Origin of the sequence: Zavarzinia marina (genome assembly GCF_021568905.1) — a bacterium.
Lineage (GTDB): Bacteria > Pseudomonadota > Alphaproteobacteria > Zavarziniales > Zavarziniaceae > Zavarzinia > Zavarzinia marina.
In genome coordinates, this window is sequence record NZ_JAKGSB010000002.1 from 453295 (window position 1) to 566641 (window position 113347).

General features: G+C 68.2%; 100 protein-coding genes, 1 tRNA gene and 1 pseudogene (2 of these 102 running past the window's edge). 49 read left to right on the forward strand and 53 right to left on the reverse strand.

From position 1 onward, the window contains the following. From hisD to L2U69_RS07995, 15 genes are all read left to right on the forward strand, one after another. On the forward strand, positions 1-22 hold the final stretch of the coding sequence (hisD, locus tag L2U69_RS07930; protein WP_236106249.1) for a histidinol dehydrogenase. The gene continues 1280 nt to the left of window position 1, outside the view; the window shows 22 of its 1302 coding nt (coding positions 1281-1302); the start codon falls outside the window, past its left edge; the stop codon is at positions 20-22. A 15-nt stretch (positions 23-37) separates the two neighbouring features. Next, positions 38-514, forward strand: a complete 477-nt coding sequence (locus tag L2U69_RS07935; RefSeq protein WP_236106250.1) for a UPF0262 family protein — start codon at positions 38-40, stop codon at positions 512-514. 8 nt (positions 515-522) lie between these two features. Continuing rightward, positions 523-978, forward strand: coding sequence for an arsenate reductase ArsC (locus L2U69_RS07940; RefSeq protein WP_329605377.1), 456 nt, complete (start codon positions 523-525; stop codon positions 976-978). Between the two features lie 129 nt (positions 979-1107). Then, entirely contained in the window at positions 1108-1326 is a 219-nt protein-coding gene (gene infA / locus L2U69_RS07945) for a translation initiation factor IF-1 (RefSeq protein ID WP_236106251.1), read from the forward strand. Positions 1327-1347: 21 nt separating this feature from the next. Further along, positions 1348-1959: a Maf family protein gene (locus L2U69_RS07950; RefSeq protein ID WP_236106252.1), complete on the forward strand. Its 612-nt coding sequence runs from the start codon at positions 1348-1350 to the stop codon at positions 1957-1959. 10 nt (positions 1960-1969) lie between these two features. Next, positions 1970-3100, forward strand: coding sequence for a ribonuclease E/G (locus L2U69_RS07955; protein WP_236106253.1), 1131 nt, complete (start codon positions 1970-1972; stop codon positions 3098-3100). Between the two features lie 56 nt (positions 3101-3156). Continuing rightward, positions 3157-3369 (forward strand): DNA gyrase inhibitor YacG, encoded by a 213-nt coding sequence (yacG, locus tag L2U69_RS07960; protein ID WP_236106254.1) that lies wholly within the window; start codon positions 3157-3159, stop codon positions 3367-3369. Positions 3370-3478: 109 nt separating this feature from the next. Then, positions 3479-3554, forward strand: a tRNA-Phe gene (locus L2U69_RS07965). Between the two features lie 69 nt (positions 3555-3623). Continuing rightward, positions 3624-3740 (forward strand): hypothetical protein, encoded by a 117-nt coding sequence (locus tag L2U69_RS19300; RefSeq protein ID WP_408065805.1) that lies wholly within the window; start codon positions 3624-3626, stop codon positions 3738-3740. Then, a complete protein-coding gene (locus L2U69_RS07970; protein WP_236106255.1) occupies positions 3715-3975 on the forward strand; it encodes a DUF2442 domain-containing protein in 261 nt (86 codons plus the stop codon). The genes L2U69_RS19300 and L2U69_RS07970 overlap by 26 nt, the downstream gene beginning before the upstream one ends. Positions 3976-3998: 23 nt before the next feature. Further along, a complete protein-coding gene (locus L2U69_RS07975) occupies positions 3999-4685 on the forward strand; it encodes an SOS response-associated peptidase (protein ID WP_236106256.1) in 687 nt (228 codons plus the stop codon). Positions 4686-4796: 111 nt separating this feature from the next. After that, entirely contained in the window at positions 4797-6599 is a 1803-nt protein-coding gene (locus L2U69_RS07980) for an SLC13 family permease (RefSeq protein ID WP_236106257.1), read from the forward strand. Positions 6600-6688: 89 nt separating this feature from the next. Then, entirely contained in the window at positions 6689-8344 is a 1656-nt protein-coding gene (locus L2U69_RS07985; RefSeq protein WP_236106258.1) for a GMC family oxidoreductase, read from the forward strand. Positions 8345-8413: 69 nt separating this feature from the next. After that, positions 8414-8707, forward strand: coding sequence for a DUF1330 domain-containing protein (locus L2U69_RS07990; protein ID WP_236106259.1), 294 nt, complete (start codon positions 8414-8416; stop codon positions 8705-8707). Between the two features lie 37 nt (positions 8708-8744). Then, positions 8745-9236 carry a GNAT family N-acetyltransferase gene (locus L2U69_RS07995; RefSeq protein WP_329605378.1) on the forward strand — a complete coding sequence of 164 codons (492 nt, stop codon included), beginning with the start codon at positions 8745-8747 and terminating at the stop codon, positions 9234-9236. 7 nt (positions 9237-9243) lie between these two features. On the opposite strand, the gene L2U69_RS08000 is transcribed toward L2U69_RS07995, so the two are convergent. After that, positions 9244-10428, reverse strand: coding sequence for a YbfB/YjiJ family MFS transporter (locus tag L2U69_RS08000; RefSeq protein ID WP_236106260.1), 1185 nt, complete (start codon positions 10426-10428; stop codon positions 9244-9246). Positions 10429-10636: 208 nt separating this feature from the next. Between L2U69_RS08000 and L2U69_RS08005 the strand changes: the two genes are divergently transcribed. Then, positions 10637-11311 carry a TetR/AcrR family transcriptional regulator gene (locus L2U69_RS08005; RefSeq protein ID WP_236106261.1) on the forward strand — a complete coding sequence of 225 codons (675 nt, stop codon included), beginning with the start codon at positions 10637-10639 and terminating at the stop codon, positions 11309-11311. A 9-nt stretch (positions 11312-11320) separates the two neighbouring features. On the opposite strand, the gene ilvA is transcribed toward L2U69_RS08005, so the two are convergent. Further along, the gene (ilvA, locus tag L2U69_RS08010) at positions 11321-12841 is read right to left on the reverse strand and encodes a threonine ammonia-lyase, biosynthetic (protein WP_268967295.1); all 1521 of its coding nucleotides are present in this window, start codon (positions 12839-12841) and stop codon (positions 11321-11323) included. A gap of 135 nt (positions 12842-12976) precedes the next feature. Here ilvA and L2U69_RS08015 point away from each other — a divergent pair, with 135 nt between their 5' ends. From L2U69_RS08015 to L2U69_RS08035, 5 genes are read left to right on the forward strand one after another with little or no spacing between them, the layout of a single operon-like run. Further along, positions 12977-13756: a DUF4198 domain-containing protein gene (locus L2U69_RS08015; RefSeq protein WP_236106262.1), complete on the forward strand. Its 780-nt coding sequence runs from the start codon at positions 12977-12979 to the stop codon at positions 13754-13756. 15 nt (positions 13757-13771) lie between these two features. Continuing rightward, entirely contained in the window at positions 13772-14383 is a 612-nt protein-coding gene (cbiM, locus tag L2U69_RS08020; protein ID WP_236106263.1) for a cobalt transporter CbiM, read from the forward strand. After that, positions 14380-14973 (forward strand): carboxypeptidase-like regulatory domain-containing protein, encoded by a 594-nt coding sequence (locus L2U69_RS08025; protein ID WP_236106264.1) that lies wholly within the window; start codon positions 14380-14382, stop codon positions 14971-14973. Before cbiM ends, L2U69_RS08025 begins: the two co-directional genes overlap by 4 nt. After that, complete coding sequence (gene cbiQ, locus L2U69_RS08030) at positions 14970-15689, forward strand: cobalt ECF transporter T component CbiQ (protein WP_236106265.1); 720 nt, start codon at positions 14970-14972, stop codon at positions 15687-15689. Before L2U69_RS08025 ends, cbiQ begins: the two co-directional genes overlap by 4 nt. Beyond that, the gene (locus L2U69_RS08035; protein ID WP_236106266.1) at positions 15686-16429 is read left to right on the forward strand and encodes an energy-coupling factor ABC transporter ATP-binding protein; all 744 of its coding nucleotides are present in this window, start codon (positions 15686-15688) and stop codon (positions 16427-16429) included. Before cbiQ ends, L2U69_RS08035 begins: the two co-directional genes overlap by 4 nt. Before the next feature lie 7 nt (positions 16430-16436). Here L2U69_RS08035 and L2U69_RS08040 read toward each other — a convergent pair whose 3' ends face one another. The 12 genes and pseudogenes from L2U69_RS08040 to zapE all read right to left on the reverse strand — a co-directional run bounded on the left by L2U69_RS08040 (position 16437) and on the right by zapE (position 29621). Next, positions 16437-16847, reverse strand: a complete 411-nt coding sequence (locus L2U69_RS08040; RefSeq protein WP_236106267.1) for a hypothetical protein — start codon at positions 16845-16847, stop codon at positions 16437-16439. Next, positions 16844-17269, reverse strand: coding sequence for a hypothetical protein (locus L2U69_RS08045; protein WP_236106268.1), 426 nt, complete (start codon positions 17267-17269; stop codon positions 16844-16846). The genes L2U69_RS08040 and L2U69_RS08045 overlap by 4 nt, the downstream gene beginning before the upstream one ends. 45 nt (positions 17270-17314) lie before the next feature. Continuing rightward, complete coding sequence (locus tag L2U69_RS08050) at positions 17315-17737, reverse strand: hypothetical protein (protein ID WP_236106269.1); 423 nt, start codon at positions 17735-17737, stop codon at positions 17315-17317. 161 nt (positions 17738-17898) lie between these two features. Next, a complete protein-coding gene (gene lpdA / locus L2U69_RS08055) occupies positions 17899-19281 on the reverse strand; it encodes a dihydrolipoyl dehydrogenase (protein ID WP_456243235.1) in 1383 nt (460 codons plus the stop codon). Positions 19282-19464: 183 nt separating this feature from the next. Continuing rightward, positions 19465-19680 (reverse strand): annotated as a pseudogene (locus L2U69_RS19315) (biotin/lipoyl-containing protein); the annotation flags it as partial. Between the two features lie 106 nt (positions 19681-19786). Next, on the reverse strand, positions 19787-21004 hold the full coding sequence (gene odhB, locus L2U69_RS08060) for a 2-oxoglutarate dehydrogenase complex dihydrolipoyllysine-residue succinyltransferase (RefSeq protein WP_236106271.1): 1218 nt from the start codon (positions 21002-21004) through the stop codon (positions 19787-19789). Positions 21005-21052: 48 nt separating this feature from the next. Beyond that, positions 21053-23962 carry a 2-oxoglutarate dehydrogenase E1 component gene (locus L2U69_RS08065; protein ID WP_236106447.1) on the reverse strand — a complete coding sequence of 970 codons (2910 nt, stop codon included), beginning with the start codon at positions 23960-23962 and terminating at the stop codon, positions 21053-21055. Between the two features lie 376 nt (positions 23963-24338). Then, on the reverse strand, positions 24339-25214 hold the full coding sequence (sucD, locus tag L2U69_RS08070) for a succinate--CoA ligase subunit alpha (protein WP_236106272.1): 876 nt from the start codon (positions 25212-25214) through the stop codon (positions 24339-24341). Continuing rightward, on the reverse strand, positions 25214-26383 hold the full coding sequence (sucC, locus tag L2U69_RS08075) for an ADP-forming succinate--CoA ligase subunit beta (RefSeq protein WP_236106273.1): 1170 nt from the start codon (positions 26381-26383) through the stop codon (positions 25214-25216). The genes sucD and sucC overlap by 1 nt, the downstream gene beginning before the upstream one ends. A gap of 132 nt (positions 26384-26515) precedes the next feature. After that, positions 26516-27535, reverse strand: a complete 1020-nt coding sequence (gene mdh / locus L2U69_RS08080) for a malate dehydrogenase (protein WP_236106274.1) — start codon at positions 27533-27535, stop codon at positions 26516-26518. A 155-nt stretch (positions 27536-27690) separates the two neighbouring features. Further along, positions 27691-28467, reverse strand: a complete 777-nt coding sequence (locus L2U69_RS08085; RefSeq protein WP_236106275.1) for a hypothetical protein — start codon at positions 28465-28467, stop codon at positions 27691-27693. Further along, positions 28464-29621: a cell division protein ZapE gene (gene zapE / locus L2U69_RS08090; protein ID WP_236106276.1), complete on the reverse strand. Its 1158-nt coding sequence runs from the start codon at positions 29619-29621 to the stop codon at positions 28464-28466. The genes L2U69_RS08085 and zapE overlap by 4 nt, the downstream gene beginning before the upstream one ends. Before the next feature lie 174 nt (positions 29622-29795). Here zapE and L2U69_RS08095 point away from each other — a divergent pair, with 174 nt between their 5' ends. The 4 genes from L2U69_RS08095 to L2U69_RS08110 all read left to right on the forward strand — a co-directional run bounded on the left by L2U69_RS08095 (position 29796) and on the right by L2U69_RS08110 (position 33412). Continuing rightward, a complete protein-coding gene (locus L2U69_RS08095) occupies positions 29796-30938 on the forward strand; it encodes an acyl-CoA dehydrogenase family protein (protein WP_236106277.1) in 1143 nt (380 codons plus the stop codon). Between the two features lie 74 nt (positions 30939-31012). Continuing rightward, positions 31013-31765 (forward strand): hypothetical protein, encoded by a 753-nt coding sequence (locus tag L2U69_RS08100; RefSeq protein WP_236106278.1) that lies wholly within the window; start codon positions 31013-31015, stop codon positions 31763-31765. Continuing rightward, a complete protein-coding gene (locus L2U69_RS08105) occupies positions 31758-32411 on the forward strand; it encodes a trimeric intracellular cation channel family protein (RefSeq protein WP_236106279.1) in 654 nt (217 codons plus the stop codon). Before L2U69_RS08100 ends, L2U69_RS08105 begins: the two co-directional genes overlap by 8 nt. A 116-nt stretch (positions 32412-32527) precedes the next feature. Continuing rightward, on the forward strand, positions 32528-33412 hold the full coding sequence (locus L2U69_RS08110; protein ID WP_236106280.1) for an SDR family oxidoreductase: 885 nt from the start codon (positions 32528-32530) through the stop codon (positions 33410-33412). A gap of 50 nt (positions 33413-33462) precedes the next feature. Here the strand turns inward: L2U69_RS08110 and L2U69_RS08115 are convergent, their stop codons facing one another. Together L2U69_RS08115 and L2U69_RS08120 are read right to left on the reverse strand one after the other, a co-directional pair. Beyond that, complete coding sequence (locus L2U69_RS08115) at positions 33463-34980, reverse strand: malonate--CoA ligase (protein ID WP_236106281.1); 1518 nt, start codon at positions 34978-34980, stop codon at positions 33463-33465. Further along, entirely contained in the window at positions 34977-36419 is a 1443-nt protein-coding gene (locus L2U69_RS08120; RefSeq protein ID WP_236106282.1) for a malonyl-CoA decarboxylase, read from the reverse strand. The genes L2U69_RS08115 and L2U69_RS08120 overlap by 4 nt, the downstream gene beginning before the upstream one ends. A gap of 185 nt (positions 36420-36604) precedes the next feature. On the opposite strand from L2U69_RS08120, the gene L2U69_RS08125 reads away from it, so the two are divergent. From L2U69_RS08125 to pyrF, 4 genes are all read left to right on the forward strand, one after another. Further along, a complete protein-coding gene (locus L2U69_RS08125; RefSeq protein WP_236106283.1) occupies positions 36605-37288 on the forward strand; it encodes a LolA family protein in 684 nt (227 codons plus the stop codon). An 85-nt stretch (positions 37289-37373) separates the two neighbouring features. Further along, positions 37374-38159 carry a gamma-glutamyl-gamma-aminobutyrate hydrolase family protein gene (locus L2U69_RS08130; protein ID WP_236106284.1) on the forward strand — a complete coding sequence of 262 codons (786 nt, stop codon included), beginning with the start codon at positions 37374-37376 and terminating at the stop codon, positions 38157-38159. Next, a complete protein-coding gene (locus L2U69_RS08135) occupies positions 38146-39486 on the forward strand; it encodes a glutamine synthetase family protein (RefSeq protein ID WP_236106285.1) in 1341 nt (446 codons plus the stop codon). The genes L2U69_RS08130 and L2U69_RS08135 overlap by 14 nt, the downstream gene beginning before the upstream one ends. A 20-nt stretch (positions 39487-39506) precedes the next feature. Then, positions 39507-40229 carry an orotidine-5'-phosphate decarboxylase gene (gene pyrF, locus L2U69_RS08140; RefSeq protein ID WP_236106286.1) on the forward strand — a complete coding sequence of 241 codons (723 nt, stop codon included), beginning with the start codon at positions 39507-39509 and terminating at the stop codon, positions 40227-40229. 127 nt (positions 40230-40356) lie between these two features. Here the strand turns inward: pyrF and L2U69_RS08145 are convergent, their stop codons facing one another. The 8 genes from L2U69_RS08145 to L2U69_RS08180 form a co-directional block, all read right to left on the reverse strand. Further along, on the reverse strand, positions 40357-41541 hold the full coding sequence (locus L2U69_RS08145; RefSeq protein WP_236106287.1) for an acetyl-CoA C-acyltransferase family protein: 1185 nt from the start codon (positions 41539-41541) through the stop codon (positions 40357-40359). Positions 41542-41678: 137 nt separating this feature from the next. Beyond that, on the reverse strand, positions 41679-41894 hold the full coding sequence (locus tag L2U69_RS08150) for a hypothetical protein (RefSeq protein WP_236106288.1): 216 nt from the start codon (positions 41892-41894) through the stop codon (positions 41679-41681). Positions 41895-41991: 97 nt separating this feature from the next. After that, positions 41992-42822 (reverse strand): hypothetical protein, encoded by an 831-nt coding sequence (locus tag L2U69_RS08155; protein WP_236106289.1) that lies wholly within the window; start codon positions 42820-42822, stop codon positions 41992-41994. Continuing rightward, a complete protein-coding gene (locus tag L2U69_RS08160) occupies positions 42819-44858 on the reverse strand; it encodes a vWA domain-containing protein (protein WP_236106290.1) in 2040 nt (679 codons plus the stop codon). Before L2U69_RS08160 ends, L2U69_RS08155 begins: the two co-directional genes overlap by 4 nt. Before the next feature lie 307 nt (positions 44859-45165). Further along, on the reverse strand, positions 45166-47805 hold the full coding sequence (alaS, locus tag L2U69_RS08165; RefSeq protein WP_236106291.1) for an alanine--tRNA ligase: 2640 nt from the start codon (positions 47803-47805) through the stop codon (positions 45166-45168). A gap of 86 nt (positions 47806-47891) precedes the next feature. Continuing rightward, positions 47892-49082 (reverse strand): acetyl-CoA C-acyltransferase, encoded by a 1191-nt coding sequence (locus L2U69_RS08170; RefSeq protein WP_236106292.1) that lies wholly within the window; start codon positions 49080-49082, stop codon positions 47892-47894. Between the two features lie 99 nt (positions 49083-49181). Then, a complete protein-coding gene (locus L2U69_RS08175; RefSeq protein ID WP_236106293.1) occupies positions 49182-51701 on the reverse strand; it encodes a DNA translocase FtsK in 2520 nt (839 codons plus the stop codon). A gap of 162 nt (positions 51702-51863) precedes the next feature. Continuing rightward, on the reverse strand, positions 51864-52202 hold the full coding sequence (locus L2U69_RS08180; RefSeq protein WP_236106294.1) for a P-II family nitrogen regulator: 339 nt from the start codon (positions 52200-52202) through the stop codon (positions 51864-51866). A 138-nt stretch (positions 52203-52340) separates the two neighbouring features. Between L2U69_RS08180 and L2U69_RS08185 the strand changes: the two genes are divergently transcribed. Beyond that, the gene (locus tag L2U69_RS08185) at positions 52341-53954 is read left to right on the forward strand and encodes an FMN-binding glutamate synthase family protein (protein ID WP_236106295.1); all 1614 of its coding nucleotides are present in this window, start codon (positions 52341-52343) and stop codon (positions 53952-53954) included. Positions 53955-54055: 101 nt separating this feature from the next. On the opposite strand, the gene L2U69_RS08190 is transcribed toward L2U69_RS08185, so the two are convergent. From L2U69_RS08190 to L2U69_RS08205, 4 genes are all read right to left on the reverse strand, one after another. Beyond that, positions 54056-54802 carry an SDR family oxidoreductase gene (locus L2U69_RS08190; protein WP_236106296.1) on the reverse strand — a complete coding sequence of 249 codons (747 nt, stop codon included), beginning with the start codon at positions 54800-54802 and terminating at the stop codon, positions 54056-54058. Further along, positions 54799-55110 (reverse strand): type II toxin-antitoxin system RelE/ParE family toxin, encoded by a 312-nt coding sequence (locus L2U69_RS08195; RefSeq protein WP_236106297.1) that lies wholly within the window; start codon positions 55108-55110, stop codon positions 54799-54801. Before L2U69_RS08195 ends, L2U69_RS08190 begins: the two co-directional genes overlap by 4 nt. A 3-nt stretch (positions 55111-55113) precedes the next feature. After that, positions 55114-55377: a type II toxin-antitoxin system ParD family antitoxin gene (locus L2U69_RS08200; protein WP_236106298.1), complete on the reverse strand. Its 264-nt coding sequence runs from the start codon at positions 55375-55377 to the stop codon at positions 55114-55116. Between the two features lie 126 nt (positions 55378-55503). Continuing rightward, entirely contained in the window at positions 55504-56487 is a 984-nt protein-coding gene (locus tag L2U69_RS08205; RefSeq protein ID WP_236106299.1) for a malate dehydrogenase, read from the reverse strand. Positions 56488-56707: 220 nt separating this feature from the next. Here L2U69_RS08205 and L2U69_RS08210 point away from each other — a divergent pair, with 220 nt between their 5' ends. From L2U69_RS08210 to L2U69_RS08225, 4 genes are all read left to right on the forward strand, one after another. Then, positions 56708-57412 carry a CoA transferase subunit A gene (locus L2U69_RS08210; RefSeq protein ID WP_236106300.1) on the forward strand — a complete coding sequence of 235 codons (705 nt, stop codon included), beginning with the start codon at positions 56708-56710 and terminating at the stop codon, positions 57410-57412. Between the two features lie 12 nt (positions 57413-57424). After that, entirely contained in the window at positions 57425-58066 is a 642-nt protein-coding gene (locus tag L2U69_RS08215) for a 3-oxoacid CoA-transferase subunit B (protein WP_236106301.1), read from the forward strand. 226 nt (positions 58067-58292) lie between these two features. After that, a complete protein-coding gene (locus L2U69_RS08220; RefSeq protein ID WP_236106302.1) occupies positions 58293-59039 on the forward strand; it encodes a metallophosphoesterase family protein in 747 nt (248 codons plus the stop codon). 23 nt (positions 59040-59062) lie between these two features. Then, positions 59063-60457, forward strand: coding sequence for a serine/threonine protein kinase (locus L2U69_RS08225; RefSeq protein ID WP_236106303.1), 1395 nt, complete (start codon positions 59063-59065; stop codon positions 60455-60457). Positions 60458-60560: 103 nt separating this feature from the next. On the opposite strand, the gene L2U69_RS08230 is transcribed toward L2U69_RS08225, so the two are convergent. Beyond that, entirely contained in the window at positions 60561-60851 is a 291-nt protein-coding gene (locus tag L2U69_RS08230) for a putative quinol monooxygenase (RefSeq protein WP_236106304.1), read from the reverse strand. A 148-nt stretch (positions 60852-60999) separates the two neighbouring features. Between L2U69_RS08230 and L2U69_RS08235 the strand changes: the two genes are divergently transcribed. After that, positions 61000-61695, forward strand: a complete 696-nt coding sequence (locus L2U69_RS08235) for a pirin family protein (RefSeq protein WP_236106305.1) — start codon at positions 61000-61002, stop codon at positions 61693-61695. A gap of 76 nt (positions 61696-61771) precedes the next feature. Beyond that, positions 61772-62323 carry an NADPH-dependent FMN reductase gene (locus tag L2U69_RS08240; RefSeq protein WP_236106306.1) on the forward strand — a complete coding sequence of 184 codons (552 nt, stop codon included), beginning with the start codon at positions 61772-61774 and terminating at the stop codon, positions 62321-62323. Positions 62324-62345: 22 nt separating this feature from the next. Here the strand turns inward: L2U69_RS08240 and L2U69_RS08245 are convergent, their stop codons facing one another. The 6 genes from L2U69_RS08245 to L2U69_RS19250 all read right to left on the reverse strand — a co-directional run bounded on the left by L2U69_RS08245 (position 62346) and on the right by L2U69_RS19250 (position 73858). Continuing rightward, positions 62346-63848: a flavin-containing monooxygenase gene (locus tag L2U69_RS08245; RefSeq protein ID WP_236106307.1), complete on the reverse strand. Its 1503-nt coding sequence runs from the start codon at positions 63846-63848 to the stop codon at positions 62346-62348. Positions 63849-63997: 149 nt separating this feature from the next. Continuing rightward, positions 63998-66640 (reverse strand): LuxR C-terminal-related transcriptional regulator, encoded by a 2643-nt coding sequence (locus L2U69_RS08250; RefSeq protein WP_236106308.1) that lies wholly within the window; start codon positions 66638-66640, stop codon positions 63998-64000. Positions 66641-66954: 314 nt separating this feature from the next. Beyond that, on the reverse strand, positions 66955-68865 hold the full coding sequence (locus tag L2U69_RS08255) for a DUF1302 family protein (RefSeq protein ID WP_236106309.1): 1911 nt from the start codon (positions 68863-68865) through the stop codon (positions 66955-66957). 61 nt (positions 68866-68926) lie between these two features. Further along, entirely contained in the window at positions 68927-69886 is a 960-nt protein-coding gene (locus L2U69_RS08260) for a WD40/YVTN/BNR-like repeat-containing protein (RefSeq protein WP_236106310.1), read from the reverse strand. A 102-nt stretch (positions 69887-69988) separates the two neighbouring features. After that, positions 69989-71368, reverse strand: a complete 1380-nt coding sequence (locus L2U69_RS08265; protein WP_236106311.1) for a DUF1329 domain-containing protein — start codon at positions 71366-71368, stop codon at positions 69989-69991. 39 nt (positions 71369-71407) lie between these two features. Beyond that, complete coding sequence (locus L2U69_RS19250) at positions 71408-73858, reverse strand: efflux RND transporter permease subunit (protein WP_236106312.1); 2451 nt, start codon at positions 73856-73858, stop codon at positions 71408-71410. A 471-nt stretch (positions 73859-74329) separates the two neighbouring features. On the opposite strand from L2U69_RS19250, the gene L2U69_RS08275 reads away from it, so the two are divergent. Beyond that, the gene (locus tag L2U69_RS08275; RefSeq protein WP_236106313.1) at positions 74330-75592 is read left to right on the forward strand and encodes a cytochrome P450; all 1263 of its coding nucleotides are present in this window, start codon (positions 74330-74332) and stop codon (positions 75590-75592) included. 19 nt (positions 75593-75611) lie between these two features. Beyond that, positions 75612-75932, forward strand: coding sequence for a 2Fe-2S iron-sulfur cluster-binding protein (locus L2U69_RS08280; protein WP_236106314.1), 321 nt, complete (start codon positions 75612-75614; stop codon positions 75930-75932). A 129-nt stretch (positions 75933-76061) separates the two neighbouring features. Here L2U69_RS08280 and L2U69_RS08285 read toward each other — a convergent pair whose 3' ends face one another. Further along, positions 76062-77690 (reverse strand): GMC family oxidoreductase, encoded by a 1629-nt coding sequence (locus L2U69_RS08285; protein ID WP_236106315.1) that lies wholly within the window; start codon positions 77688-77690, stop codon positions 76062-76064. Between the two features lie 159 nt (positions 77691-77849). Between L2U69_RS08285 and L2U69_RS08290 the strand changes: the two genes are divergently transcribed. Continuing rightward, complete coding sequence (locus L2U69_RS08290; RefSeq protein ID WP_236106316.1) at positions 77850-79694, forward strand: fatty acid desaturase; 1845 nt, start codon at positions 77850-77852, stop codon at positions 79692-79694. Positions 79695-79711: 17 nt separating this feature from the next. On the opposite strand, the gene L2U69_RS08295 is transcribed toward L2U69_RS08290, so the two are convergent. The 3 genes from L2U69_RS08295 to L2U69_RS08305 all read right to left on the reverse strand — a co-directional run bounded on the left by L2U69_RS08295 (position 79712) and on the right by L2U69_RS08305 (position 82875). Continuing rightward, positions 79712-80188: an ArsR/SmtB family transcription factor gene (locus L2U69_RS08295; RefSeq protein WP_236106317.1), complete on the reverse strand. Its 477-nt coding sequence runs from the start codon at positions 80186-80188 to the stop codon at positions 79712-79714. Between the two features lie 66 nt (positions 80189-80254). Then, on the reverse strand, positions 80255-80866 hold the full coding sequence (locus tag L2U69_RS08300; RefSeq protein WP_236106318.1) for a response regulator transcription factor: 612 nt from the start codon (positions 80864-80866) through the stop codon (positions 80255-80257). Beyond that, on the reverse strand, positions 80863-82875 hold the full coding sequence (locus L2U69_RS08305) for an ATP-binding protein (RefSeq protein WP_236106319.1): 2013 nt from the start codon (positions 82873-82875) through the stop codon (positions 80863-80865). The genes L2U69_RS08300 and L2U69_RS08305 overlap by 4 nt, the downstream gene beginning before the upstream one ends. Before the next feature lie 106 nt (positions 82876-82981). Here L2U69_RS08305 and L2U69_RS08310 point away from each other — a divergent pair, with 106 nt between their 5' ends. The 3 genes from L2U69_RS08310 (at position 82982) to L2U69_RS08320 (ending at position 86081) form a co-directional block, all read left to right on the forward strand. Further along, positions 82982-84001 (forward strand): TRAP transporter substrate-binding protein, encoded by a 1020-nt coding sequence (locus L2U69_RS08310; protein WP_236106320.1) that lies wholly within the window; start codon positions 82982-82984, stop codon positions 83999-84001. An 87-nt stretch (positions 84002-84088) separates the two neighbouring features. Further along, a complete protein-coding gene (locus L2U69_RS08315; RefSeq protein ID WP_236106321.1) occupies positions 84089-84736 on the forward strand; it encodes a TRAP transporter small permease in 648 nt (215 codons plus the stop codon). 16 nt (positions 84737-84752) lie between these two features. Further along, positions 84753-86081 (forward strand): TRAP transporter large permease, encoded by a 1329-nt coding sequence (locus L2U69_RS08320; protein ID WP_236106322.1) that lies wholly within the window; start codon positions 84753-84755, stop codon positions 86079-86081. 108 nt (positions 86082-86189) lie between these two features. Here L2U69_RS08320 and L2U69_RS08325 read toward each other — a convergent pair whose 3' ends face one another. Together L2U69_RS08325 and L2U69_RS08330 are read right to left on the reverse strand one after the other, a co-directional pair. Then, positions 86190-87566: a DUF1329 domain-containing protein gene (locus L2U69_RS08325; RefSeq protein ID WP_236106323.1), complete on the reverse strand. Its 1377-nt coding sequence runs from the start codon at positions 87564-87566 to the stop codon at positions 86190-86192. 33 nt (positions 87567-87599) lie between these two features. Then, the gene (locus L2U69_RS08330; RefSeq protein WP_236106324.1) at positions 87600-88949 is read right to left on the reverse strand and encodes a hypothetical protein; all 1350 of its coding nucleotides are present in this window, start codon (positions 88947-88949) and stop codon (positions 87600-87602) included. Positions 88950-89391: 442 nt separating this feature from the next. On the opposite strand from L2U69_RS08330, the gene amaB reads away from it, so the two are divergent. From amaB to L2U69_RS08345, 3 genes are all read left to right on the forward strand, one after another. Beyond that, a complete protein-coding gene (gene amaB, locus L2U69_RS08335) occupies positions 89392-90858 on the forward strand; it encodes an L-piperidine-6-carboxylate dehydrogenase (RefSeq protein ID WP_236106448.1) in 1467 nt (488 codons plus the stop codon). Positions 90859-90918: 60 nt separating this feature from the next. Next, positions 90919-94740, forward strand: a complete 3822-nt coding sequence (gene putA, locus L2U69_RS08340; protein ID WP_236106325.1) for a trifunctional transcriptional regulator/proline dehydrogenase/L-glutamate gamma-semialdehyde dehydrogenase — start codon at positions 90919-90921, stop codon at positions 94738-94740. Positions 94741-94826: 86 nt separating this feature from the next. After that, complete coding sequence (locus L2U69_RS08345) at positions 94827-95249, forward strand: SRPBCC family protein (protein WP_236106326.1); 423 nt, start codon at positions 94827-94829, stop codon at positions 95247-95249. Positions 95250-95252: 3 nt separating this feature from the next. Here the strand turns inward: L2U69_RS08345 and L2U69_RS08350 are convergent, their stop codons facing one another. The 3 genes from L2U69_RS08350 to L2U69_RS08360 are packed head-to-tail and all read right to left on the reverse strand — an operon-like array spanning position 95253 to position 98369. Next, positions 95253-96122, reverse strand: a complete 870-nt coding sequence (locus L2U69_RS08350; protein ID WP_236106327.1) for an efflux RND transporter periplasmic adaptor subunit — start codon at positions 96120-96122, stop codon at positions 95253-95255. 13 nt (positions 96123-96135) lie between these two features. Continuing rightward, positions 96136-96342, reverse strand: a complete 207-nt coding sequence (locus L2U69_RS08355; protein ID WP_236106328.1) for a DUF1656 domain-containing protein — start codon at positions 96340-96342, stop codon at positions 96136-96138. Further along, a complete protein-coding gene (locus tag L2U69_RS08360) occupies positions 96336-98369 on the reverse strand; it encodes an FUSC family protein (protein ID WP_236106329.1) in 2034 nt (677 codons plus the stop codon). Before L2U69_RS08360 ends, L2U69_RS08355 begins: the two co-directional genes overlap by 7 nt. A gap of 132 nt (positions 98370-98501) precedes the next feature. On the opposite strand from L2U69_RS08360, the gene L2U69_RS08365 reads away from it, so the two are divergent. The 3 genes from L2U69_RS08365 to L2U69_RS08375 all read left to right on the forward strand — a co-directional run bounded on the left by L2U69_RS08365 (position 98502) and on the right by L2U69_RS08375 (position 102047). Next, positions 98502-98798 (forward strand): 2Fe-2S iron-sulfur cluster-binding protein, encoded by a 297-nt coding sequence (locus L2U69_RS08365; protein WP_236106330.1) that lies wholly within the window; start codon positions 98502-98504, stop codon positions 98796-98798. 10 nt (positions 98799-98808) lie between these two features. After that, complete coding sequence (gene xth, locus L2U69_RS08370) at positions 98809-99612, forward strand: exodeoxyribonuclease III (protein WP_329605379.1); 804 nt, start codon at positions 98809-98811, stop codon at positions 99610-99612. Positions 99613-99692: 80 nt separating this feature from the next. Continuing rightward, positions 99693-102047 carry a S8 family peptidase gene (locus tag L2U69_RS08375; protein WP_236106331.1) on the forward strand — a complete coding sequence of 785 codons (2355 nt, stop codon included), beginning with the start codon at positions 99693-99695 and terminating at the stop codon, positions 102045-102047. A 9-nt stretch (positions 102048-102056) separates the two neighbouring features. On the opposite strand, the gene L2U69_RS08380 is transcribed toward L2U69_RS08375, so the two are convergent. From L2U69_RS08380 to hemC, 6 genes are read right to left on the reverse strand one after another with little or no spacing between them, the layout of a single operon-like run. Next, positions 102057-102500, reverse strand: a complete 444-nt coding sequence (locus tag L2U69_RS08380; protein ID WP_236106332.1) for a cyclic nucleotide-binding domain-containing protein — start codon at positions 102498-102500, stop codon at positions 102057-102059. Next, a complete protein-coding gene (locus tag L2U69_RS08385; protein WP_236106333.1) occupies positions 102497-105100 on the reverse strand; it encodes an ABC transporter ATP-binding protein/permease in 2604 nt (867 codons plus the stop codon). The genes L2U69_RS08380 and L2U69_RS08385 overlap by 4 nt, the downstream gene beginning before the upstream one ends. 27 nt (positions 105101-105127) lie before the next feature. Then, a complete protein-coding gene (locus L2U69_RS08390) occupies positions 105128-106507 on the reverse strand; it encodes a heme biosynthesis protein HemY (RefSeq protein WP_236106334.1) in 1380 nt (459 codons plus the stop codon). A gap of 2 nt (positions 106508-106509) precedes the next feature. Further along, positions 106510-107982 carry a mitofilin family membrane protein gene (locus L2U69_RS08395; protein WP_236106335.1) on the reverse strand — a complete coding sequence of 491 codons (1473 nt, stop codon included), beginning with the start codon at positions 107980-107982 and terminating at the stop codon, positions 106510-106512. Positions 107983-107997: 15 nt separating this feature from the next. Next, positions 107998-108723 (reverse strand): uroporphyrinogen-III synthase, encoded by a 726-nt coding sequence (locus L2U69_RS08400; protein WP_236106336.1) that lies wholly within the window; start codon positions 108721-108723, stop codon positions 107998-108000. A 10-nt stretch (positions 108724-108733) separates the two neighbouring features. Then, positions 108734-109711 carry a hydroxymethylbilane synthase gene (hemC, locus tag L2U69_RS08405; protein WP_329605381.1) on the reverse strand — a complete coding sequence of 326 codons (978 nt, stop codon included), beginning with the start codon at positions 109709-109711 and terminating at the stop codon, positions 108734-108736. A gap of 8 nt (positions 109712-109719) precedes the next feature. Here hemC and tsaD point away from each other — a divergent pair, with 8 nt between their 5' ends. After that, complete coding sequence (gene tsaD / locus L2U69_RS08410; protein WP_236106338.1) at positions 109720-110793, forward strand: tRNA (adenosine(37)-N6)-threonylcarbamoyltransferase complex transferase subunit TsaD; 1074 nt, start codon at positions 109720-109722, stop codon at positions 110791-110793. A gap of 182 nt (positions 110794-110975) precedes the next feature. On the opposite strand, the gene L2U69_RS08415 is transcribed toward tsaD, so the two are convergent. The 3 genes in view from L2U69_RS08415 to L2U69_RS08425 are tightly spaced (at most 23 nt apart) and all read right to left on the reverse strand, a layout consistent with a single transcriptional unit that may run on beyond the window. Continuing rightward, the gene (locus tag L2U69_RS08415; protein WP_236106339.1) at positions 110976-111374 is read right to left on the reverse strand and encodes a F0F1 ATP synthase subunit epsilon; all 399 of its coding nucleotides are present in this window, start codon (positions 111372-111374) and stop codon (positions 110976-110978) included. A gap of 9 nt (positions 111375-111383) precedes the next feature. After that, complete coding sequence (gene atpD / locus L2U69_RS08420; protein WP_236106340.1) at positions 111384-112802, reverse strand: F0F1 ATP synthase subunit beta; 1419 nt, start codon at positions 112800-112802, stop codon at positions 111384-111386. A 23-nt stretch (positions 112803-112825) separates the two neighbouring features. Further along, on the reverse strand, positions 112826-113347 hold the 3' portion of the coding sequence (locus tag L2U69_RS08425; RefSeq protein WP_236106341.1) for a F0F1 ATP synthase subunit gamma. The gene runs 366 nt beyond the window's last position; only the last 522 of its 888 coding nucleotides appear in the window; its start codon lies off the right edge, out of view — the gene reads right to left on this strand; its stop codon occupies positions 112826-112828.

Below are 113347 nucleotides of genomic sequence, written 5' to 3' on the forward strand. Positions count from 1 at the left end.
CCGCCTGGGAGCCGCCAACTAGGAAAGAGGAGGGCCGATGTCCGCGGATACGAGGAAGCTGGTCGGCATCACCCTGGACGAGGGCACGGTCGCGCGCCGCAGCCCCGATGTGGAGCACGAGCGCAAGGTCGCCATCTACGACCTGCTGGACGAGAACAGTTTCTCGCCCATCGGCGATCACGACGGGCCCTATCACCTCCATCTCTCGATCGCCGAGACGCGCCTCGTCTTCGACATCCATGACGCGGAGAAACGCCCGCTCGGCAAGATCATCCTGGCGATGTCGCCCTTCCGCAGCCTGATCCGCGACTATCTGGCGGTCTGCACCTCCTATTACGCCGCGATCAAGACCGCGACGCCCCAGAAGATCGAGGCGATCGACATGGGCCGGCGCGGACTGCACAACCAGGGTTCCGAACTGCTGATGGAACGGCTCCAGGGCAAGATCGAGGTCGATTTCGATACGGCGCGGCGCCTCTTCACCCTCATCTGCGTCCTCTTCATGAAGGGCTGAGCGAGGCCGTGGTCGGGTTCGGAACCGATCTGCCGGGGGCGGTGCTGTTCTGCTGCACGCAGAACGCCATCCGCTCGCCCATGGCCATGGGCCTGATGCGCCATTTCTACGGCCGGGTGATCTTTTCCGACTGCGTCGGCGTTCGGGCCGGCGAACTCGATCATTTCGCCGTCGCCGTGATGGACGAGATGGGCATCGACATTTCGCGCTACCGCCCCAAGGCCTTCGACGATCTGGAGGACACCAGTTTCGACCTGATCGTCTCCCTCAGCCCCGAGGCCCAGCACAAGGCGGTGGACCTGACCCGGACCATGGCCTGCGACGTCGAATATTGGCCGACCTTCGATCCCAGTCTCGCCCAGGGCAGCCGGGAACAGGTTCTCGATGCCTATCGCGAGGTGCGCGATCAATTGCTGAAGCGTATCCGGGGCCGTTTCGGCGTGGTGAAGGCCCCCACCGTCTGACATATTTTCTTCAAATGCGCGGCAGACAACGCGGCAATGCGAGCGGAACACTTGCAAAAACCGGGATGCGGTCGCATGTTCCTCGCCTGAATTTCCCAAGCTGCGCCTTCGAGGCAACCAGGAGACCTTATGCCCAAGGAAGAGTCGATCGAGTTTTCGGGGACCGTGACCGAACTTCTCCCCAACGCCCACTTCCGTGTCCGTCTCGACAATGATCACGAAGTGCTGGCCCATACCGCCGGCAAGATGCGCAAGCATCGCATCCGCGTCCTCGCGGGCGACAAGGTGCTGGTCGAAATGACCCCCTACGACCTGACCAAGGGTCGCATCACCTTCCGCTTCAAGTAAGCACCCCAGGGGCTTTCGCCCATGGGAGACAGGCTCATCTTCACCCTCGCCTCGGCCTCGCCGCGCCGGCGCGAGCTGCTGGGCCGACTCGGCCTGACGCCGGACCGAATCATCGCCGCCGATCTCGACGAGGCGCCCCGTCCGGGCGAATCGCCGGAGAAACTCGCCGTCCGCCTCGCCGAGGACAAGGCACGCGCCGTCGCGGCGCGGCTGGCCGCCGAAGGTGCCGCCCCCGGCTTCATCCTCGCCGCCGATACGGTGGTCGCCTGCGGCAGCCGCGTGTTGCCCAAGGCCGAGACCGAGGCGGAGGCGCGCCGCTGCCTCGCCCTGCTGTCGGGACGGCGCCACCGGGTCCTGACCGGGCTCGCCCTGATCCGGCCCGACGGCGCGCTGCGCAGCCGCCTCGGCCGGAGCACGGTCACCTTCAAGCGCCTCTCGGCCGAGGAGACGGCCTGGTATCTCGCCAGCGGCGAATGGCAGGGCAAGGCCGGCGGCTATGCCATCCAGGGCCGGGCGGAGGCATTGGTGCGCGCCCTCTCCGGCTCTCATTCCAACGTCGTCGGCCTCCCCCTCCACGAGACCTGGCAATTGCTGAACGGCAACGGCCTGGCGCTCGCCGCGCCGCCGGCCTGAGGGCGCCGGGATGGCACGGCGCCTCCTCGTCGAAAGCGGGCCGATCGAGACCCGTCTCGCCCTGATCGAGGATGGCGCGCCCGCCGAATTCCTGATCTGGCCCGCCGGCCACCGCCCCCGCCCGGGCGAGATCCGCCAGGGCCGCATCATCGCGACCGAGGCGGCCCTGGGCGCCTATTTCATCGACATCGGCCTGGACCGCCCCGCCTTCCTGAAGCGGAAGGACGCCCCCGGCGCGACCGAGGGCAGCCTCCTCGCCGTCGAGATCCTGCGCGATGCCGACGGCGACAAGGCGGCCCGGGTCAGCGCCCGTACCCCCGCCGCCCTCGCCGCCGGGCTCGAGGGTGATCGTCCCGCCGTCCTGTCACCGGCGCCCCATCCCGCCGCCCGCCATGCCGCCGGCCTTTCGGTCACATCGGCGCTGCTGGGCGGCACGATGCCCCAGCCGGCGCTGGCGGCCGCCCTCCGCGCCCTCGGCATCGCGGTCGAGACGGCCCATGGGTTCGCCGACCTCTTCGCCGCCGAAGGCATCGCCGATGATTTCGAGGCGAGCCTGCAACGGGTGGTGCCTCTCGTCCCGAGCGGACGCATCACCATCGACGAGACCGAGGCCCTGACCGCCATCGACATCGACGGCGGCGCCTTCGGTGCCCGCGCCGCCAACGAAGCGGGCGCGCGCATCGCCGCGCGCGAGATCCGCCGCCGCGACCTCTCGGGCCAGATCGTGATCGACTTCATCGGCGACCATGCCGCGATCGCCGCCGGCCGCGCCGTCCTGAAGCAGGCGCTGGCCGCCGATCCGCGCCGGCCCGACCTCGCCGGCGGCAATCTCAACGGCATCGTCCTGATCACCCGCGCGCGTCAGGGCGACAGCCTGCTGCGCGCCGCGACCGAGCCCTGCCCCTCGGCCTTCGGTCGCCGGTTTTCGCCCGCCCATCTGGCGGCGCGGCTCTGGCGCGAGGCCCTGACCCTGGCGCGCCATGCCCCCGGCCGGGCCCAGCGCGCCCTTGTGCCCGGCGACGTGCTCCGCTATCTCGAAGCAAAGGGCGCCCTGGCCGAGCTTTCCCTCGCCGTCGGCGCGCCCCTGACGGTCGAGGCGTCGGCCACGGGCCGTGCGATCACGGTAACGACGGCGCCCTGACGAAAGAAGCGGCAAGCGTTCGAGGACAGACCGGACCCCATGAGCAGACGTGCCCCATGACCAAACCTGCCCCGGCCAACGACAATCCCCGCCCCTGCCCGATCTGCGGGCGGCCCTCGATGGAACGCCATCGCCCCTTCTGCTCGCCGCGTTGCGCCGACGTCGACCTGAGCCGCTGGCTGGGCGGCCATTACGCCATCCCGGCGGCGGAGAGCGAGATTCCGGGCGACGACGGCTTCGCCCCGGGCGATTCCGAGGACGGCCGCTGACCCCGGCCGGCGGCCGTCGGTTTTTCCGGAATGGGCGATTGACGCCCCCGGCCCTTTCCTCTAAATACGGCGTCCTCGCCGACCGGTGGCGACTCTTCCACCGTCCAGGGCCCAGGTAGCTCAGTTGGTAGAGCAGCGGATTGAAAATCCGCGTGTCGGTGGTTCGAATCCGCCCCTGGGCACCATTTCCCGAGTCATAGTGCTTCGTCGACAAAGCAGGCGCTTCGGCCAATACATGGCTCGACGAGATTGCCTTGGCGCGCAACATAGGCTTCGACGCCAAGGCGCTTTCCCGGATCGTCGCGATGGTCCGGGATCATCGGGGGGCCCTGTTGGGAGCGTGGCATGAGTATTTCGGTACTGGCGGCTGATATTCGGGTGCGCGGGGTTGCGCTGACCGATGACACGCTTTCGGTCGACCTGATGGACGGTCGCACCATCGCCGTGCCGATCGCCCGGTATCCGCGCCTGGCCAAGGCCAGCCCCGAAGCGCGGGCACATTGGGTGATCGCGGGCGGCGGTTACGGAATCCATTGGCCGGATCTCGACGAGGATCTCTCGACCGAGGGTCTGTTGCGCGGCGCGCCGGCGCCGATGCATCGCTGAGGCCCCGCCCTTATCCTGTGCTCATGTGCGGACGCTATACAATCCGGATCGACTGGCGGCGGGTTCACGATCTCTATGGGCTCACGGTGCCCGTCGAGCCGGCGCCCGAAGGGATCGGGGCGCGCTATAATGCGGCGCCGGGACAGAAGCTGCCGATCATCGGGGAGAACGGCGACCGGCGCTCCCTGATCGCCAGTCGCTGGGGCATGATCCCGCCCTGGGTGGCGTCTCTGTCGGAAATCAAGATATCGACCATCAATGCGCGGGCCGAGACCCTGGACGGCTCGCGCCTCTATGGCGAGCCGTGGCGGCGGCGGCGCTGCCTGGTGCCGGCGGACGGCTGGTACGAATGGTCGGCACCGCCGGCGGGCGAGAAGCAGAAGCCGGTCCATTTCATCGAACGGCCCGAATCGCGGCCCTTCGCCTTCGCCGGGCTCTGGAGCCTGTGGCGGGACGGCGACGGCAACGCGATCGTCTCCCACGCCATCGTCACGACCGAGGCGGTGCCCGAACTGGCACCGCTGCACCCGCGCATGCCCGTGGTGCTGGACGCGGCGGATTTCGACGCCTGGCTGCGGGCCGAAACGCCGCCCCACGCCTTGCTGCGCCCCCATCCCGGGCCCTGGCGGTTCCACCGGGTGGACAACCGGGTCGGCAAGGTGAGCGAGGACGATGCCGGCCTCACCACGGCCCTGGCGGCCGCGTCGTGACAGGGGGTCCCAACCGGGGTGCCAGCCGGCCGCCGCGCCGGTTTGCGCATTGACTTGGCACTGAATCGCGTATCTTAAGCAGTCTGGCCGAGGCTGCGGGGCGGGGGTTAAATGGAATTTCTGGGGCTCGAGAGCTATGCCCCCGTGGCGGCGTTGATCGTCATCGGTCTGATGCTGGTCGGTTTCGCGACCGAAGCCTATCCCCCAGCCGCCATCGCGGTCATGGGCATGGCGACCACCCTGGGCCTCGGCCTGATCGCACCCGCCGACATGCTGGACGTCATGTCCAACAACGCGCCCTGGACGATCATGCCCATGTTCATCCTGAGCGCCGCGCTGGTGCGCACCGGGGTGCTGGACGCCCTGATCTTCCGCCTGGAACAATTGCCGCTTCGCCGGGCCGGCGTGATGGTCGGCGCCATCGTGCTGATCGCCTGCTGCGCCTCCGCCTTCATCAACAACACGCCCCTCGTGGTGCTGATGATCCCGATCGTGGTGGCGCTCGCCAACAAGTCGGGAATAGCCATCTCGAAGCTGCTGATCCCGCTCTCCTTCGCCGCCATCCTGGGCGGCACCACCACATTGGTCGGCACCTCCACCAACCTGCTGGTCGACGGCGTCGCCCAGGCCAACGGGCTCGAACCCTTCGGCATGTTCGAGATTTCCCTGGTCGGCCTGCCGGTCGCCGCGGTCGGGCTGCTCTACATGATCTTCATCGGGCGCCGCTTCCTGCCCGAACACGGCTCGCTGACCGGGGCCCAGGGCAAGGCGGGGCGCTTCCTGGTCGAGGTGCTGATCCCGCCCGACAGCCCGACCATCGGCCAGGCACCCTCGGCGATCCGCGTCTTCCAGGGCCCCGACCGGCGGGTGATCGACGTCGTCCGGGGCGACCTTTCGCTGCGCCGCGACCTCGATGCCGTGGTGCTGCAGGCCGGCGACATCGTCGTCCTGAAGACCGGCGCCGCCAATGTCCTGACCATCCGCGATCGCGCCGGGGTCGAGGTCGGCCGCGCCGCCCAGGCCGCCAGCGACGGCGAGGAACTGGCTCCCGTGGCCAGCCGCTCCACCATCGTCGCCGAGGCGCTGATCGGTCCCAATTCGCGCCTGATCGGGCGCACGCTGCGCCATGCCCGCCTGCGCCGGCGCTATGGCGTCTATCCGATCGCGCTCCACCATGCGGGCGAGAATCTGGCCGACCGGCTGGAGACCGTCGAGATGCAGGTGGGCGACAGCCTGCTGTTGGAAGGCGCGCCCGACGACCTCGCCCGTCTCGCCACCGACAACGGCCTGATCAACCTGAACGTGCCCGCCGACAAGGCGCTGCGCATGGAGAAGGCGCCGGCCGCCATCGTCGCCCTCGGCCTCGTCATCGCGGGCGGCGCCTTCGGCGTCCTGCCCATCGTGGCGCTGGCCTGGATCGGCGTCGCCTTCGTCTTCCTGACCCGCTGCATCGACAGCGACGAAGCCTTCGCCACCGTCGACTGGCAGATCATCATCATGATCTTCGCCATGCTGGCGGTCGGCCGCGCCCTCGAATCGACCGGCGCCGTCGAACTGCTGGTCGAACAGGCCGTGCCCTGGCTGCGCGAGATGCCGCCGCTGATCCAGTTGTTCACCGTCTTCCTGATCGGCTCGGCCCTGACGGAGATCGTCACCAACAATGCCGTCGGCGTCGTGGTGACACCGATCGCCATCGCGCTCGCCCAGTCCCTGGGGCTGGACCCGCGCCCCTTCGTCGTCGTCGTCATGTTCGCGGCCAGCGCCAGCTTCGCCACCCCCATCGGCTATCAGACCAATACGCTGGTCTATTCCGCCGGCGGCTATCGCTTCCTGGATTTCGTCCGCGTGGGGGCGCCGCTGAACCTGCTCTGCGGCGTCGTCGCCGTCACCTCCGTCTATCTTCTGTGGTTCTGACCCCGCCGCCTCCGCAAAAGGTGGTGGTTGAGGCGCCGCGCCCGCCGTGCCACCCATAGGCACGAAAAAAACCAAACGGGGAGACGGCCATGGCCGAGGCGCGGCTGGAGGGAGATTGGGCCCGGGGAGACTGGGACTACATCGTCGTCGGGGCCGGCACCGCCGGCTGCATCGTCGCCAACCGTCTCTCGGCCGATCCCGGCACACGGGTGCTTCTCCTCGAAGCCGGCGGGCGCGACGACTGGATCTGGTTCCACATTCCCGTCGGCTATCTCTTCGCCATCGGCAATCCGCGCGCCGACTGGATGTTCAGGACCGAGGCGGAACCAGGTCTGAACGGCCGATCCCTGATCTATCCGCGCGGCAAGGTGATCGGCGGCTGTTCCGCGATCAACGCCATGATCTCCATGCGCGGCCAGGCCGCCGACTACGACCATTGGCGGCAACTGGGCCTCGCGGGCTGGGGCTACGACGACGTCCTGCCCCATTTCCTGTCGCTGGAAGACCACTTCATGGGGCCCGGCGAACATCACGGCTCCGGCGGCGGCTGGCGCATCGAACCGCCGCGCGTGCGCTGGGACGTACTGGATGCCGTGCGCGAGGCGGCGGTCGAGATGGGCGTGCCCGCCATCGACGATTTCAACACCGGCGACAATGAAGGCGTCTCCTATTTCCACGTGAACCAGAAGAACGGCCGGCGCTGGTCCGCCGCCCGGGGGTTCCTGAAACCGGCGCTGAGCCGGCCGAACCTGCGGCTCGAAACCGGCGTCCAGGTCGAACGCCTTCTGTTCGCGGCAGGGCGCGCCACGGGTGTCCGCTTTTCGAAGGGCGAGACCGGCTTCGAGGCCCGCACGAAGGGCGAGGTGATCCTGTGCGCCGGCGCGATCGGCACACCCCAGATCCTGATGCTGTCCGGCGTCGGCCCCGGCGACGAGCTGGCGCGCCACGGCATCGATGTCGCCCTGGATCATCCCGGCATCGGCCGCAACCTGCAGGATCACCTGCAGCAGCGCGCGATCTACAAGGTCACGGGCGTGCGCACCTTGAACGAGACCTATCACAATCTGGTCCGGCGCGGCCTCATGGGCCTCGACTATCTGTTCCGCCGGCGCGGGCCGTTGACCATGGCGCCGAGCCAGATGGGCCTGTTCACCCGCTCGGACCCGTCTCGGGAACGGGCGAACATCCAGTTCCACGTCCAGCCGCTGTCGCTCGACAAATTCGGCGATCCCCTGCATCGCTTCCCGGCGATCACGGTCAGTGCCTGCAACCTGCGGCCGACGTCGCGCGGGACGGTCACCCTGCGCGGTGCCGACTTCCGCCAGGCGCCGGTGATCGCGCCCCATTACCTATCGACCGAGGACGACCGCCGGGTGGCGGCGGACGCCATCCGCGTCACCCGCCGCCTTATGGCGCAGCCCTGCCTGGCGCCCTATCGGCCGGAGGAATATCTGCCGGGTGCCACGGTCGGCGACGACGACGAAAGTCTCGCCCGGGCGGCGGGCGACATCGGCACCACGATCTTCCACCCCGTGGGCACGGCGAAGATGGGGCGCGCGGACGATCCCACCGCCGCCGTCGACGAGAGACTGCGCTTCTTCGGCATCGCGGGCCTGCGCGTCATCGACGCCTCGGTCATGCCGACCATCACCTCGGGCAATACCAATACGCCGACCGCCATGATCGCCGAGAAGGGGGCTGCCATGGCCCGGGAAGACCGGCAGGGCGGCCTCAACGCCCGATGAGAAATCCTCACCCGCACGCGGGGCCGGTCCGGCCGATACTGGCCGGAACGACAGGGAGGAGAGATCGCCGTGACCGTCTATGCCATCGCCCAGATCCGGATCCACGACCGGCCCACCTACGACCGTTATGCCGCGCGTTTCATGGCGGTGCTGCAACGCCATGGCGGGCGCCTTCTGGCGGCGGACGAAGCGCCCCTGGTGGTCGAGGGCGAATGGACGGCGGACAAGCTCGTCCTCATCGCCTTCGCCGACCGGACCGCTTTCGAAACCTGGGCCGGCTCGCCCGACTATGTCGAGATCTCGCGCGACCGCTTGGCGGCGACCACCGGCACGGTCATTCTGGCGTCGGGAATCGGCGGCTGAGCGGCATCGCCGCCGGCTCGAGCCCCGAGGAGAGAGGATGATGGAGATCAGGGACGCCACGGAAGCCGATCTGGCCGGCATCATGGCGATCTACAACGACGCCGTCCTGAACACGACGGCGATCTGGAATGATACGTTGGTGGATCTCGACAATCGCCGTGCCTGGTGGTTCGCGCGCGTCGATCACGGCTATCCGGTGCTGGTCGCGGCGGAGGACGGACGGGTTCTCGGCTACGCCAGCTTCGGCGACTGGCGTGCCTTCGACGGTTACCGCCACACGGTCGAGCATTCGGTCTATGTCGCGGCCGAGGCGCGGGGGCGCGGTATCGGTCCGGCGCTGATGGTGCCCCTGATCGACCGGGCGGCCCATCTCGGCAAGCATGTCATGGTGGCGGGGATCGAGGCCGGCAACGAGGCGTCGATCCGCATGCACGAGAAGCTGGGCTTCGCCCACGTCGGCCTGATGCCCGAGGTGGGCGTGAAATTCGGCCGCTGGCTCGACCTCGCCTTCCTGCAGAAGATGCTGTGAAGGGCTCTCAGGCCTCTTTCAGGTCGCGCTGGAGGAGACCGAGGACGACCGCCCCGAACAATGTCAGGGCGGAGCCCCAGAGCCCGGCGGAGACGGCGCCGAGCGCGTCGGTGACGGCGCCCGAGACCACGGGGCCGAGCGTCTGCCCCAGGCCGAAGGCGGTGGTGAAGGCGCCGATGCCGGCGGTGATGGCGCCGGGCGCCAGGTTGCGGCGCACGAATTGCGTGGTCGACGACACCACGGTCAGGAACGATCCCCCGAAACAGAGACCGGAGACGACCAGCGCCACCGGGGCCGTGGTCACCAGCGGCAGGATGGCGGCGGCGGCGACGACGGCATTGGCGACCGCGAAGCCATGGCCGTGGCGAAGCCGCGACTGCAGCGCGGCCCAGGCCCAGGGCGCCCCCATGACGCCGACGCCGATCGACAGCCAGAACACGACCTGGAAGCCGAGCCCGGCCCCCAGCCCCCGGACATAGGCGAACATGAAGGTCATATAGGCGATGTAGCCGGCCCCGAAGCAGAAATATCCGGCCAGCATGGGGGCCATGGGCATGATCCGCGCCCGCCCGCCGGCCAGCGCGGCCTGCCCGCCGCCGCTGCGCCGTGCCCTGGCCAGCAGCAGGATCATCGGCAGGCACAGGACCGCGAGCAGCACCCAGGCGCCGCGCCACGAACCGCCCCCCGCGCCGCCCAGCATGACCGGCACCGCGAGCCCCGACAGCACGATGCCGAGCCCGGGCCCGGCATAGAACAGGCCGAGCAGGAAAGTGCCCCGTTCGGGATGGCGCGCGGCGATGCCCGCGGCCAGCACGCCGCCGCCGACGAAGGCGAAGGCCCCGCCCACGCCCGAGACCAGGCGCGCCGCGTTGAGGGCCGGCACGCCGTCGAACAGGGCGCAGGCGAGAACGCCGAGGGCGCAGGCGACACTGCCCCACCAGGTGGCGGCGAAGGCGCCGACGGCGGCGATCAGGCGCGACGCCACCATGGCGCCCAGCAGATAGCCGACGGCGTTGCTGGCGTTCAGCCAGCCGGCGAGGGCATAGCTCCAGCCGAGGTCGTCGCGCATGTCGGGCAGGATCAGGGCATAGGCGAAACGCGAGATGCCGAGGGCGATGGCCGGCGCCAGTGCCAGGGCCGCGACCATGGCGGTCTCGCCCGCGATGGACTTCTGTCCGGCGCCTTCGGTCATGCCGTCTCCCTTCCGCACGGGCCTGTCGCCCCTGGGCCTACGGTTCCCCGTCGCGCGTATCAAGGCAATGGCCGAGCCATGCTCCCGGCACACGGGCCCATTCGGCTTTCGGGAATCAGGCGAAGCGATCCCGGTCGGGCCCGCAAGCTTCGACAGGCGGGCGGTGGCCTGCTATGAAAGGCAAGTTGACATTTTTTCAGCGAGTGCCGTGACGGACATCCCGACCAAGACGACCCGCAAGCGCGCGTCCCGCCAGAAGGCCGACCTGCAGCCCAATCTGCGCGAGGCCATTCTGCTGGCCGCCATGCAGGAATTCGCCTGCGCCGGCTTCGATGCCGCGTCGATCCTGCGCATCGCGGCGGCGGCGGGCGTGCACCACCCCCATATCTACTATTACTTCAAGAACAAGGAGCAGCTCTGGCGCGAGGCCGCGACCCGGGCCTTCGCGCCGCTGCGGACACAGGTCGAGACCGGGCGCCCGCTGCTGGCCCAGGTGCCGCCGCTCGACGCCTTCGCCGTCGCCATCCGCCAGTTCGCCCATTTCTCGGCCGACAACCGCATGGCGGCCCTGATCGTCGCGCGCGAGACCCTGGCGCCCGGCACGCGACTCGACTGGCTGGCGGAAAACATTCTGCTGCCGCTGCACCAGATCCTGATCGACATCCTGGGGGACGCGATCGACAAGGGCATCATCCGCCCGGTGCCCATCACCAGCGTGATCCAGGCCATGATCGGCGCCGTGGTCACCTATTTCGGCGGCGGCGCCGCCCTCGTTCGCCTGCACGGCGTCGACCCCCTGAGCCCGCTGTCGATCGAGACCCACACGGAATTCCTGGTCGATCTCTTCGTCAACGGCCTCAGGACGAAACAGCCGCCCGTCTGACCGGCGCCGTCAGGCCGTGCCGAGAAACAGGCGATAGGCGGGATTGTCGGTCTCGTCCTCGTAAGGATAGCCGAGCGCCGCGAGCTGGCGTTCGAGTCGCGGCCGGTCGGCCATGGCCACCTGAAGCCCGACCAGCACCCGGCCATAGTCGGCGCCGTGGTTGCGGTAGTGGAACAGGGTGATGTTCCAGTCCGGCCCGACACCGTCGAGGAAGCGCAGCAGGGCGCCCGGCCGTTCCGGAAACTCGAAGCGCAGCAGCAGTTCGTCGGCGAGGCCGGCCGGCGCGCGGCCGCCGACCATGTAGCGGATGTGCAGCTTCGCCGTCTCATCCGCCGAAATGTCGAGCACGCGATGGCCGAGGCCCTCCAGCGCCGCGATGATCGGCGGCTTGTCGCGCCGCGCGTCCGCCAGCTTGATGCCGACGAAGACATGGGCATCGCCGCCCGCCGCGTAGCGGTAGTTGAATTCGGTGATGCTGCGGTCGCCCAGCACCTGGATGAAACGGCGATAGGATCCCGGCCGTTCCGGGATGGTGACCGCCAGCAGGATCTCCCGCGCCTCGCCGATCTCGGCCCGTTCGGCGACATGGCGCAGGCGGTCGAAATTCATGTTGGCGCCGCTGGCGATGGCGACCAGGGCCCCCGTCCGCTCCGGCACCCGGGCGGCATAGGCCTTGAGCCCCGCGAGCGACAATGCCCCCGCCGGCTCGGCGATGACGCGGACATCCTCGAACACGTCCTTCACGGCGGCGCAGATGGCGTCCGTATCGGCGGTGATCACATCGTCCAGCAGATCCCGGCACAGGCGGAAGGTCTCTTCCCCCGCCTGGCGCACGGCAACGCCGTCGGCGAAGAGGCCGACCCGGTCCAGCACCACCCGGTGCCCGGCCTCGATCGCCGCCTTCATCGAGGCGGCATCGACCGGCTCGACCCCGATCACCCTGGTCTCGGGCCGCAGGAACTTGACGTAGGAGGCGATGCCGGCGGCCAGCCCGCCGCCGCCGACGGGCACGAAGATCGCCTCGATCGGATCGGGGTGCTGATGCAGGATCTCCATGCCCACGGTGCCCTGGCCGGCGATCACGTCCGGATCGTCGTAAGGGTGGACGAAGGTCAGGCCCTGTTCGGCCTCGAGCGCGCGGGCGTGTTCATGGGCGACGTCGAAGGTATCGCCCGTCAGCACGATCTCCGCGCCGTGATAGCGCACCGCCTCGACCTTGATCGGGGGCGTGGTGACCGGCATGACGATGACCGCCCGGCAGCCCAGGCGCTTCGCGGAGAGGGCGACGCCCTGGGCGTGATTGCCGGCCGAGGCGCAGACCACGCCCGCCGCCCGCGCCTCGGGCGTCATGCGCACCAGCTTGTTGTAGGCGCCGCGGATCTTGAACGAGAAGATGGGCTGCAGATCCTCGCGCTTCAGAAAGACGGAAGCGCCGATCCGCCCGCCGAGGCGCGGGAGCGGATCGAGCGGCGTCTGCTCCGCGACGTCATAGACGCGGGCATCGAGGATCTTGCGGACGTAGTCGGTCAAAATCGGCTCTCCTGGACAGAGCGCCGGTATAGCGCATGCGCGCCGTCCTGTCGCCGCGATGCGGTATTTCCCCTTGCCGGTATGACGAATCTCCTAAATCATCATACCGTCATCGCCAGGGGAGTTCAGATCGACATGCGCGCCGCCCTTCTCGCCTTCGCCCTTTCGACGGGCGCCCTTTCGACGGGCTTCACCGCGCCGGCCTTCGCCCATTTCCAGGAATTGCTGCCGAGCGCCGACGTCCTGCCCGAGGGCGGCACGGTCGATCTCGATCTCGTCTTCACCCATCCGATGGACGGCGGTCCGCAGATGCGCATGGAACGCCCCGCGCGCTTCGCCATGCTGCGCGACGGCGAGACGGTCGATCTGGCGGGCGCCCTGGTCGAGGTGCTGGCCGGCGGCGAGCGCGCGTGGCGCGCCAGCGTCGACCTGAAGACGCCCGGCGCCGCCGTCTTCTTCGTCGAACCCCGGCCCTATTGGGAACCGGCGGAAGGCAAATACATCGTCCACTACACCAAGGTGATCGTCGACAGTTACGCCACCGGCGAGGGTTGGGACGCCATGGTCGGCCTGCCGGTGGAAATCCGTCCCCTGACCCGTCCGACCGGGCTCTGGACCGGCAATCTCTTCACCGGCGTCGTCACCAAGGCCGGCGCGCCGGTGCCCTTCGCCGAGATCGAGGTCGAATACGTCAACGACGGCACGGTCACCGCGCCCAACGACGCCTTCGTGACCCAGGTGATCACGGCCGACGCCGACGGCACCTTTTCCTACGCCATGCCGCGCGCCGGCTGGTGGGGCTTCGCCGCCCTGACCGAGGCCGACGCCACGATGAAGAACCCGGCAGGCGAGGACGTGCCGGTCGAGGAAGGCGCCCTGATCTGGGTGAAGGCAACCGATATGGGCGGGCCCTGAGACGGAGGCGGCACCATGGCCCATATCCCCGACGGCGTCCTGTCCCTGCCGGTCGCGGCGGCCGGCTGGGCCGGGGCCGTCGCCATGGCGGGCGTCGCGCTCCGCCGGCTGGAGGAAGAGCGCATTCCCGAGACCGCGATCCTGGCCGCCGTCTTCTTCACCGTCTCCCTGGTCGCGGTGCCGGTCGGGCCGTCCAGCGTGCATCTCCTGCTGTCGGCGTTGATGGGATTGATGATCGGGCCGCTCGTCACCGTGGCGGTCATGGTCGGGCTCGCCCTGCAGTTGCTGCTCTTCGGCTTTGGCGGGCTGACCAGTTTCGGCGTCAATACGGTGAACATCGCCCTGCCGGGCGTCGTCGCGGCGCTGGTGCTGGCGGGCCCGGTGGCTCGCGCGGCACCGGGCCGGGCCGCTCTTCTGGCCGGGATCGCCGGCGCCGTTTCGGTGCTGGCGACCGGGGGCGGAGTCGCCCTCGCCCTCGCCCTGTCGTCGGGAGACTACGTGCCGTCGGCCCGGGTGGTGGTGGTCACCTATCTGCCGCTGGCGGCGGCGGAAGCCCTGGTCACCGGTTTCGCGATCGGCTTCCTGAAACGGGTCAAGCCCGACGCCCTGATGGGCGCCACTCCATGATCCGCCGTCTCATCCTGGCCCTCGCCCTCGTGCTGGCGGCAACGGCGCCGGCGGCGGCGCACCGCCTGAAACTCTTCGCCACGGTGGAGGACGGCGTCATCACCGGCTATGCCTTCTTCATCGGCGGCGGCAGGCCCCAGGGGGCCGAGATCGTGATCCGCGACGCGGCGGGTCGGGAGGCTCACCGCACGACGACCGACGCCGAAGGCGGCTTTGCCTGGAGGCCGCCCGCGCCGGGCGACTTCACCGTGACCGTCGATGCCCGGGACGGCCATGTGGCGACGGCCGCGATCGGCCCGACCCGCTTCGCCGCCATTCCCACCCCCGCCGCGCCGGCGCCCGCAAGTCCCGAGTCGCCCGCAAATTCCGGGGCGCCCGCAAATTCAGGTGCACCCGCAAATTCGGGTGCGGCGGCGATCGAGCAGGCTGTCGACCGGGCCGTGGCGCGCCAGATCCGCCCCCTCCTCGAAGCCTGTGACGCGGCGGAGGGGCGGATCCGCTTCAACGACGTGGTCGGCGGCATCGGCATGATCGTCGGCCTCGGCGGCATGGCACTCTGGTTCGCCGGGCGCCGGGGAAAGCGGCGATGATCGCCGGCGTGGCGCCCGCCGCGCGGCTGTTCGCCGCCTTGGTCCTGGTGACGGCGATCGCGGCCCTGCGCCATCCCATGGCCCAGGGCGTGGCGTTGATCGGGGCATTCGTCCTCGTGTTGCTCGCGGGCAGGCCGCCTGCGGTCCTGCTGCATCGGCTGCGCCATGTCGAGGGGTTTCTCGTGCTGCTGCTGGTCATGCTGCCGTTCACGGTCGAAGGTACATCCCTGGTCGCCATCGGGCCGCTGGACGCGAGCGCGGAGGGGCTGTGGCGCGCCTTCGGCATCGTCATGAAGGTGAATGCCGCCGCGGCATTGCTCTTCGCCCTGATCGGCGATCTGGATCCCGTGCGCCTCGGCCATGCGGCGCGGCGCCTGGGGGTGCCGCTGCGGCTGGTGCAGGTGTTCGTTTTCACCGCGCGTTACGTCGACCTGTTCCGGGACGAGATCCGCCGTCTGCGCGAGGCGATGCGCGCCCGCGCCTTCACCGCCGGAACCTCGCTGCACGCCTTCCGCAGCTACGGCAACATGGCCGGGATGGTGCTGGTCCGCGCCCTCGAGCGGGCGAAGCGGGTGGAGGAGGCGATGCGCTGCCGAGCCTTCGACGGGCGCCTGCCGGCGATCGGCCCGCCCGAATCCCGGGCGGGCGCGGCCGCCTGCACCGCCATGGCCCTGGTCGCGGCCGGCACCCTGCTGGCCCTGGACCTGATGCCGTGACCCCGCTGCTCGCCCTGTCGGACGTAACGGTCGAGCGCGGCGGGCGGGCGGTGCTGGCGAACGCCTGCCTCGAACTTCGAGCGGGGGAGCGCCTGGCCCTCGTCGGGGCCAATGGTGCCGGCAAGACCACCTTGCTGCGCACCCTGATCGGTCTCGAAAAGCCGGTGCGCGGCACGGTGAGCGCCTTCGGCACGCCACGCCGGGCGGAGAAGGATTTCCGCGCCGTCCGCGCCAGGGCGGGCTTCCTGTTCCAGGACGCGGATGATCAATTGTTCTGCCCGACCGTGATCGACGACGTCGCCTTCGGTCCCCTGAACCTCGGGCTCGACGCCCGCGACGCCGCCGACAAGGCACGGGATATCCTCGATCGACTGCGCCTCGGCCATCTCGCCGAGCGCGTCACCCACGGACTTTCCGGCGGGGAGAAACGGCTGGTGGCGCTGGCCGGCGTGCTGGCCATGGAACCCGAGGCATTATTGCTGGACGAGCCGACCAACGCCCTCGACCATGATCATTACCTGCGCCTGCTCGACATCCTGACCGGCCTGCCGATGGCGATGATCGTCGTCTCCCACGACCGGCGCTTCCTGCACCGGCTGGCGACGCGGGTGGTGGCGTTGCAGGGCGGGCGGCTGTGGCCCGCGGCCTTTCACAGCCACCCCCACACCCACGACCATCTGCATCTTCACGTCGAAGATGCCGGGCACACCGAAAGCCCCGTGGCCGATCACCGCCACTGAACGGCCGTCAGCCCGCCTTGCGCCGCCCCATCGTCAGCGCGAAGAGCGCGCCGCCGCCGACGAAGAGGGGGAAGGACACCAAGGCACCGCGCTTCACGAAATCGAGGGCGCGGTCGATCAGCTTGGCAATGCCGTCGGGATCGCCATGATCGCTGAGCACCGCGAAGATGAAATGCCCGACGAAGAGCGCCAGCACCCCGAGCCCGACACCTTGATGCAGGCGGACGGGACGGCCCTTGTTGATCAGCATGACGACCAGCGCGGTCGCGAAGCTTGCAACCCCGGCCCCGACCAGGGTCGCCACATCGTGCCGCCCGAAGACGCCGCCGGGCCACAGTGCCTCGGCGGCGGCATGGGAAAGCCCGGCCATGACGAGGCCGAAGACGAGCGGCGGCAGGATCAGTCGTGTGAAGCTCACTCTTCCTCCTTCGGCCGAAAGCGCCAGAGGCGGCTGGCCATTGCGAAGACGACGGAATAGACGATGCCGGCGAGGAGAGCGTGGCGCCCCACCACGACCAGCGACAGAAAGACGATCCAGAGCGCACCGCTGACCAGATCCACAGGTTTGTCGCCGGCCTCGACGCCGGCATAAAGGAGCAATTGGATCGCGGCGAAGAGATGGAAGGCGCAGACCACGGCGATACCGATCAGGGCGGCGAAGCCTGGATGGACGAGCCCTGAACGGTCGATCGCGACCGCCCAGGCACCGACGGCGAACAGCGTGGTGCCGGCCATCAGCCACAGGGGCACTTCGTCTTCCGCCCCGCCCAGCGCCACCACCAGAAAGGCGGCGACGAGGCCGAAGCCGAGCGACTCGAGGAAGAAGCCGATCCGCGTCATGGCGGCATCATGCGACGTCGCGGGCCGCCGGCGCTGTGAAGCGCCTCACTTGCGCTGCGGCCGCCATTGCAGGGACAGGCGGCGCACCACGAAGCCGGCGGCGATACCGACCGGCCAGGCGACCACGACGGCATAGGCGATGCCGCCCACGAAACTGCCGAAAACCGTGAGCACGCCGCCGCCGGCAAGGACGCTCTTCGCCGCCGCATAGGCGAGCCAGCCGGCGAGCGCCGAGGCCAGGGCCGCGACGAAGATGGTGCCATTGTCGATGGCGCCGCGCCGGGGCGCGATGGCGAACCAGGCGCCGGCGGCGATGGCGAAACCGAGCACGAAATAGGGCATGGCCGCCGCCGGCCGCTCCAGGAGAAGGGCGACGAGGCCGAAGATGAAGCCGAAGCAGACCGCCTCGACGGTGCGCAGGCGCGCCGCCACCCGATTGCGCGGGCCGATGACCGGGCCGCGCCCCATGGGTTGCGGCTTCGGCTTCGGCGGGCGGGGACGAAAGGGAATGATCTCCGCCCCGGCCGTCCCGGGCTGGCCAGTGTCCGGCCGGACGGTGTCTGGCGGGCCGGACACTGGCCGGCCGGCGTCTGGCGAGTCTGGCTCGTCGGGCTGCCGGCCGGTCATGGTCACATCTGCCTTGTGCCGCCGTTGACGCCCAGCGCCGCCTCGCGCACCGCTTCCATCTCGGTCGGATGGGCGTGGCTGGTGCGGGCCAGATCCTCGGCGGCGCCGCCGAACTCCATGGCGGTGACGATCTCGGCGATCATGTTGCCGGCATCGGCGCCGATGATATGGGCACCGAGGATGCGGTCGGTCGCGGCATCGGCGATCACCTTGACGAAGCCTTCGGTCTGGCTGTTGGCCTTGGCCCGCGAATTCGCCGTGAAGGGGAACTTGCCGGTCTTGTAGGCGATGCCCGCCGCCTTCAGGCTTTCCTCGGTGGCGCCGACATTGGCGACTTCCGGCATGGTGTAGATGACGCCAGGGATCGACTCGTAGTTCACGTGGCCGTGCTGGCCGGCCATGATCTCCACCGCCGCGACGCCCTCTTCCTCGGCCTTATGGGCCAGCATCAGGCCGCCGATGACGTCGCCCACGGCATAGATGTGGCCGACGTTGGTGGCGTAATGGGCATCGACCGGGATGAAGCCGCGATCCGTGGTCTCCACGCCGGCGGCGTCGAGGCCGAGATTGTCGGTATAGGGACGGCGGCCGACGGCGACGAGGACGATATCGGCTTCGAGGGTCTTGGCCTCGCCGCCGTCGCGCGGCTCCACCGTGACCTTGGCGCCCTTCTTGCCGGGCTTCACCGCCGTCACCTTGTGGGACAGCATGAATTCGAAGCCCTGCTTGCCCAGGATGCGCTGGAAATTCTTGGAAACCTCGCCGTCCATGGCCGGGGTGATGCGGTCGAGGAATTCGACCACCGTGACCTCGGCGCCGAGACGCTTCCAGACCGAGCCGAGCTCGAGACCGATGACGCCGCCGCCGATGACGATCAGCTTGCCCGGCACCTTGTCGAGGGCGAGCGCGCCGGTCGAGGACACCACGGTCTTCTCGTCGATCTCGATGCCCGGCAGGGAGGAGACGTCGGAGCCGGTGGCGATCAGCGTGCGGGCCGCCTTGATCTCCTTCGTGCCGCCGTCGTTCAGCGTAACCTCGATGGTATCGGCAGACTTGAAGCGGCCGGCGCCGGCGAGATAGGTCACCTTGTTCTTCTTCATGAGGAACTCGATGCCCTTGGTCAGCTCGGTCACCACCTTGGCCTTGTGGGCCATCATGGCCGGCAGATCGACCGAGACGCCGTCCGCCTTGATGCCGAATTTGGCGAAGCCGTGCTGGGCTTCGTCGAACAATTCGGTGGCATGCAGCAGCGCCTTCGAGGGGATGCAGCCGACGTTCAGGCAGGTCCCGCCAAGCGTGCCGCGCTTCTCGACGATCGCCGTCTTGAAGCCGAGTTGGCCGGCGCGGATCGCCGCCGTGTAACCGGCCGGGCCGCCGCCGATGATGACGAGGTCATAGGCATCCTCGCCCGAGACCGCGGCGACGGCGGGGCCGGCCGCGACGGCGGGAGCGGGCGCAGGGGCCGGCGCGGGAGTCGGTTCGGGCGCGGGTGCCGGTTCGGGCGCGGGTGCCGGGGCGGCGGCGGCCGAGGCGCCGGCGGCCTTGCCGGTCTCGTCGATCATGCCGAGGACCTGGCCGATGACCACGGTCTCGCCTTCCTTGGCGGCGATCGAGGCGAGCACGCCGGCCTCGGGGGCCGAGACCTCGACCGCGACCTTGTCGGTCTCGAGCGAGACCAGGACTTCGTCCTTCTTCACGGATTCGCCGATCCGCTTGTTCCAGGCGCCCACCGTGGCTTCGGTGATCGATTCGCCGAGGGTCGGCACTTTGAGTTCGATGGTCATGATCCAAGCCTTCGAATGCAAACCCCCACCCTTCGACAAGCTCGGGGTGGGGGCTTATGAAACCGTTGCCGTTCCGAGCTTGCCAGGAACGGTGGGTATTCCGTGATCAGACGCCGAAGAGCAGGCGTGCCGGATCCTCGATCGCTTCCTTGATGCGGACGAGGAAGGTCACGGCCTCGCGGCCGTCGATCAGGCGGTGGTCGTAGGATACGGCCAGATACATCATCGGCCGCGACACGATCTGCTTGTTCACCACCATCGGCCGGTCCTGGATCTTGTGCATGCCGAGGATCGCCGACTGGGGCGGGTTGATGATCGGGGTCGACATCAGCGAGCCGAAGACACCGCCGTTCGAGATGGTGAAGGTGCCGCCCTGCATGTCCTCGATCGCGAGCTTGCCGTCACGCGCCTTGGCGCCGAGACGGGCGATCTCCTTCTCGATCTCGTGGAAGCCGAGCTTGTCGGCATCGCGCACCACCGGCACGACGAGGCCGCTGGGCGAGGAGACCGCGACCGAGATGTCGTAGTAGTTCTTGTAGACGATCTCGTCGCCATAGATCTCGGCATTGACCGCCGGCACTTCCTTGAGCGCCTGGACCGCCGCCTTCACGAAGAAGGACATGAAGCCCATCTTCACGCCGTGCTTCTTCTCGAAGAGTTCCTTGTACTGGTTGCGCGCCTCCATGAGGTTGGTCATGTCCACCTCGTTGAAGGTGGTGAGCATGGCGGCGGTATCCTGCGCCTCCTTCAGGCGCTCGGCGATCCGCTTGCGCAGGCGGGTCATCTTCACGCGCTCTTCGCGCGGATCCTCGGGACGCGGCGGCAGCACCTTGGCCGCCGGCTTCGGCGGGTTGGCGACGGCGGCCAGCACGTCGCCCTTGGTCACGCGGCCGCCCGGGCCGGTGGCCGGCACGGTGGCCGGGTCGAGACCGGATTCGGACAGCAGCTTGCGCGCGGCCGGGCCCGGGGTGGCGCCCGCGGGCGCAGCGACCGGGGCCGGGGCCGCCGGAGCGGGCGCGGGTGCCGGCGCGGCGACCGGCGCCGGGGCAGCGGCGGCGGGCTTCGCGGCCGGGGCGGCGGCGGTCGCCGTCTCGTCGATGGCGCCGATGATCTGGCCGATCACGACATTGTCGCCCTCGGCGGCGTCGATCCGGGTCAGCACGCCCGATTCCGGTGCATTGACCTCGACCGCGACCTTGTCGGTCTCGAGTTCGACCAGGGTCTCGTCCTTCTTCACGGCTTCCCCGACCTTGCGGTGCCACTTGCCGATGGTCGCCTCGGTGACGGACTCGCCGAGTGTCGGGACCTTGAGTTCGATCGTCATTCTTCAGCCTCTTCGGCGTTTCTCTTCAATTCGCTCGTGACGGACGGTTCAGGCGGTCAGCGCATCGCCGACCAGCTTCGCCTGTTCCTCGACATGCTTGCGCAGGAGACCGGTCGCCGGCGAGGCGGCGGCGGCGCGCCCGGCATAGGCGGCGCGGCCGGGCTTGCCCCGGGCCTTGCCGATCACCCATTCGATCCAGGGCTCGACGAAGAACCAGGCGCCCATGTTGCGCGGCTCTTCCTGGCACCACACCACGTCCGCCTTGGGGAAACGCTGCAGCAGATTGACCAGGGTCTTGGCCGGGAAGGGATAGAGCTGCTCGACGCGGGCGATGTAGACCTTGTCCAGGCCGCGCTTCTCGCGATCCGCCAGCAGGTCGTAATAGACCTTGCCGGTGCACATGACGACGCGCCTGATGTCCTCGTCCTTGGCCAGTCGGAAGTCCCCGGTGATCTTGGGGAATTCCGCCTTGGTGTCGAAATCGTCCTCGAGCACGCGGTGGAACGAGGTGCCGGGGCCCATCTCTTCCAGCCTGGAGACCGCGCGCGGATGGCGCAGCAGCGACTTCGGCGTCATCAGGACCAGCGGCTTGCGGAACTTGCGGTGGATCTGGCGGCGCAGGATGTGGAAATAATTCGCCGGCGTCGTGCAGTTGGCGACCTGCATGTTGTCCTCGGCACAGAGCTGGAGGTAGCGCTCCAGCCGGGCCGACGAATGCTCCGGCCCCTGGCCCTCGTAGCCGTGCGGCAGCAGCACGACGAGGCCCGACATGCGCAGCCATTTCGATTCGCCGGATGCGATGAACTGGTCGAACACCACCTGGGCGCCGTTGGCGAAATCGCCGAACTGCGCCTCCCAGAGCACGAGGGCGTTCGGTTCCGCCATCGAGTAGCCGTATTCGAAGCCGAGCACGGCGGCTTCCGACAGCATGCTGTCGTGCACCTCGAAGCTCTGCGCCTTGGGCCCCAGGTTCTGCAGCGGCAGGTAACGGCTCTCGTCCACCTGATCGACCCAGACGGCATGGCGCTGTGAGAAGGTGCCGCGGCCCGAATCCTGGCCCGACAGCCGGACATGCACGTCCTCGAGAAGGAGCGAGCCGAAGGCCAGCGCCTCGCCGGTCGCCCAGTCGATGCCTTCGCCGGTCTCGAACATCTTGCGCTTGGCGTCGAGCACGCGGCGCAGCGTGCGGTGCGGGTTGAAATCCTCGGGGATCGTGGTCAGAACCTTGCCGATCTCCTTCAGGGTCTTCATCGACTCGTCGGTCTCGCCCCGGCGCACGTCGCCGCGCGCGACCGTCATGCCGGCCCAGCGGCCTTCCAGCCAGTCGGCCTTGTTGGCCTTGTAGTTCTTCGAGGTCTCGAGATCGGCGTCGAGCTGGGCATAGAAGTCGTCCACCGCCCTGGTCGCCTCGTCCGCCGTCAGCACGCCTTCGGCCACCAGACGGTTGGCATAGAGTTCGCGCACGCCCGGATGGCCGGTGATCTTCGAATACATCAGCGGCTGGGTGAACATCGGCTCGTCGGTCTCGTTGTGACCGAAGCGGCGATAGCAGAACAGGTCGATGACCACGTCCTTGTGGAACATCTGGCGATATTCCGTCGCGATCTTGGCGACGTGGCAGACCGCTTCCGGATCGTCGCCGTTCACGTGGAAGATCGGGGCCGCCACCATCTTCGCCATGTCGGACGGATAGGGCGAGGAGCGCGAGAAATGGGGCGCCGTGGTGAAGCCGATCTGGTTGTTCACGATGATGTGGATGGTGCCGCCGGTGCGGTAGCCGCGCAGCCCCGAAAGGCCGAAGCATTCCGCCACCACGCCCTGGCCGGCGAAGGCGGCGTCGCCGTGCAGCAGGATCGGCATGACCTGGACCCGGTCGACGTCGTTCTTCTGCCATTGCTTGGCGCGGGCCTTGCCGATGACCACGGGATCGACGATCTCGAGGTGGGACGGGTTGGCGGCCAGCGACAGATGGACCTTGTTGCCGTCGAATTCGCGGTCCGACGAGGTGCCGAGGTGATACTTCACGTCACCCGAGCCCTGGACGTCGTCCGGATTGGCCGAACCGCCCTGGAACTCCGAGAAGATCACCGTGTAGGGCTTGCTCATCACGTTGGCGAGCACGTTCAGGCGGCCGCGGTGGGCCATGCCGAGCACGATCTCGTTGCAGCCGAGATTGCCGGCACGCTTGATGATGCCTTCCATCGCCGGGATCAGCGCCTCGCCGCCGTCGAGGCCGAAACGCTTGGTGCCGGTGAAGCGCTTGTTCAGGAAGTGCTCGAAGCCCTCGGCCTCGACGAGCTTGTTGTAGATCGCCTTCTTGCCCTCGACGGTGAAGGAGATTTCCTTCTCGGCGCCTTCGATGCGGGCTTGGATCCACGATTTCTCGGCGGGATCGGCGATATGCATGAATTCGACGCCGACGCTGCCGCAATAGGTGCGCCGCAGGATCTCGAGGATCTGGCGCATGGTCGCGGTTTCGAGACCGAGCACGAAGTCGAGGAAGATCGGCCGGTCCATGTCGGCATCGGTGAAGCCGTAGGTCGCGGGCTCGAGTTCCGGGTGGTGGCGCGGCGGCGCGAGGCCGAGCGGATCGAGATTGGCGATCAGATGGCCGCGGATGCGGTAGGCGCGGATCAGCATGATCGCGCGGACGGAATCGAGGGTCGCGGCCCGGATGTCGGCCGCGCTGGGCGCCGGGGCGGCGGCGGGCTTGGCGGCGGCCTTGCCGTTGGTCGCGGGTTTTTCCTCGTCCTCGAGGCCGTTCTTCACGATCGGCCAGTCGGGCCGGGCCCAGCTCGGGCCCTTGCTGGTCGACAGGCTGTCGCCGATGGCGTCGAAATAGCGTGCCCAGGAAGGGTCGACCGAAGCGGGATCCTGCTGGTAACGGGCGAGAAGGTCCTCGATGAACGCACTGTTGGCGCCGTTGAGGAACGAGAGTTCGTCGAGCTGGGTCGTCATGTCCGTCAAGCCGCGACCGTGATCTGGCCGCTCTCTCTGCCTGGCCGCGAAGCCGTTGTTGGCCGCGAAGCCGTTGCCTGAACCGCCGATGGCGCCCCGCCACCGGGTACCGAATTTCTGCCCCGCGGGACTCCCCCGCCGGTTGCGTGCCCACCGGTCGCGTGCCGGGAGGCACCCTCTTGCGGGGGCGGCGATCCGGCACGTTGCATGCCGAACGGCGCGCCCTTCAAAATTGGCCGTTCCCCCGCTTTAATCAACCCGCTAATGGCCGCTTTCGACCAATGACGGGTGATCAGTTTAGACGGCCGAAGGCGGCACGCAACCGGCGCGCCGCCTCCAAGTCATGCGTGGCCGGCAATCCTGCCGACCGTCCACGTCAGCCGCGCAGCAGGTCGACCAGCGTGGTGCCCAGCGCCGCCGGCGAATCGGCGACGCGGATGCCCGCCGACTTCAGGGCCGCGACCTTGAAGTCCGCCGTGTCGTTGCCGCCCGAGATGACCGCGCCGGCATGGCCCATGCGGCGGCCCGGAGGGGCGGTGCGGCCGGCGATGAAACCGACGGTCGGCTTCTTCACCTTGTTGGCTTTCAGGAACTCGGCGCCCATCACCTCGGCGTCGCCGCCGATCTCGCCGATCATGATGATCGACTCGGTCTCCGGGTCGGCCAGGAAGAGTTCCAGGCTGTCGACGAAGTTGGTGCCGTTCACCGGATCGCCGCCGATGCCGATGCAGGTGGTCTGGCCGAGGCCGGCCGCCGTGGTCTGCGCCACCGCCTCATAGGTCAGGGTGCCCGAACGGGACACGATGCCGACCTTGCCGCGCTGGTGGATGTGACCCGGCATGATGCCGATCTTGCATTCGCCCGGCGTGATCACACCCGGGCAGTTCGGGCCGATCAGGCGGCTGGCCGAACCGTTCAGGGCGCGCTTCACCTTCACCATGTCGAGGACGGGAATGCCCTCGGTGATGCAGACGATGAGCGGGATCTCGGCGTCGATGGCTTCCAGGATCGCGTCGGCCGCGAAGGGCGGTGGGACATAGATCACGGAGGCGTTGGCGCCGGTCTTCTCGACCGCGTCGTAGACGGTGTCGAACACGGGCAGGCCCAGATGGGTGCCGCCGCCCTTGCCCGGGGTCACGCCGCCGACCATCTTGGTGCCGTAGGCGATCGCCTGTTCGGAGTGGAAGGTCCCCTGCGCGCCGGTGAAGCCCTGGCAGATGACCTTGGTGTCTTTATTGACGAGGACGGACATCAGGCAGCTTCCTTCACGGCCTTGACGACCTTCTCGGCGGCATCCGCCAGATCGTCACCAGAGGTGATGGGGAGACCGGACTCGGCCAGCAGCTTCTTGCCGAGTTCGACGTTGGTGCCGGCGAGGCGAACCACCAGCGGCACCGAAAGGGAGACTTCGCGGGCCGCCGCGATCACGCCTTCGGCGATGACGTCGCAACGCATGATGCCGCCGAAGATGTTGACCAGGATGCCTTCGACGTTCGGATCCGAGAGGATGATCTTGAAGGCTTCGGTCACGCGCTCACGCGTGGCGCCGCCGCCGACGTCGAGGAAGTTGGCCGGTTCGCCGCCGTAGAGCTTGATGATGTCCATGGTCGCCATGGCGAGGCCGGCGCCGTTCACCATGCAGCCGATGTTGCCGTCCAGCTTCACGTAGGACAGCTCGTGCTTGGCCGCCTCGCGTTCCATCGGGTCTTCTTCGTCCGGATCGCGCAGTTCCTGGATGTCCTTGTGACGGAAGAGCGCGTTGTCGTCGAAGTTCATCTTGCAGTCGAGGGCGATCAGGTCGCCGTCTTCCGTGATGACCAGCGGGTTGATCTCCAGCAGCGAGGCATCGGTGTCGATCATCGCCTTGTAGATCGCCTGGACCATCTTCACGCAGGTGCCGACCTGCTTGCCCTCGAGGCCGAGCGAGAAGGCGATGCGCCGCCCGTGATAGGCCTGGATGCCGGCGGCCGGGTCGATCGGCAGGCCCAGGATCTTCTCCGGGGTCTCATGGGCGACGGTCTCGATGTCCATGCCGCCTTCGGTCGAGGCGATGAAGGCGATGCGGCCGGTCTTGCGATCCAGGAGGGCGGCGAGATAGAGCTCGTTCGCGATCTTGGAGCCGTCCTCGATGTAGACGCGCTTCACTTCCTTGCCTTCGGGGCCGGTCTGATGCGTGACGAGCGTCATGCCCAGCATCTTGGCGGCGGTGGCCTTCACGTCCTCGATCGACTTCACGACCTTGACGCCGCCGGCCTTGCCGCGGCCGCCGGCATGGATCTGCGCCTTCACGACCCACACGGGACCGGGCAGTTCCTTGGCGACCTTTTCGGCCTCGTCGGGGGTATAGGCAACGCCGCCCTTGGGCACGGCGACACCGTATTTGGCCAGCAGAGCCTTGGCCTGATATTCATGGATGTTCATGGGGCATCCTGGGTTGGGCTTCCGGGGAGGGCCGCTGTCAAGCGGAGTGGATGCGGGGCAGAGCCGTTATATTCGCTGGTGCCGCACCGCGCAACCGACATGGCCTGACGACCTGGCTTCAAGGATTTCACCTTACTTCGCCTTCTTCGCGATCGATTTCGCCTTCTTCGCCGCGCCCGTCCCGGGCTGGGCCAGCAGTGCCGGCTCCAGCTTGACCATGGCATCGACGAGACCGCGCACGGCGTCGACGGACTTGGCAAAGGCCGTCTTCTCCGAGGCGTTCAGGCTGATCTCGACCACTTTCTCGACGCCGCCCGCACCGATCACCACCGGCACGCCGACATAGAGACCCTTCACCCCGTACTGGCCGTCGAGCCAGGCCGCACAGGGCATGATCCGTTTCCTGTCCTTCAGATAGGCGTCCGCCATCTCGATCGCCGCCGCCGCGGGGGCGTAGAAAGCGGAGCCGGTCTTCAGCAGATCGACGATCTCGGCGCCGCCGTTCCGCACGCGCGTCACGATCTCGCCGATGCGTTTCTTGGTGGTCCAGCCCATCTTCACGAGATCCGGCAGGGGAATGCCGCCGACCGTCGAATAGCGCGGCAGGGGCACCATGGTGTCGCCGTGGCCGCCCAGCACGAAGGCGCGCACGTCCTCGGCCGAGACCTTGAACTCGTCGGCGAGGAAATGGCGGAAGCGCGCGGAATCGAGCACGCCCGCCATGCCTACCACCTTGTTCGGCGGAAGGCCCGACGCCTTCTGCAGGGCGAAGACCATGGCGTCCAGCGGATTGGTGACGGTGATGACGAAGGCATGGGGCGCATAGCGCTTGATGGCATGGCCAGCCGCGACCATGACCTTGGCATTGACCGCCAGCAGGTCGTCGCGGCTCATGCCCGCCTTGCGCGGCACGCCCGCCGTGACGATCACCACGTCGGCGCCGCGAATGACGTCGTAGCTCCTGGCGCCGGACAGGCGGCCATCGAAACCGAGAACGGGAGAGGCTTCGGCGATATCGAGCGCCTTGCCCTGGGGGATGCCGTCGACGACATCGTAGATGGCGACGTCGCCCAGCTCGCGGAGGCCCGACAGCAGGGCGAGCGTGCCCCCGATCTGTCCGCCGCCGATGAGGGCGATCCTGTTACGCGCCATGCCCCACGCTTCCCCACAAATTCACGTGGGGCCGTTACCTAGCGCGATTTGCCGCAGGCCACAAGGTTGGCAAAGGTCGAATCTGGGGGGATGTCCAGGGGGGGCCGCTCCGACCGATCGGGATTCCCGATCCCGCGGGGCGGCGAAGCCGGTCGCTAACGTCCCGCGAGGCCGTCAAGCACGGCGCAATAGGTTTCGATCCATTCGGTCCGCCGGGCCGAAAGCCGGTCGTAGCAGGCGATGGTGGACTCTTCCGCCGCCACCCGCCGCCCTTCGGCGTGGCGCCGGGCGAAGACCCGCGCCAGCCGCACCCCCAGGCGCCGCTCCTCCTCGGTCGAAGGCGGCAGGCCGAGGTGGCGTCCGCCGTTCTGGCCGGCGAGCAGGGCTTCGAGGTCCAGGGGTTCGAAGCCGAGGCGCCAGCCCCGCTCGAAGCTCAGCCACTGCATGTCCTCGGCCGCCGCCTCGACGGTGAAGTCGATGGTCTCCCAGCCGTAGTTCAGATCGCGCATATAGGTGCCGATCATGGTGTTGCCCACGTCGCTGGCTTCGTGTTCCGGACCGCTGTAGGCGGTATGGAAACCGACCGCCGCATCGACGGACATCATGCGCTCGACGCCGGCGGCCCAGATCAGCGCGCAGGCCGAGGCGCAGACCGCCCAGGGCCCGGCGACCGTGCGCGCTCCGCCGCGATAGATCATGCGCCCCATCGCCAGGGCTTCGACGAGGTCGCCGCCGGTGCTGTCGAGAAGGACGAAGGAAATGCCGCCCGGGCGCTTCATGATGCGGTCGAGAGTCGCCTGGTCGCCCGCCTCGATGCTGCCCTGGACGACCACCGCGTCCGCGCCGCGCCCCGATTCGAGCACGGTGAAGTCTGCCGCCCGCAACGGCCCGGCGACGAGGCAGAGCAGAACGAGCAACAGGGCCCGGATCACGGCCCCGCCGCCTCGCCGGAACCATGCCCCAGTGCCAGATAATCGTCCGACTGCATCTCGTTGAGGCGGCTGGCCGTGCGTTCGAATTCGAAGGCGCCGTCGCCTTCGGGATAGAGGCTTTCAGGGGGAGCGGCGGCGGAACAGACGAGTTTCACCCGGGCTTCGTAGAGGGCGTCGATCAGGGTGACGAAGCGCTTGGCCTCGTTCCGCTTCTCGGGCGTCAGGCTGGGGATGTCGTCCAGCACCAGGGTGTGGAACTCGCGGGCGATCGCCAGATAGTCGGCGGGGCCGAGGGGCTTGGCGCAGAGGTCGTCGAAATGGGCCCGGGCGACGCCATAGGCGGCCTTGGGCACCACCACCTTGCGGCCCTGGACATCCAGTTCGACGGAATCGGTGTCGTCGCTCCGGGTGAGATCCGAGAAGGCTTCGTCCAGCGCCTGGTCGGCCTCGGGCCCGAGGGGGCTGAAATAGACCCGATGGCCGGCGAGCCGGGCCATGCGCCAGTCCCGCGCGCCTTCGAGATGAAGGACGTCGAGGGTCTTCTCCAATTCCTCGATGAAGGGGATGAAGAGCGGACGGTTCAGCCCGCCGAGATAGAGATCGCGCGGCGCCCGGTTGGAGGTCGCGACCACCACCACCTGTTCGGACCAGAGGTGATGGAACAGCCGGCCCAGGATCATGGCGTCGGCGACATAGGTCACCTGGAATTCGTCGAAGCACAGCAGGCGCGCCTCGGCCGCGATGTCGCGGGCGACGGCGGGGATGGGATCGTCGCCGCCCCGCGCCGCCCGTTCCGCGTCCGACAATTGGCGGTGGGCGTTGATGCGGGCATGGATCTCCTGCATGAAGGCGTGGAAATGGACCCGGCGCTTCTTCTCGACCGGGGCGCCCCTGAAGAACAGGTCCATCAGCATCGACTTGCCGCGCCCGACGCCGCCGTAGAGATAGAGGCCTTCCGGCGGTTCCTCGTGGCTCTTCCGGGCGCCGGTCAGCCAGCCGAACAGGCCGCGCGCGGCGCGCGCCTCCGCCGGGGTCCAGAGCGCGAGGCGCTGATGCAGGATCTCCAGCTTCTCGATCGCGAGGCGCTGCGCCGGATCGGATTCCACCGTGCCGGCCGCGACGAGGGCCGCATAGGCATCGAGCGGCCCGCTCATGCCGTCATCCCGAAATCGAACATGGACGCCTCCAGCTACTGCCTCCGAATAGCCGGGCCGGGCGGCGGGCACAAGCCCCTGCCGGACCCGTCGTCCGCCCCGCAGATGAATACTGGTCGGTTGATAAGGAAAGTGCTTCACTCCGGCCCGCAACGAAGAAACCGGAGGGGAGCCATGGCCATCGATCCCGAGACGCGGGCGCAATTCATCGAAACCCTGGACCGTTTCGTGCGCGAGCGCCTGCGCCCCGCCGAAGCGCGGGTCGCCGAGGAAGACGCCGTCCCCGCCGAGATCCTGGCCGAGATGCGCGACCTCGGCCTCTACGGCCTCTCGATCCCGGAGGAATATGGCGGTCTCGGCCTCGCCATGAGCGACGAGATCGAGGTGATGTTCACTTTCTGCAAGACCTCGCCCGCCTTCCGTTCCGCCTTCGGCACCAATGTCGGCATCGGCGCGCAGGGCCTGATCATCGACGGCACCGAGGACCAGAAGGCGAAATATCTGCCGAAGCTCGCGACCGGCGAACTCACCTCCTCCTTCTGCCTGACCGAGCCGGACGCCGGCTCCGACGCCGCCTCGCTGAAGACCAGCGCGCGGCGCGACGGCGACGCCTATGTCCTGAACGGCACCAAGCGCTACATCACCAATGCCCCGACCGCCGGCCTGTTCACCGTGATGGCCAGGACCGATGCCGCCAACAGGGGCGCCGGCGGCATTTCCGCCTTCGTGGTCGAGGCCGGCACCCCGGGCATCCGCATCGGCAAGCCCGAGAAGAAGATGGGCCAGCAGGGCGCCAAGATCGCCGACGTGATCTTCGAGGACGCCCGCGTGCCGGCCGAAAACCTGATCGGCGGTGTCGAGGGCAAGGGCTTCAAGACCGCGATGAAGGTTCTCGACCGGGGCCGCCTGCACATATCCTCGGTCTGCGTCGGGGTCGCCTTGCGTCTTCTCGAGGACAGCATCGCCTATGCCACAGACCGCAAGCAGTTCGGCCAGCGCATCGCCGATTTCCAGCTCGTCCAGGCCATGCTGGCCGACTGCCGGACCGAGATCTATGCCGCCCAATGCATGGTGCGCGACGCCGCCGCCCGCTTCGACGCCGGCGAGACCGTCTCGACCGATGCCGCCTGCTGCAAATATTTCGCCTCCGAGATGGTCGGCCGCGTCGCCGACCGCGCGGTGCAGATCTTCGGCGGCGCCGGTTACGTGGCGGATTACGGCATCGAGCGCTTCTACCGCGACGTCCGCATCTTCCGCATCTACGAAGGCACCAGCCAGATCCAGCAGATGGTCATCGCCCGCAGCCTGACGCGGTGATGGGCTGAGCGGTCGTGACGGGCCTCGCCCATATCCGCCTGCCGAACCGGTCTTTGACGCCGAGCCCTCCGGGCATGGGTCTAGGCGCGACGCTGCTCAAGGCGGTGATCATGCTCGGGATCGCGATGCTGGCGGTCGCGGTCGCGGTCTGGCTGGGGCCTGAACTGGTGGCGGACCTGCCTCTGCGCGACGGTGCGCCGCCGATCGAAGCCGGCGTGGCGCGGGAGGCGCGCTGCGGCAATGTCCGCGTTCTGCACCATTGCCGTTTCGTGCTGGAGGCACCGGGCGCGGACGGCGCGGTGATGCGCAGCCGCTCCGCTCTCCTGTTCCTCGCGGGGGCGGCGCCGGACCTTTCCTACCGGGTGGTGGCGGATCCGGCGCGGCCCGGGCGCCTGACCACGTCCCTCGCGCTGGCACGCTATTGGAGTCGGGCGGGGACCTTCGCGGCGATCGAGGCCCTGCTTCTCTTCATCACCATCGCCGGCGCGCGTCACGTGATCGCCGACCGCTTCCGGGGCAAGGCCCTGATCCGCGCCTTTCGGGAAGGCCGCGCGCGGCCCGCCGTGCTGATCCTGGAAAAACGTCACCTCTTCAACTGGCGGGTCCGCGTCGGCGATCCGAAACAGGGCGGCGAGCGCCGCAAATGGCTGGTCGACACCAAGGACGAGCCGATCTGGCTGGACCCCGCCAGCGGCGCCATCCTGGGCATCACGCCCGATGGCGTGCACTTCATGCCGGTCGACGCCCGGGGCCGCTTCCTCGGTCTCGACAGCAATGAAGCGATGGCGCTTCTCGCCAGCGTCGCCGACTATCAGCGTCATGGATGATCTGGCGCCGCTGCATGATTCCGTGACCTGGCTGATCCTGGCCCTCGATTCGGTCGGGATCTTCGTCTTCGCGATCTCGGGCGCCGCGCTGGCGCTGCGCCAGCGGTTCGACCTGTTCGGCGTGCTGCTGCTCGCCTTCGTCACGGCCCTGGCCGGCGGCATATTGCGCGACCTGATCCTGGGGGCGACGCCACCCGAGACCTTCCAGTCGGGCTGGAACGCCGCCGTCGCCCTTTCGGGCGGTGTCTTCACCATCGCGGCGGGCGGCTGGATCGCGCGGCTGGGAAAGCCCGTGCGCCTGTTCGATGCCATCGGCCTCGGGCTCTTCGCCGCGGCCGGCACCGGCAAGGCACTGACCTTCGGGGTCGATCCCTGGATGGCGCCGGCGGTCGGCATGGTGGTCGGCATCGGCGGCGGCATGCTGCGCGATCTTCTCGTGGTCCGCGCCCCCCTGGTGCTCCAGGCCGAGATCTATGCCGTCGCCGCCCTGGTCGGCGGCTTTGCGGTCGTCGCCGCCGAACGGCTGGCCGGCCTGCCACCGCTGGCCGCGCTGATCCTGGGTGCCGCGCTGTGCGTGGCGCTGCGCCTGCTCGCGCTCTATCGCGGCTGGACGCTGTGGCATCCGCCGGCACCGCCGGATCTTTGAGCCCACCGATGGCCGCGCGCGACCGAATGGACGCTTGACCTTCCGCCCCCCGGACGCGATAGAACGCCCCGGGCCTGTATTGCTGCTTTTAAAGACAGATAAGAGGGAGAGTCCGCATGTCCATTCGCTTCGACAATCGCGTCGCCATCGTCACCGGTGCCGGTGGCGGCCTGGGTCGCAGCCACGCCCTCGAGCTCGCCAAGCGCGGCGCCAAGGTGGTGGTGAACGACCTCGGCGGCGCCGTCGACGGTTCGGGTTCCTCGGCCGGTGCCGCCCAGCGCGTCGTCGACGAGATCAAGGCGGCCGGCGGCGAAGCGGTGGCCGACACCAATTCGGTCTCGACCCCCGAGACCGCCGAAGCCCTGGTGAAGACCGCGATCGACACCTATGGCAAGCTCGACATCGTCATCAACAACGCCGGCATCCTGCGCGACAAGAGCTTCGCCAAGGGCGAACTGGCCGACTTCAAGCTGGTGATCGAAGTCCATCTGATGGGTTCGGTCTATGTCACCAAGGCCGCCTGGCCGCACCTGCAGGCCAACAACTACGGCCGCGTGGTCATGACCTCCTCGGCGTCCGGCCTCTACGGCAACTTCGGCCAGGCCAACTACGGCTCGGCCAAGATGGGCCTGGTCGGCCTGATGAACACCCTGAAGCTGGAAGGCCAGAAGAACGACATCCGCGTGAACACCATCGCGCCGGTCGCCGCCACCCGCATGACCGAGAACCTGCTGCCGCCGGCGGTGCTCGAGACCCTGAAGCCGGAACTCGTCACCTCGGGCGTCATGCACCTCGTCCAGGAGAACGGCCCGAACGGCGTGATCCTGGAAGCCGGTGCCGGCTATTTCTCGACCGTGCAGATCGTCGAGGGCACGGGCGCCAAGCTGGGCGCCGAAGCGACCGCGGAAGACGTCGCCGCCGCCTGGGACAAGATCGCGGACATGAGCGGCGCCACCCCGGCCTTCTCGTCCAACGAAAAGCTGGCGCTGATCTTCGCCTGATCGCGTTTCGATGGGAAAACGGCCCGGCTGTGTCCGGGCCGTTTTTCGTTTCAGGCGCCGTAGAGATCGCGAAAGCGTTCTCGCAATGCGTTCTTCTGCACCTTGCCCATGGTGTTGCGCGGCAATTCGTCGACGAAGACGACCGCCTTCGGCTGCTTGAACCTGGCGAGCCGGCCCGAAAGCGCCGCCAGGATCCCCGCTTCGTCCGGCGCGGCCCCCTTTTCCGGCACCACCACCGCCGTCACCCCCTCGCCGAAATCGGGATGGGGGACGCCGATCACCGCGCTTTCGAGGACGCCGGGCAGGGCGTCGATCTCGCCCTCGACTTCCTTCGGATAGACGTTGAAGCCGCCGGTGATCACCAGATCCTTGCCCCGGCCGACGATATGGACATAGCCATCCGCATCGATCCGGCCGAGATCGCCGGTGATGAAGAAACCATCCGGGCGGAATTCCGTCGCCGTCTTCTCGGGCATGCGCCAATAGCCCTTGAAGACGTTCGGGCCCGCGACCTCGATCATGCCGATCGCGCCGGGCGCCACGGCGGCGCCGGTCTCGGGATCGGCGATGCGGAGCGAAACCCCCGGCAACGGAAAGCCGACGGTGCCCGGCACCCGCGCCCCGTCATAGGGGTTGGAGGTGTTCATATTGGTCTCGGTCATGCCATAGCGTTCCAGGATGGCATGGCCGGTGCGGGCTTCGAAGGCGCGGTGGGTCTCGGCCAGCAGCGGCGCCGAGCCCGAGATGAAGAGGCGCATGGAAGCGACCGCGTCCCGCGTCAGCCCGCCCTCGGCGAGGAGGCGGGTATAGAAGGTCGGCACCCCCATCAGGCTGGTCGCGCGCGGCATCAGGGCGATCGCCTCCGCCGGATCGAAGCGCGGCAGGAAGAACATCGACGCCTTGGCCATCAGGATCACGTTGCTGGCGACGAAGAGGCCGTGGGTGTGGAAGATCGGCAGGGCGTGGATCAAGACGTCCTGGCCCGAGAAGCGCCAATGATCGACCAGGGTCGCGGCATTGGAGGCGAGATTGGCGTGGGACAGCATCGCCCCCTTGGAGCGCCCCGTGGTGCCCGAGGTATAGAGAATGGCGGCGAGATCGTCCGGCCCGCGCGGGATGTCCTCAAAAGCGTCCGGCGCGCCGGCCGCCCGTTCCATCAGACTGCCGTCGCCCGCCGCGCCCAGCGTCATGCAGCATGCGCCGACGGCTTTCGCCAGCGGTGCCACCACCGCCTCGCGATCCGGCGCCACCACCACCACGCGGGGTTCGGCATCGCCCAGGAAATAGGCCAGTTCGTTGGCCGTATAGGCGGTGTTCAGGGGCAGGAACACGGCGCCCGCACGCACGCAGGCGAGATAGAGCATGAGGGCGTCGACACTCTTCTCGACCTGGACCGCGACCCGATCGCCCGGCACCACGCCGAGCCCGACCAGAGCCTGGGCGAGGCGGGCCGTTCGCGCCGGGATCTCGCCATGGGTCATGGCGGGCGCACCGCCATGGGCCTGGATGAAGACCCGCGCCCCGTCCCCCGGGCCCGGCTTCAGCAGGTCGTAGAGGTGATTGCTCACGATTGGGCTTCCTTCGCCCGGCCCTCCCCACGGGTGCGGCCGAAGCCGCCGATGCGGAACCGCCCGCCGCCGCTGGTGCCGGTCTCCGGCTCCGGCGGCGGGCGCAGCAGGGCGTGGACGGCGGGCGAGGCCATGACCTCGCCCCGCGTCACCAGGGCTTCGTGATTGGCCTCGATCTGGTCGAGATCGTAGAGGTAGTTGACCATGACGCCGAAGGACTGGCGCAGGCCATTGGCCGAGCGGTCGCCCAGGGGATTGATCCGCTCGAGCCGCGCGCCATTGCCCAGGTGGAAGCGCGCCACCGGGTCGATCACGCGGCCCTCGCGGCTGCGCGCCTTCAGCATGTAATGGGCGCAGGCCCGCGCCAGCGCCGCATTGGCGCCCCGCGTGGCCTCTTGATCCAGATACCAGTCCGGCCGGTCGAGGGCGTCGAGCGCGGTCCGCTCCCACGGCGTCAGGAAGGCGCCGTCGCCATCCTCGTCGGCGCGGACGCGGGCGATCCAGCGCGCCAGGCCCGGCACCGGCGACAGGGTGACGAAGGTGCGCACGTTCGGCAGTTCGCGGCGCAGCTCCTCGACCACCTGCTTGATCAGGAAATTGCCGAAGGAAATGCCGCGCAGCCCCTCCTGGCAGTTGGAGATCGAATAGAACACGGCCGTCGTCGCCGCCGTCGGGTCGATCTGCTCGCGCTGTTCCGCCAGCACGCCCTGAATGTCGCCCGGAATGGCGCCGGCCAGCGCCACTTCGACGAAGATCAGCGGATCGTCCACCAGTTGCGGATGGAAGAAGGCATAGAGCCGGCGGTCGGCCGGCGCCAGGCGGCGGCGCAGGTCGTCCCAGTCGTGGATCTGATGCACCGCCTCGTAGCGGATGATGCGTTCGAGGACATTGGCCGGCGTCGACCAGTCGATGCGGCGCAGCACCAGGAAGCCGCGGTTGAACCAGGAGACGAAGAGATGCTCGAAATCCGCGTCCAGCGCCGGCAGGGTCGGATCCTGGGCGCGGATCTTCAGGAGGAAGGCGCGCATCTCGACCAGCAGGGCGGTACCCCCGGGGGCGAGGTTCAGGCGGCGCATGACCTCCTGGCGGCGCGGCTCCGACGCGCGCTGGAGCGCGGCCAGGGTGGAGGGCCCGGGGTTGTGGCGATAATCCTCGATCGCGGCCTCCAGCCGGTCGATGCGGGGGCCATAGGCGCGCCCCAGCAGCAGCAGGAAATCCGCCTTGCCCTCGTCGCCGGCATTGCGCCACAGCTCGAGGATGCGGCGTGCCAGCGCGATGCCCGAAGCCTCGCCCCGGCCCGACAGCAGGGCTTCGACCAGGGGCGCGAAATCGGGCCGCGCGGCGCCCGGCAGCGCCCCGCCCGAGCGCCGTTCCCCGAGGCCGCGGCCACGGTTGCGGATCGTTTCCAGAAGGTCGGAGAAGAAACCCGACGTACTCATGACCGTCTCCTCGCTCTGCGCCGCCAGCATGCGGGGCCCGGCGCCCGCCTTCAAGCCCCGCGCGGCGCATGACCGCCTCCCGTCCCGCCATCGGAACCGACGGCGCCGGCCAGGGTTTCTCCTGAACATGGAAAGCTCCTCTTTCCGCCTTGCTTTGGCCCATCTGGTGAACCACCTTGCGCCCCATGACGACCACGAACGATCCGCGAGACAACGCCTTCGCCATCCCGACGCGCCGCAACCTGCTCGGCCTCGCGCTCGGCTTCGGCGCGCTCGCCGCCGCCCTCCGGCCGGGGGCCGCCCTTGCCGCCCTCGGCGACCGCGACAAGGCCGACATCGCCCGCGTCGAGACGCTGTTCAACGGCATCGAGACGATGGAGGCGCGCTTCACCCAGGTCGATTCCAACGGCGGCTATGCCCAGGGCCGGCTGCTGCTGCGCCGCCCGGGGCGCCTGCGCTTCGAATATGACGCGCCGACGCCCCTGCTGATCGTCGCCGACGGCACCTGGCTGGTCGTCTACGACAAGGAGATCAAGCAGGTCGACCGCTATCCCCTGGGGCGGACGCCGATCGGCGTCCTGGTGCGGGACCATGTCTCCTTCGCCGACGGGCTCGAGGTGACCGAGATCCAGCGCGACGCCCAGGCCTTCGCCGTCTCGGTGATCGATCCCGACCACAAGGACGACGGCAAGCTGACCCTGGTCTTCACCGAGAACCCCTTCGAATTCCGCCAGTGGCAGGTGCTGGACGCCCAGGGCATCACCACCGTCGTCTCGCTGGAGGATATCCGCCGGGGCGGCAGCTTCGATCCGAAGCTCTTCACCTTCATCGACCCGCCGGGCGCGACCGCCAGCCGCCACGACCGCTGACCGTCGCCGGCCCGCCGCCGGGCGCAGGGCGGACCCGCGAGCGATCCGCTTGCCGCCTCTTCCGGCGCCGTGGTAGCGATTGCACATGGCAAGATCCTTCGCTCCCATCATCGGCATTCCGGCCTGCACGCGGGCGCTGGACGGCCACCCCTTCAACGTCGTCGGCGAGAAATACATCGCCGCCGCGGCCTATGCCGCCAGGGGCCTGCCCCTGCTGATCCCGAGCCTGCCCGAGCCCCTGGCGCCCGAGGCCGTGCTCGACGCGATCGACGCCCTGCTGGTCACCGGCAGCCCGTCCAACATCCACCCCGCCCGCTACCAGGGCGAGGCCAGCCGCCCCGGCACCCAGCACGACGAACAGCGCGACGCCACCACCCTGCCCCTGATCGCCGCCGCGATCGCGCGCGGCATGCCGGTCTTCGCCATCTGCCGGGGCCATCAGGAACTGAACGTGACCCTAGGCGGCACGCTGTTCCAGCATGTCCACGAGTTGCCCGGCCGGCTGGACCACCGCGCGCCCGAGGGCAAGCCGATCCCCGAGCAATACGGCCCGGCCCACAAGATCACGGTGACGCCCGGCGGCCTGCTGGAACGCCTGATCGGCGCGCCGGAGGCCATGGTCAATTCCCTTCACGGCCAGGCGATCGACCGCCTCGCCCCGTCCCTGAAGGTCGAGGCGGTGGCGCCCGACGGCACGATCGAGGCGGTCTCGGCGCCGGACGCGCCCGGCTTCCTCGTCTCGGTGCAATGGCATCCGGAATGGCGCGCCCTGGAAAATCCGGTTTCCATGCGGCTCTTTGATGCATTCGGCGCCGCCGCCCGGCACTATGCCGAAAGGCGCAAGGAAGAGGGCGGTCATGTCGCAGCTTGATGTCTGGCTTCGGGAACGGCACATCACCGAGGTCGAGTGTCTGGTCCCTGATATTTCGGGCGTCGCCCGCGGCAAGATCCTGCCGACATCGAAATTCCTGAAGAACCAGGCGGACAGTTCGTTGCGCCTGCCGGAATCGATCTTCTCCCAGACCGTCACCGGCGACTTCATCGACAGCGAAGTGACCAATCCGACCGAGCCCGACATCATGCTGCGGCCGGATCCGGACACGCTCTCCCTCGTGCCCTGGTACGAGGATCCGACGGCCCAGGTGATCAACGACTGCGTCTATCGCGACGGCGAGCCGGTGCCCTTCGCGCCGCGCCAGGTGCTGCGCCGGGTGATCGATCTCTATGCCGCCAAGGGCTGGAAGGCGATCGTGGCACCCGAGCTGGAATTCTATCTCTGCGCCCAGAACATCGACCCCGACTATCCGCTGCAGCCGCCGATCGGCCGTTCCGGCAGGGCCGAGACGGGCAGCCAGTCCTACGGCATCGACGCGGTCAACGAGTTCGACCCGATCTTCGAGGACGTCTATCAATATTGCGACGCCCAGGAGTTGGACGTCGACACGCTGATCCACGAGGCCGGCCGCGCCCAGTGCGAGATCAACTTCAATCACGCCGACCCGATGTCCATGGCCGACCAGGCCTTCATGTTCAAGCGGACGGTGCGCCAGGCGGCGCTGCGCCACGGCGTCTACGCCACCTTCATGGCCAAGCCCTATTCCGAGGAACCGGGCAGCGCCATGCACATCCACCAGTCGGTGGTGGACGTGAAGACCGGCCGCAACCTGTTCTCGGATGCGGACGGCAACGATACCAAGCTCTTCCACGCCCATATCGCCGGCTTGCAGAAATTCCTGCCGGCGGCCATGCCGCTGATCGCGCCCAACGTGAATTCCTATCGCCGGCTGACCCGCTTCATGTCGGCGCCGATCAACCTGCATTGGGCGCGGGAGAACCGGACGGCGGGTCTGCGGGTGCCGGAATCCGGGCCCGAAGCCCGCCGGGTCGAGAACCGCGTGCCGGGCGCGGATGCGAATCCCTATCTCGTCATCGCGGCTTCTCTGGCCTGCGGCTATATCGGCATGGTAAACCTTCTGGAGCCGACCGATCCGATCAGCGGCAGTGCTTACAGCCGGAAATTCGCCTTGCCCCGCTATCTCCCCGATGCTTTGAACAAGCTGAAGGGCGCGTCGGAGCTGGCCGAGGTTCTGGGAGAGAAATTCGTGACCCTGCTCATGGAAGTGAAGCAGGCAGAGCACGACGAATATCAACAGGTGATCTCCGCATGGGAACGCGAACATCTACTGCTGAACGTCTGAGCCCGGATCTGGATGGGGACATGACCCCGTCGCGCCTGGACGTTCCCCTGCGGGAACGTCTGATCGTCGCCCTGGACCTGCCCCGCGTGCTCGACGCGCGCAACATGGTCGCGGCCCTCGGCGACGAGGTGGTGTTCTACAAGCTCGGCCTGCAGCAGGTGTTCGGCGGCGGTCTCGGCCTCGTCGACGAATTGTTCCGCCTCGGCAAGAAAGTGTTCCTGGACGCCAAGCTGACCGACATCGCGGCGACCGTCGGCAACGCGGTCACCAATATCTCGCGCAGCGGCGCCGAATTCCTGACCGTGACCGGCGATGCCCCGATCGTCCGCGCGGCGGCGGACGCCCGCAGCAAGGCGGGCGCGCGCAAGCCCCTGATCCTGGCCGTGACCGTGCTCACCTCCCTCGACCAGCAGGATCTGGCCGACATGGGCTTTTCCATGCCGCTGGAGGATCTGGTGGCCCATCGCGCCCTGAAGGCCAAGGAAGCCGGCGCCGACGGCGTCATCGCGTCGGGCTTCGAGGCGGCGAAGCTGCGCGCCCTGCTCGGCCCCGACATGCGCATCGTCACCCCGGGCATCCGCTCCGCCGACAGTCCGAAGGACGACCAGAAGCGCGTCATGACCGCCGGGGAGGCGATCCGCGCCGGCGCCGATCATGTAGTGGTCGGCCGCGACATCCTGCGCAGCCCCGATCCCGCGAAGAAGGCCCGCGCCATCCTCGACGACATCGCCGGGGCGCTTTAAGCCCGGCTCCCCTCCATACGCGTCATCCCGGCGCAGGCCGGGATCTCATGACGAGAGAGGCGCCTCCTCCTGCCGAAGGTCCCGGCCTGCGCCGGGACGACCGCAGAAATTAGAGACGCCCCTTCCCTCAGACCCGCTCGAAGATCGCGGCGATGCCCTGGCCGCCGCCGATGCACATGGTGACGAGACCATAGCGGCCGCCGGTGCGGTGCAGTTCGTAGATCGTCTTCACCGTGTTGATGGCGCCGGTCGCCCCCACCGGATGGCCGAGCGCGATGCCCGAACCGTTGGGGTTCACCTTGGCGGGATCGAGACCCAGTTCCTTGGTGACCGCGCAGGCCTGGGCCGCGAAGGCTTCGTTCGATTCGATGACGTCGAGATCGCCGACCGAAAGGCCGGCCCGGGCCAGCGCCGTCCTCGTGGCGGGCACCGGGCCGATGCCCATATGGGTCGGCTCCACGCCCGCATGGGCATAGGCGACGAGGCGGGCCAGCGGCTTCAGACCGAGACGCTTCACCGCCGCTTCGGACGCCAGCACGGTCGCCGACGCGCCATCGTTGATGCCGGACGCATTGCCCGCCGTGACCGTGCCGTCCTTGCGGAAGACCGGGCGCAGGCCGGTGAAGTCCTCCGGCTTGGCATCGGCGCGGAAATGTTCGTCGGTGTCGAAGGTCACGGGCTTGCCCTTCACCTTCACCTCGATCGGCAGGATCTGGTCCTTGAAGTAACCCCGGGCGACGGCATTGGCGGCGCGGCGGTGGGATTCGAGGGCCAGCGCATCCTGCGCCTCGCGGCCGATCTGATGGCGTTCGGCGACATTCTCGGCGGTGATGCCCATCAGGATGTCGTTGAAGGGATCGGTCAGGGCGCCCGACAGCATGTCGCGCATGGCCGTATCACCCATCTTGGTGCCGAAGCGGGCACCGGAAACCTGATGCGGCGCCCGCGTCATCACTTCGGCGCCGCCGCCGACGGCAACCTCGTAATCGCCGAGCGCGATGCCCTGGGCGGCCGATATGATCGCCTGCACGCCCGAGCCGCACAGCCGGTTCAGGGTGAAGGCCGGGGTTTCCACCGGAATGCCGGCCTTGATGGCGGCGACGCGGGCCAGATACATGTCCGCCGGCTCGGTCTGGATCACCTGGCCGAAGACCACGTGACCGACTTCTGCGGCCTCGACCCCGGCGCGGTTCAGCGCCTCGACCGTCACCGCGGTGCCGAGATCCCCCGGGGCCTTGTCCTTCAGGGAACCGCCGAACGTGCCGATTGCCGTGCGCACGCCGGATACGACGAAGACTTCGTTCACCACCATCTCCTCTTTCTTGTCGGCGGGACTATACACAGCGCCCGGCAGGCGCCAAACCGTCCAAACGAGTGGGGTATGGGCAAGAAAAACCCCGCCCGGCGGCACCGGGCGGGGTTCGAACCCTTGGACCTTCCGGTCGGGGATCAATCGTCGTTGTCGGCTTCCTCGTCGAACAGCTCGTCCTCGTATTCGAGTTCGGCGATCAGCAGCACCGCCGAGTCGCCCTGGTCGTCCTCGATCACGTCGATCGCGCCGATCTCGTAGACGTCCACCTCGTCCTCGTCGAACGGCATGGCGAGACGCAGCTCGGTGTCGCCGTCGACCTTCGACAGTTCGGCAATCAGCTCGGAAACCTTCATAGCCCCAATCCCTTCTAGGCAGGATTCGCGATCCTTCGGCCGACCATAGCCGAGCCTTGTTGCAAGTCGAGGACTATCTGAGAGCGCCGGTACATTCTCAATCGAGGCGCCGCAGATGGGCCGGCGTAACCCCCTTGCAAGATCCGCCCATGACTTTCGTCAGGTGCGGCGGGAAGGTCATGACCACCGTGCTTTCGAGGTCGATCGCCCCCGGCGCGGCCACGGCGACCACGAAGCCCATGTCCATGGTGAAGGCCTGTTCGGTCACCATGTCGGACAGGTCGCCGACACCGCGCCAGCGGTTCGGCCCCTCGCGCGTCCAGGTGACATTGTAGTCGGCGCCGAACATCACCTGTTCCGGTTCGAACGGATGCTTGAAGGTCAGGGCGCGGGTTTCCGCCGGCATGGCCCGGCCCGACAGAAGCTGCGACACCATGGTACGGATCGACTCGTTGCAGCCCGAGAAATCGGTGGTGCCCTGGGTCAGTTTCCAGGTGCCGTCGCGCGGCTGGATCGCCCCCGCCATGCCGGCCTCGGCGGGTGCCGGATCGTCGAAGAGGTCGATCGGCTGCGCCTCGGTCTCGCGGGCGATGGGGGCGGGATCGGCATCCGGCTTGGTCAGGTCCCTGGCCATGGGCTTGCCCGTGCCGCCATAGCCCCGGTCGACGGCGTCCGGCGCGTCGTTCGACCAGCGCGCCGGCTTGCCGGGTTCCAGGATCAGGATCGTGGCACCCCCGCCTTCGGGCGGCGGCGTGATCCCGGTCAGGGCGGCGTAATCCTGATCGGTCATGCCGGGGCGGGTATAGACGGTCACCCCCTGACCATCGTCGCGCGGGACCGCGATCACCAGGGGTTCCGCCGCGAGGGCGGAGGTGCCACCGAGCAGCAGGCCGGCAAGGGCGAAAATCCGGGTATTGCGCATCATCATTCTCCCTTCGCGGCGGCGTTCAGCAGGGCATCGATATCGGCGGGGGTGAGCTTGCGGCCCTCGCTCAGGGATTTGCCTTTCAGGGAGGCGGCGATCGCATCGAAGGCGACGGCGGCCTCATCCGGCACCTGGGCGCTGCGGCACAGGCGGCCGGCGCCAGTCTCCGCGCAATGGGGCACGGCCATGGCCGCCGCCGGCGGGTTGAGGACGAAGGTTTCCGGCGCGACGCCGGGCCCGGTGAAGCGGGCCGTCACCCCGTCCGGCCCCTCGGCCGGATAATCGGTGAACCAGCCGCCCGGCAGGGTGAAGGCGATGCCCGTCGGCTCATCGGTCACCGTGCAGGCATCGGGGCCGGGGCAGGCATGGCCGACATCCTCGCCCAGCCCCATCTCGCTCATGTCCTCGCCCTCGGGCGCGGGTGCCGCGGGCGCTGCGGGTGCGGTCGGGACCGCGGCCCGTGCCTTGGCCGCCGCATCCACAGCCGCGGCTGCGCCGCCGTCAATGGCGGGAACGGCGGCGGCGCCGGGCGACACCGAAAGGCTTGCGGTCGCGATCGCCACCCGCTTGCCATTGGGGCCTTCGAGGATATAGCGAACCTGATAGGTGCCGGGCGCATCCGGCGCGGTCAGCGTGCCGGGCCCCGAAACGTCGCGGGTGTAGAAATAGGAAAGTTCGCCACTGGTGTCGGTGTAACCCTCGGGCACGAGATCGACGTAATCGCCATGTTCCGCCGGCCCCGACCACTGGACCGGGAATGCGGCGCCCGGCCGGACGGCGGAAGGCAGAGCCAGCGTGGCCTTGGCCTGCGTCACCGAAAGCGGCGCCGTATAGCGCACATGGCGCCCGTCCGCTCCTTCCAGAACCAGGCGGATATCATAGTCGCCGGCATCCACCGGGGCCTGGATGGTCAGCGGATTGCCGGCCGACAGATAGGTATAGGACAATTCGCCCGAGGTTTCGGTGTAACCATGGGGAACGATGTCGATGTAATCCTGATAATCACCACCGCCGCCGTCACGGCCGCGCCACGAGATCTCGAAGCTCTGGCCGCCATTGGCCTTGGCCGGGGCGTCGAGATAGAATTCGAGGTCGGTGATCTCGATCGCCGTCTCGGCCAGGACCGTATGCTGGCTTTCGCTGTCATGGACATAGCGGATGACGAAGGCGCCGGTCTGGGCCGGCAGCTTCAGCTTGGCCGGCTGGCCGTCGCGGACATAGGCCCAGGACAGGGAACGCCTGGCGTCCGTTCCCGGCACCACCACGTCGATGTAATCGTCCTTGCCGGCGGGACCGGTCCAGGCGACCTCGATCACCGAGGTCATGGGGGCCTTGGCCGGCGCCGTCACCGTCGCGGGCGGCGGCGGGGGCGGTTCGGGGGCCGGCGGCGGCTCGGGCGGCGACGGCGGCGCCTCCGCCAGCACGGTTTCCGTCATCGCTTCGGCCAGCGTGGCGGCATCGCCCGCCTCGATGTAGCGCCCGCCCGTATTTTCGGCGAGACAGGCGACCTGCCTGCCCTCGTCCTTCGACAGGCCGAAGCCGATGACATGGGCGGTGAAGTCCAGCCCCGCTTCCTCGAGCGTGCGGCCCAGGGCGCAGGGGTCGGCGCCGCAGGTCTCCAGCCCGTCGGTGACCAGCACCACGGTCGCCTTGTTCTCGGTATAGCGAAGGGATTCGGCGGCCCGGCGCACCGCTTCGGAGAGCGGCGTCTTGCCGAGAAACTTCATGCCGTTGACGGCCGTCAGGATGGCATCCGCCGTGCCCTTGGCCGCCGGCACCACCAGTTCGATATCGGCGCAATTGCCCTTCTCGCGGTGGCCATAGGCAAGGAGGCCCAACTCCCGCTCCGCCGGCAGGCGCGACAGCACGTCGGCCACGGTCTCGCGCGCGATCTCCAGCTTCGGCCTTCCGTCGATCTGCCCCCACATCGAGCCGGAGCCATCCATGACAATGATGGTGCGTCCCTCGTCCGCCGCCGCCGCCGTGGCGACCAGCGCCAACAGGCCACTGGCGATGATGGAACAGATTCTTGGCGTCATGCCGTTTCCCCCCCCAAGTCTAGACGGCATCCGCCGCGAATCCCGTTTGCCGCGTAAACATAAGGTCGGGAGACGCTCTGTCTCCCTCAAAAATTGCGATCGGCCATATTCGCCGGACCATTTGTGACGGCGCGCACATCGCGGCGACACGACTGCATCTATACGGAACCCGGGGGCGGGTGATGCCGTTGGTGAAGACCGAATTTTTCACCGGACGATTTCATTCACTCCATTTTACGCCCGTCCCCGAAAAAGAAGGGCCCCGCCGATGGCGGGGCCCTTCACCGTTTCGCGATGACGGAACGGCTCAGGCGGCGATCGCCTTGACGATGGCGTCGAGGGCCGCATCGGCCTTGTCGCCTTCCGGGCCGCCGGCCTGAGCCATGTCGGGCCGGCCGCCGCCGCCCTTGCCGCCCACGGCGGTAACGCCCAGGCGAATCAGGTCGACCGCGCTGAATTTCGCCGTCAGATCCTCGGTGACGCCGACCACCAGGGCCGCCTTGCCGTCGTTGACCGCGACGAAGGCGACGATGCCGCTGCCGATCTGCTGCTTGGTCTCGTCGACGAGGCCGCGCAGATCCTTGGGGTTCACGCCGTCCAGCTTCTTCGCGATCACCTTCACGCCGGCGACATCGACCGGGGCCATGGCATTGCCGGAACCGCCACCGGTGGCGAGCTTCTTCTTCGCCTCCGCCAGTTCGCGTTCCAGGCGCTTGCGTTCCTCGAGCAGGCTGGCGACACGGTCGGGCAGTTCGGCGGGCGAGGCCTTCAGGGCCGCCGCCGCCTTCTTCAGCAGGACTTCCTCGTCGTGCATGTACTGAAGCGCGGCCGCCCCCGTCAGCGCCTCGATGCGGCGCACGCCGGCCGAGACGGCGGCTTCGGAGACGATCTTGAAGACCGCGATGTCGCCCGTGCGCGAAACATGGGTGCCGCCGCAAAGCTCGACCGAGAAAGTCCCCTCCTCGCCGCTGCTGCCCATGGAGACGACGCGGACCTCGTCGCCGTATTTCTCGCCGAAGAGTGCGAGCGCGCCCTGCTTGATCGCCTCGTCCGGCGTCATCAGCCGGGTCACGGCGGCGGCATTGCCCCGGATCTCGCCGTTCACCTCCGCCTCGACCGCGGCGATCTCCTCGTCCGACAGGGCCTTGGGGTGAGAGATGTCGAAGCGCAGCTTGTCCTCGGCGACCAGAGAACCCTTCTGGGTCACATGGGGGCCGAGCACGTCGCGGAGCGCGCGGTGCAGCAGATGGGTGGCGGAGTGATTGGCGCGCAGGCGGCCGCGCCTGCCGCCGTCGACGGTCAGATGCAGGCTGTCGCCGACCTTGACGGTGCCGCCCTCGACGGTGCCGAGGTGGATATGCAGGCCGAGCTTCTTCTGGGTGTCGGTCACGGCGATGGCATAGCCCGGGCCGCGCAGCATGCCGGTATCGCCCATCTGGCCGCCGGATTCGCCGTAGAACGGGGTCTGGTTGGTGACCAGCGCCACCTTGGTCCCGGGGGCGGCACTGTCGACGCGCTGGCCGTCGACCACCAGGCCGACCACCTTCGCCTCCGCCTCCTCGGTCTCGTAGCCGAGGAATTCGGTGGCGCCCACCTCTTCCTTCATCTCGTACCAGACGAGGTCGGTCGCCGCCTCGCCGGAACCGGCCCAGGCCTTGCGCGCCTCCGCTTTCTGATGCGCCATGGCGGTGTTGAAACCGTCGACGTCCACCGCGATGTCCTTGGCCCGCAGCGCGTCCTGGGTCAGGTCCAGGGGGAAGCCATAGGTATCATAGAGCTTGAACGCCACGTCGCCCGGCAGGGCCTGGCCGTCGCCCAGCTTCTCGACCTCGTCGTCGAGCAGTTTCAGGCCGCGTTCCAGGGTCTGCTTGAAGCGGGTTTCCTCCAGCTTCAAGGTCTCGGTGATCAGGGCTTCGGCGCGGATCAGTTCGGGATAGGCGACACCCATCTGCTTGATCAAGGCCGGCACCAGGCGGAACATCAGGGGATCCTTGGCGCCCAGCAACTGGGCATGGCGCATGGCGCGGCGCATGATCCGGCGCAGCACGTTGCCCCGGCCCTCGTTCGACGGCATGACACCGTCCGCGATCAGGAAGGAGGACGCGCGCAGATGGTCGGCGATCACCCGGTGGCTGGCGATCATCGGCCCGTCCGGATCCGTGCCGGTGGCATGGGCCGAGGCTTCGATCAGGGCGCGGAACAGATCCGTGTCGTAATTGTTGTGCACGCCCTGGAGGACGGCCGAGACGCGCTCCAGCCCCATGCCGGTATCGATCGAGGGCTTGGGCAGATTGACGCGCGAGCCGTCGGCCGACTGCTCGAACTGCATGAAGACGAGGTTCCAGATCTCGATGAAACGATCGCCGTCCTCTTCCGCGCTGCCCGGCGGGCCGCCCCAGATGTCCGGGCCGTGATCATAGAAGATCTCGGAACAGGGGCCGCAGGGCCCGGTATCGCCCATGGCCCAGAAATTGTCCGAGGTGGCGATCCGGATGATGCGGTCGTCGGACAGGCCCGCGATCTTCTTCCAATAGCCCGCCGCTTCCTCGTCCTCGTGATAGACGGTGACCAGCAGCTTGTCCTTGGGCAGGCCGAAATCCTTGGTGATCAGGTTCCAGGCCAGCTCGATCGCGGTGTCCTTGAAATAGTCGCCGAAGGAGAAATTCCCCAGCATCTCGAAGAAGGTATGGTGGCGCGCGGTATAGCCGACATTGTCGAGGTCGTTGTGCTTGCCGCCGGCGCGCACGCATTTCTGCGAGGTCGCGGCACGCAGATAATCGCGCTTCTCCTTGCCGGTGAAGATGTCCTTGAACTGGACCATGCCGGCGTTGGTGAACATGAGGGTGGGGTCGTTCGCCGGCACCAGCGGGCTGGAGGCGACATGCCTGTGCCCGGCCTTCACGAAGAAATCGATGAAGGTGGAGCGGATCTCGTTGATGCTCTTCATGTTCCCTTGAACCGCGAAAACCCTTGTGTCCGGCTTTATTAGCCTTTGTCGGCGGGACCTGTCCACCGGGGCATCGCGGCGGACGGTCAGGTCCGCTCGATCGCCAGCGCCGTCGCCTCGCCGCCGCCGATGCAGAGGCAGGCCACGCCCCGCGACAGGCCCCGGCTGCGCAGCGCATGAAGCAGGGTCACCACGATCCGCGCGCCCGAGGCACCGATGGGATGACCCAGGGCGCAGGCACCGCCGTTCACGTTGACCCGGTCGCGGGCGATTTCCAACTCGCGCATGGCGGCCATCACGACGACGGCGAAAGCCTCGTTGATTTCGAACAGGTCGACGTCGCCGACGCTCCAGCCCGTCTTCTTCAGGAGTTTGCCGATGGCGCCGATCGGCGCGGTCGTGAACCAGGCCGGATCCTGGGAATGGGTGGCATGGCCGACGATCCGGGCGAGCGGCGCGAGACCCATGGCTTTCGCCGTCGTCTCCCGCATGAGGACGAGGGCGGCGGCGCCGTCGGCATTGGCGCTGGACGCGGCGGCCGTGATGGTGCCGTCGGGCCGGAACGCCGGCTTCAGGCCGGGGATGCGGGCCGGGTCCAGCCCGCCCGGGATCTCGTCCGTGTCCATGGTGAGGACGGCTCCCTTGGCGCCGCGGATGGTCAGGGGCGTGATCTCGTCCGCGAAGAGGCCGTCCGTCACCGCCGCCTGGGCCCGGCGCAGGGTCTCCATCGCGTATTCGTCCTGTTCGGCACGGGTGAAGCCGTATTTCGCCGCCGTATCCTCGCCGAAGGTGCCCATCGGGCGGCCGCCGTCATAGGCATCCTCGAGCCCGTCCAGAGCCGCGTGGTCGAGGAGCCGGTCGTGGCCGAAGCCATAGCCGCTGCGGGCGTTCTGGATCAGATAGGGCGCGGCGGACATGTTCTCCATGCCGCCCGCCGCGACGATGTCGGCGCTTTCCGCCTTCAGGAGGTCATGGGCGATCATCAGCGCCTTCATGCCCGAGCCGCAGACCTTGTTCACGGTCGTCGCCCCGGTGGCGTCGGGCAGACCGGCATGGCGCATGGCCTGGCGTGCCGGCGCCTGGCCCTGGCCCGCCGGCAGCACACAGCCCATGAAGACCTCGTCCACCGCGCCCGGCGCGATGCCGGCGTCGGCGACCGCGGCACCGAGGACGGCAGCGCCGAGACGGGGGGCCGGCGTGCCGGCGAGCGTGCCCCGGAAGCGGCCCATTGCCGTGCGGCGGGCCGAGACGATGACCACGGAATCTGAAACGGACATGACGGGCTCTCCATTGAATTATGACCATCATATAATATGACGATCATAATATTAAAAGCCCCGACATATGCGCTCGCGGCACAGGGCGACGCGCGGGGCTCAGAGCACCCGTTCGCCGGCCTCGTTGATCAGGACCTCGCGCTTGCCGACGTGGTTCGGCTTGCCGACGATGCCGGCGTCCTCCATCTGCTCGATGATGCGGGCGGCGCGGTTGTAGCCGATCTGCAGATGGCGCTGGATGAAGCTGGTGGAGGCCTTGCCCTCGCGCGCCACGATCGCGACCGCACGGTCGTAGAGGTCGTCGCCGGTGCCGCCCCCGGCCATGCCGCCCTCCAGCGCCTCCATGCCCTCGGGCTCCTCGGTGACGGCCTCGACATATTCGGGCTCGCCCTGGGCCTTCAGGAAGGCGATCACGTCCTCCACCTCCTGGTCGGAGCAGAAGGGACCGTGGACGCGGGTGATGCGCCCGCCGCCGGCCATATAGAGCATGTCGCCCATGCCGAGAAGCTGTTCGGCGCCCTGTTCGCCGAGGATGGTGCGGCTGTCGATCTTCGACGTCACCTGGAACGAGATGCGGGTCGGGAAATTGGCCTTGATGGTGCCGGTGATGACGTCGACCGAGGGGCGCTGGGTCGCCAGGATCAGATGCATGCCGGCGGCGCGCGCCATCTGGGCCAGGCGCTGGATCGCGCCTTCGATGTCCTTGCCCGCGACCATCATCAGGTCGGCGAATTCGTCGACGATGATGACGACGAAGGGCAGGGGCTCCAGCGGGATGTCCTGTTCCTCGAAGATCGGCTTGCCCGTGGCGGGATCGAAGCCGGTCTGCACCGTGCGCTTCAATTCCTCGCCCTTCTGCTTCGCCTCGGCGATGCGGGCGTTGTAGCCGGCGATGTTGCGCACCCCGAGGCGCGACATCTTGCGATAGCGGTCCTCCATCTCGCGGACCGCCCATTTCATGGCGACCACGGCCTTGCCCGGCTCGGTCACCACGGGGGCGAGGAGATGGGGAATGCCCTCGTAGACCGAGAGTTCGAGCATCTTGGGATCGACCATGATCAGCTTGCACTGGTCCGGCGGCAGCCGGTAGAGCAGCGACAGGATCATGGTATTGACCGCGACCGACTTGCCCGAACCCGTGGTACCGGCGACCAGGAGGTGCGGCATGCGCGCCAGATCGGCCACGATGGGCGCGCCGCCGATATCCTTGCCGAGGGCGAGCGTCAGGGCCGACGCCGTCTTCTCGTATTCCTGGGACGACAGGATCTCGGACAGCCAGACCGTATCGCGCCTGGCGTTCGGCAGTTCGATGCCGATGGCGTTCCGCCCCGGCACCACCGAGACGCGGGCCGAGACCGCGCTCATCGAGCGCGCGATATCGTCGGCGAGGCCGATGACGCGGGCGGACTTGGTGCCTGGCGCCGGCTCCAGCTCATAGAGGGTGACGACGGGGCCGGGGCGCACCTTCACGATGTTGCCGCGCACGCCGAAGTCGTCGAGCACGGATTCGAGCAGGCGGGCGTTGGCTTCCAGCGCCTCTTCGTCCACCGCGTCGTCGTCGCGCTTGGGCGCCGCCTTCAGCAGCGACAGGGGCGGGAGCTGGTATTCGCCCTCGACCACGCCGAGATCGAGCGCGGCCTGGCTTTCCTGAACCATGCGGCGCCCCGGCTTGGCCGGTTTCGCCGGGCTTTCCACCAGGCGGCGGCCGTCCGAAGGCGGCTCGGCGACATGGCGTGCCGCCGGTACCTCGGGGGATGCGTCGACGGGTGCATCAGATGCCGGCGCGAAGGCGGGCTCGCGCCGTTCGGCCCGGCGGGCGGCGCGGCGCGATTTCGCGCTCTCTACCGGCGCGGCCGCCTCGGGCAGGGGCGCGGCCATGGCGCTTCCGGCGTGACGGGGTTCGTCGCCGCGACGCAGGCGCAGGTCCGGCACCGAAGGGCGCCGCGCCCAGAGCCGGCTGGCCCGGCCGACGACCCAGCGCGCCCCGCCGGAGCCGGCGCGGGTGCCGGCGCCGACGCCGCGCGCCATGGCCCGCCATTCGCCGAGGCTGAGGCCCATGGCGCTGACCAGGGTCATCAGGGTCAGCACCAGAAGCACGAAGGAAAGGCCGGTGCCGCCGAGACCGAGGCCGGCACGCCCGCAGAGCGCCTCCACCCCGGGACCGACCAGGGCTCCGGCCATGCCGCCGAGACCACTGCGAAGCGGCCATCCGTCCGGCACCATGAAGCCGTTTACGGCGCCTGCCCCGAGCGCCAGCGCCAGCGCCGCGAGCAGCAGGTTCAGCCACCACAGCCGCAACCCCCGATGCGAGAACAGGCGCCAGCCCCAGGCCCCGAGCAACAGCGGCATCAGGCCGGCGGCAATACCGAGCCACTGGATGGAGAGATCGGCGACCATGGCCCCCGGCAGGCCGAGCAGGTTTCGGACCGGCACGTCGGTCTCGACGTTCAGACTGGGATCGCCGGGCGCATAGGAGACGAGCGCGAGACCGAGGCCGGTCGCGGCGGCGAAAAGGGCGATGCCGGCGAATTCCGACAGCCGCGCCCTGAGACCCCGGGACAGGCTCTCGGGCAGGATGCGACGGGGTCTCTCGCTGGACGTGCCGGCCGTCTGGGCCATGCGACCTCTTACGGTGGCGGCCGGCACGGCATCGAAGGGAGCCTGGGGCCGGCGCGGTGGCGGATGCCGCCGGGGGTGCCGACGGGAACGAATCAACAACCGCGAGGCTACACGCCCCGCGACGGCATCACAACAGGGCCGCGGGACGGGACGGCGCGAAGATCAGATGGCGTCGACGCCGCTTTCGCCGGTGCGGATGCGGCGCGCGTCGACGAGATCGGTGACGAACAGCTTGCCGTCGCCGAGCTTGCCGGTATGGGCGGCGGCCTGCACGCGCTCCAGAACCTCGGCCAACTGCCCATCCGCGACGACGATGTCCAGGCGCAGCTTGGGCACGAAGGCGATCTGATATTCCGCCGAGCGATAGACCTCGGTATGGCCGTGGGAACGGCCGAAGCCGATGGACTCGGTGACCGTCATGCCCCGAATGCCCATTTCGTCGAGGGCCGCCCGCACGGGCTCGAGCTTGAGGGGCTTGATGATGGCGATGACCAGCTTCATGGAGACCATTCTGAAAGCAACTGGAGCGATTCTAGGGCCTGCGGCCCAGCCTGGGTAGGGGTAAGTGCAGGGCTTTTTCCGGATCACCCCTATTATGGTGGCCGATCACCGGACGATTCGAAGCGCGAGGCACGCGAAATGCAACTTTCGATGTATGGCCGCTATCTCCCCTTCGCACTCTGTATCGCTTTCGCCATCCTGTCCCTGCCCTTCGCCTTCGACGGCGGATTCCTGTGGATCGTCACCGTGACGGCGGCGGCCCTCGCCCTGGTCGGCGTCCTGGATCTGCGCCAGCGGCGCCACGCGGTGCTGCGCAACTACCCGGTCATCGGCCACATCCGCTACATGGCGGAGGCGATCCGCCCCGAGATCCGGCAATATCTGCTGGAGGACGACGACGAATGCGTGCCCTATTCCCGGGCGCAGCGCAGCCTGGTCTATGCCAGGGCGAAGAACGAGGGCGGCGAGAAGCCCTTCGGCACGCTGATCGACGTCTATGGCCAGGGCTATGAATTCATCGCCCATTCGGCCCGCCCGGCGCCACTCGCCGATCCCGCCGCCTTTCGCGTCCCGATCGGCGGGCCGGCCTGCCGCCAGCCCTATTCCGCCTCGATCTTCAACATTTCGGCCATGAGCTTCGGCGCGCTGTCGGCCAACGCCATCCGCGCCCTGAACAAGGGCGCCAGGATGGGCGATTTCGCCCATGACACCGGCGAGGGCGGCATCAGCCCCTATCACCGCGAATTCGGCGGCGATCTGATCTGGGAACTGGGCAGCGGCTATTTCGGCTGCCGCACGGCGGACGGCGGTTTCGATGCCGACAAATTCGCCGCCCAGGCGCGCAATCCCCAGGTCAAGATGATCGAGATCAAGCTGAGCCAGGGGGCGAAGCCCGGCCATGGCGGCATGCTGCCCGGCCATAAGGTCAGCCCCGAGATCGCCGCCGCCCGCGACGTGCCGGAAGGCGCCGACTGTATCTCGCCCGCGCGCCACAGCGCCTTTTCGACCCCGATCGAGATGATGCGCTTCATCGAGCGCCTGCGCGACCTTTCGGACGGCAAGCCGGTCGGCTTCAAGCTCTGCCTCGGCCATCCGTGGGAATTCATGGGGATCGCCAAGGCCATGCTGGAGACCGGCATATTGCCCGACTTCATCGTGGTCGACGGCAAGGAGGGCGGCACCGGCGCGGCGCCGGTCGAATTCTCCAACCATCTGGGCGTGCCCTTGCGCGAAGGCCTGCTGTTCATCCACAACACGCTGGTCGGCACGGGCTTGCGCGACCGCATCAAGATCGGCGCCGCCGGCCGCGTCGTCTCGGCCTTCGACATCGCCTGCCTGCTGGCGCTGGGCGCCGACTGGGTGAATGCGGCGCGCGGCTTCATGTTCGCGGTCGGCTGCATCCAGTCCCAGAGCTGCCACACCAACCGCTGCCCGACCGGCGTCGCGACCCAGGATCCCTTGCGCCAGAAGGCCCTGGTGGTGCCCGACAAGGCCGACCGCGTCCACAATTTCCACCGCAACACGATGAAGGCCCTGGCCGAAATGCTGGCCGCCGCCGGCCTGACCAAGCCCGAGCAACTGGGCCCGCGCCATCTGGCGAAACGGGTCAGCGCCAGCGAGATCCGCCTGTTCTCCCAGATCCATTTCGCCATGACGCCCAACGCCCTTCTGGACGGCGGCGTCAGCTCGACCTTCTACGCCGAGAACTGGCAAACCGCGAGCGCCGACAGCTTCGACCCGCAGCCGGTTTAGGGACCTTGTCCGTCACGAGATCCCGGCCTTCGCCGGGATGACGCTGTAACCCTATTCGTCGCCCCGGCGGAGGCCGGGGCCTTTCGCCGGCAAACGCGCGCTCACCCCCGCCCGACGAAGGGCATGCCCGTCGCCGCGATGGCCATGAAGGATATATCGGCATCGGCCGGCTGGCTGGCCATGAAGACCACCGCTTCGGCGGCGCGGGTGACATCCATGACGGGTTCGGCGCGGATGCTGCCGTCGGCCTGAGGCATGCCGACGGACATGAGGGCCGTCATTTCGGTCGCGGCATTGCCGATGTCGATCTGGCCGCCGGTGATGCCGAAGGCGCGGCCGTCGAGGGAGATGGTCTTGGTCAGGCCGGTGATCGCGTGTTTCGTCGCCGTATAGGCGGCGGAATAGGGGCGCGGGTGATGGGCCGAGATGGAGCCGTTGTTGATGATCCGCCCGCCCTGGGGGTCCTGCGCCCGCATCTGGCGAAAGGCGGCGGCCGCGCAGAGGAAGCTGCCGGTCAGATTGACCTCGACCATGGCGCGCCAGGCGGCGGGATCGATCATGTCGATGGTGCCGCCCGCCCCGAAGGCGCCCGCGTTGTTGAACAGCACGTCGACGCGCCCGAAAGCCGCCACCGCCGCTTCGAACAGCGCCGCCACCGCCCCCTCGTCGGTCACGTCGGTCGCGATTGCAAGACCCAGCGCCGGATCGGCGAAGAACGCCCGCGTCTCTTCCAGCGCCTCCAGGCGCCGCCCGGCCAGCACCACGCGGTCACCCCTGGCGGCGAAGGCGATGGCGGCGGCGCGCCCGATGCCGGAGCCGGCGCCGGTGACGACGATGATCTTGCTCATGTCGGTTCCTTTCGATCCTCGATCAGGCTTCGGTCGAGCCGGCGCTGGCCTTGCAGCACCCGCAGGATTTCGATGCCTGCCTCGGTGACACGGTAGAGCGTGAGGTAACGGCCGGCGACCAGATGACGGAGCCCCGGCAGTATGTCGTCACGCGCGACGCCGGAGAAGGGATGCAAGGCCAACTGCTGCCAGCGGCGCTCGATCGCGTCGAGCACGCGGTCCGCCGCCTCTGGATTGTCCGCGGCGATGAAGCGCCAGATTTCGATCAGGTCTTCGTCCGCGCGCCGCGTGCGGATGATGGAAAGCACCGCTCAGCGGCCCGATCGGCGCCGCGCCTCGGCCTTCACTTCGGCCATGGTGGCATAGGGGCTCGGCCCGCTGTCGATACCGGCCTGGGCCATGTCCCGCAATTGCCCGGCGGTGAAACCGAGAAGGTCGCGCCGCTCGCGCCATTCGCGCACGGCCTCGCGGATGACTTCGCTGGTCGAGGCATATTCGCCCGACTCGACGGCGTGGCGGACGGAGCCGGCCATTTCGGCGGTCAGGGCAATGGTGATCTTCTCGACCTTGGCCATGGGGCGCTCCCGAATGGATGCAGGCCCCATGGTAGGCGTTTCGCATACCAGCGGCAAGCGAGCGCTCGAACGAAACCGGCGCGGACTCTGTCGAGCCCACGCCGGTCGGGAAGGAAAGCGCGGCGCTTACTTCAGCAGGTCGGCGACGCCGTCGGCTTCCGACTGCAGTTCGTCGAGGGTGATCTTGAAGCGTTCCTTCGAGAATTCGTCCATCTCGATGCCCTGGATCACGGTGTATTCGCCGTTCTCGCAGACGCAGGGCATGCCGAAGACGATGCCTTCCGGCACGCCATAGGAACCGTCGGAGGGGACACCCATGGAGACCCAGCCGCCATTGGTGCCGAGCACCCAGTCATGGACGTGGTCGATCGCGGCATTGGCGGCCGAGGCGGCCGACGACAGGCCGCGCGCCTCGATGATGGCGGCGCCGCGCTTGCCGACGGTCGGCAGGAACACGTCGGCGTTCCAGACTTCGTCGTTGATCTTCGCCTTGATCGATTCGCCGTTCGAAGTGGTGGCGCGATAGTCGGCATACATGGTCGGGGAGTGGTTGCCCCAGACCGCCAGCTTCTCGAGCGAGGCGACCGGCACGCCGGCCTTGGCCGCGAGCTGCGAGAGCGCGCGATTGTGGTCGAGGCGCAGCATGGCGGTGAAGTTCTTGGCCGGCAGGTCCGGCGCCGACTTCATGGCGATATAGGCATTGGTGTTGGCCGGATTGCCGACCACCAGCACCTTGACGTCGCGCGAGGCGACCTTGTTCAGGGCGGCGCCCTGGACCTTGAAGATGGCGGCATTGGCGGCCAGCAGGTCCGAACGCTCCATGCCCTTCGAACGCGGGCGGGCGCCGACCAGGATGGCGATGTCCGCATCCTTGAAGGCGACTTCCGGATCGTCGGTGACGACCACGCCGGCCAGCGTCGGGAAGGCGCAGTCCTCGATCTCCATGACGACGCCGTTCACGGCGTTGATCGCCTGCGGCAGGTCGAGGAGCTGGAGGATGACCGGGGTGTCCTTGCCGAGAAGATCGCCATTGGCGATGCGGAACAGGAGCGAATAGGCGATCTGGCCGGCGGCGCCGGTCACCGCTACGCGGACGGGGGATTTAGCCATCATGGATCTCCGGGTACCTGACATGCTGGGGTACTTGAAATGCGGGGCGCGATCCCCGCGCGAAACGAAGCATCAGGCAGCACAGATGGCGACGTTTCGCAACATTCAATTGTCAGCGGGCCGCCAGACCTTTGCCGCGTTGCGCGAAATGTCGCGGCACTGCATCCTGTCGGCGGGGACGGAATCCCCGCACAAGGCAGCAGACGGGAAGCGAGAGACGATGAGCAAGAAGGTCTACCCGGACGCGGTGACGGCCCTGGCGGGCCTGCTCCGCGACGACATGGTGATCATGGCGGGCGGCTTCGGCCTGTGCGGCATACCGGAACACCTGATCGAGGGTATCCGCCTGGCCGGCGTGAAGGGCCTCACCGTCATCTCCAACAACGCCGGCGTCGACGGTTTCGGCCTCGGCATCCTGCTCGAGACCAAGGCCATCAGGAAGATGGTCTCGTCCTATGTCGGCGAGAACAAGCTCTTCGCCCAGCAATATCTCTCGGGCGAGCTGGAACTGGAATTCAACCCCCAGGGAACCCTGGCCGAGCGCATCCGCGCCGGCGGCGCCGGCATCCCCGCCTTCTTCACCAAGACCGGCGTCGGCACCCTGGTGGCCGAGGGCAAGGAACTGCGCGAATTCGGCGGCGAGACCTATGTGATGGAGACCGGCCTGGTCGCCGACCTCTCGATCGTCAAGGCCCATACCGGCGATACCGCCGGCAATCTCGTCTACCGGAAGACCGCGCGGAACTTCAATCCGATGATGGCCACCGCCGGCACGGTCACCGTGGCCGAGGTCGAGCATCTGGTGCAGCCCGGCATGATCGATCCCGATCACATCCACACCCCCGGCATCTTCGTCCAGCGCATCATCCAGGGCACGGACTACGAGAAGCGCATCGAGCAGCGCACCACGCGGAAGCGGATCTGAGGAGACGACATCATGGCCTGGACCCGTGAACAGATGGCCGCCCGCGCGGCCAAGGAACTGCAGGACGGTTTCTACGTGAACCTCGGCATCGGCATTCCGACCCTGGTCGCCAACTACATCCCCGACGGCGTGCATGTCACGCTGCAGTCGGAGAACGGCATGCTCGGCATGGGCCCCTTCCCCTTCGAGGGCGAGGAGGACGCCGACCTGATCAATGCCGGCAAGCAGACCATCACCGAACTGCCCGACAGCTCGTTCTTCTCCTCCGCCGACAGTTTCGGCATGATCCGCGGCGGTCATATCGACCTGTCGATCCTGGGCGCCATGCAGGTCGCGGCCAACGGCGATCTCGCCAACTGGATGATTCCGGGCAAGATGGTGAAGGGCATGGGCGGCGCCATGGACCTGGTCGCCGGGGTCAAGAAGGTCGTCGTCGTCATGGAGCATGTCGCCGGCGGCAAGCCCAAGCTGCTGAAGGCCTGCGACCTGCCGCTGACCGGCACCAGGGTCGTCGACATGGTGGTCACCGACCTCGGCGTCTTCACCGTCGACAAGCAGGGCGGCGACGGCCTCACCCTGATCCAACTCGCCGACGACGTGACGATCGAGGAAATCACGTCGAAGACCGAAGCGCCCTTCAAGACAGCGCTCTGATCCACCTCGCGTCGTCCCGGCGAAGGCCGGGACCTTTCGACGGAAGAGCGCCCTACGCCGATAAGATCCCGGCCTCCGCCGGGATGACGCCAATAGGGCGGCGGCGTAGAAGTCTTTGACCATCGGCCGGGTTGCCGGGGGCCCGTGCGGGGCTTACATCTGGAGGGAGCGACATCGAGCGGGGAACACCCCGCCCCTCAGGAAACGCCCCCCAGGAAGCAGGCCCGTGCAGATCGCGTTCCTCACCGATATCCACAGCAACAGGGAAGCCCTGTCGGCCGTGCTCGCCCATGTCGCGGCGCGGCCCCGGCCGGTGGATCGTTTCGTCCTGCTGGGCGACTACGTCGGCTATGGCGCCGATCCGCAGTGGACGATCGATACCATCGCCGATCTGGTCGACAAGGGCGCCATCGCCATTCGCGGCAATCACGACGAAGCGGCGATCGGCGCCGCCCACGGCATGAACGCCATGGCGGCCAGCGCCATCGACTGGACCAACCGCCACCTCGACAAGGCGTCGCTGCAATTCCTCGAACGCCTGCCGCTGACGGCGATCGACGACGACCGGCTCTATGTCCATGCCGATGCCTCGGCGCCCGACCGCTGGCTCTACGTCATGGACGGGGAGGCCGCGCGCCGCAGCCTGGAGGCGGCGGAGACCCGGCTCGTGTTCTCGGGCCATGTCCATATCCCCGGCATCTACGGGCTCTCCAACATCGGCAAGCTGACGCCGTTCAAGCCGGTGCCGGGCATCGCCGTGCCGCTGCTGGCCCAGCGCCGCTGGCTGGCGCTGATCGGGTCGGTCGGCCAGCCGCGCGACGGCGATCCCGCCGCCGCCTATGCCGTCTACGACACCCATTCGGCGGAAATCGCGTTCCAGCGCGTCCCCTATGACGTCGACCGGGCGGCGGAGAAGATCCGCGCCGCGGGCCTGCCGTCGGGCCTCGCCAGCCGGCTCTACGCCGGGCGCTGAGCGCAGGGCGGGAACGGGGGGCCATGGCCACGCCGAAAATCGGCCCCGGCAGCATCGTCGACGGCTGGCAGATCGATTCCCGGATCCACAAGGGCGGCATGGCCACCCTCTGGGCCGTGAGGACGGCCGAGGGCGACCCCCCCCTGATCATGAAGGTGCCGCGCCTCGCCGAAGGCGAGGATCCGGCCGCCATCGTCGGCTTCGAGATGGAGCAGATGATCCTGCCGCGCCTGACCGGCCCCCATGTCCCGCGCTTCGTGGCCGCCGGCGACTTCCGCACCCTGCCCTATATCGTCATGGAGTGGATTCAGGGACAGAGCCTGCACACCCGCCTGCCCGACCTGCCGCTGCCGCCCGACGAAGTGGCCGACATCGGCAGCCGCGCCGCCACCGCGCTCGACGCCCTGCACCGCCAGCAGGTGGTGCATCTCGACGTGAAACCCTCGAACATCATGGTACGGCCGAGCGGGGACATGGCGCTGATCGACTTCGGTCTCTCCCATCACCTGCAACTGCCGGACCTGATGGACGAGGAATTCCGCCTGCCCTATGGCACCGCGCCCTATATGGCGCCGGAACAGGTGCTGGGCGATCGGTCGGAGCCGCGCAGCGATCTCTTCGCACTCGGCTCCCTGATGTATTTCTTCGTCACCGGCACGCGGCCCTTCGGCGATCCGCAGAGCCTGAAGGGCCTGAAAAAACGGCTGTGGCGCGATCCGGTGCCGCCGCGCCGCCTGAACGCCGACTGCCCGCCCTGGCTTCAGGAGATCGTCCTGCGCTGTCTGGAGGTCAACCCGGAGAACCGGCACCCGACGGCGGCGCAACTGGCGCTCGACCTCCGCACCCCCGACCAGGTGCCCCTGACGGCGCGTGCCGAGCGCATGGAGCAGGACGGTTTCGTCACCGCCTTCAAGCGCCGGCTGGAGGTCGACACGATCCTGACCGTGAAGCGCGGCCCGGCGGCGGGCGAAGCCCCGATCATCATGGTCGCGGTCGATTTCACCACGACGGGCGATGCCGCCGCCGACGCCATGCGCGCCATGATCCGCCAACTCATGATCTCCATGCCGCGCGCGCGCCTTGCCTGCGTCAACGTGCTGCGGCTGCGCCGGATCGGCCTCGACACCACGCTGGACGAGGAAGGCGAGCACAAGCACCTGCAGCGTCTCATCGAATTGCGCCATTGGGCGCGGCCCCTGGAACTGCCCGAAGGCAGCGTGACCTTCCACGTCCTCGAAGCGACCAAGCCGGCCGACGCCATCCTGGATTACGCCCGCAGCAACCATATCGATCACATCGTCATGGGGGCCCGCGAACGTTCCACCATGCGCAGCCTGCTCGGCTCCGTCTCCGGCGAAGTCGCGGCCGAGGCGCCCTGCACGGTGACCGTGGTCCGCGCGCGAACGGACGAAGGGTGAGCCTGAAATATTCGTCATCCCGGCGCAGGCCGGGATCTTTCGACGGAAGGGCGCCCTTGCCTGAGCACGGTCCCGGCCTTCGCCGGGACGACGCGTCCCTTTTTCAGAAAACTTCCGGCTCGGCCTCGTAGAGGCGGAGCACGCGGTCGGTCACGCCGATCGCGGGCCAGGCCGCACGCCAGGCGGCGATATGCTCGCTTTTCAGGTGCAGGGCCAGGGCGGCGCGGCTTTCCCAGCGTTCGCTCACCCGGATCAGGCCGGGATCGAGCAGATCGACGGCATAGGCATAGTCGAGGCAGCCGGCCTCGGCCCGGCTGGCCCTGATCATGGCCTCCATATGAGGGCGCGCCGCCGCCAGATCGGCCACGCGGATGCTACCTTCGACGATGATCATGCGATGGATCCCTTGAGCGCCCCTTTAGTTTCCAAATCGGAAACAATGACTTTCATTGCGCCCCGTTTATCCCGTGTCAGGGAAACCTTACCTTCTATCCATCGAGACCGCCACGCCCTAGCGGCGCGGCTCTGACGGAGACGAAACCATGATCGAACATCGGCCCTTCAATCGCCTCGGCGGCGCCGACCATGGCTGGCTGAAGGCAAAGCATCATTTCTCCTTCGCCAGCTATTACGACCCGAAGCGCCTCGGCTGGGGCAGCCTCCTGGTCTGGAACGACGATACGATCGCGCCCCAGACCGGCTTTCCGACCCATTCCCATGCCGACATGGAAATCATCACCTATGTCAGGAAGGGCGCCATCACCCACCGCGACAGCCTGGGCAATCTGGGCCGGACCGAGGCGGGCGACGTACAGGTGATGTCGGCGGGCAGCGGCATCAGCCATTCGGAATATAATCTGGAGAAGGAGGACACCCAGCTCTTCCAGATCTGGATCCATCCGAAGAGCCGGGGCGACAAGCCGTCCTGGGGTGCCAAGCCCTTCCCCAAGGGCGATCGCGCCGGCCGCTTCGTCACCCTGGCGTCGGGCTTCGGCGAGGACGACGCCCTGCCGATCCGGACCGATGCCCGCGTCCTGGGGGCCACGCTGAAGGCGGGCGAGAGCGCAGAATACGCCCTGTCGCCGGAACGCCATGCCTATCTGGTCTCGGCCGGGGGCCGGGTCCGGGTCGGCGACCTGGTGCTGGAGACGCGGGACGGCGCCGCCATCACCGGCATCGAGAAACTGACGGTGACCGCCCTCGAGGATGCCGAGATCGTCCTGGTGGACGCGGACTGAAACCAAGGTCACCATCCGCGCGGCGGCGCCCGCCGCCGCGCCCCTTTCGCCGCGCTCATTTTGGGGGAGACATGCCATGACCCGCCTGATCGGCCTTTCCGGCAGCCTGCGCCGGGAGTCCTTCAACACCGCCCTCTTGCGGGCGATGATCCATCACCTGCCCGACGGTGTGACGCTGGAGATCGCCACCCTGCACGGCGTGCCGCTCTATGACGGCGACGTAGAGGCGGCGGAGGGCGTGCCGCCCGCCGTCCAGGCCCTGGGCGAGACGATCGCGGCGGCGGACGGGGTGATCCTGTCGACGCCCGAATACAACAACGGCATGCCGGGTGTGTTCAAGAACGCCATCGACTGGCTGTCGCGCGGCGGCGTCCACGGCGGGAAATTATTCGCGGGCAAGCCCGTGGCGCTCGCCGGCGCGTCGCCCGGCGGCTTCGGCACCATCATGTCGCAGGCCAATTGGCTGCCGGTCATGCGCTCCCTCGGCATGCGCCACTGGTCGGAGGGGCGGCTTCTGGTCTCGCGCGCCCATAAGGCGTTCGACGCCGAGGGCCAGCTCGCCGACGAGACGGTGGCGGCCCAGCTCGGCCCCTATCTGGCGGGTTTCGCCGGCTTCATCGGCAGGTGAAGCCGGCGCATGGCCGGGGCCGTCAGGCGGCTTCCTTGGCCGACGGCGTGGCGAAGGGGGCGGCCTGGCGCGGGCGCGCGAATTCCATCACGCCGTCGTCGATCTTGCCGTAGCGCAGCGTGAAAATGTCCAGAATGTAGTTCTGGTACAGTTTCCACGGCCGCTTCGAGCCCTGCTTCGGAAAATCCGCCAGCGCGCGCTGGACGTAACCCGACGAGAAATCGATGAAGGGTTCCGCCTTCACCTCCGGGTCGGTCAGGCGCGGCGTGGCCTGCTTGTAACCGTGCCGGTCCATGTGGTTCAGCAGCCGGCACACCCGTTCCGCCGTCAGGTCGGCCTTCAGGGTCCAGGAGGCATTGGTATAGCCGAAGGCGGTGACCAGATTGGGCAGGTCCGAATACATCATGCCGCGATAGTTGAAGAGTTCGGACTGCACCATCGGCTTGCCGTCGACCGAAAGCGCCATGCCGCCGAGGAACAGCAGCTTCAGGCCGGTCGCGGAGACGATGATGTCCGCCTCCAACTCCTCGCCCGACTTCAGCTTGATGCCGGTCTCGGTGAAGGTCTCGATATGATCGGTCGCGACCGAGGCCTTGCCCTGGCGCAGCATCTTGAACATGTCGCCGTCCGGCACCAGGCAGACGCGCTGGTCCCAGGGGTTATAGGACGGCGTGAAATGCTTCTCGACGTCGAAATCGGGGCCGAGCTGCTTCCTGATCAGGTCGATGATCTTGGCCTTCACCTTGGCCGGGCGGCGGCGCGAAAGCTGGAAGAACAGCATGCCCAGCAGCACATTCTTCCACCGCGTGATGCCGTAGGACAGTTTGGCCGGCAGGTTGCGGTTCATCCAATTGGCCAGCCCATCCTCGCCCGGGCGGGTGATGACATAGGTCGGCGAGCGCTGAAGCATGGTGACATGGGCGGCGGTCTTCGCCATTTCGGGCACCAGGGTGACGGCGGTCGCGCCGGAGCCGATGATGACCACCTTCTTGTCGGCGTAGTCCAGATCCTCCGGCCAGTGCTGGGGATGGACGAAACGGCCCTGGAAACGCTCCCGCCCCGGAAATTCCGGCGTGAAGCCTTCGTCGTAATTGTAATAGCCGCTGCAGCCGTAGAGGAAATTGCAGGAGAAGCGGACGGTCTCGCCCGTTTCCGCCGTCTCGGCCTCCACGGTCCAGGCCGCGTCTTCCGACGACCAGGACGCCCGCTTCACCTTGAGGCCATAGCGGATGCGTTCGGCGATGTGGTTTTCCTTGGCGACGTCGGTCATGTAGCGAAGGATCGAGGGACCGTCGGCGATCGCCTTCTTGTCCATCCACGGCTTGAAGGAATAGCCGAGAGTATACATGTCCGAATCCGAGCGGATGCCGGGATAGCGGAACAGATCCCAGGTGCCGCCGAGGCGCGGCCGCGATTCGAGCAGAAGGAAGCTCTTGCCGGGGCAATTGGCCTTCAGGTGATAGGCGGCGCCAATGCCAGACAGGCCGGCGCCCACGATCAATACGTCGACATGCTCGATCGGCATTCTCATCCCCTCAATCGCTCCGGCGGTTCCCACGTCGGTGGTTCCGCGGTTGTGGCGGCGCGTCGGCCCCTGCGGACAGAGGCCGAGCGGCACTATGGCATATTCTTGTCAGTCGACAAAGAAAATCGCTGAAGCCGGCACAGCCACGCTCAGTGCAGAAGCCCGCTCTGTCGCGCGATCTGCACCGCATGGGTGCGGTTCCTGGCATTCAGCTTACGCGTGATATTGCGCATATGCCATTTCACCGTTTCCTCGGAGAGGACGAGGGCGGCGGCGATGTCGCGATTGGTGAGACCCTGCGAAATGAGGTTGAGGACGTGGCTCTCGCGGTGGGAGAGACCATTGGCACCGGTCGGCGTCGGCGCTTCGGGCATGACGAAGGGCACCGCGGATCCCGCCTGTTCCGAGAGTGGCGCCAGCAGATAGTCCTCGTCGATGATGGCGCGGCGCAGTCCCGCCTGGGCGGCGGTGAGGCGCGCCTGGGTGGCGAGCCGCCGGCTCTCGGTCTTGTCGCCGTTCTGCCATTGCGCGGCCGCGAGCAGGCAGAGTGCCGAAATCTCCAGCCGGACATGGCCGGTGGAACGCACCCGGTTCAACAGCGCATTGGCGAGGCGCGCGGCCCGCTGCCCTTCCCCGCGCGACAGCACGAGGCGGGCCTGGGTCAATTGCCGCATCTCCAGGGAAGCGATGAACTCCTCTGGCGTCGCCAGCGACAGGCCCATCTCCTCGTCGACACGCCAGGCTTCCTCGTTGCGGCCGAGGCGCAGCAGCAATGTCGCCATCTCGCCCCCCAGCAGATCGACCAGCCGGGGCAGGCCGAAGCGCTCCGCGATGGCGATGGAGCGGCGGATGATGTCGAGCGCCCGGTCCGGTTCGTCCGCGGCCACGGCAAGGCGCGACAGCAGGCGGGTCGCGGTCTCGCCCAACTCGATGGTGACATGGCCGAGAACCGCCTCCCCCGCCTCGAGCAGGGCACGGCGCGCCTCTTCCAGGCGGTTGGATTCGTAATGGGCCTCGGCCGCACAGATCGCCAGCAGTTCGCGCACGAGGCCGTCGGGGCGAAGCGGCGAGGTCCGGCATTCGACCGCGTCGGTGACGATGGTGACGACATCCGCGAGCCGGCCCTCGGTCATAGCGATCCGGGCGCGCACGACCTGATTCCAGCCGAACGAATAGGGCGAGCCGGATTCGGCCACCATCTCCTCTGCCTCTTCCGTCAGGCGCCGGGCCTCGCGGATGCGGCCGAGCGCGAGCACCGCATAGGCGGAGGCGATGAGGATCGAGCCGCGTTCGAAGGGGCCGCTGTTCTCCCAGCGTCGCTCGTAGTTGCGATAGAATTTCACCGCGGCCTGATATTGGTCGGAGGTGGCGAGGCTGATGCCCCGGATCATGTCGCAGACGGCGCGGGTGTCGCGCGCCTCGACCTCGGAGATCGCGCCGCGTTCGAGCCCGGACTCGATCGAATCCTCGACCTCCGCCAGCAGCTTGTCCGCGTCCGCCAGACCGTGGCGGAAGGTGAAGGCCCAGGCGAGGCCGATCTTCAGCGACGGATGGCGGTCCAGGATCTCGCGCGGCATGTTGGCCATCCAGCGCTGCACCATCTCCAGCTCGCCCCGGCGCAGTGCGATATCGGCGACATGATCGGAGGCCATGGCGGCGGCAGCGGCATATTCGCCGGCGCGCAGCGCGTGTTCGACCGCCATCTCCACCTCGCCCGCGTCGTGGAACCAGCGACACGCCGTGGACAGGATCTGGCGCCGGGCGCCCGGCCGGTCGATCTCCAGCCGCGATTCCAGGAATTCGCGGAACAGGGCGTGATATTTGAACCAGCGCCGCTGGCGGTCCAGCGGGATCAGCAGCAGATGCCGGGTCTCGATCTCCTCCAGAAGGGCGCGGCTGTTCTCGTGACCCGTGAGCAGGGTGCAGAGTTCGGGCGAGAACATGTCGAGCGGCGAAGTGGCGAGCAGCAGGTCGCGCACCGGCGGCGATTGCAAGTCGAGGGTGACTTCGCAGAGATAGCGCGAGACCTCGACGTCCGTGCCCGAGAATTCCTCGACGAAGGCGCCGGGATTCTGGCTCGCCTCGAGGGCGAGGCCGGCCATCTGCAGCATGGCGACCCAGCCGCCGGCACGATGGCGCAGCTTCTCGCACTCCTCGGGCCCGAGCGTACGGCCGCAGATGTTCTCGAGCAGGGCCCGCGACTCGTCCTCGCTGAAGGCGAGATCGCTGTCCTGGAGGCGCATGACGGCACCCGACAGGCGCGCCTTGGCCATGGCGAGCGGCAGGGCGATGCGGCTGCTGATCACCACCTGCAACCCTTCGGGCGCGCCGGCGATGAGACGTCCCACGGCACGCTGGATGGCGCCATTGGCCAGCAGGTGAAAATCGTCGATGAAGAGCACCGCCGGATCATGAGCGAATTCGCGCGACAGCAGGAAATCGACCACGGATTCGAGATCGGCCAGTTCGGTCGAGCCGAAGACCACCGACTTGCGGCACAACAGGCGGCAGGCACCGACCACGAGGGATGCGAAGCGTCTCGGTTCGTCATCGGTGGCGTCGAGGGAAATCCAGGCCGTCCGCCAGCCCTGGCCGCTGCGGATTTCGAGCCATTGGCGCATCACCGTCGACTTGCCGTAGCCAGGCGGCGCCTCCAGGACGATGGCCTGGACGTCCGCCGCCTCGGTCAGCAGGCGGTCCATCAAGGCTTCCCGCCGCACGGTCCAATTGCGCAAGGGCGCCGGCCGCAATTTGGCCGACCGGGCGAGTGAAGGCATTTCGTCCTTCGCCATCTTGATTTCCCCCCGATGGATCCGGCTTTTTGCCGGTTCTTGGTCTTGTTGGTTTATTGATCTTATTGGTGTTCTTGGTGTTGGTACGCTTGACTTCGGCTACTTTCGATCACCACGTGAACTCGGCCATACGAAATCGGCCGATCGAAGGACCGGACGCATTACCTATCGGCACAGATTATCGTGTCTGTCTGGGAGCGCCCAACGAAAACATACAAGTAGAATTATTATGGGCGCAAAAAAGTGGGAGGAGGCGTGGAGGTGTGCGTCCTCCTCCCATCAAGTACCGGCTGGGGGGCCGGGGACTGTAAACGTCAGAACTGGTAGGTCACACGCATCGAAATTTCATCGGCATAGTCGACGACGGTAAGGGCGCTGCGGCCCTGTTCCGGCGCCGAGATGACGGTCGCATAGAGGTTGACTTCCCATTTGTCGTTGGGCTTCCAGCGGATGCCCGGCTGGAACAGGAAGCCGCCATCGATTTCATAGAGCACCGCCCATTCGAATTTCCATTCCAGGGAGGGCGAAGGCTGGAAACCGGCGAAGGCGACCGCGGCCGAATAATCGACGCCGGTCGGCGTCGTGGTCGAGGTCGAATTGTAACCCGACAGATGGCGGGTTTCAACATCGAAGATGTCGGAACCGTTCTTGTACATGAACTGCAGCACGAGATAGGCGGCCGGAAATTCCTGGCTCCAGCGGTGCCACTTCTCGAACACCGCGGCGAAGGCCCATTGGTCTTCCTTGATGAAGTCCTGGCCCAGCGTCGGGTTGGTGAAGGTCCGGTCCGGGGTATAGGTCATCTCGACGCGGGCGATGAGCTGTTCGAGGAACGAACCCGGCTCGCCGTCGAAGACATAGTTCACGCTGGCGCCGAACACGTTCTCGTAAGGGTAGACGCGTTCGATATGGCCGCGCAGACCGCCCGACAGCCAGAAGAAGGTGTCGAGTTCGCCACGCGCGAGCGCGTCGCTGTCACCGACGTTATAGGCGGTCACCGCGCCGGTGGCCGGCTGGAAGTCGTCGATCGCGGCATTGAGGCCCTGGGTGCCGTGGAGCCGGACCGAATTGGAGTACCAATACCATTCCTCCTGGCTCTTCACGCCGTTCTCCTGGTCGACCTCGAACGGGGTTTCGGCCATGGTCGCGCCGGAACCAGGCAGCACAGGCAGGTCCTTGTTCACGCCCGACTTGGTCCAGCGGAGGACGCCATGCGGATTGTGGCGGGAAACCGCGATGAACTGCAGGCCGAGATTGCCGAGCTGGGCACGGACGCGACCGCCGACATTCCACAGGTCGTCGGCGATGCCGTCGTAGCGATCGTGCACCGTGAACTGCTCGGGCACCACGTTGTAGGGCGTCGACGGATTGGGATAGAGCGTGGGCTCGAACTTCTGGATGAAACCTTCGACTTCCCATTCGGAACTGATCTGATAGGACGCGCGGACGCCGAGGGCGGGAACGCGCTTGTCGGAATATTCCTCGATCGCCGGTTCGAAGATAAAGTGGCGCCGATAATCGAGGCCGGCGGGCACGTCCATGACGCGGAAGAAGATCGCCTCGCCCCAGGCGATCTGCTGGTTGCCGGCGCGAACGAACAGCGGACCGTTGATGTAGTCGACCGTCGCCACCGGCAGGTCGATCATGTAGTCGTCCTGGGCGTATTCGAGCGGCGTGCCGCCACCGCCGTCGCGCTTCTGGGTCTCGAAGAAATCGGTATCGGCATTGTCGTCATAGGCGTTCCAGTCGTAATAGCCGCGGACGGTCAGCCGGGCGCTCCAGTTCGCGTTGATGGCGGCGGCCATGTTGACCTCGACCCTGGTCGCCATCAGGTTGAACTTGTTGTCTGCCGTGCGGACGTCACGAAAGCCCGTGGGTGGCAGGGTCAACGCCTTGCCGAAAAGGGGCTGCGTGAGGTCGGTCAGCGCCGGCAGACCGACCGTGGACAGCAGGTTGTTGACGCCCGCGACCGTGCTCAGGTCGAGGCCCACCGGCTCGAGTGGAACCTCCTCGCCGTTGAACGGGTTACCATGGTTGTTGGCCTGGTTTTCCTTGTCGCTCAGCTTGATCGCGATCTCGTGGCGGATGAAGCCCGAGATGGAAAAATCGATCGCCAGCGCCGGCCCGACAGCCCCCGCCAGGGCGCCGCTCAACATGCCGCCGCAAGCGACCACGGCCACATTGCGAACGGCGTTGCCGCGCCGTCCCTGCTTCTTCCTCGTCATGCGCTCCCCCTCTGTGCCCATGCTTTCGCTTATTGATGTTTTCTCTGTTGCGGCCGCCGCCTCAGTCGTGCTTGACCGAGACGATCCGACCGGTGTGACCCGCGACGAGCCAGGAGCCACCCTGGCCGGCGAGGGCCGGCTGATACCAAGTCGTGGCGACGTCGCCGGCGTCGATGGCGGTCATGCGACCGCTGTCGTCCGTGCCTTGCAGCATGGTGCGGATGCCGGTCACCAGGATCCGCCCCTTGCCGTCGCGCGCGATGCCGAGGAGATTGGCCTCGGTGCCGCTTTCGACCGGCGACCAGGTGAGCCCGTTGTCGCGCGTGCGCAGCACGGCGCCCTTCTGGCCGACCGCATAGCCGACCCCATGGGCGTCGATGCGGATGTCGAAGAGCGATGCCTCGCCGATATTGACCACGTCCCAATTGGCGCCGCCGTCGGTCGAGCGCAGGATCATGGCGAATTCGCCGACCACGGTCATGGTGCCGTCGGCATCGATGCTGGCGGCATAGACATGGGGCTCGAAGCCCTGGTCGTTGGTGCGCGACCAGTCCATTTCGGCCTTGCGCCAGGTCTTGCCGGCATCGTCCGAGATCAGGATGGTGCCGAAGGCGCCGACCGCGATCGCCCTGCCGGAGTCATTCATGTCGACGGAGAAGAGGCGGGCGTCGGTGCCGGGATCGACATGCGCCCAGCCGTCGGCATCGTGCCGGAGAACCACGCCCATCTGGCCGACCACGATGGCGACGGGCCCCTTCAGCACGCAACCGAGCAGGGCCCGGTCGCTCTGGATGTCGGTCACCCGGTCCCAGGTCGCGCCCTGATCCTTGCTGGTGAACAACAGGTTGGGCACGCCCGCGGCGATCTGCTCCGAACCCTGGCTCGCGAGGCAGTAGATCGCCTCATGGGTGGTGCCCTGGCGAACCGCCTCGAGACTATAGCCGCCACCGGCCGGCGCACTGCCCGCCGAGGCGCCGCCGCCGGCAAACATCATGGCGCCTGCCAAGAGCATGGCCGCCATCGGCCTCGCCGCCACTCCGTTCCCTGACTTCATGTTCCGTCCCCTGGATCTTCGGACCGGCGGCAGGTCGCCGCCGGTCCCGTTTCTTTTTCGTGCTTCGGGTCAGGCGCCGAGACGGCGGATGGCCTGGATGGTCAGGAACTGATCGTGGATCCCGTCACCCTGGTTGAAGCCGGACTCGTAGCCGCCCGTGATCTTCTTCGCCTTCAGCGCACGGCTCATCCGGTTCGACTGGATGTCGTGGCAGGTGAAGTGGCCCCACGACCAATGGACGTGATCGCCATCCATGACCTTGGTGTTCGGGGTCTCGTAGAGCGAGAACGCCGGCTCGAACGACTTCCACATCTCACCGCGACGGTCGTAGGTCAGATAGGCGACGAACATCATGTTGCGGGTGTCGATGTAGACGCGCTTCTTGCCGACCGGGGCACGGGGGTAACCGGTCGGTTCGCATTCGACCACCAGCACCTCGGGGCAGAGCTCCATGTTGGAGAGCCAGAAGGTCTGGTCGCCGGGGCCGCCGTGGGCCGGCTTCTCCCAGTTCGGATCGTCGCCCGCCCAGTTCTCGGAGACGGCGCCGAGGTGCGGCTTGGTCTCGATCACCTTGTAGTTGCCCCACGTCAGCATCGGATCGCCCGCCGCCCAGGCGTCGGACAGGAAGATGGTGACGCCCGGCACCAGCGGCTCGAAGCGCTGGTTGGTCGGGAACCGGCGTTCGCGCTTGAAGGCCGGCAGATAGCCGAACAGATCCGGGAACTGGGTCTGGTCGTAGTACCATTCATTGAGGAAGGAGGTCCCCCGCACGTCGTTCGGCGAGGTGAACCAGACCGACTGATAGCGATTGCGGTCCTTCTTGCCCTGCCAATAGGGGCCGTCCGGGTTGTTGAGGAGACCGATGGTGTTCTGTTCGCACCAGGCGAAGTCGTACTGATAGGACACGGAGCCGCTCGGCGAAATGTCCCAGTCCTTCACGGCGTAGAGGGTCTGGTCGTGACGCCCCCACGACAGGGTGATGTTGGCGAAGGCCTGCAGACCGTCCTTGGCGTCCGGGAAGGGATTGCCGCCGATCCAGGGATCGCCGCCGTCGATCACCACGTTGCCGGTCGAGTCGAGCTTCGCCTTGCCGGCGTTGCGCAGGGTCGCCTCGAGATAGTCGTGCGGGAACATGCGCGTTACATCCGTCGTGGTCTTCACGATGCGGATCTTGCGGCCCATGTCCTTGACCTGCTTGTAGGCGATGTCGTCCAGGAGGTCCTTGACGACGTCGACGTTGTTGGCGTCGATCATGTCGCCCGTCTTGATCTTGCCCTTGGTGTAGGCCTCGATCGACAGCAGTTCCTCCGGATAGACCTTGGAGATGTCGGCAGAGCGCGCGATCTCGGGCCACAGGCTGGTCAGCATGCCGAGCGACAGGCCGGCCTGCGCGCTCTTGTTCATGAACTGACGGCGGGTGTAGTCCTTGCCGAACTTCAGGATATGCATCTTCTTCCTCCCGATGAACTCGTGTGACGTCCTGGCCGCTTATTGGGCAGCGGCCATGGTCTTCATTTCGGCCTCTTCCATGGCGCGGCCTTCGGTGTATTGGCTGAGATCGACGGATTCCCCGACCAGCAGGTCGTCGCGGGTGACGAAATAGGGCTTCGCCAGCCAGACCAGCAGCGGCACCACGACGATGGAGAGCACCATGTTGATGGTCATGACCATCACCAGGAGCAGGCCCATGTCGGCGAGGAACTTCAGGTCAGACAGGAAGTACCAGGGCAGGATGCCGATCGCGACGATGGACGCGGTGAACAGGATCGCCTTGCCCGTGGTCATGATCGCGGCCCGGATCGCCGTGTCGTAGTGCTTGGTCGCCTGATATTCCTCGCAGATGCGGGACAGCAGGTAGATGCCGTAGTCGATGCCGACGCCGATGCCGATCGCCGCGATGGGCAGGGTGTTGACGTCGAGGCCGATGCCCATCTCCACCATCGCCGCGCCCAGGTAGAGATTGGCGAGGTTGACGGGGATCAGCAGGAAGAAGCCCGCAACGATGGAACGGTAGGCGATCGAGCAGCCGACCAGGATGACGATGTTGAGGGCGCCCAGGATGACGTATTCATACTGCGCGACCGTGTCGTTGATCGACTGCTGGAGCGCGATGGTGCCGGTGGCGAGGCGCACCCGGAATTCCGGATGGTCCGCGCCGACCAGTTCGACCGCCCGCCGCGCCTGGTCGAGCGCTAGGTCGACCGTCTCCTGCTTGTTGTTCTTGTACCAGAGCGAGACCGTGGTGTTCTGCTGCTCGAAGTCGGTCACATGCAGGAACGCCTTGGGGCTGGTGCCGAAGAGCACGGCGCCGACGGCCGCCAATGTGGCCTCGTTGGTGGGATCCAGCGGCGCCCATTTCGGATTGCCACCCGCGAACAGACGGTTTGCTTCCGGCAGGTAGTCCGAGAAGGAGAGCGTCGCTTCCGGCGGGTTCTCCATATGCTCCAGCGCGTATTGGATCCGCGACATGGTCTGGATGGTTTCCGCCTGACGCGCCACGCGGCTCGGATTGATGGGATCCTTTGCCTCGAGCACGATCTCCAGGGTGTTCACGCCCGGGAAATTGCGGTTGATGGCGGCGACGGCGGTGTTGAACTCGCCGTCCTCCCACAGGATGTTCGAGCCTTCGACGGGGTTGCCGATCTTCATCTGCAGGAACTCGTAGACCGAGACGCCGGTGATGATCAGGAAGACGACGGTGGTGACGCGCGCCGCGCGGCCGTAGGTGACCTTGGCGATATGGCCGAGGAAACGCTTCAGCGCCGCGTGGAAGCCGTGATCGCCGTCCATGCCGGTGATCTTGCGCACGTTCTTCGGCGCCGGCAGGAAGGACAGGATCAGCGGCGACAGGAACACGTTCGCGGGCACCAGCATGGCCGCCCAGAAGCCGCAGAACAGCGCGAAGCGTTCCATGGCCGGGATCGGCGCCAGCGCGATCAGCAGGAGCCCCGCGGCATCGGTGAAGATGCCGAGCATGGAGGGCGCCATCATGACCGACAGCGCGATCTCGGCCGCCTTACGCTTGTCGCCGACGTGCAGATAGATCTCGTAATAGCGTTCCGTGAACTGCACGCAGTGGCTGAACGAGCGCGCCACCAGCAAGAGCGGCACGACCATGATCAGCGGCTCGATCGCCAGTCCCAGCCAGCCGACGAAGCCGAAACCCCAGATGGCGGCGATCAGCGAGGTGGTGATCGGCGTGATCACGCCCGCGAAATTGCGCATGTAGAGGATCAGGCAGGCGAGCAGGGCGATGCCGGTCAGGGCGAAGATGCCGAGCATCTGCTGCTGATAGCGGTAGACCCAGCCGGTCAGGGCCGGCATGCCCGCCATATGCACTTCATGGTGTTCGTCGCGGGCGTTCTCGACCAGACCCTGCAGATATTCGAAGGTCTCGCCATAGTCGAGCAGGCGCTCGATGAAGGTCGCCGTGATGATGGTCGCGGTGCCGTCCTCCGAGATGTAGAAGCGCCGCGCCAGCGGCGCCTTGTCCACCCGGCGGCGGAATTCCTCGACATCCTCGGGACCCGACGGCGGGGCGTCGCCCATCACCGGCTGGGTATCGATGCCGAAGGGCGTGGCCTCGGCATAGCGGACCTTTTCGGTCGAAATCGAGATCACCTGATCATGGTCGACGGCGGGCGCCAGATCGACGTCGCGGGTCAGGTCCCAGATCTTGTTCAGGGTCTCGACGTTGTAGATGTCGCCGTCGGTCCGCTTGACCATGATGGTGACGGTCAAGGGATTGCCGAAGTTCGGGTGGTCCTTGAAGGTCTCGACGAAGGGATGATCCGCCGGCAGCAGGTCGGAGAAGATGGTCTTCAGTTCGACGTTGCGGCAGCCCCAGGCGAAGAAAGCGGTGATGAGCGCAATGACCAGAACCGAAAGCTTCCGGTTCGACATGACGGCGCGGGAAAGTCTGTAGCTGAAATTCTGCACGACCCGACGAGCCCCCTGTCAGTGAAAAAACCGGGGCTTCGGCCCCATGTCGTGTGAATGCCCCGTGGCGTGTCGGTGGCAGGAGCGTCCCATGGGCTCCTGCAACGCGGATCGGCGCGTCATCCTCTTCCTCCCTGGCGGGGCGTCGCTTGGGCGCGCCCCCTTATTCGTTAGAGGCCGGCGCGTCTTGCGCGGTTCTCGGCCGTCGGGGGGAGGTTGCGCCCATCGATGGCCCCCTCCCTCCCCCCGTAAGGGGTGGCTGTCGGGGGGAAAACATCCGATTTGGTTGAAAGCCCAGCCATCTGCACACCGACCCGGCGCAGAGCCGGCCACAGCCCCACGATCCGGGGGGAGGGCGGCGTGCGCGCCTTGGTCGAAGCTGACGTTCGATCAGGTTTCGGTATGCGATCCGTCCACCCGATCCGACAACGCGGCGCCGAAGGTTCGGCGCGCAACACAGGGAGTGAAGTCATGAGCGAAGCGGCCACGGCCACGACCCTCGATCCCGCCCGGCATGCCTATTCGATGCCGCTGGACCAGATCGACGTCTCCGATCCCGAACTCTTCCGCACCAACAGCTTCTGGCCGTATTTCGAGCGGCTGCGGCGCGAAGACCCGGTCCATTACACGCGCGACAGCGCCTATGGCCCCTATTGGGCCATCACCAAATACAAGGACATCATGCAGGTGGAGACCAGCCACCAGGTGTTCTCCTCCGATACGGGCCTCGGCGGCATCACCATCCAGGACGGCAACGCCAAGCTGGGCCTGCCCATGTTCATCGCGATGGACCCGCCCAAGCACGACATCCAGCGCAAGACCGTGAGCCCGATCGTCTCGCCCGAGAATCTGGCCAAGCTGGAAGGCACGATTCGCGGCCGCGTCGGCATGATTCTGGACGGGCTGCCGGTGAACGAGACCTTCGACTGGGTCGAACGGGTCTCGATCGAGCTGACCACCCAGATGCTGGCCACGCTGTTCGACTTCCCCTGGGAGGACCGCCGCAAGCTGACCCGCTGGTCCGACGTCGCGACGGCCGAGCCCGGCTCGGGCATCATCGACAGCTGGGAACAGAAGATGGCGGAAGTGAAGGAATGCGGCGACTATTTCGCCCGCCTCTGGAACGAACGCGTCAACGCCCCGCCGGGCAACGACCTCGTCTCGATGATGGCCCATTCAGACGCCATGCGTCACATGTCGCCGGAGGAGTTCCTGGGCAATCTGCTGCTGCTCATCGTCGGCGGCAACGACACCACGCGCAATTCGATCAGCGGCGGCCTGCTGGCGCTGAACGAGAATCCGGCGGAATACCGGAAGCTGCGGGACAATCCCGAGCTGATCGCCAGCATGGTGCCGGAAATCATCCGCTGGCAGACGCCGCTCGCCCACATGCGTCGCACGGCCAAGGTGGACACGGTTCTCGGCGGCAAGACCATCAAGGCCGGCGACAAGGTGGTGATGTGGTACGTCTCGGGCAACCGCGACGAGGACGCGATCGAGCGTCCCAACGACTTCATCATCGACCGCGCCCGCCCGCGCCAGCATCTCTCCTTCGGCTTCGGCATCCATCGCTGCGTCGGCAACCGCCTGGCCGAGCTTCAGCTCAAGATCGTCTGGGAAGAGATCCTGAAGCGCTGGCCCGACAAGCAGATCGAGGTGATGGCCGAGCCCCGCCGCGTCCATTCCAGCTTCGTGAAGGGTTACGAGACCCTTCCCGTCCGCATTCCCGCCTGATCATTGGGAGCATCGAAACATGAGCACCATCATCTTCATCGAAAACAACGGCACCCGTCACGAGACCGACATCACCGACGGCCACAGCGTGATGGAAGGCGCCATCGCCAACATGGTGCCGGGCATCGACGCCGACTGCGGCGGTGCCTGCGCCTGCGCCACCTGCCACATCTATGTCGACGAGGCGTGGATGGCACGCCTGCCCGACAAGACGGAGATGGAAGTCTCCCTTCTCGACTTCGCGCCCCATGTCCAGGACAACTCGCGCCTGGCCTGCCAGATCAAGGTCTCGCCCGAACTCGCGGGCATGGTCGTGCATCTGCCCGAGGCCCAGCACTGAGATCCTTCCCCACGTCCCGGCCCGGCCGCCCCGCCCCCTTGGGTGCCGGGGCGGGGCGCGGGGGAGGCACCGGACAAAAAGAAGGGCGGGTCTCGAGGGACCCGCCCTTTCCCATGGCAGGACGCCGGATCAGGCGGCGTGACGTTCCTCGCGCGGGAGGGCGGCGCGGCCGAGGATCATGTCGGCGGCCTTTTCCGCGATCATGATGGTCGGGGCATTGGTGTTGCCCGAGACCAGGGTCGGCATGATCGAGGCATCGACCACGCGCAGCCCCGCGATGCCATGGACCTTCAGGTCGTCGCCGACCACGGCCATCGGATCGGTCCCCATCTTGGCGGTGCCGACCGGGTGGTAGACGTGTTCGCAATGCTGGCGGACGGCGGCTTCCAGCTCGGCCTCGCTCCGCACCTCCGCGCCCGGCACCATCTCCTGGTCGACATGTTCGGCGAAGGCCGGCTGGGCCATGATCCGCCGCACCTGCTTCACCGCCTTCACCAGGCGCTCGACGTCGCGGTCGTCGCTGAGGAGGCCGATGTCGATCGCCGGCGCCTCCATCGGATCGGCGGAGCCGAGGGTCACGCTGCCCCGGCTGTAGGGCCGGAGGAAACAGGCGTGCAGCGACAGGCCGTGGCGGTTCATGGTTTTCGGATCGCGGCCGTGGTCGAGGAAGATCAGCGGCACGAAGTGGAGCTGAAGGTCCGGCACCTCGACGCTCGGGTCCGACTTGATGAAGCCGCCGGCCTGGGTGACGGAGCGGCCCAGCATGTTCTCGCGCGAGCCCAGGGCATAGGACAGGCCGGCCCCCGCCATCTTGAGCATGCCGCCCATGTTCATGGCAAAGCCGTCGCGCTTCTTCGAGGTATAGACCGCCGCGACGTCCGGGTGTTCCTGCAGGTTCTTGCCGACGCCCGGCAGGTCGTGGACGACACCGATGCCCTTGGCGCGCAGTTCCTCCGCCGGGCCGATGCCGGAGAGCAGCATGATCTGCGGCGAATTGAAGGATCCGGCCGAGAGGATGACCTCGCGCGCGGCCTTCAGGATCTCGCGCTTGCCGCCCCGGTCGACGGAGACGCCGGTGGCGCGGCGCCCGTCCATGACCAGTTTCAGGACCCGCGCATCCGACAGGACGGTCAGGTTCGGGCGCGCCATCACCGGCTCGAGATAGGCGTTGCGCACGCCCCAGCGGCGCCCGTCCTTGATGGTGAACTGGAACAGGCCGACCCCTTCGAACTGCGCGCCGTTGAAATCCGGATTGGCGGGGAAGCCCGCCTGCTGCGCCGCCTCGATGAACTTCAGGTTGGGCACATAGCCGTAGTGGGTGTCGGAGACATGCAGCGGACCGCCGGCGCCGTGATAGTCGTCGGCGCCCCGGCTGTTGTCTTCCGCCTTGCGGAAATAGGGCAGGACATCGTCATAGGCCCAGCCGCGGTTGCCCGCCTGCGCCCATGTGTCGTAGTCCGAGGCATCGCCCCTTATATAGACCATGGCATTGATCGCGGACGAACCGCCGAGGCCCTTGCCGCGCGGCAGGAAATGACTGCGCCCGCCGGTGGCGGGATTGGGCAGCGAGTTGAAGGCCCAGTTGTGGCGATGGTTCAGCATGTTCATGCCGAACATGCCCGGCCATTTCACCAGGATCGACGATTTGCCCGACCCCGCCTCGATCAGGCAGACGCGGTTGCGGCTGTCCGCGCTCAGGCGATTGGCCAGCACGCAGCCCGCCGACCCGCCGCCCACGATGACGTAATCGAATTCCATGGTTCGCTCCCTCTCGCGCATTCTCTTTCGGCGTTCCGCCATTTTTGCACCCTTATCTGGTACCGCTCCGGGCCGGCAATGACCAGCACCCAGAATTGGGGGGTGGCGGCGGGCCCGGACGCCCGTCATTCATTCACGAATGATACGAGGAGGAACGTGATGGACGCCGCCGAAAACGGGGATTGGGGCCTGGTCGCCGCGCTCAGGGCCGACGAACGCCTGCGCGAACTGCATCGCCTGCCGCTGCTGCCGGTGCCGACGATCGCCCTGATGGCGGGCTGCTTCCTCGTCTACGGCCTCTCGTGCTGGGCGTTCCTGGGCGGCTATCTGCCGGCGCTGGCGACGATCCCGATCGGCGCCGTGGCGATCTACGTCTCCTTCACGCCGCTCCATGACGGCACCCATCGCGCGGTCTCGCGCAATCCGGTGATCAACGACATCCTGGGCACCCTGTCGGGCCAGATCCTGCTGCCCGGCGTCAGCGTCGAGGTCTATCGCCACCTCCACCTCGAACACCACAAGGTGACCGGCGAGCACGGCGACGATCCCGACGACTTCCTGACCGGACCGAAGTGGCGCTCGCTGCCGCTCGGCATGTTCACCGACATCGTCTGGTTCTTCTGGTACGTGAAGCGTTTCCGCCAGTGGACGCCGCGCCAGAACGCGCGCTTCACCTTCAGCTTCGCCCTGTTCTTCCTGTGGCACGTGGCCTGGATCGCCTCGCCCTATGCCATGGAATGGGTGCTGGTCTGGGTGCTGCCGCAGCGTCTCGGCTTCGGCATCCTCACCTATCTCTTCGCCCATATCCAGCATCCGCCGGGCGTCGAGCAGCACGATCATCCCCTGCATGCGACGGTGATGATCGAGCGTCACCCCCTGGTGCTCTTCGCCATGCTGGGACAGAGCGCGCATCTGATCCACCACCTCTATCCGCAGCTGCCGTTCTATCGCCTGGAGGCGGGCTGGGATGCCGTCGGCGACCGCCTGAAGGCGCGCGACATCCGTTTCCAGGGCCTCCTGAAACCGCGAAAGCCCGTCGATCTCGAAGCCCTGCATCCCTGGATGTGGCTGCGCGTCGCCGCCGTCGAGGACATCGCCGTCGACATCCGCCGCTTTCGCCTGGCGCCGCCGGCGGGCGGCCCCCTGCCCGCCTATGAGGCCGGCGCCCATGTCGACATCCGCCTGGCCGACGGCACCATCCGGCAATATTCCCTGATCGGCCCGCCGGGCCGGCCCGATGCCTATGAGATCGCGGTGCGCCGCGATCCCAAGGGCCGGGGCGGTTCCGTCGCCGTGCACCGCGAACTGCGCGAAGGCGTGCTGATCGAAGTCGGCAAGCCGCGCAACAACTTCCCCCTGCGGCCGGGTGCCGGGCGCATCATCCTGATCGGCGGCGGCATCGGCGTGACGCCCCTCCTGTCCATGGCCGCCGCCCTGAAGGGCCGGGATTTCGCCCTGCACATCCATGCGCGCGGCACCGGCCACGTGCCCTTCGGCGCCGGCCTGGAGCGTTTCCCCTTCGCCGAGCGGATCCGCCTGCATCTCGACAACGGGCGCGGCCCCTCGGCCGAGGCGCTGGCGCGCGACATCGGCCGCCACAAGGCGGGCGACACGATCTATCTCTGCGGCCCGGCGCCCTTCATGACCCTGGTCGGGGAGGTCGCGGCCGGCCTCGGCTGGCCGGCGGAAGCGGTGGTGACGGAGAGCTTCGCGCCCGGCGACGACCGGCCGAAGCCCGCCTTCACGGTCGAACTGGCGCGCAGCGGCCGCCGCCTCGAGGTGGCGGAGAACCAGACCCTGACCGAGGCCCTGGCCGAGGCCGGCGCACCGGTCGAGACGCTGTGCCGGCGCGGGCTGTGCGGCACCTGCCGCTGCCGCGTCGTGACCGGCACGATCGATCACCGCGACACGGTGCTGGACGATGCCGAACGGGCGGGCGGCAAGACGATGATGGCCTGCGTCTCACGCGGGACGCCGGACGACGTGCTGGTCCTCGATCTCTGAGTCTCCGGCTCGGAAGATCAGGAACAGCAGGCGTTGCCTTCGGTCTTTCCGGCGGTCTTTCCGGCGCCATCCACCGGAAAGGCCACGCCGCACAGATCGGGCCGGCCGGCGCAGCAGTCGCCGGCCATGAACCGCATCAGCCCCGCGAAACCCGCGACGTCGGCCCGATAGAGCATCATGCGGCCCTGGCGCTGCACGGTGCAGAGACCGGCCCGCTGCAGGATCCGCAGATGCACCGACATGGTGTTGTGGGGCACCGCGAGGCGCGACGCGATCTCGCCCGCCTGCACCGATTGCGGAAAGGCCGCCATCAGCATCCGGAATACGCCGAGGCGGGTCGCCTGGGCCAGCGCCGACAGCGCCTCGATCGCGCTGGCCTCGTCGAGCGGCTCGACGGCCGAGCCGGTGTCCGGATCGACGAACGGATCGCCGCGGTTCGAGAAATCCATATCCAACCAATCACGGATTGCCGCCGAACGGGCGGTCTTACGCATCCCGACCAAAATAGTTGGATTGCGGCTACATGCAAATATCCAACCGGCCGGCGTGGCCGGGCCACCTCAGGATTCCGGCGCGAGCGAGCCGACCTGCGCCACGAGTTCCACGGCATTGCGCACCCCCATCTTCTCGAAGACGCGGGCGCGGTGAACCTCGACCGTGCGCATGGAGACGCCGAGATGGTCGGCGATCTGCTTGTTCAGACGGCCTTCCACCAGGCATTGCAGAACTTCGCGTTCGCGCGGGGTGAGACTGGCCATGCGCGCCGCCAGCAGGTCGCGGTCGCGATTGTGGCGGCGGGCGGCGGCGGCCCGTTCCAGCGCGGCGATCACCGTGTCGACCAGTTGATTGTCGTTGAAGGGTTTCTCGACGAAGTCGAAGGCGCCCTTCTTCAGGGCTTCGACCGCCAGCGGCACGTCGGCATGGCCGGTCAGGAAGATCACCGGCAGATCGACTCCCCGCTCGCGCAGGATGTCGAAGACTTCGAGGCCGGAGAGCCCGTCCATGCGGACGTCCAGGATCACGCAGGCGACTTCGGGCGCGGGCGCCCCGTCCAGGAAGGCCGCGCCGTCGTCCCAGGCGGTCGAGCGCACCCCGCGCGAGCGCAGCAGGAAACCGAGCGCGTCGCGGATCGCCGGATCGTCGTCGACGATATGGACGAGGCCCGCGGTCAAGCCGCCACGCTTTCCCGCGCCACCGGCAGGGTCACGGTGAAGATGGTGCCGCCGCCGGGCCGGGCCGCGTGCTCGATCCTGCCCTTGTGCAATTCGACGATCGAGCGGCATATGCCGAGGCCCATGCCCATGCCCTCGGGCTTGGTCGAGACGAAGAGTTCGAACAGATGTTCCGCCTCCTCGGCCTCGATACCGCAGCCGCGATCCGTCACCTTCAGTTCGACGGCACCGCCGCGCGAGGCGGCCTCGACCGTCAGGCGCCGTTCCTCGACGGGCAGATGGGCCATGGCCTCGATACCGTTGCGGATCAGGTTCAACAGCAATTGTTCCAGCAGGATACCGTCGGCGACGACGACCGGCAGGTCGGGCGCGACCTCCGTCTCGATACGCGTGCCGTTCCGCGCGTCGACGGCGGCGAAGGCGACCGTCTCGCGCACCACATGGGCGAGGTCGACGGGCTCGAAGCGGGGCTGGCGCTTGCGCACCAGATCCTGGATGCGGCGGATGATCTCGCCCGCGCGGCTCGCCTGCTGGGCGATCTTCTCGAGGGCCGCGGGATCGACCGCGTCGCCCGCCCGCATCAGGTTGAGCGTGCCGGCGGCATAGGAGGCGATGGCGGCCAGCGGCTGGTTCAGCTCGTGCGCCAGGGACGAGGCCATTTCGCCGAGGGTGACCAGACGCCCCGTGCGCTGCAGGCTTTCGGCCTGATTGCGCTTCATTTCGGCCGCCGCCTTGGCTTCGGTGATGTCGATGATCGAGCCCATCCAGCCGCGATGCCTGCCGTCGGCGTCGATCAGGGGCGCCTCGTAGACCTGGACGTGGAAGGTTTCGCCGCCCCGGCGCCGGAACCGGGTTTCGAAGGTCTGCGGCGCCGGTTGTTCCATCAGCGCGCGGTGGCGGGCCAGGGTGTCCTCGACCAGGTCCGGATCCCAGTAGGGCATGGGCGGCAGGCGGCCCACCAGTTCCTCGACCGGCCAGCCGACCATGCGGGCGAAGGCCGAATTGACGTAGAGCGTGCGACCGTCGAGATCACGGGCGCGGATGCCCACCGTCAGGCTGTCCTCCATGGCGCGGCGAAAGGCCATTTCGGTCGCGAGGCGATGTTCGGTCGCCAACCGATGGCGGACATGGCGCTGGAGGACGACGAGGGAGATGACGGCGAGCACGGCAAGCCCGAGGATCGCGCCGATCAGCAGGTTGTTCAGCCGGTCGGTGGCGATCCGATAGGGCGTCACCGTCAGATAGGTCCCGCGCAGCGGCGGATCGAAGGCGATGCCGTGGGACGGCGCGTCGCCGTCCGGCACGGTGCGCGTCTTCTCGATCAGGGTGGCGCCATGGGCGTCGGTCAGGCGGACGGCATATTTCTCGGCGATCCACCACGGCACGTGGCGGGCCAGCAGCACGGAGAGGGAGACGGTGGCGACCACCACGCCCCGCGCTTCCCCCGCGCCCGCGACCGGCGCCGCCACGTCGACCAGCAGGCCGCCCGCCGGGCCGCGCCGCAGATCGCCATAGACCGGCCGCATCAGGGAGGCGGCGGCATAGCCGCGCAGGCGCCTCACCTCTTCGGGCAGCGGGCTGTCGGCGCTCGCGGGCGGCAGCGCCAGAATGGGCCGCCCGTCCTCGTCCAGCCGGGCGATGGATTCGATTTCCGGGTTATTGGCGAGGATGAGGCGCACACGGCCCAGCCAATCCGCCATGGCGTCGCCCGGCGCCGGCGCATCGAGGGCCAGACGGGCCAGGTGATCCTCGTCGGTCGAAAGCTGGAAGCGCAGGGTCTGCTCGACCCAGAGGGCATCGTTGATCAGCGAGACCTTGAGCGCCGCCGCCTCGTCCCGCTCGACGAAATGGAACAGCACGCCGAGCAGCACGACCAGCGCACCGAGCGCCAGCGCCGGCGTCGCCGCCAGGGCCGAGGCGGTGAAGCGGCCGCGCGGCGCCGTCGTCGGAATGACGTCCCGCCCGATCCCCTTTTCCTCCCCACGCGTCTTGTCCTGCCCGCGCGCCATGCTGCCGTCATCGTTCTGTTGCGGAAAACCACAATAGCGCGCGCCCGGGGCCTGACCTAGACCTTATCCGCCAAGCCGGGACACGCCGGCCGACGGGAGGACCATCATGACCACCACCACACGCCGTCAGTTCAACCGCCTGATGGGCGCCACCGCGATCGCCGCCGCCCTGCCCCTGAGCGCGCGCCGGGCCCGGGCCGAGACCATCACCATCAAGTTCAGCCACGTCGTCGCGCCCGACACCCCGAAGGGCCGGGGCGCCGAGAAGTTCAAGGAACTGGCCGAGAAATACACCGACGGCCAGGTGAAGGTCGAAGTCTATCCGAACTCCCAGCTCTACAAGGACAAGGAAGAGCTGGAGGCGCTGCAGCTCGGCGCCGTGCAGATGCTCGCGCCCTCGCTCGCCAAGTTCGGCCCGCTCGGCGTCCGCGCCTTCGAAGCCTTCGACCTGCCCCTGATCTTCCCCGACAAGGATGCGCTGCGCCGCGTCACCAACGGGCCGATCGGCAAGGAGATGCTGGGCATGCTGTCCGAGAAGGGCATCCTCGGCCTCGCCTTCTGGGACAACGGCTTCAAGATCATGAGCGCGAATTCGCCGCTGCACATTCCCGACGACTTCCTGGGCCTGAAGATGCGCATCCAGTCGTCCAAGGTGCTGGAGGCGCAGATGAACGCGCTCGGCGCCATTCCCCAGGTGCTCGCCTTCTCGGAAGTCTATCAGGCGCTGCAGACCGGCGTCGTCGACGGTACCGAGAACCCGCCGTCGAACATGTATACCCAGAAGATGCACGAGGTGCAGAAGCACGCCACCCTGTCGCGCCACGGCTACCTCGGCTATGCGGTGATCGTGAACGCCAAGTTCTGGGCCGACCTGCCGGACGACATCCGCGGCCAGCTCGACCAGGCGATGGCGGAAGCGAGCGACTTCACGAACGGCATCGCCCTCGAGGAGAACGAGCGCGCGCTGAACGCCATGAAGGAAGCCGGCACGACCGAGTTCTACGAACTCACCGCCGACGAGCGCAAGCAATGGGTCGAGACCCTGCTGCCGGTCCACGACGAGATGTCGGACCGCATCGGCGCCGATCTCGTGAAGCGCATCCAGAAGGAAACCGGCGTCGCCTGACGTATCGGGGCCGCCCCTTGAGGCGGCCCCTTTCCTTCGCCCGACCCGTACCTGCTTTCGGCCCGCCCCGAACCGAGGACAAGAGGCATGCTGCGCCTGCTCGATAGGCTCGAGGAGACCCTCGTCGCCGTCTTCATCGCTGCCGCGACCCTGATCATTTTCGCCGCCGTGGTGCACCGCTATTCGCTCAGCCTGCTGGCGGACGTCGTCGGCTATTCGCGGCGCGAGCAGATCGAATGGCTGAGCGAGCTTTCGCGCTCGGCCTATTTCGGGCTGCGCTCGGTCAACCTGCTCTGGGCACAGGAGGCCTGCATCTATCTCTTCGTCTGGATGGCCAAATTCGGCGCCGCCTACGGCGTGCGCACCGGCATCCATGTCGGCGTCGACATCCTGCTGAACCGGCTGCCGCCCGCGCGCCAGCGCGTCATGGTGCTGTTCGGCCTGCTGGCGGGCGCCACCTTCACCGCCATCATCGGCACGCTGGGCGCCGATTTCGTCTGGCACATCCGGCTGGCGGGCACCACCTCGCCCGACCTCGAGGTCGAGATGTGGCTGATCTATCTGGCGGTGCCGCTCGGCTCGTTCCTGATGTGCTTCCGCTTCCTCCAGGTCGCCTGGATCTATCTGCGCACCGGCGATCTGCCCAGCCACGACCACGGCCATGTCGACGGCGTCGACGAGGACGCGGACGCGGCGGCGATGGCCGCCGGCCACCACCTGCCCCACGACCGCTGAGCCCGGAGCCTTCACGATGAACGCATTGATCATCTTCGGGTTGCTCTCGGTCCTGATGCTGACCGGCATGCCCGTCTCCATCGCGCTCGGCCTGACCGTGCTCAGCTTCCTCTTCACCATGACCACGGTGCCGGTCGACACCGTCGCCCTGAAACTGTTCACCGGCATCGAGAAGTTCGAGATCATGGCGATCCCGTTCTTCATCCTGGCCGGCAATTTCCTGACCCACGGCGGCGTCGCCAAGCGCATGATCAATTTCGCCAGTTCCCTGGTCGGGCATTGGCACGGCGGCCTCGCGCTCGCCGCCGTGGTCGCCTGCGCGCTGTTCGCCGCCATTTCCGGCTCGTCGCCGGCGACCGTGGTCGCCATCGGTTCCATCATCCTGCCGGCCATGGTGAAGCAGGGCTATCCGCGCCAGTTCGGCGCCGGCGTGGTCACCACGGCCGGCGGGCTCGGCATCCTGATCCCGCCGTCGATCGTCATGGTCATGTATACGGTCGCGACCTCCGGCATGATCGCCATCGGCCCGGACGGCACGGAAGTCGCCACCGCCTCGGTCGGGCAGATGTTCATCGCCGGCGTCATCCCCGGCGCCCTGCTGGGCGGCATGCTGGCCTTCACCACCTGGTACAAGGCCAAGGTGAACGATTATCCGCGCCTGCCGCGCGCCACCTGGCGCGAGCGCTTCGACGCCTTCCGCAAGGCGTTCTGGGGTCTCCTCCTGGTGATCGTGGTGATGGGCGGCATCTATACCGGCATCTTCACCCCGACCGAGGCGGCGGCCATGAGCGCGGTCTATGCCTTCATCGTCGCCGTCTTCGTCTACAAGGACATGGGGCTGCGCGACGTGCCGAAGGTGCTGCTGTCGTCCGCCAACATGTCGGCGATGCTGCTCTACATCATCACCAACGCCGTGCTCTTCTCCTTCCTGATGACCCACGAGAACATTCCCCAGGCCATGGGCGAATGGATGGTCAACACGGGCCTGACGTGGTGGATGTTCCTGCTGCTCGTCAACCTGCTGCTGCTGGTCGCCGGGACCTTCATGGAACCGTCCTCGATCACCCTGATCATGGCACCGATCCTGTTCCCGGTGGCGGTCCGCCTCGGCATCGATCCGGTCCATTTCGGCATCATGATCGTCGTCAACATGGAGATCGGCCTCTGTACGCCGCCGGTCGGGCTGAACCTCTATGTCGCCTCGGGGATCACCAAGCTGGGACTGTCGGAACTGACGCGCTCGATCCTGCCGTGGCTGTTCACCATGCTCGTCTTCCTCGCCATCATCTCCTATGTGCCGGAGGTGACGCTGGCCCTGCCCCGCGCGCTGGGGCTGGTGAACTGACCTCCACGACCATTCGTGTCATCCAGGCAGAAAGCCGGGATGACACGACGAGAAGGCACCCTTGCTTGGAAACGGTCCCGGCCTTCTGCCTGGACGACGCGAAATGATTCAGTACCCCCGGCGTTGCAGGGCCGACTGGGTCAGATAGGCGTCGTAGATGTCGGGATCGTTCACGCGCATGACGTCGCCGCTGTCGAGGCGCGGGCGCTGTTCGAGGCGGGTCATGGTCCGCGTCTGGGTGTTGAAGGCATGGATATGCGACCACGACCAATAGGGATGGGCGCCGTCCATGACCTTGTTGGTGCCGTCGTCATAGAGCGAATAGGCACCGTCGAAGGAGCGGAAGGGCTGGCCGCGCCGATCGAAGCTGACCATGGAGACGGGCAGCATGGTGCGCAGGTCGAAGCGCACCCATTTCTTCGAGATCGGCGCCCGCGGATAGCCGGTCGGCTCGGATTCGACGACGATGGTCTGGGGCACCAGCTCGACCGCGGTATCGAAGAAGGTCAGGCCCTTCGGCCCGCCGTGGGTCTTGCGCGTCCAGTCGGGATCGGCGCCCGACCAATTGTCCGCCAGGGGCGCCAGGAACGGCCCGGTCGCCACCACCTTGCAGTTGCCCCAGGTCAGATAGGGATCGCCCGCCGCCCAGGCATCCGACAGATAGAGATCGGTGCCCGGCAGCATGGGCTCGAAGCGCTGGTTGGTCGGAAAGCGGCGCACGCGCTTGAAGGTCGGCACGTAACCGAAGAGGTCCGGGAACTTGCGCTGGTCGTAGTACCAGGTGTTCAGGAAGGAGGTGCCGCGCACGTCGTGGGGCGCCGTGAAATAGATCGCCTGGAAGCGCAGCAGATCCTCCTGACCCGGGATATGGGGCTTGGGGTCCATCACCAGGCGGCCGGTCGCCTGCATTTCGGCCCAGGCGCCCTCGTAGCGATAGCGGATGTCGCCATCGACGCTGACGTCGCATTCGGTGATGACGTAGACCGTCGCGTCGTGCCGGCCCCAGGCCAGGGTCTGGCCCGCCATGGCCTCGAAGCCGTCCGTCGTCGCCGGGAAGGGATGGCCGCCGATCCAGGGCGTCCCGTCGTCGGTCACGACGTTGCCGTTGCCGTCGATGCGCGCGCGACCCTTGTTGCGCAGGGTCGCCTCCATGTACTCCCAGGGACTGAGGCGCATGATGTCGTGGGTCTCGCGAACGAGGCGCAGGCGCCGCCCCATCTCGCGGATCTGGGTGACCTGGATCGGGTCCAGGAGATCGGCGACCAGATCGACGTTCTCCGCCGAGATTTCCTGACCCGGTGCCAGCTTACCCTTGGTATATTCCTCGATCGAGAGGAGTTCGTCCGGATAGGCGGCGTCGGCGCTGCCGGTCGCCGCCAGGGCGTCCCACAGCGGCATGAGCACGCCGGCGGTCACGCAGCCGCGTGCCGCCTGACCCAGGAAGTGCCGGCGCGTGAAGCCCCGGCCGAACCGCCCGACATGCATGACCCGCCTTTCCCGACTCAGTCCGGCCCCATCCTACTCCAGGCTGGGCAGGCCGGGCAGGCCAAGCGTGCTGCCGAGGCGACCGAGGAGGTCGGTCACGGTCGCCGGATCGGTGATGCCCTCGACGATGCCGGGCAGCAGCAGACTGCTCACCGCTTCCGGCTGCAGGCTGCCGAGAAGGACATAGGTGCCTTCGGCCGGCAGCAGGTTCAGGAGATCGCCGACCAGCGGGATCGCCGCCAGCGAATTGTCGCCCGTCGGCAGGTCCCCGACCCGGAGCGTTTCGGGCGAGAGCAGGACCGCGACGCTGCCGGCGAGATCGCCGACGATCGGGATGCCGTCCAGCGGCGTGCCGGTATCACCCGCCGGCAGAATGCCCGCCAGCAGATTGCCGAGCGGCGCCTGATCGCTGTCTGTCGCCAGCAGGTCGTTCAGCAGATCGCCGATCGCGGAGTCGGAGCCGGCGAGGGGGCCTTCGTCGCCGGCGCCGCCCGGCATCTGGGTGGTGGCCGGAATCTCGCCGATGGCGCGGCCCTTGGCGATCGCGCCGCCGACCTGCGAAATGAAGCGGACACCGTTCGCCGACGGATTGGCGAAGAAATAGTTGGGACGGCCCATGTTGCGGTGCCGGTCCATGAGGGAGAGGGGGGCTTCCTCCCCGTCCTTGGCGCGGGAATCCTCGCCGCCGGCATAGAGCCGCAGGCCCGCCATGCCGAGGGCGCCGTCCTTGTCGTAGGAACCGAGGGCGTAGAAGGCGAAGCCGCTCGCGGCGGACAGCATGAATTCGATTTCCGTATCGGCGCCGACTTCGCCGAGTTCGGTGTAGGAAACCCCCAGCCCGAAGCGGAAGCTGGGCGCGGCGTAATAGGAGAGACCGAGGCGGCCCATGAAACTGCTGGAGACGATGTCGCCGTCCTGCACGCCGGCCAGGGCCTCGATGGTCATGTTGTCGATGTAATATTCGGCGATGGCGGCGGCGCCATATTGGGTCTGCTCGTCGATCACCACGCCCGACAGGGCGACACCGATGCTGAAGGCGGTCGGGTCGCGGAAGAAGAGCTGGGCCGCGCCGCCGTAGAAATCCGTATCGGTGCCGACCATGCCGCCGATGCCGTCGAGCTGGAGGCCCAGATTGTCGCCGAGCGGCAGGGTCACGGTCGGCGCCAGGCCGTAGAATTCGCCGCTTTCGTCGACGCCGGCGAAGGCATCGAGCTGGAAGCTGCTGCTGGCGACGGCGACGCTGCCGTCGAAGGCGCCGGCCGGCGCCGCCTGCTGCGCCGAGGCGCCGGAGGCGGCCACGACCGCCGCGCCTCCCATCAGCACCGCGCGCCCTACCAGCGCCGCGCCCTTGGCCAACGGCCGCATACGGATTCTGTGATTCATCACGAGCCCCTCGTTTCCACCCCTCGTCGCCACGGACACGCCGGCTTTTCGGCCGTTTCGCTGGGCGCATGCCCGCGGTCGTCTTGTTTGGAAATTTGATAGCCCGGCCCCCCCACCCCGGCAGCCCACCCGAATGGGAGGGCCACCCAAGAGTTGTTCCCATTTAGGGAGAGGCGATGGGCCACTTTCCCCCAAATATGGAGCTACTTGCCGCCGAACTCGTTGCATCGCGTCCGGTCATTCGGTTCTTGCCGCCGCCCTGCCCTGCCCAATCGGCCATTGGCCGGGCCGTTCGGGCGGGCTATAGCCGTGAATGCCCCCCGCTCAACCGCGCCGTCTCGAATGGAAGGACGCCACCTTGACCACCGATCGCCCCGGAACCACCGATCGTCCCGGCAGCCCCGAGGCCGTCGCCCGCGAGACCGCCGCCCTCCTCGAAACCCTGGGGGTCGCGACCGCCGCCGGTGGCCGGCCGGTCCTGTCGCCGATCTCGGGCGGCATCGTCGCCCATGTCGCCGACAGCGCGCCCGACGCGGTGGAGACGGCGATCGCGGCGGCGACGGCCGCCTTTCGCGACTGGCGCCGCGTGCCCGCCCCCCGGCGCGGCGAATTCGTGCGCCTGATCGGCGAGGAACTGCGCGCGGCCAAGCCGGCGCTGGGCCGGCTCGTCACCCTCGAGGTGGGCAAGGTCCCGTCGGAGGGCGAGGGCGAGGTGCAGGAGATGATCGACATCTGCGACTTCGCGGTCGGCCTGTCACGCCAGCTCCAGGGTCTGGCGATCCCGAGCGAACGGCCCGACCACCGCATGATGGAACAATGGCACCCGGCGGGCGTGGTCGCGGTCATCACCGCCTTCAATTTCCCGGTCGCGGTCTTTTCGTGGAATGCCGCGCTGGCCCTCGTCTGCGGCGACCCGGTGATCTGGAAACCGTCCGAAAAGGCGCCGCTGACCGCACTGGCGGTCCATGCCCTGGTGGCACGCGCGGCGGCGCGCTTCGGCGGCGTGCCCGACGGCCTCGTCCAAGTGGTGACGGGCGGGGCCGAGGTCGGCGGCATCCTGGTGGACGATCCCCGGATCGCCGTCGTTTCCGCCACCGGTTCCACCCGCATGGGCCGCGTGGTCGGGGAACGGGTGGCGCGGCGCTTCGGCCGCTCCATCCTCGAACTCGGCGGCAACAATGCCTCGATCGTCACGCCGTCGGCCGATCTCGACCTTGCGGTCCGGGCCATCGCCTTCGGCGCCATGGGCACCGCCGGCCAGCGCTGCACCACGCTCCGCCGCCTCTTCGTCCATGAGAGCGTCCGCGATGCCCTGGTGCCGCGCCTGGCCAGGGTCTACGGCGCGGTGACCGTGGGCAGCCCGCTGGACGACGGCGTGCTGGTCGGCCCGCTGATCGATGCCGCGGCGGGCGAGGCCATGGCATTGGCGCTGTCGGCCGCCCGCGACCTGGGGGCCACGGTGGCCGGCGGCGAGGCGGTGACGGTGCCGGGCTTTCCCGATGCCTGCTACCGCCGTCCGGCCCTGGTCGAGATGCCGGAACAGGCCGGCCCCATGCTGCAGGAAACCTTCGCCCCCATCCTCTATGTCCTGCCCTACCGCGATCTCGATCAGGCGATCGCGCTGCAGAACGGCGTCCCCCAGGGCCTGTCGTCGTCGATCTTCACGACGGACCTTCGCGAAGCCGAAGCCTTCCTCTCCGCCGCCGGTTCCGACTGCGGCATCGCCAATGTCAACATGGGCACCTCCGGCGCCGAGATCGGCGGGGCCTTCGGCGGCGAGAAGGAGACCGGCGGCGGCCGCGAATCCGGCTCCGATGCCTGGAAAGGCTACATGCGGCGCATGACCTCGGCCATCAACTACGGCCGCGACCTGCCGCTGGCCCAGGGTGTCCGCTTCGACATCGTCTGACGCCATGGCGCGGTTGCACCTTTTCCTGTAGAAAGGTGCAACCCAGTCTGGAGGCGAGCCATGGCGACGACGATCGGCGTGAAGGTGGACGATGCGCTGCGGGCGCGGTTGAAGGCCGCCGCCGAGAGCCTGGGCCGCACGCCCCATTGGGTGGTGAAGAGCGCCCTGCTCGCCGCTCTCGACCGGATCGAGCGCGGCGAGGTGCCGAACGACGACGCGCCCGAAGTGGAAGACGACATCGCGGAAGCGCCCTTGCCCTTCCTCGACTTCGCGCAAGGGGTTCAGCCGCAGGGCGTGCTGCGCGCCCGGATCACCGCCGCCTATCGCCGGCCCGAGCCGGAGTGCCTGCCCTATCTGATCGAACAGGCGAGCCTTTCGCCGGACAGGATGGAGAAGGCGACGGCGCTCGCCCGCGACCTCGTGGTGCGGCTGCGCGCCAAGCAGCGCAGGGGCGGGGTCGAGGCGCTGATCCATGAATATTCCCTGTCGGCGCCCGAGGGCGTCGCCCTGATGTGCCTGGCGGAAGCCCTGCTGCGCATTCCCGACCGGGCGACGCGGGATGCCCTGATCCGCGACAAGATCGCGTCCGGCGACTGGCAGTCCCATGTCGGGCACAGCCCCTCGCTCTTCGTCAATGCGGCGACCTGGGGCCTCGTCGTCACCGGGCGCCTGACCGCGACCACCAGCGAACAGGGCCTGTCCTCCGCCCTGACCCGCCTGATCGGGCGCAGCGGCGAACCCCTGATCCGCAAGGGCGTCGACATCGCCATGCGCATGATGGGCGAGCAGTTCGTGACCGGCCAGACCATCGCCGAAGCCCTCGCCAATGCCCGCAAGATGGAAGCCAGGGGTTTCCGCTATTCCTACGACATGCTGGGCGAGGCGGCGACCACGGCGGAGGATGCGGCGCGTTACCTCGCCGCATACGAAACCGCGATCCACGCCATCGGCAAGGCCTCCGCCGGACGCGGCATCTACGACGGACCGGGGATTTCGATCAAGCTCTCGGCCCTCCATCCACGCTATGCCCGCGCCCAGTTCGACCGGGTGATGGCGGAACTGCTGCCGCGCCTGAAATCCCTGGCGCTGCTGGCGCGGCGCTACGACATCGGCCTCAACATCGATGCCGAGGAGGCGGAGCGCCTGGAAATCTCCCTCGACCTCCTCGAGGCACTGTGCTTCGATCCCGATCTGACCGGGTGGAACGGCATCGGTTTCGTGGTCCAGGCCTATGGCAAGCGCTGCCCCCATGTCATCGATCATCTGATCGACCTCGGCCGGCGCTCGTCGCGCCGGCTCATGGTGCGGCTGGTCAAGGGCGCCTATTGGGACAGCGAGATCAAGCGCGCCCAGGTCGACGGGCTGGAGGGGTTCCCGGTCTTCACCCGCAAGATCCACACCGACGTCTCCTACCTCGCCTGCGCGCGGAAACTGCTGGCGGCGCCCGACGCCGTCTTTCCGCAATTCGCCACCCACAACGCCCATACGCTGGCGACGGTGATGACCATGGCGGGCGACAATTACTATGCGGGACAATATGAGTTCCAATGCCTGCACGGCATGGGCGAACCGCTCTACGAGGAACTGGTGGGCAATGGCGGCGCCAAGCGTCCGTGTCGCATCTATGCCCCGGTCGGCACCCATGAGACGCTGCTCGCCTATCTGGTGCGGCGCCTTCTGGAGAATGGCGCCAACACCTCCTTCGTCAATCGGATCGCCGACGAGACGGTCCCGGTCGAGGATCTGATCGCCGATCCGGTGGCGGCGGCCCGCGCCCTCGATCCCGTCGGCGCGCCGCATCCCGCGATCCGCCTGCCGCGCGACATGTTCGGCGCGGAGCGGGCCAATTCGACCGGGCTCGACCTCACCAACGAGCAATATCTGGCCTCGGTCTCCGCCGCCCTCCTGGCCAGCCTCGAGGTCGAGCGTCACGTCGGCCCGGCGGAAGGGCCGGCGATCGCGCTGCGCAACCCCGCCGATCACCGCGACGTGGTCGGCGGCGCGGTGTTTCCCGATCCGGTGACCGCCCCCGACGCTTTCGGCCCGGCCCTGGCCGCGGCCCCCATCTGGGCCGCGACGCCGCCGGCGGAGCGGGCCGCCTGCCTCGCCCGCGCGGCGGATCTGCTGGAGGCGCGGATGACCGCCCTGCTCGGCCTGATCGTGCGCGAGGCGGGCAAATCCCTGCCCAATGCCGTCGCCGAGGTGCGGGAGGCGGTGGACTTCCTGCGCTACTACGGGCTCGAGGCCGTGCGCCGCTTCGACGGGCACGAGGAACGCCCTCTCGGCCCCGTGGTCTGCATCAGCCCGTGGAATTTCCCGCTGGCCATCTTCACCGGCCAGGTCGCGGCGGCACTCGCCGCCGGCAATGTCGTGCTGGCGAAGCCGGCGGAAGAGACGCCCCTGATCGCCGCCGCCGCCGTCGCCCTGCTGCACGAGGCGGGCGTGCCCGAAGGCGCGCTTCAGCTCGTGCCCGGCGGCGGGCCGACGGGTGCCGCCCTGATCGGCGATCCCCGCCTGCGGGGCGTCATCTTCACCGGCTCGACCGAAGTGGCGCGCCTTATCCACCGCCGCATCGCCGGGCGCCTGACGCCCGAGGGCCGGCCCCTGCCCCTGATCGCCGAGACCGGCGGCCAGAACGCCATGATCGTCGATTCCTCGGCGCTGGCGGAACAGGTGGTGATCGACGTCGTCACCTCCGCCTTCGACAGCGCCGGCCAGCGCTGCTCGGCGCTGCGCCTGCTGTGCCTGCAGGACGAGATCGCCGATCGCCTCCTCGCCATGCTGAAGGGCGCCATGGAGGAATTGACGGTCGGCAATCCGGGCCGGCTTTCGACCGACGTCGGCCCCGTGATCACCCAGGCGGCGAAGGACGGCATCGAAGCCCATGTCGCCGCCATGGCCGAGCGCGGCTTTCCCGTCCATCGCCTCGCCCTCGGCGACGAGACGCGCCACGGCACCTTCGTCGCCCCGACCCTGATCGAGATCGACGATGTCGCCGCCCTGGGCCGGGAGGTCTTCGGCCCCGTCCTTCATGTCCTGCGCTACAGGCGAAAGGATCTGGGCGCCCTGATCGAGGCCATCAACGCCACCGGCTACGGCCTGACCTTCGGCCTGCACACCAGGCTCGACGAGACCATCGCCAATGTCACGGGACGGATCGAGGCGGGCAATATCTACGTCAACCGCAATATCGTCGGCGCCGTCGTCGGCGTGCAGCCCTTCGGCGGGCGCGGCCTGTCGGGAACGGGGCCGAAGGCGGGCGGCCCGCTCTATCTGCGTCGCCTGCTGGCGCGCCGGCCGGATGCCGACGGCGGCCTGCCGCCGGGCCCGGCCCCCGCCCCGGCCGCCCTTGCCCTCGCCGACCATCTGGCGGCCACGAGACACGGGACCCTGGCGGAAAAGGCCCGCGCCCTCGCGACGCTCTCCCCCCTCGGTCTCGTCCTCGACCTGCCGGGGCCGGTCGGGGAACGCAACACCTATGGCCTGCGCCCGCGCGGCCGCGTCCTCGCCCGGGCGGCGAGCCTGGAGGGGGCCTTCCTCGCCCTCGCCGCCACCCTCGCCACCGGCAACAGGTTGGTGGTCGAGGCGGGCGGCGCGATCGCCGGCCATCTCGCCGGCCTGCCGAGGGACGTGACGGCCCATGTGGAACCCATCGCATCGCTCGCGGTCGCCAGCGCGCTCGGCGCCGCGCTGTTCGAGGGCGACGGCGATACGCTGGCCGCCTTCGATTGCGATCTCGCCCAACTGGACGGACCGATCCTGCAGCCCCGGGTGATCACGGTCGACGGCGAGGTCGATCTCTGCGCCCTTCTGGAAGAGACCGCGATCAGCACCAACACGGCGGCGGCCGGCGGCAACGCCAGCCTGATGGCGATCGGCTGAGGCCCACTGCCCCCCTGCCCGCTTCAGGCACTTGCCGGCCTCGCGGGCGGGCTCTAGTCTCTCGGAAAAACGGGGAGAGCGGTCACATGGGCCAGCAGAAAATTTCGATCAGCCGCGATTTCAAGATGCCGGTCGGCGAACTCTACGCCTATCTGGCGGAGCATGAGAACCTGGGCAAGGTCTTCGCCCCGGCCAAGGTGACGCGGGTGCGCGACGGCAACGACACGCGCAACGGCGTCGGTTCCGTGCGCCGCCTGAAACTGCCGGTCGGCGGCCCCTTCGAGGAGACGGTGACGGCGGCGATCGAGAACGAGCTGATCGAATACCGCATCACCAAGGGCAGCCCCCTGAAGAACCATCTGGGCACCATGGTGTTCACCGCCCGCCCCGACGGCGGTTCCCACCTCGACTACACCATCGTCTTCGAGGGCAAGCTGCCGCTGATCGGACCGATCGTGCGCTCCGCCCTCGAAAAGGCGATCAACGACGGCCTGGGCAAGCTGGCCTGAGGCTCACTCCGCCGCCGGCTCGACCACCACGGTCGCGGTCATGCCGGCGGAAAGCACCAGATCGGCCGGTAGCGGGTCGAGCGCCACCCGCACCGGAATGCGCTGGGCGAGGCGCACCCAGGAGAAGGTCGGATTGACGTTGGCGACGAGATCGCCGCCGTCGCTGGCATCGCGATCGACGATGGCGCGGGCGATGCCGGCGACCTTGCCCCGGATCTCGCCGTCGCGCCCCATGAGCCGGATCGACACCGGATCGCCCTCGCGGATGCGTGGGATCTTGGTTTCCTCGAAATAGCCGACGACGTAATAGGAATCGCTGTCCACCAGGGCGAAGGCGGGCCTTCCCGCGGTGACATAGTCGCCGAGGTTCAGGTGCAGGTTGGTGACATAGCCGTTGACCGGCGCCCGCACCATGGTGCGTTCCAGATTGAGCCGCGCGCTCGCCAGATCGGCCTCGGCCTGGCGGAGGCCGGCTTCGGCCTGGACGGCGGCGCTTTCCGCCTGTTCGCGGGATTCGACCGTGATCGCCGAGGTGCCGAGACGGGTGCGCCGCTCGGCCTCGCGCCGGCGCTGCGCCGCCTGTTCCTTCAACGCCGCGACCGAGGCCTCGGCCCGCGTCAGCGCCAGTTCGTAGCGCGCCCTGTCGACGACGAAGAGCACGTCGCCGCGCGCCACCGGCTGATTATCCGCGACATGGATCTCGACCACGGCGCCCGCGACGTCCGGCGCGACCTGAATCACCTCGGCCCGGACCCTGCCGTCCCGGGTCCAAGGGCTGTCCATATAGAGATCCCATAGGAAGATGCCGGCGGCGATGGCGACGGCGACCACCGACAGGGTGACGGCGACGGGAAGAAGGCGGTTCGGGCGCATCGGGCGCACTCCCTCAGCGGTAGCCGGCGGCGGCGATGCCGGCCAGCAGGATCAGGAACAGGGCGGCATTGAACAGGGGCGGATGCCAGACGGCGCGATAGACGCCGAAGCGCGACAGCAGGCGGCGCAGGCCGAGCCAGAGCGCCCCGGCGATCACGACATAGAGCATCATCGGCGCGAGAAAGACGCCGAACAGGTCGATTTCCTTGAGCATCAGCATGGCACGGCCTCGGTCATCGCCCGCGCCGGCGGCGCGGGCTCCAGGCGAAAGAACCCGGTGTGTTCCGCCAGGCTGGTGCGGATTCCGGACAGGGCGACGAGGATGGTGGTGACCGCGCCGTCCGCCCCCTCGATCCCGGCGACACGGTCGGCGACGGTATCGAGCACCGCGACGGGATCGCCGCCGCGTCCGGCGAAATGCCGCGCCAGGGCGTCGAGCCCCGCCGTCGCGGCATCGCCGAGCGGCGGCGGCAGATGCGGCAGCTCGCGCCGGAGGAGGAGGATGTTGAGGCCGATACGCAGCGACGCGAGGGCGCCGAGCAGGATTTCGCGATGCGCCGTATCCTCGGCCCCGAGGCGCGAGATCAGGGCGTTGATGTGATCGAACATCCGGCTTTCGAAGGCGGTGCGGGCTTCGGGCGCGCGTTCGGCGGCAAGGCGCGAGAGCGCCAGGCGGACACCCCGCAGGTGGCGCCGCACCGCCCATTCGACGCCGAAGGGACGCAGCAGGCGCAGACAGCCGACGGCGAAGCCGACCCCGACGATCAGGGCCAGCCCGCCGTTGACGAAGCCTTCGAAGCCGAGCCGGCTGTCGTTGCCGAGACCGCTGATGGCGATGGTGGTCATCACCGTCGGCAGCACCAGCATGCCGAGCCGGCCGACCGGGATCAGCGCGCCGAGCGGCACGAGCACGAGACCGAAGGCAAGGACGAAGAGCGGAAAGCCGGCGATCGCCGGAAACACCGCGAAATTATAGAGCCCGGCGAGACCGAGCGCGGCGACGCTGGCGAGGAGGAAGAGCACCGCGCCCCGGGCCGGACTGTCCTGGCTGGCCATGATCGAGCAGACGACGGCGACCAGGACGACGGCCGATCCGCCCTCGGGCCAGCCGGTGGCGATCCAGAAGAGCGCGGTCAGGCCGATCGAGAGGGCGGCCACCAGCCCCCCGACCAGGGCCTGGGTGTGATCGCGATAGGGATTGAGCGCCGGTCCCGGCCCTTCGCTGCCCGTGTCGGGCTCGCCCCGGCGCAGCGCGGCGAGGCGGCGGCGCAATTCGCGGTCGAGGCGCAGGATGTCACCGAGGCGGGCGACCATGATGTGCTCGATCCGGCGCGCGGGATCGGCGCGCATGGCGTCGAGATCCGGCAGGGCCGCCGCGATCCGGGCGTGCAGGTCCGCGTCCTCGGCCATGCGGCCGCCCTCGATCCGTTCCGCCAGATCGTCCATCAGGGGCTCGAGGGCCGCGAGACGTTCCGGCCGGTCGCGGCGCAGCAGGCGCAGACGGTCCTGGACCGAGACCAGCATCGACATCAGCGTGAGCAGCGTCGCCTGGATCCGGCGCAGGGCGGCATCCCCGGCCCGGACCGCCGGCGTGTCGAGGCGGGCGTTGACGCGCAACTGGTCCAGCATCATGACGTCGCCGAGGAGACGGCGGCGGTCCGGCAGGCGGCGGGCGTCGTCGCTCCGCCCGCGCAGCACGTCACAGCCCCAGGCCCGCGCCGCCGCCAGGCATTCCGCCAGCGTCCGGCGCAGCAGGCCGCCCGTGGTCCGCGGCAGGACGAGACGGCTGACCACCGTCGCGCAGGCGATGCCGAGGCTGATTTCGGTGCAGCGGGCGACGGCGACGTCGAAAGCCGAGAGCGGCGCCGCGACCGAGCCGAAGCCGACGATCACCGCCGTATAGCCGGCCAGCATGGCGCCATAGGACGACGACGCCTCGCGCAGCAGGATCGAGACATAGAGACAGGCCCCGACCCAGAGCGCGATCGCCGGAATGAAGACTTCCCGGGCCCCGGAAAAGGCGGCGACCAGCGCGACCGCGACCGTGGCGCCGACGAAGGTGCCGGCGAAACGCGCCAGCGATTTGGCGAGGACGGCGCCCGAAAGCGGCTGCGAGACGATATAGGCGGTGAGCAGGGCCCAGCCCGGCTGCCCGAGGTCGAGACGGAAGGCGATATAGATCGCCAGCATGCCGGCGGCGAAGGTCTTCACCGAGAACAGCAGGTCACGCGGTCTCGGCCCCACCATCGCAATGTCTCCCCCTCGTTCCCGTCGGCCCGATGGTGCCCGCCGCATTGCGCGCCGTCCAGTCACGCAAGCGGTTTGACGGCGCGCGGCGGCATGCCTAGTGTCCTGCTTCCGCCCCAGAAGGAAACCGGTATGGCGTTCACGGTCAGGCTGCCCCAATACGACCTCGAGATCGAGGTGCCGCGCGGCATGACCATCCTGGATGCCGCGCTGGACGAGGATCTGGACTGGCCGTTCTTCTGCCGGGGCGGCACCTGCGGCAAATGCAAATCCGTCCTGGTCTCGGGCGAGGTCGACCTGAAGCCCTATGCCGGTTTCGCCCTGACCGAGGCGGAGCGGGCGTCGGGCCTGATTCTGGCCTGCCGCGCCCTGCCGCTTTCCGACTGCGAAGTCATCCATCTCGAGCCGGGCGACGACGTTCTCGGCTGAAGGACCGTCCATGGCCCCCCTGACCATCGCCACCTGGAACATCAATTCCGTCCGTCTGCGCATCGGCCTGGTCGAGCGTTTCCTGGCCGAACAGGCGCCCGACGTGCTGTGCCTGCAGGAAATCAAGACGATCGAGGACGCTTTCCCGCGGAACGCCCTGATCGAGGCCGGCTATCCCCATCTGGCGATCGCCGGGCAGAAGGGCTATCACGGCGTCGCCATCGCCTCGAAGCGCCCCTTCACCCGGATCGAGAAGGACGACTGGTGCGAGATGGGCGATGCCCGCCACCTGCGCGTCGCCTTCGAGGACGGCCTGCTGCTCGACAATTTCTACATTCCGGCCGGCGGCGACGTGCCCGACCCCATGGTCAATCCCAAGTTCGACCATAAATTGCGTTTCCTGCGCGAAATGGTGGCCTGGGGCGAGGCGCGGCGGACCCGGGAGACGCGCGCCATCGTGGTCGGCGATTTCAATGTCGCGCCCCTAGAGCACGACGTCTGGAGCCACAAGAAACTGCTCGACGTGGTCAGCCACACCCCGGTCGAGACCGAGCTTCTGGCCGAGGTCCAGGCCGCCCACGACTGGGTCGACGCGGTCCGCCATTTCGTGCCGGAAACCGAGAAACTCTATTCCTGGTGGTCCTATCGCGCCGCCGACTGGAGCGCCGCAGACAAGGGCCGCCGCCTCGATCACATCTGGGTGACGCCGGCCCTGAAGGACGGTCTGGTCGCCACCAGGACGCTGCGCGAGGCGCGCGGATGGCCCCAGCCGTCGGACCACGCACCGGTCATTCTGGAATTGGACGCAGGTTAGGTTTAATCCCATTCAGGGAATTTTAGCGTTTATTGCACCCAAAATGGCGTCATCGCACTGTCAAGCGGGACACCAGAACGATGCAGACCAGAAAATTCCCGACGGGCCGCTTCATCGGCCACTGTGCCTCCATTTCCCTGCTGGCCCTTCTCGCCGCCTGTGGCGGCGGGGGTGGCGTCGACGTCCAGGCCACGTCCGTCACCAGTTCGAGTTCGGCCGGCAAGAGCCCGGCCGACCCCTCGGATCCGCTGGGCGAGACGGTCGATACCGTGATCGAGCTGATCACCGCCCCGGTCGCGAGCTTCGAGACCCGCGAATATTACCGCGAGATCGCGCTGGCCATGATCAACGCCAGCACCGGCTATTCGACCGGGGCTTCGGGCCAGGGCGTCGTCGTCGCCGTGAACGACGGCCAGGTCGATACCGGGATCGCGGAGCTGGCGGGGCGGATCGTCGGCGACAATGCCAATTGGACCGGCGACGCCACGGTCAGCACCCATGCCACCCATCTGGCCGGCACCATCGCCGCCGCGCGTGACGGCAAGGGCATGATCGGCGTCGCCTGGTCGGCGTCCATCCTGCCGCTGACCAGTTTCGTCACCGACGACGAGGGCGCCACCTCGGGCTATGGCAGCGCGCCCTATGACGCCATCCGCTATGCCGCCGACGTCGGCGCCGACATCGTCAACAACAGCTGGGGCTCGACGCCGGACTCGGCGATCCCGAACGCCCTCGTCTCGGCCGTGCGCCATGCCACCGACCGCGACACCATCGTCGTGTTCTCCACCGGCAATGCCGGCGCCGACCAGCCGAATGCCACCGCCATGGTGCCTTCGGTCGACGCGACCACCCGGGCGCTGACGGTGGCGGTCACCGCCGTCGACGACGACGGGCGCCTCGCCTCCTATGCCAATGCCTGCGGCGATGCCGCCGCCTGGTGCCTGGCCGCCCCCGGCACCAGGATCTATGCGACCGATACCGACGGCGACTACACCACCATGACCGGTACCTCGATGGCGGCCGCCGTCACCTCGGGCGCGCTGGCGGTGGTCAAGTCGCGCTTTCCCGAGCTTTCGGCGGAACAGATCGTCGACCGCGTCCTGACCACCGCCAAGGACAACGGCATCCATGCCAATCAGGCGCTCTACGGCCATGGCCTGCTGGACCTCGGCGCGGCGACCCGGCCGATCGGCACCCTGGTCGCCAATGCCGTCGGCGACAATGTCTACACCGACGGCGCGGTCGCCGGCGAAGGGACCGCCATCGCCGGCAACGCGGTGATCGGCGATGCCGTGGCCGCGGCCCTCGGCGGCCTCCCCGTCGCGATGTTCGACGATTACGACGGCGCCACCTTCACCGTCGACATGGCCGGTCTCGTGGTGCTGGACCAGAGGCCGGACTACGCCGGCCGCGCCTTCGGCGATTTCGGCCGGGGCCATTTCGCCGATGTCGACGGCCTGCCCGGCATGCGCATGTCCCTGTCGTCGCGATCGCGACAGGTCGGCGCCGGCGCGGCGCTGTCCGGCGCCACAAGAGACGGGCGGGAGACGGTGGCGGCGCTGCGCCTCGCCCTCGACGACCGGACCCTGCTCTTCGCCGGCCTGAACACCGGCTTCGCCGAGGCGCTGCCGGCCAACGACTCGCTGCCCACCGAAGCCGGGCTCTCCCTGTTGCCGGATACGATGGTGCCCGGCGCCCTGTCGCTGGCCGACGGGGGCGCGGTGCTCGGCATCGAAACCGCGCTGTCGCCCTTCACCGCGCTGTCGGTCGCGGTCATGAACGAAGGCCCGGAAGAAACCGGCTTCGTCGGCGCCGAAGCCTTCTCGAAAGGCGCCAGCGCCATGCAGGCCTCGCTGCGCCACGACCTCGGCCACGGCCTGACGGTGGAGGCCGGCATCGGCTTCATCCGGGAAAGCGGCCAGATGCTGGGCGCCAGCGGCACGGGCGCCCTCGCGCTCGGCGGGGCGGAGACGGTGCAATTCTCGGTCGGCGCGCGCTATGCCATCGGTCCCGACGTGGCGCTGGTCGCGCGCTACGACCGCGCCGTCACCGACGCCGGCGAAACCGGCGCCTTCATCAGCGAAGCCCGCGACCTGACCAGCGATTCCTGGACCGTCGGCCTGCTGGGCCGGAACGGCGTGGTCGGGGGCGACCACTGGGGTTTCACCAGCCATCAGCCCCTGCGCGGCCAGAGCGGCACCCTGGTACTGGCCCGCCCGACCGGGCGCGACGCCGACGGCACGGTGCTGGGCGACATGGTGACCGTGGCGCTGGACGGCGGCGGGCGCGAGATCGACTGGGAGGCGTTCTATGCCCTGCCGGTGGGCGAACAGGCGCTGCTCGGCTTCAACCTGCTCTATGTCATGGATCCGGGCAACAGCGCCACGGCGCCCGACGAGATGCTGGGCATGCTGCGCTACCGGCTGCGCTTCTGATCGAAAGGGTCAGCCGCGGTCGCGCAGCAGCGTGGTCGACCGGTCGAGGCGGCGCGCCAGTTCGCGCATCACCGCGATCCCGACCGAGGGGAATTCCTGCACCAGGTCGAAGAACAGATCGGCCCCGAGGCGCAGCACCACCATCTCGGTCTCGGTCTTCACCGTCGCCGTGCGCGCCACGTCGGCCAGCAGCGCGACCTCGCCGAACAGGGTACCGGCCGGCACGGTGCCGACCGGGATGGCGCCGCCGTCGGCGGTGTCGACATGGACCGACGCCTCGCCCGACAGCACCACGAAGACCGCGTCCCCCGGCTCGCCCTGGCGCACCAGCACCGTGCCCGCCGGCACCGTCTGCCGTTCGGCCGTGAAGGCGATCAGTTTCAGCCGCGCCGGATCGACTCCTTGAAACAGCGGCACCGCCGCCAGGGTCGCGGCATCCTCACTCAAGCTCATTTGACATCCCCGTCCGCGGACCGGACGATCCGGCCGCGTTCGATAGTTATCACACGATCGAACCCCAAGGCGTGGTCCATGTCACCGAAAGAGGCGATCACCGTCACCCCTTCGGCCGCCAGTTCGCGCAGGATGGCGATGACGGTCATCCGACAGGCACTGTCCAACGCGCCGAGCACGTCGTCCAGCACGATCACGTCCGGGCGGCGCAGAAGCGCCCGGCCGATCGCGATCCTGAGGCGTTCCCCCGGCGCCAGGCGCGCCCCGGCGATGCCGACCGGATAGGCGAGGCCGGCGCGCATCACCGCCTCGCCGAGGCCCATCTCCTCGAGCACGGCCGCCGCCGCCCGGCGCACCCGCGTCGCCGCCCCGACCCGGTCGGCGGCGATCCGGCCGTCCAGGATATTGTCCAGCAGGCTGGCGGCGGGATTGACCGCGTCCGGCCGGAAGCGCGCGATCGTACCCGCCAGTTTCGGCGGCATCCGTGCCGCCAGCAGGGCGCGGGCCTCGACCACGGCGGCCTTCAGGCCCGGGTCCACCGCGTCCAGCCGGTGGCGGGCCGCAATCACCCGGAACGGCAGGTTGACCAGCATCAGCCGGTCGTCGCGGGTCTGCGCCGTCTCGCCGAGACCGGCGAGAACGCGCAGGCGCCGCAGTTCGGGCGGCGTCACCAGGGCGAAGCGGCGCACCATCTCGTGATCGGGATCGACGCCGGCGAAGATGTCGATCATCACCGCCGCGATCCGCTCGCCGGCGGCGCGGAGCGGCTCGATCAGGGAGCAATCGGTCAGGAACGACAGCATGAAGCCGCTGTCGGTCATGCGGTCGACATTGAAGGTACCGTCGGTCGGCATGCCGAACAGCAGGTTTTCCGCGAGACTGGCGTGATCGTTGTAGAGCGCGGGATCGAAATGGACCACCAGATCCGCCTCGCCTTGTTCCGTCAGCCGGCGTTCGAGCAGAGCGCGGGCGGCGATCACCGCGGGCGCGATCTCGGCCGCGACGCCGTCCGGCAGGCGCGAATGAAGGCCGAGTCGGAACAGGGTGTCGCCGAAGCCGAGGCGCTTCATCACATCGATCATGCGCTGCCGCAGGCCGGCCGCGTCGGCCACGCCGGCCGCGTCGTAATCGATCCAGTCGGCATCGAGCGGATCGGCCGGATTGCCGCAGCGCCGGGCGTCGCGCTGTTCCGGCGTCTCGGCGGTGCCCTCGAGGCGCGGCACGCGTTGCAGGCCGAAGGCGAGATTGTCGGCGATGGTGCGGGACTGGAGGCCGGTCCCCGTGCCCGTGCCGACATAGGCGATACGCCGGTTGCGCAGCGACGGCGCCATGGCGGCGACGTCGCGCCCGCCGATGGCGATGCGCCCGCCCGTCGGCTCGATCAGCCCGGCGAGCGCCTGGGCCAGCGCTTCGCGCCCGCCGCCGGCCGGGCCGACCAGCGCGGTCGAGCTGGCGGGCGCGATGGTGAGACGCAGGCGGTCGAGGAGACGGCTGTCGCTTTCGTCGCGCAGGATCACATCCTCGACCACGATCGCCTCGCCGCGCAGGCTGATCGCCTCGGGCGGGGTGTCGGACGGCGGCGGGCGCAGGTCGGGGCGATTGTAGAGACGCAGGGTGTTTTCGTATTTCACCTGCGCGTCCTCCCGCGCCTGATACCATTCGAGGAGTTCGCGCCAGGGCGTCGCCATGTCCTTGTGGGCCGCGATCACCGCGACCAGGGTTCCGATGTCGAGGCGGCCCTGGAACACCAGCCAGCCGCCGAGGGCATAGAACGCCACCGGTCCCGCCTGCTGCACCAGCGTATTCACGGTGGCGATGGTGAAGCGAAGCCGGTCCAGCGCCACCCGCGTGCGGAACACTTCGCCCAGCCGCGCACCGAGGAAGGCCCGGGTCCAGCGCGTCTGGTCGTTGGCGTGGATGTCGGTGATCAGGCGGAAGGTCTCGTCCACCCGCTCGCCGAGGCCGCGCATCAGGCGGCTGCGGTCGCGCGACAGGCGGTTCACCCGGCGCTGCAGGCCCGGCACGATGATCATGGCGAGGGGATAGAGCACCGCCGCCGCGACCGCCAGCAGGGGATCCTGCAACAGGAGGAAGGTCATGATCACGACGATCGTGCCGCCCTGATAGGCCGGCACGGCGACCGCATCGCCGACATGGACGCTCAGCGCCTCGATCTCGCCGCCCATGGAAGCCATGGTTTCTGCCGCCGTCCGCTGGCGAAAGGCCGCCTGGGGAAAACGCAGCACCAGGGCCAGGGCCTGGAAGCGGATACGGCGGAGCGCGCTTTCCGCCGTATCGATGCGGCGCCGCTCGATCGCGAGGCGAAAGCGCTGATTGACGACGACCAGCGCCAGAAGCAGAAAGCACTGCGTCCCGAGCAGGACGCCCGCCGTCACCTCGATCCCGAGCACATGCGACGGCAGTTCGATACCGAAGAGGTGGCGCGGCAGTCCCATGTCGCCGCCGATCAGAGCGACGATCTCCTTCGGCATTTCGTAATAGAGCCAGAGGAAGGGAAAGGAGGCGAGGGCGAGCGCCAGCAGGGAGAGCTGCGCGCGCAGCGAATAGCGCCACAGAAAGCGCCGGAAGTCCGGTTCCAAATCGCGGCTCCGGCGCTCTTGCCTTGATCAGCCGGTCGCGCGGGCGACGTCGGCGGCGGGCACGGTTCCGTCGGCGGGCGCGGCGGGCGGCGGCAGGATCTCGCTGATCGCGCCGGGCGCCCGCCATTCCAGGCTGTCGAAGGAATGACAGGCCGGGCAATGGGGCGACCATTTCACCGGCGTGTGACCGCATGTGTGGCAGAACCAGCGCGGTTCCGATTCGCCGGTCGCGGCCTTTTCCTGCCATTCGGCGGCGCGGCGCTGATCGCCCTTCTCGCGCCGTTCCAGTTCGGCCAGCAGGTCGTAGGTCCGGCGCGTCGCCTCGCTGTTGGCGACGAGCACCATCAGGGCTTCGCGCGCCTCGGCCCACTGGCGCCGCACCAGGGCCTGTTCGGCGGCGAGGAGCCGGCTTTCGCGCGCCGCCGGATTGATCGACGCCAGGGTGGCGAGGCGCTTGGCGCGCTCCTCCTCCGGAAGGTCGGGGGCGATGGCGCCGTAAACCTCGGCGATGTCGGGATGGGGCTGATGGGCCCAGGCATTCTCCAGCAGGCGGTCGGCCTTGCGCTGTTTGCCGGCATCGGCCAGCAGGCGCGCCAGACGGGTCGTCGCCGGCACCAGATCGGGCGCCAGGGCATGGGCGGATTCGGCCAGCGTCAGGGCCTCGCGGGAATCGCCCCGGGCGATCGCGGCATCGACCTGGCCCAATTGCACCACGGCACGGTGGCGCTTGCCCTTGGCGCCTTCGATCAGCTTGTGGCGGAGCGCGCCGGCAAGGGTCTCTTCCGCCGCGCTCCATTCGCCGAGCGCCGCCTGCAAGCCGAAGATCTCGCTCGCCACCCAGGGCGCGCCGGGGCGCAACGCCTGGGCCTCGCGGGCATGGGCCAGCGCCATGTCGTTGTCGCCGCGCCGCCGCGCCAGCACGATCAGGCCGCGCAACCCGAGGAATTTCGTCTCGTCATTCTCGAGCATCAGCTTGTAGGCGCGTTCGGCGGCCCCGCTGTCGCCGTTGAGCTGGGCCGCCTGGGCCGCCAGCAGCAGCGACAGAGGCGAGCCGTCGGTCGCCGTCTCGGCCGCGATCGCCTGTTTCTTGGCATCCCGCGCATCACCCGCCGCGACCGCGACGAGGCCGCGCACCAGGGCGCGTTCCGCCGTCTGCCGGCGCTTGGCCCGGCGCCTTCCCGCGAGATAGCGGGGCCCGCGCGCGGCAAACAGCGCGAGGCGCGCCAGCGCCGCAAGCACGGCCGCCAGCACGATGATGATGGCGATCAGCACCCCGACCGAGGTTTCGATCCGATAGCCGAGCCAGTCGACGGCGATGACCCCCGGCCGATCCGCCATCCAGGCGGCGACCAGCGCCAGGACGAGGACGAGAACGACCGCGATGGTGATCTTCAGGACCGCGCGCATGCTCAGTTCGCCTCCGCGAAGCGGGCGGAAACCTCGCCGTCGAGAAGATCGACGGCGGCCTCGGCGGCGAGCCGCGCCTCCGCCTTGGCCTTCCAGGCCGAAAGCGCCTCGGCCGCGCCGCCCTGCAACGCCGCGACTTCCGCCAGGGCGTCTTCGAGATCGCCCCGATCCAGCCGGCGCTCGGCCCGGGCGATGCGGGCGGGAACGTCGTCGCCCTCGACCTCGCCCACCGGGCGGACGGTGATCAGATTGCCGGCTTCCGCCAGCAGGCGATCGACGACATCGGCATCTTCCGGCATGTTGGCGGCCTGGACCGCCGCGCGGGCCAGCGGCGCGAATTCGGTGGCCAGGGCGCCGCGCGTGGCGAGGCCTTCGGCGGCATGGGCCGATAGCGTATCCAGCGCCTTGCCGATGGTCGGCTCGCGCACCAGATCCAGCGCCTCGAAATGGCGGCGCACCGGCGCCAGCGCCCCGTCATAGGGCCGCTCGCTCGAAATCGCGTTGCGCAGATGGCCGATGGCATAGACCAGGGAGACGCCGCGCCCGACCGCGCGCAGACGGTCGGTCTCGTCGGCGATGCGGGCATTGCTGGCGGCGGCCGCGGCCTTCATGTCGGCGATTTCCTGGCGCAGCGCCGCGATGGCGGCGGCATCGCCGGACGGCGCCGCCAGTTTCGCGTCGATCGCGGCGAGGCGGGCGCTCAGGGCGGGGTCCGACATCGGGTCCGCCACCGGGGCGGGCGACGGTTCGCCGCCCTCGCCGCCCTCGGCCATGTCGCCCTCGCTGCCCGCCTCCGTCAGGCTTTCCTCGAGAACGCCCTGGCGCTCGCGCAGGGCCGAAAGCTCGGCGCGAAGCTCGGCCAGAGCCCCCGAATCGCTCGCACCACCGCTCTCGGCCGGACCCGCCGTGCCAAGTTCGGCGACCCGCGCCTCGACGGCCTGGATCTTGCGGTCGAGGCCGGCGACGGCGGCTTCGAGGGCGTCGACCCGGGGATCGCCCACCACTTCCGCGACCGGCGACGCCGGCGCTTCGGTGCCGTCGATCATATGGGTGAGGCGGTCGCCATAGCGGTGCCAGACACCGGCGCCGGCGGCCACCAGGACGATGGCGGCGACGCCGAACCACAGGCTGCGGCGCGAGCCGCGCGACGGCGGCGGCACGGCGTAATCGGGGGAATCCATGCGCGGCGGCGGATCCTCCAGCGGCTTGTCCATCACGGGCGCGCTCTCTGCTTCGACTTCCGGTTCGGCTTCGGGCTCGGGCGCCGGCTCGGCGACCGCTTCGGTTTCAATCTTTTCGGTTTCGGGCTTTTCGGGATCGGGAGCATCGGTTTCGTCCTTCTCGCCGTCCCCGTCCGCGATTTCCTCCGCTACGACGTCGATGATCGCCGATTCGTCGGCCGCGTCGCCTTCTTGTTTCCTGTCGAGTCCACGCTGGTCGGGGCCCTGGCCCGGCTGGTCGGGACGCTCGCTCATGTCATGCTCCGTCACTCAGGTTCCCGATGGCGCGGCGGTGCCGTCGATCAGGGTCAGCAGGTCGATTTCCGTCGGCCGCGCCGCCACCAGGATCCGGCCGAAGCCGAGCGGTGCGAGCGCGTCCGCCACTGCCGCCGACAGGCAGTAGGCCGTCCCGGCGCCGAAGGCGGGCTTCGGGCGCAGGTCCGCAGCGAGGGTAACAAAGGTCGCCGCCGTCCGGGGAGAGAAAAACAGAAAGCCGTCAAAACCGTCGCTGGCGAGACATTTCGTTACCTCGGGCGGCAGGGCGGCGGCGGCGGGCGAATCATAGAGGGTGATGCGGTCCACGGTGAAACCGCGCCGGCCGAGCAGACCCGCGAGATCGCCGGCAAGGCTGGCGCCAGCGCCGTGGATCAGACGCCCGGCGGCCGGATCGAGGCGACCGGCGACCAGATCGGCCAGGCTTTCGACATTGCCGCCGGCACTCTCGACCGTGGCGAAGCCGGCCGCCCGGGCGCGCCGCGCCGTGGCATCGCCGACCGCGAAGAGCGGCAGGTCGCGGCGCGCCGTGGCGGCGGCGATACCGTCGACGCCATTGCCGCTGGTCGCCAGCAGGGCCTGGACGCCGTCGGTATCGAGGGCGATGTCCGGGCGCTGGACGATGTCGATCAGGGGCGCGATCACGCATTCATGGCCCTTCGCCGACAAGGTGGCGGCGAGGCGCTCCGCCTCCGCCGCGACACGGGTGACGAGAAGGCGCATGTCCGGGCGCTCAGACCCGGTCGAGAAGCGCGCGCGCGCCCTGGTCCAGAAGGTCGCGCGCCGCCGCCCGGCCGATCTCTTCCGCCTCGTCCGCCGAACCGCTGCGTTCGGCGCAGAGCCGCGCGCTGCCGTCCGGGGCCAGGGTCTCGCCCATGAAATGCAGGCCGCCCACCGCGTCGAGCCGGGCGAGACCGGCGATCGGCGTCCGGCACGAACCATCGAGAAGGGCGAGGAAGGCGCGTTCGCAGGCAGCGGAACGGGCCGCCGCCCTATCGTTCAGGGGGGCGAGCAGGCGGGCCGCCGTCTCGTCGTCCGCCCGGCGCTCCACCCCGACGATGCCCTGGGCGATGGCGGGCAGCATCACTTCCGGCTCCAGCACGCCGTCGGCGCGATCCGCCATGCCGAGACGGCGAAGCCCGGCGAGCGCCAGGAAGGTGGCGTCGAAGGCGCCCTCCGCGATCCTGGCGAGGCGGGTGCCGACATTGCCGCGCAGGGGTTCGACCACCAGATCGGGGCGCCGCGCCTTCACCTGCGCCCCGCGCCGCAAGGACGCCGTGCCGATCCGCGCGCCCGCCGCCAGCGCATCCAGGCTGGGTGCGCCGATCAGGGCGTCGCGCGGATCCTCGCGCGGCAGGAAACAGTCGATCACCAGGCGGTCGGGCAGAACGGTGGCGACATCCTTCATGGAATGGACCGCGAGATCAATGGCGCCGCTGGCCAGCGCTTCCTCGATCTCCTTGGTGAACAGGCCCTTGCCGCCGATCTCCGCCAGGGTGCGGTCCTGCACCTTGTCGCCCGTGGTCTTGATCACCACGACCTCGGGTTCGGGCAGGCCTTCGTTCCGCGCCACCAGGAGGTCGCGCACCATATGGGCTTGGGCAAGGGCAAGCGGGCTGCCCCTGGTTCCAATTTTGAGAACGGTTCCGATCTTCAAGATGTCTTGCACGATGTATCCGCCGGATGTTACGGCACGGGCATAACATTCCACCGGACATCATGGAACCCTCCGCCGCCTCTCCGGCCGCCATCGCCCGCCCGCTGGTGCTGGGCATCGAATCCTCCTGCGACGAGACCGCCGCCGCCGTGGTCGCGGGGGACGGACGGATTCTCTCGGACGTCGTGCTGTCCCAGCTCGACGATCACCGGATCTACGGCGGCGTGGTGCCGGAGATCGCGGCGCGCGCCCATGTCACCCATCTGGACGGGCTGATCCGCCGCGCCCTCGAAGAGGCCGGCCTCGGCCTTGGCGATATCGATGCCGTGGCGGCGACGGCGGGGCCGGGGCTGATCGGCGGCGTCATCGTCGGCCTGACCACGGCCAAGGCGATCGCGCTCGGCGCCGGCAAGCCGCTGATCGGCATCAATCATCTCGAAGGGCACGCGCTGACCCCGCGCCTCGTCTCTGGTGTCGCCTTCCCCTATCTGCTGCTGCTGGTTTCGGGCGGACATTGCCAATTGCTGGCGGTCGAAGGCGTCGGGCGCTATCGCCGGCTCGGCACCACCATAGACGACGCGGTGGGCGAAGCCTTCGACAAGACGGCGAAACTGCTCGGCCTCGGCTATCCGGGCGGGCCGGCGGTGGAACGGGCGGCCGCATCGGGCGATGCCACGCGCTTTTCCCTGCCCCGGCCCCTGATCGGCCGGCCGGGCTGCGACTTTTCCTTCTCGGGCCTCAAGACGGCGGTGCGCGAGACCGTCGCCGCCCTGCCCAGGCCCCTGTCGGACCGGGACCGGGCCGATGTCGCCGCCGCCTTCCAGACCGTGGTCGGCGCCGTGATCGTCGACCGCACGCGCCGCGCCCTCGACATGCTGCCCGCCCCCTGCCCGCTGGTGGTCGCCGGCGGCGTCGCCGCCAACGGCCATATCCGCGCCCGGTTGCAGGAACTGGCCACCGCGCGCGGCATCGATTTCGTCGCCCCGCCCCTGAAACTCTGCACCGACAATGCCGCCATGATCGCCTGGGCGGGGGTCGAGCACTTCAAGGCCGGCCACACGGACGCCCTGGACCTCAAACCCCGCGCCCGATGGCCCCTCGACACCGAGGCGGCGGCGCCGGGCGCGAAGGCTTAGGGCTGCGCCATCCCCTCACCCCCCGCCCTCTCCCCGCAAGCGGGGCGAGGGAGCTCATGCCGCGCGAGGTCCGCCCCCTCGCCCCTTTGGGGAGAGGGCTGGGGTGAGGGGCGAAACACCGATGGTCCCCAAACGAAAACGGCGGCCCTGGGCCGCCGTTTCCAATTCGCTTCGATCGAAGATCAGGCCGCGTCGACCACTTCCTTGATCGCCGCGACATGGGCTTCCGCCGCGATGCGCTGATTGTCGTCCGCCGCCGCTTCCAGGGTCGCCTGGGCGTCCTGCAGCTTGGCTTCCAGCGCCGCCTTGCTCGTGGTCGCCATGTCGAGGGCTTCCTCCGCCAGCACGGTCAGACCTTCCGGCGTGACCTGGGCGAAGCCGCCGCGCACGAAGTGGCGCGCGGTCACCTTGCCGCCGTCGTGAACCTCGACCATGCCGGCGCGCAGCAGGGCGACGAGGGGGGCATGGTCAACCAGCACGCCGAGGTCACCCTCGGCGCCGGGCACGACCACCATCTCGACATCGGCCGAGAACAGCAGCCGCTCGGGGCTCACCAGCTCGAAATGCAGCTTGTCGGCCATGGTCTATCCTCAGGCGGCCTGAGCCGCCAGCTTCTTGGCCTTCTCGACCGCGTCCTCGATGGTGCCGACCATGTAGAAGGCGGCTTCGGGGAGGTGGTCGTATTCGCCGTTGGCGATCGCCTTGAAGCCCTTGATGGTGTCTTCGAGAGCGACCAGCACGCCGGGCGAGCCGGTGAAGACTTCCGCCACATGGAACGGCTGCGACAGGAAGCGCTGGATCTTGCGGGCGCGGGCGACGGTCAGCTTGTCTTCTTCCGACAGTTCGTCCATGCCCAGGATGGCGATGATGTCCTGCAGCGACTTGTACTGCTGCAGGATCGACTGGACCTTGCGGGCCGTCTCGTAGTGCTCGTCGCCGACGACGCGCGGATCGAGAATGCGCGAGGTCGAGTCGAGCGGATCCACCGCCGGGTAGATGCCCAGCTCGGCGATCTGGCGCGACAGCACGGTGGTGGCGTCCAGGTGGGCGAAGGAGGTCGCGGGCGCCGGATCGGTCAGATCGTCGGCCGGCACGTAGATGGCCTGCACCGAGGTGATCGAACCCTTGGAGGTCGTGGTGATACGCTCCTGCAGGTTGCCCATCTCGGTCGCCAGCGTCGGCTGGTAACCCACCGCCGACGGAATACGGCCGAGCAGCGCCGACACTTCCGAACCCGCCTGGGTGAAGCGGAAGATGTTGTCGACGAAGAACAGCACGTCCTGGCCCTGCTCGTCGCGGAAATATTCCGCCATGGTCAGGCCGGTCAGGGCGACGCGGGCGCGCGCGCCCGGCGGCTCGTTCATCTGGCCGTAGACCAGGGCCACCTTGGACTCGCCCTCGAGGTCGATGACCTTGGCGTCGATGAACTCGTGATAGAGATCGTTGCCTTCGCGGGTCCGCTCGCCGACGCCGGCGAAGACCGAGAAGCCGCCGTGGGCCTTCGCGATGTTGTTGATCAGCTCCTGGATGAGCACGGTCTTGCCCACGCCGGCGCCGCCGAACAGGCCGATCTTGCCGCCGCGGGCGTAAGGCGCGAGCAGGTCGACGACCTTGATGCCGGTGACGAGCACCTGGGCTTCGGTCGACTGTTCGGTGAATTCCGGCGAGGGCGCGTGGATCGGCGCGAATTTGGTCGCCGGCACCGGGCCGCGCTCGTCGATCGGCTCGCCGATGACGTTCATGATGCGGCCGAGCACCTCATTGCCCACGGGCACGGTGATCGGGGCGCCGATGTCGGAGACCGGCTGGCCGCGCACCAGACCGTCGGTGCTGTCCATCGCGATGCAGCGCACCGACGACTGGCCGAGGTGCTGCGCGACTTCCAGCACCAGGCGGTTGCCCTGGTTGGTGGTCTCGAGCGCGTTGAGGATCGCGGGCAGGTGCTCGTCGAATTCGACGTCGACCACCGCGCCGATGATCTGGGTGATGCGACCCGTCTGGTTAGCCATTTGCGCCTCTTCCTATTCCAGCCTCAGAGCGCCTCGGCGCCCGAGATAATTTCGATCAGTTCCTTGGTGATCGCGGCCTGACGCGTCCGGTTGTAGGTCAGCGTCAGACGATTGATCATGTCGCCCGCGTTGCGGGTCGCATTGTCCATGGCGCTCATGCGCGCGCCCTCTTCCGAGGCGGCGTTTTCAAGGAGCGCGCGATAGATCTGCACCGCGACGTTGCGCGGCAGCAGCGCCTCGAGGATCTCTTCCTCGTCCGGCTCGAAGGTGAAGATGGCGCCCTTGAGATCGGGACCTTCCACGTCACCTTCCGGCAGCGCGGCCGGGATGATCTGCTGCGCGGTCGGGATCTGGGCGATCGCGCTCTTGAACTCGGCGTAGAAGACCGTGGCGACGTCGAATTCGCCGGCTTCATAGAGCGAGAAGAGCTTTTCCGAGATGCGCGCGGCGATCGGGAAGCCCTGCTTGCGCACGCCGCCCGCAACCTCGATCGTCTCGATGATCAGCTTGCCGTAGTCGCGACGAAGGGCGTCACGCCCCTTGCG

What these genes read in the sequence shown, in the direction of transcription:
- L2U69_RS08240 (WP_236106306.1), top strand. Translation starts at nt 61,772, where the DNA reads ATGACCCGCCTGATCGGCCTTTCCGGCAGCCTGCGCCGGGAGTCCTTC.
- L2U69_RS08345 (WP_236106326.1), top strand. Translation starts at nt 94,827, where the DNA reads ATGGGCCAGCAGAAAATTTCGATCAGCCGCGATTTCAAGATGCCGGTC.
- L2U69_RS08175 (WP_236106293.1), bottom strand. Translation starts at nt 51,701, where the DNA reads ATGGCCCAGACGGCCGGCACGTCCAGCGAGAGACCCCGTCGCATCCTG.
- L2U69_RS08200 (WP_236106298.1), bottom strand. Translation starts at nt 55,377, where the DNA reads ATGGCCAAGGTCGAGAAGATCACCATTGCCCTGACCGCCGAAATGGCC.
- L2U69_RS08000 (WP_236106260.1), bottom strand. Translation starts at nt 10,428, where the DNA reads ATGACCGAAGGCGCCGGACAGAAGTCCATCGCGGGCGAGACCGCCATG.
- L2U69_RS08145 (WP_236106287.1), bottom strand. Translation starts at nt 41,541, where the DNA reads ATGGTGGTGAACGAAGTCTTCGTCGTATCCGGCGTGCGCACGGCAATC.
- L2U69_RS07955 (WP_236106253.1), top strand. Translation starts at nt 1,970, where the DNA reads ATGGCACGGCGCCTCCTCGTCGAAAGCGGGCCGATCGAGACCCGTCTC.
- infA (WP_236106251.1), top strand. Translation starts at nt 1,108, where the DNA reads ATGCCCAAGGAAGAGTCGATCGAGTTTTCGGGGACCGTGACCGAACTT.
- L2U69_RS07970 (WP_236106255.1), top strand. Translation starts at nt 3,715, where the DNA reads ATGAGTATTTCGGTACTGGCGGCTGATATTCGGGTGCGCGGGGTTGCG.
- cbiQ (WP_236106265.1), top strand. Translation starts at nt 14,970, where the DNA reads ATGATCGCCGGCGTGGCGCCCGCCGCGCGGCTGTTCGCCGCCTTGGTC.
- L2U69_RS08250 (WP_236106308.1), bottom strand. Translation starts at nt 66,640, where the DNA reads ATGGCGAAGGACGAAATGCCTTCACTCGCCCGGTCGGCCAAATTGCGG.
- L2U69_RS08375 (WP_236106331.1), top strand. Translation starts at nt 99,693, where the DNA reads ATGCAGACCAGAAAATTCCCGACGGGCCGCTTCATCGGCCACTGTGCC.
- L2U69_RS08235 (WP_236106305.1), top strand. Translation starts at nt 61,000, where the DNA reads ATGATCGAACATCGGCCCTTCAATCGCCTCGGCGGCGCCGACCATGGC.
- cbiM (WP_236106263.1), top strand. Translation starts at nt 13,772, where the DNA reads ATGGCCCATATCCCCGACGGCGTCCTGTCCCTGCCGGTCGCGGCGGCC.
- L2U69_RS08290 (WP_236106316.1), top strand. Translation starts at nt 77,850, where the DNA reads ATGGACGCCGCCGAAAACGGGGATTGGGGCCTGGTCGCCGCGCTCAGG.
- L2U69_RS07975 (WP_236106256.1), top strand. Translation starts at nt 3,999, where the DNA reads ATGTGCGGACGCTATACAATCCGGATCGACTGGCGGCGGGTTCACGAT.
- L2U69_RS08365 (WP_236106330.1), top strand. Translation starts at nt 98,502, where the DNA reads ATGGCGTTCACGGTCAGGCTGCCCCAATACGACCTCGAGATCGAGGTG.
- L2U69_RS08150 (WP_236106288.1), bottom strand. Translation starts at nt 41,894, where the DNA reads ATGAAGGTTTCCGAGCTGATTGCCGAACTGTCGAAGGTCGACGGCGAC.
- L2U69_RS08260 (WP_236106310.1), bottom strand. Translation starts at nt 69,886, where the DNA reads ATGGCGGCCATGCTCTTGGCAGGCGCCATGATGTTTGCCGGCGGCGGC.
- L2U69_RS08315 (WP_236106321.1), top strand. Translation starts at nt 84,089, where the DNA reads ATGCTGCGCCTGCTCGATAGGCTCGAGGAGACCCTCGTCGCCGTCTTC.
- L2U69_RS08265 (WP_236106311.1), bottom strand. Translation starts at nt 71,368, where the DNA reads ATGCATATCCTGAAGTTCGGCAAGGACTACACCCGCCGTCAGTTCATG.
- zapE (WP_236106276.1), bottom strand. Translation starts at nt 29,621, where the DNA reads ATGAGCGGGCCGCTCGATGCCTATGCGGCCCTCGTCGCGGCCGGCACG.
- L2U69_RS07950 (WP_236106252.1), top strand. Translation starts at nt 1,348, where the DNA reads ATGGGAGACAGGCTCATCTTCACCCTCGCCTCGGCCTCGCCGCGCCGG.
- L2U69_RS08295 (WP_236106317.1), bottom strand. Translation starts at nt 80,188, where the DNA reads ATGCGTAAGACCGCCCGTTCGGCGGCAATCCGTGATTGGTTGGATATG.
- L2U69_RS08160 (WP_236106290.1), bottom strand. Translation starts at nt 44,858, where the DNA reads ATGACGCCAAGAATCTGTTCCATCATCGCCAGTGGCCTGTTGGCGCTG.
- L2U69_RS07935 (WP_236106250.1), top strand. Translation starts at nt 38, where the DNA reads ATGTCCGCGGATACGAGGAAGCTGGTCGGCATCACCCTGGACGAGGGC.
- atpD (WP_236106340.1), bottom strand. Translation starts at nt 112,802, where the DNA reads ATGGCTAACCAGACGGGTCGCATCACCCAGATCATCGGCGCGGTGGTC.
- odhB (WP_236106271.1), bottom strand. Translation starts at nt 21,004, where the DNA reads ATGACGATCGAACTCAAGGTCCCGACACTCGGCGAGTCCGTCACCGAG.
- L2U69_RS08025 (WP_236106264.1), top strand. Translation starts at nt 14,380, where the DNA reads ATGATCCGCCGTCTCATCCTGGCCCTCGCCCTCGTGCTGGCGGCAACG.
- putA (WP_236106325.1), top strand. Translation starts at nt 90,919, where the DNA reads ATGGCGACGACGATCGGCGTGAAGGTGGACGATGCGCTGCGGGCGCGG.
- L2U69_RS08045 (WP_236106268.1), bottom strand. Translation starts at nt 17,269, where the DNA reads ATGACGCGGATCGGCTTCTTCCTCGAGTCGCTCGGCTTCGGCCTCGTC.
- L2U69_RS07985 (WP_236106258.1), top strand. Translation starts at nt 6,689, where the DNA reads ATGGCCGAGGCGCGGCTGGAGGGAGATTGGGCCCGGGGAGACTGGGAC.
- L2U69_RS08050 (WP_236106269.1), bottom strand. Translation starts at nt 17,737, where the DNA reads ATGGGGCGCGGCCCGGTCATCGGCCCGCGCAATCGGGTGGCGGCGCGC.
- L2U69_RS08015 (WP_236106262.1), top strand. Translation starts at nt 12,977, where the DNA reads ATGCGCGCCGCCCTTCTCGCCTTCGCCCTTTCGACGGGCGCCCTTTCG.
- L2U69_RS07995 (WP_329605378.1), top strand. Translation starts at nt 8,745, where the DNA reads ATGATGGAGATCAGGGACGCCACGGAAGCCGATCTGGCCGGCATCATG.
- L2U69_RS08310 (WP_236106320.1), top strand. Translation starts at nt 82,982, where the DNA reads ATGACCACCACCACACGCCGTCAGTTCAACCGCCTGATGGGCGCCACC.
- L2U69_RS08275 (WP_236106313.1), top strand. Translation starts at nt 74,330, where the DNA reads ATGAGCGAAGCGGCCACGGCCACGACCCTCGATCCCGCCCGGCATGCC.
- L2U69_RS08355 (WP_236106328.1), bottom strand. Translation starts at nt 96,342, where the DNA reads ATGCTGATGCTCAAGGAAATCGACCTGTTCGGCGTCTTTCTCGCGCCG.
- L2U69_RS08325 (WP_236106323.1), bottom strand. Translation starts at nt 87,566, where the DNA reads ATGCATGTCGGGCGGTTCGGCCGGGGCTTCACGCGCCGGCACTTCCTG.
- pyrF (WP_236106286.1), top strand. Translation starts at nt 39,507, where the DNA reads ATGACCCCGTCGCGCCTGGACGTTCCCCTGCGGGAACGTCTGATCGTC.
- tsaD (WP_236106338.1), top strand. Translation starts at nt 109,720, where the DNA reads ATGGAACCCTCCGCCGCCTCTCCGGCCGCCATCGCCCGCCCGCTGGTG.
- L2U69_RS08415 (WP_236106339.1), bottom strand. Translation starts at nt 111,374, where the DNA reads ATGGCCGACAAGCTGCATTTCGAGCTGGTGAGCCCCGAGCGGCTGCTG.
- L2U69_RS08400 (WP_236106336.1), bottom strand. Translation starts at nt 108,723, where the DNA reads ATGCGCCTTCTCGTCACCCGTGTCGCGGCGGAGGCGGAGCGCCTCGCC.
- L2U69_RS08210 (WP_236106300.1), top strand. Translation starts at nt 56,708, where the DNA reads ATGAGCAAGAAGGTCTACCCGGACGCGGTGACGGCCCTGGCGGGCCTG.
- L2U69_RS08100 (WP_236106278.1), top strand. Translation starts at nt 31,013, where the DNA reads ATGGGTCTAGGCGCGACGCTGCTCAAGGCGGTGATCATGCTCGGGATC.
- L2U69_RS08350 (WP_236106327.1), bottom strand. Translation starts at nt 96,122, where the DNA reads ATGCGCCCGAACCGCCTTCTTCCCGTCGCCGTCACCCTGTCGGTGGTC.
- L2U69_RS08225 (WP_236106303.1), top strand. Translation starts at nt 59,063, where the DNA reads ATGGCCACGCCGAAAATCGGCCCCGGCAGCATCGTCGACGGCTGGCAG.
- L2U69_RS08380 (WP_236106332.1), bottom strand. Translation starts at nt 102,500, where the DNA reads ATGAGCTTGAGTGAGGATGCCGCGACCCTGGCGGCGGTGCCGCTGTTT.
- mdh (WP_236106274.1), bottom strand. Translation starts at nt 27,535, where the DNA reads ATGGCGCGTAACAGGATCGCCCTCATCGGCGGCGGACAGATCGGGGGC.
- L2U69_RS08135 (WP_236106285.1), top strand. Translation starts at nt 38,146, where the DNA reads ATGTCGCAGCTTGATGTCTGGCTTCGGGAACGGCACATCACCGAGGTC.
- L2U69_RS08330 (WP_236106324.1), bottom strand. Translation starts at nt 88,949, where the DNA reads ATGAATCACAGAATCCGTATGCGGCCGTTGGCCAAGGGCGCGGCGCTG.
- L2U69_RS08320 (WP_236106322.1), top strand. Translation starts at nt 84,753, where the DNA reads ATGAACGCATTGATCATCTTCGGGTTGCTCTCGGTCCTGATGCTGACC.
- L2U69_RS08360 (WP_236106329.1), bottom strand. Translation starts at nt 98,369, where the DNA reads ATGGTGGGGCCGAGACCGCGTGACCTGCTGTTCTCGGTGAAGACCTTC.
- L2U69_RS08205 (WP_236106299.1), bottom strand. Translation starts at nt 56,487, where the DNA reads ATGGCTAAATCCCCCGTCCGCGTAGCGGTGACCGGCGCCGCCGGCCAG.
- L2U69_RS08065 (WP_236106447.1), bottom strand. Translation starts at nt 23,962, where the DNA reads ATGACGACCCAGCTCGACGAACTCTCGTTCCTCAACGGCGCCAACAGT.
- L2U69_RS08105 (WP_236106279.1), top strand. Translation starts at nt 31,758, where the DNA reads ATGGATGATCTGGCGCCGCTGCATGATTCCGTGACCTGGCTGATCCTG.
- alaS (WP_236106291.1), bottom strand. Translation starts at nt 47,805, where the DNA reads ATGAAGAGCATCAACGAGATCCGCTCCACCTTCATCGATTTCTTCGTG.
- L2U69_RS08230 (WP_236106304.1), bottom strand. Translation starts at nt 60,851, where the DNA reads ATGATCATCGTCGAAGGTAGCATCCGCGTGGCCGATCTGGCGGCGGCG.
- L2U69_RS08185 (WP_236106295.1), top strand. Translation starts at nt 52,341, where the DNA reads ATGCAACTTTCGATGTATGGCCGCTATCTCCCCTTCGCACTCTGTATC.
- L2U69_RS08215 (WP_236106301.1), top strand. Translation starts at nt 57,425, where the DNA reads ATGGCCTGGACCCGTGAACAGATGGCCGCCCGCGCGGCCAAGGAACTG.
- L2U69_RS08170 (WP_236106292.1), bottom strand. Translation starts at nt 49,082, where the DNA reads ATGTCCGTTTCAGATTCCGTGGTCATCGTCTCGGCCCGCCGCACGGCA.
- L2U69_RS08395 (WP_236106335.1), bottom strand. Translation starts at nt 107,982, where the DNA reads ATGAGCGAGCGTCCCGACCAGCCGGGCCAGGGCCCCGACCAGCGTGGA.
- L2U69_RS08305 (WP_236106319.1), bottom strand. Translation starts at nt 82,875, where the DNA reads ATGGCGCGCGGGCAGGACAAGACGCGTGGGGAGGAAAAGGGGATCGGG.
- L2U69_RS08130 (WP_236106284.1), top strand. Translation starts at nt 37,374, where the DNA reads ATGGCAAGATCCTTCGCTCCCATCATCGGCATTCCGGCCTGCACGCGG.
- L2U69_RS08245 (WP_236106307.1), bottom strand. Translation starts at nt 63,848, where the DNA reads ATGCCGATCGAGCATGTCGACGTATTGATCGTGGGCGCCGGCCTGTCT.
- L2U69_RS08285 (WP_236106315.1), bottom strand. Translation starts at nt 77,690, where the DNA reads ATGGAATTCGATTACGTCATCGTGGGCGGCGGGTCGGCGGGCTGCGTG.
- L2U69_RS08110 (WP_236106280.1), top strand. Translation starts at nt 32,528, where the DNA reads ATGTCCATTCGCTTCGACAATCGCGTCGCCATCGTCACCGGTGCCGGT.
- L2U69_RS08180 (WP_236106294.1), bottom strand. Translation starts at nt 52,202, where the DNA reads ATGAAGCTGGTCATCGCCATCATCAAGCCCCTCAAGCTCGAGCCCGTG.
- L2U69_RS08280 (WP_236106314.1), top strand. Translation starts at nt 75,612, where the DNA reads ATGAGCACCATCATCTTCATCGAAAACAACGGCACCCGTCACGAGACC.
- L2U69_RS07980 (WP_236106257.1), top strand. Translation starts at nt 4,797, where the DNA reads ATGGAATTTCTGGGGCTCGAGAGCTATGCCCCCGTGGCGGCGTTGATC.
- L2U69_RS08120 (WP_236106282.1), bottom strand. Translation starts at nt 36,419, where the DNA reads ATGAGTACGTCGGGTTTCTTCTCCGACCTTCTGGAAACGATCCGCAAC.
- L2U69_RS08390 (WP_236106334.1), bottom strand. Translation starts at nt 106,507, where the DNA reads ATGCGCGCGGTCCTGAAGATCACCATCGCGGTCGTTCTCGTCCTCGTC.
- sucC (WP_236106273.1), bottom strand. Translation starts at nt 26,383, where the DNA reads ATGAACATCCATGAATATCAGGCCAAGGCTCTGCTGGCCAAATACGGT.
- sucD (WP_236106272.1), bottom strand. Translation starts at nt 25,214, where the DNA reads ATGTCCGTCCTCGTCAATAAAGACACCAAGGTCATCTGCCAGGGCTTC.
- L2U69_RS08095 (WP_236106277.1), top strand. Translation starts at nt 29,796, where the DNA reads ATGGCCATCGATCCCGAGACGCGGGCGCAATTCATCGAAACCCTGGAC.
- L2U69_RS08255 (WP_236106309.1), bottom strand. Translation starts at nt 68,865, where the DNA reads ATGACGAGGAAGAAGCAGGGACGGCGCGGCAACGCCGTTCGCAATGTG.
- L2U69_RS08190 (WP_236106296.1), bottom strand. Translation starts at nt 54,802, where the DNA reads ATGAGCAAGATCATCGTCGTCACCGGCGCCGGCTCCGGCATCGGGCGC.
- L2U69_RS08125 (WP_236106283.1), top strand. Translation starts at nt 36,605, where the DNA reads ATGACGACCACGAACGATCCGCGAGACAACGCCTTCGCCATCCCGACG.
- L2U69_RS08155 (WP_236106289.1), bottom strand. Translation starts at nt 42,822, where the DNA reads ATGATGATGCGCAATACCCGGATTTTCGCCCTTGCCGGCCTGCTGCTC.
- yacG (WP_236106254.1), top strand. Translation starts at nt 3,157, where the DNA reads ATGACCAAACCTGCCCCGGCCAACGACAATCCCCGCCCCTGCCCGATC.
- xth (WP_329605379.1), top strand. Translation starts at nt 98,809, where the DNA reads ATGGCCCCCCTGACCATCGCCACCTGGAACATCAATTCCGTCCGTCTG.